This window comes from Bacillus sp. V33-4 (assembly GCF_002860225.1).
Lineage (GTDB): Bacteria > Bacillota > Bacilli > Bacillales > Cytobacillaceae > Bacillus_BJ > Bacillus_BJ canaveralius.
Window position 1 is genome coordinate 1 of sequence record NZ_PGVC01000009.1, and the last position, 106,244, is coordinate 106,244.

Below are 106,244 nucleotides of genomic sequence, written 5' to 3' on the forward strand. Positions count from 1 at the left end.
CACTTACTCGGGTTGGACTTTCACCAACTAGCAATTAACGGCTTGCTGGGCACGCATAAACAGAAAAAAGCTTATGAGAGCAACATGCTCTCAGAAGCTTTTCATTCAATTTACACACCTTTAAAGGCTTGGCGGTATACCTCAGCCAGCTCAGTGACGAGCGGGAGTTTCGGGTTGGCGGTTGTACACTGGTCTTCAAAAGCCCGATCCGCAAGTTCGTCTACTTTTTGCTCGAAGACTTCCTTGCTGACGCCGTTCGTTTCGATGCTCATCGGAATTTCAAGCTCCTTGGCGAGCTTGATAATCGCTTGAACAAGGCTTTCGACACCTTCCTCTGTTGTCCGCGCTGGTAATCCGAGTGTCTTGGCAATTTCAGCATACCGCTTATCGGCGATAAAATGCTCGTATTTCGGAAAGGCTGCGAACTTCTTCGGCTTAGCAGCATTATAGCGAATAACGTGCGGCAGTAATATCGCATTGGAGCGGCCGTGTGCGATTTGGAACTCGGCTCCAAGTTTATGGGCTAGGCTGTGATTGATGCCAAGGAATGCATTGGCAAAGGCCATTCCCGCGATCGTTGATGCATTATGCATTTTTTCCCTGGCCCATTCATCGCTGCCGTTTCGATAGGCTGTGGGCAAATATTCAAACACAAGCTGGATGGCTTTCATGGCAAGTCCGTCTGTATAGTCATTCGCCATATTCGACACATATGCTTCAATCGCATGTGTTAACACGTCCATACCAGTGTCCGCCGTAATATGCTTTGGAACGGTCATGACGAATTGCGGATCAATAATCGCAACATCTGGTGTAAGCTCATAATCAGCAAGCGGATATTTAATATTATTTTCTTTATCGGTGATCACCGAGAATGATGTAACCTCCGAACCTGTACCTGATGTTGTCGGAATCGCAACAAACTGGGCTTTCCCGCCAAGGTTCGGATATTTATAGATTCGTTTCCGTATATCCATAAACTTCTGTTTTAAGCCGCCAAAATCTGTTTCCGGATGCTCGTAAAACAGCCACATCCCTTTCGCCGCATCCATCGCAGAACCGCCGCCCAAAGCAATAATGACATCAGGCTCAAAGCTGTTCATCAATTCTGCACCTTTCATCACGGTCTCGATTGAAGGATCAGGCTCGACATCCGAGAATATTTCACAATGGACATAATCCGGACGCTTTCTTAAATAGTAGAGAACTTTATCAACATACCCAAGCTTAACCATTCCAGGATCTGTGACAATAAGCGCTCTTGAGATTTTCGGCATTTTCGCTAAATACTGGGTTGAATTCTTTTCAAAGTAAATCTTCGGCGGAATTTTAAACCACTGCATATTGACATTCCTTTTCGCCATTTTTTTAACATTAATCAAGTGGATGGAACCTACATTTGTGGATACAGAGTTCCCGCCAAATGTTCCGCAGCCAAGTGTCAAAGACGGCATATAAGCGTTATAAATGTCGCCAATTGCACCCTGTGATGATGGGGCATTGACAATGATCCGGCCCGCCTTCATTCGGTGACCAAACTCGCTTATGACCGCATCATCGTTTGAGTGAATGACGGCCGAATGGCCAAGTCCGCCAAATTCGAGCATTTCTTCAGAACGGGTTAAGCCTTCTTCCGTGCTGTTCGCTTTATAACAGGCAAGAACGGGACTTAATTTTTCTCTTGAAAGCGGATATTGCGGGCCGACACCCTTTAACTCGGCAATAAGAATTTTCGTGTCGACAGGTACGTGGACGCCTGCCAATTTGGCAATGTCATAGGCAGGCTTGCCAACGATATCAGGGTTGACTGCACAAGTATTTTCACTGATTACCAGCTTTTCAACTTTTTGTTTTTCTTCATTGTTTAAGAAGTAACAATCATGACTAATCATTTCTGTTTTCACAGCATCATAGATTTGTTTGTCAATGATGACAGCTTGCTCTGAAGCGCAAATCATGCCGTTATCAAATGTCTTCGAAAGAATGAGGTCATTGACCGATCTTTTCACATTGGCCGTTTTTTCAATATAGCATGGTACGTTACCAGGCCCGACGCCTAAGGCGGGTTTACCGGAACTGTAGGCTGATTTCACCATACCGGATCCGCCTGTTGCAAGAATAAGTGAAACACCCGCATGGTTCATTAATTGCCTTGTCGCTTCAACCGAAGGCGCTTCGATCCACTGTACACAGTTTTCAGGAGCACCTGCTTTTACCGCGGCATCGCGGACGACCCTCGCTGCTTCACTGCTGCTTTTTTGTGCGGATGGATGAAAGGCAAAGATTATCGGGTTCCGCGTTTTTATAGAAATAATCGCTTTGAACATCGTCGTTGATGTCGGGTTTGTTACTGGCGTAACACCGGCGATGACACCAACAGGTTCGGCAATTTCCACTACTCCTTCATGTTCATTTTCATGGATGATTCCGACCGTTTTATTGTACTTAATATTATGGTAAACATATTCTGTCGCAAAAATATTTTTGATGATTTTATCTTCATAGACGCCCCGCTTCGTTTCTTCCACGGCAAGCTTGGCAAGCGGCATATGCTGATCAAGCCCGGCAAGTGCCATCTCTTTAACAATCGAATCGATTTGTTCCTGGTCAAACGCCTTAAATTCCTTCAATGCAGTTTGCGCTTTCTTAACTAAACCATCAACCATTAGAGCGGCGGCTTGCTTATCAGTTAAAACTTTTTCATCTAAAGCCATCATAAAAACCTCCTTAATTTTAGTTTGTGAAATATTTCACAAGTTCTACTAAAAAAAATAATGATTCCTGTTATTACACTTTTATTATAATTGATTGGTTGGAAAATGTGTTTGTCTTTTTTGTGAAATGTTGAGCATGATATTCATAAAATAGATAAATATTTTTGAAAACGCTACCAAAATCTTTGTTTAGAAGTTTCAAAAGTGAATATTATAGTATATTTATTTAATTATATACAAAATTAAGAGTGAATAAATCCGCAATCTCGCATGCTTTATTCACTCTTGATTACAATAAAAATATGTTATTCACAGACCGGGTTGCGCGGAACAGTCAATAAAAATCCCCCTGCCTAGATCGACAAGGAGATTCATTAACAAAAATTGCTAAATTACAAATTGCCTTATGTAACGATAACTTAATTTAAGAGATTTAGTTACAGCCTCTGCCGATCCCTCAAAAGCTTTATCTTCAATTTCTATACATGTGTAACCATCATAACCGATGTCTGACAATGCAGAAACATACTTGCCCCAGTCCACATCGCCTAGCCCGGGAAGTTTAGGTGACATATATTCCAACGGATAAGCCATGATGCCCACTTCATTAAGCTTTTCTGGGTAAAGTTTAATATCTTTATAGTGTACATGAAAGATCTTATCCTTAAATTCATAAAGCGGTTGGATGTAATCAATATGCTGCCATACAAAGTGTGATGGATCATAGTTTAGTCCGAGATTTGCGCTTGGAATCAATTCAAACATTTTTCTCCAAATGGCTGGTGTAGTCGCTAAGTTTTGCCCTCCAGGCCATTGGTCTACAGTGAAAAGCATAGGGCAGTTTTCGATAGCAATCCTCACACCGCAATCTTCAGCAAGTTTAACTATTGGCGTCCATACTTCTTCAAATATTTTAAGGTTTTCATTTACTGTTTTATCCTGAATTCTTCCAATAAAAGTGGTAACTGTATGTATTCCTAATTGGGGAGCGGTTCGAATCATGTTTTTTAAATGTTCAACATATTTTGTGCGTTTTTCAATATCAGGATCCAACGTGTTAGGGTAATATGCGAGGGCTGATATTTCCACACTTTTCTTATTGCAGTAGTCTTTAATATATTGGATTTTGTGATCATCCAACCCCTCAATATCAATATGTGTAACACCTGCGTAACGCCTCGTAGCTTTTTCTTTAGGCCAACATGCAACCTCGACGCACTCATATCCAAGCTCTGCTGCTGTGTCGATTACTTCTTCAAACGATAAATCATCCAGAATAGCGCTTACAAAACCTAGTTTCATAGTTTATCTCTCCTTTTTAATTAAAGTCGATTAACCATTTTCTTTATTTGCGTAAATTTTTCTTAACAATAATATTGTAGCGCTTTCATGAATATAAAGTCAATGATTTGACAGTATTTTTTTAAGCATTTTACTAGTTTATTGTTTATTGACACCTTATGTTATGCAATAATATAATAAGGAAGCTAAAATAATACGCAGTTAAATACGTTTTTCTATTTTTTCTCAAAATAAAGGCTATTAGGTAAGGATGGGAGAATAGCTTATGGCAACAATCACTGATATCGCAAAAATGGCAGGTGTTTCTGCAGCAACCGTCTCACACGTGGTCAACAAGACGAGATATGTAAGTCCAGAGTTGGCAAAACGGGTGGAGGATGCGATTAACTCGTTAGAATTCCCCCCTAACTTCGTTATAAAAAAAAGCAAGTCTACAACTATTTCTACAGACCATAAATATATCGTACTTCTTGCCTCGGATACACAAACCCCTATTCAACTTGAAGTAGAGAGACTTATTGAAAAAAGAATCAATGAAGCCGGTTATTCTTTGATCACAGTAAGCGCCCATGAGAAACAGAACCTTGATTTATATTCTGAGCTTCTTTTAGCTCAACCAAACGCAGCAGGTGTTATTGTCTTTCTGGATAAAGCTGAAGAGTCAATTTTAAAATTGCTCAGTCGTATTAAGCTACCAATCATTCTGGTCGGAAAAATGTTAGAAGGAATTGGAGCAGATGTGATTCTTTCCGATAATTCAGAAGGCGCTTACAAGGCTACTAACCATTTAATTAAAAGCGGACACGAGAATATTGCTTTAATATGTGGGGATCCACACTCTGAGTCTAACATGGAGCGTATTAACGGTTTCAAACAAGCTTTGGAAGACAATAAAATTGTTTATAATCCCGACTATGTCATAAGTGATTTAATAGATGAAAACTTAATCTTTGATAAATTAAAGCAGCTACTTTTTGGAGAAAATCCGCCTACTGCAATTTTTGCTGCTAATTATAATACAATTCTGTCGGTATTTAAGTTTATTAAAGACCACAATATCAACTGCCCGAAAGATATTTCTGTTGTGGGATTTAATGATTTTGAATGGGCTCAGTTACATACCCCTGCTATTACGACTGTTGCTCAGGAGACAGAAAAAATTGCTAACGAGGCAGTTGATATACTTCTTGAACGAATTAACGCCACCGAAAGCCAGGATGAAGTTCAGCTAAAGTTGGCTTCACATGTTGAACATAAAAAAATAGTTGTTCCCACTGAACTTCGGGTAAGGCAGTCAACAATCGGAATAGGTAGAGGTCCATTCGGAGAAAAAGCTGCATCTCCTGACTTATTGCAACTTTCTGATGCGGAAAAAAAGTTAATTCGTGATGGTAATTACACCGCCGCTGTATCATTTCATTATATGGGTAAAGCTTGGACGAGCTTGCACGAGCAAGGAATTAAGGATGTGTTTAATTCTTTGGGCATATCCTTAATAGCAATCACAGATGCCCATTTTGATCCCGTAATGCAAAGCAAACAGCTTGAAAGTCTGTTAACTTTAGAGCCGGATGTACTGATCAGCATACCGACAGACAATAAAAAAACTGCCAATGCATTTAAAAAAGTTGCAAAGAGCAAAACAGAACTTGTATTAATTACAAACGTTCCAAACGGATTAACACCCAATGATTATGTCGCCTGCGTTTCTGTCAATGAGCGTAATCATGGACGCATTGTCGGCAGAGGTCTCGGAGAATATATGAAAAAACATGGTAAAACCAGTATTGGCTTTATTAAGCATGGCGCAGAGTTTTATGCTACGAATCAGCGTGATAACGCAGCGCAACAAATTCTTATTGAAGAATACCCTGAACTGAAAATCTGTGGTTATGTATCATTCGATTCAGAAGAAGAAGTTTACAAAAAAACCATCGAATTAATGAGTCTCTATCCTGAAATTGAGGGTATATATACGTCCTGGGAAGGTCCTGCAATGAAAACCATGCATGCCCTTACTGATATCGATCGTACAGATGTCGCAATTGTGACTTCTGATCTGGAGTACCCTATTGCTCTAAATATGGCCAAAGGCGGTATGATAAAAATGATAGGCGCACAATGTCCTTATGAACAGGGGCAAACAATGGCTCTGGCAGCTGCAAATGCACTTATCGGAAAAAAAGTACCTTCATTCATTGGTTTAGAGCCACTCTTCGTGACATCAGAAAATCTGCTCAAATCGTGGACGGAAGTATTTAAAGAGGAACCACCCATTCAAATAAAAGAAGCATTAAAAGAAAATCTAAAATATATCGATCTAAATTAAACGCTTGATTATCTTTTCTATTATAAAGATAAATTCAGCTTGTAGAGGTTATTCTTCTCTACAAGCTTTTTTGATTATACTCCCATTTATGTTAGCTTAGAAAGAAAAAAAGGAACAGGATTTCTCCCGTTCCCTACTAAACTGCACTTCAGTCTTAAGTAACCGTTGTTACACATATTTTTATTAAACTAATACGCTGCTATTCACTTGCTCCCATTGACGGGTTTCTGCAGATTTCAAAACTGCATCACAAACCTTATCCACTTTATAACCGGTTGCAAAGCTTGTAGATGGTTGTTCTCCGCTTACAACTGATTTTATGAATTCATACATCTCGATTGTTTTCAATTCCCCATAACCAATGTTCATTCCTGGAATATTCCATGTAACTTCCCCATAGAAGTGGGCCGGACCAGTATAAATTGTTTTAAATCCGCGTCTATCATCAGGATCCTTCGCGAAACAAACTTGCAGTTCGTTTAAACGCTCATAGTTAAAGTATAGAGAACCTTCTGTTCCATGAACCTCGACAGTAATGAAGTTATTTCTTCCCCAGGCATTTCTGGTAGCTTCAATACTTCCTACAGCTCCGTCTTTAAATTTGACCAAGAAAGAGCTCTCGTCGTCTACATCCACTGCTTCTCTCTTAGCGTCAGCCCCGAGTTTCACAGTACCTAAGAGGTCAACTCCCCCCTCTTGAACCGGTCTTTCTTTAATATAAGTTTTTACAGTCGATACTACTTCTTCGACATCACCGGCCAAATATTGAGATATGTCGATTACATGTGTTGCAATATCCCCTAATGCGCCCGCACCAGCGACTTCTTTTTTGAATCTCCAAGATAGTGGCGAATCAGGGTCAGCACTCCAGCTTTGTAAATATGTAGCACGAACATTTAATATTTTTCCAATAGAACCTTCATCAATGAATTTTTTAGCCAATACAAGGGCAGGCACTCTCCTATACTGGTAAGCACACATACTCACGATACCTTTTGATTTTGCTTCTTCAGCAGCGTCAGCCATTGCTTTAGCATCTTCAGTTGTACTTGCAATTGGCTTTTCGCATAAAACATGTTTACCAGCTTGCAAGGCGGCGATTGCGATTGGAGCATGCACATTATTTGGCGTACAAATGCTGACTACATCAATTTCCGGATCGTTAATCACATCCTGCCAATCAGTACACCATTGCTGAAAACCAAATCTATCTTTTGCTTCCTCTGCGATTTCAGGAACAATATCACAGACTGTTTTTAATACTGGCACTGCTGGAGCTGGCCAGAAAAATTTCGGCATATTAGAGTATGCTACAACGTGTGCTTTCCCCATAAACCCTGCACCAATAAGTCCAACTTTTAATTGTTTCATAAAAAAGTCCTCCTAAGATTTTGTTTTTGAATCTGTGAAATTTTTTCTATGAAGTCTGCAGACTGCTGCAATTGGATCTAGAGATTTTTCAAATTCTTTCTACTCATTAAATTTTTGCGTAAATTTTCCCTCGATATAATGATAGCACTTACAAAAATGGTGGTCAAGCGAGTGATTTGAAATTTCCTTAAAAATTTTATTATATTTTTCTATATTTTTATTTCTTTTTTCCTTGGGTTAAATTGCTCAAAGCAACCGCTGCAACAATAATCAAACCTTTGACAATTGTTTGCTGGGCTGTGCTTAAGCCAGCCAATATTAGCGCATTATTAATCACACCCATCAAAACAGAACCAACCAATGCACCGATCACTGAACCGGTACCACCATTCATCGCTGTACCACCTAGTACAACAGCTGCTATGACAGACATCTCATCACCATCACCAAATGAAAACCGACCAGCCTGCATTCGGCCTGCATAAAGAATACCCGCAAATGCAGCAAACGCTCCAGACATCATTAATACAATCATTTTGACCCTGTCTGTTTTGATACCACTGTAGATTGCAGATACCTCATTGCCACCAGTTGCAAGAGTGTGTCTACCAAAAGAAGTTTTATTGAATATGAAAATACCAACAATGTAAAAAGCGATTGTCCATAAAATCAATACAGAAATTCCACCTACTTCGCCGATACCAAAAATGTTATTGAATGTAGTATTTTTAATAGGAACAGCTGCTGTATCTGTAATCCACATAGCACTGCCACGGATGGCAAACATCATACCCAGAGTGGCCAAAAAGGATGGCAGTCCTAACTTAGTAACGAGTAAACCATTGAATGCCCCGATAATAATACCGAAACCAATACCACAAATGATCGCAAGAAGAATGGAGTTCGTACTTTGCAAAACCAAAGATACAATCATTGCACTCATCGCAGCAGTGGCACCAACAGTCAAGTCAATTTGTCCTGTAGCGATTACGAACGTACCTGCCACGGCCATAATTGAGATCATCGCTGTTTGCCTTAAAATATTCAGCAAATTGTTACTTGATAAAAACCCCTTATCACCAAGCAAAAATGCGAATAAAATGAACAAAACCACAAACACTATATAAACCATATATTTATTCCATTGAATCGTTTTGATGGACAATCTTTTATGATTTTCAGCTAGTTTGTATTGCATGCTGCAATTCCTCCTCAGATTTTATATCTTTTCGAACCATCTCCCTGGTAATATCGCCATCAAAAATAGTTATGATTCTATCACATACCGCAAGCAGTTCTGTCAATTCTGAAGAAACAAAAATAACACCGTTTCCTTTATCCGCAAACCGCCGTATTATTTGAATAATTTCCGACTTTGCAACAATGTCGACACCGGCGGTCGGCTCATCAAGCATGATGACTTTAGGATCCATATTCAACCACTTGGCAATTACTACTTTTTGCTGGTTTCCACCGGATAATAGTCCGATCCTTTTATCAATGCTGCTTGTCACGATATTAAATTGCCCTATGTCTTTTTCAACCAATTGGTTGGCCATATTTTCGTCAACAATCTTACTCTTTCCTTTTGTAAGTTTGTTAAGGATCGGAAGAATAGCATTCTCTTTGACTGAATGATCTAATATCAAGCCCTGTTTTCTTCTGTCTTCGGGAACCAATGCAAAACCTGCTTTTATAGCATCACTTATGCTTTTAATCTGAACAGGTTCTCCTTCGAATAGAATCGTACCGCCGAGTTTTTTACGTAATCCAAAGAGAGTTTCCAAAATCTCTGTGCGTCCGCTCCCCATCAAACCGGCAATACCTAATATTTCTCCTTTCTTTAATGAAAAAGAGATATCTCTAATTTTGTCATTAATATGTACATGTTCTAAAGCCAGCAAATCATCGCCATTCATGTCATAAGCTCGTTCCACCCACTCAAATTTATTCTGTGAGGAACCACCAACTAAATGAGAAATGATTTTTCCCAAATTCATATTTGCAATTTTATCTGAGGTAACCAAAGCACCATCTCTAAGGATCGTAATGGAATCCGCAATCTCCAAAATCTCATTCATTCTATGAGAAATATAGACCATGGACACCCCTTTTGATTTTAAATCCCGCATGATCTTGAATAGCTGCGCCGTTTCTGTATCAGAAAGTGAAGCCGTTGGTTCGTCCAATACCAGGATCCGGGCATTCTTGGAAATTGCCTTTGCGATTTCAATCATTTGGCTCATGCCCACACTCAACTGATTGACCGGAGTGTTTGGGTCAATACTAATACCTAATTCTGCAAGGATTTCATTCGTCTTGGCATTCATGGTTTCAGTATCTCGAAGAAAACTCTTAGTCAACTCTTCGCCCAAAAAAATATTTTCAGCAACAGTCATCGTTTGCACCAAAGAAAGTTCCTGGAAAATCATAGCAATACCGTTTTCTTTCGCGTCCTTACTATTTTGGATTTTCTTCTGTTCTCCTTCAATAAAGATTTCACCACCGTCAGCGATATACACACCCGTCATAATCTTCATCAAAGTAGATTTACCAGCGCCATTTCCCCCCACTAAAGCATGTATCTCGCCTTTTTCTAAAGAGAAATCTACATTTTTTAATACAGACACTGACCCAAAGATCTTCTTAATTCCTTTCATTTCTAGAATAGCTTTGCTCATTCTCACCACTCATTTCTTTAAAAATAAGTCTGCGGCATCTTATTTAAAAGAGCCGCAGGTTTTATCACTCATAATTTATCTCGTATGGTTATTTATTTTTTTTGGCAGCTTTAGCCAGCCAACCTGGAGGATCGACATGATAAACCGCTTTATACGCTTCAAGAATATTGCTTTGATCAACACGTTTTGCAGGAACAGCTACATATGGTGGAGCTTCTTTACCTAATAATGAGTAGGCAGCCAATGTTGCTTCTGCAACTCCTTGATCGTATGGGAGTTGCGCACCGAGTCCTAACACGTTACCTTCTGCAATTTCTTTGGCCAGGTTGTTCCCTAAGTCGATTGTGCTCAGAAGAACTTCATCTCTCCCGGCAGCTCTCAAAGCAGAAAGTATACCTTCAGCTGGAATATCCCAGTGTGCAAAGATAGCATCCAATGTAGGGTTTTGTGTAAGCATCGCATCTGCTACTTCACTACTATCGTTAGTGTCCTGGAATCCCATTTTCGAAACAATTTCAATGTCCGGATATTTTTCCGCCATTGTGTTTTCAAAAGCTTCCAGCCTTTGGTTTGTTACAAAGTAGTCAACGTCATAGTAAACGACCCCTATTCTACCTTTGCCGTCCAGTGCTTCACCAATGAGATCTGCAGCAATTATCCCATTTCCGTAGTTATCAGCCGAAACAACACTTACATAGTCTTCGCCAGCTTTAAAGTCTGTTGGTATGTTGTCCATGAAAATAAGTTTGATTCCAGCATCACTTGCTCTCTGGAATGCATCTGCCGTTGCAGTGGCGTCTGTAGGAAGAGCGACAAGAATGTCAGGATCCAATGACATCAGTGTTTCAATATCAGAAACTTGTTGTTCAGCGGAGAAGTTGGCATCTGTTGTACCAACAATTTCGATTTCGAGTTTATTAAACGTGTCTGTTAGTCCTTTTAATTGGGAAGAAGAAAAATCGTTGCCGCCATAATGGAAACTGATCGCAGCTTTATAGCCGCCAGACTTTATTTTCTGAATTTCTTCATCGGTAAGGCTGAGTGTCTCAGCAGATACTGCTGTTTCGCCATTAGGACCTAACGATTGGATTTCACCCGGAGCAGCAGTCGAAGCAGAACTAGTCGTTCTTTTAGTTGTTTGTTTTTCAGTATTGGCGGTATCTGAGCCACATCCAGCAATACCTACAATCATAATTGCGGCCAATAAGAGCAGACTTAATTTTTTCATCATTTAAACTCCCCCGTACATTTATTAGGATCATTCTATTAGGAAACGTTTTCATTCCAATCATTATGTACCCTTTGTTGAGACTGGTTTTAATAGCTCAATATATAACCTGATACTATTAAAACTAGTCTCTTTAAGGAGAGCTATTCCGTTATTACAGAAATAGCTACTTAGCTCAAAGTTAGGGGCCCCGAATGTCAGTCAGTCTACTTTATTTTCATCTCCTTTACAGATTAAGTTGTAAAACATACTATGCCCGGCTATGGGACGAGTAGAGAATCCCTTGCAAAAAATTGTAAGATGTTTCACAAGCTTCGGTTGGTGAACCTGAATACCCATCAATTTCTACTAACCAATCACCAGCAAAATTTTTCTCTTTTAAGAATGTAATGATTGACTTTAAGTCAATCTCACCTGCACCAAGTGGTACAAACGCCCCTTCTTTCAGATCTTTAAGATGCACGTAATGGATCCTCTCATAATATTGTTTAATTAACTCGAGCGCATTCCCTCCTCCTGCCACAAGATGGGCAATATCCGGGCAAAAAGGAATATCTGTTAAAGCAAAAAGCTTATGAATTTGTTCTGGTGTTTCTACCATTGAGCCAAGGTGTGGATGATAGCTGGCGATTAATCCATATTTTTTCACTACATCATTTGCTTTATCTAATGCTTTTGCAAGCAGAGTAAAATCTGAATCTAAAATCCCTTTAGATCGAACTGCTCCTCCACCAAGTACGATATGCTTTGCGCCAAATGTTGACGCGAGAGCGCTTACTTTTTCAATCCGATCAAGTTCATCCTCCAGCGCATCCTCATATATAAAATTCGCGCCAATATAAACGCCAAGTAGTGAAGCTTTGTATTTTTCCAACAATTCCGTGAATTTTTCTGGTTCGTTTGCGTAATTGGAAAGATTACCATCAAAAATTTCGATTTGATTAAAACCTATTGAGGTAATCTCCTTAATAGCTTCTTCATCATCACCCATCGTGACATAGCGGACATCTTTGACAGAAGTGACCCCGCCACCAGCACCAACCAGTGGGCCAAATGCATTAGTCATGTAACCTACATTCATTTTAAAATACTCCTTTCACATAGAAATAATCCAATTGCACTTTTCAATGCTGCTAAAAAACTTTGATTCTATGAGGGAAATTTACAAGTTTTACGCAAAAGTTTTACTATATTTGCGTAAAACGCTTACAATCCTGAGTTTAGCACCGCCATTTTATGGTGTCAATACAATTTTTCATCAATTTCAGCATATTATTCTACTTGTATCTAATTTGTTAATTTTATAAAGGAAACTTAATAGAAAAATAACACTAATATTTTTACTTCAGGAATTCGTAACAATTTAATTCTGCGCTTCTATGTTTTCGCATTTACCACTCACTATCGCAATGATATAGAAAGGAAGTTATCTCTGTATTACCTGAGCACAATCATTTCCTATATTTTTAAATAAACATAACTCCTCGCTCTCCATGAAAATATATTTTTTTATTTTCATATTGACTCGGTTGTATTGATATAGCATAATATGAGCAAAGTTGTTAAAATTTGCGCAAATATATAAAAATTCGGTTGACCAGACTCTTTTTTTGCATTTTCAAAACTATAAAAATAGTAGGAGGAACAGAAATGAGAAAAATTTTACTTGCTTTGATCTTGTGTTTTTTGGTAGCCCTTACACTCACAGCATGTGGCGGGGCAAGTCCTGTGCAGAAATCAAATTCATCCGCTGAAAAAGGAAAGGACGGTCCCCTGGCAATTGTTGTCCCATCTGCAGACCACGGTTGGATGGCTGGTATCGCTTATTTTGCAGAGCAAAAGAGCAAAGAACTTGGTTTAGAAGATGGTACTGGTTATAAAATTGTTACTTCCAAAAATGCAAACGAACAAGCGAATCAGATTGATGAAATGATTAATCTTGGCAGCTCCGCAGTTGTGTTACTGCCTCACTCAGATGAGGTTTCAGTTGCGGCACAAAAAATTGTTGATGCAAAAATCCCATTAGTTGTGTTTGACCGCAAGGTAGCTGCCGATTATTCTGCATATGTTGCAGGTGACAACGATGGGATTGGATCGGACAGTGCAGATTACCTCGGTAAAAAACTTAATGGTGAGGGTTCAATTGCGGTATTAAATGTACCTTCTTCCGGTTCAGTCAGTACAGAACGTGTTGAGGCTTTTAAGGCTGTTATGAAGGAAAAATACCCAAACATTTCTTTAAAAGATATAACAGCTAGCGATTTTACTCAACAATCCGGTTTAAAAGCGGCAACTGATGCTTTGGTGGCCAATAATCATCTGGATGCCATTTTCTCAATTGACGACGAATCTTCGCTTGGAATTTTGCAAGCGATTTCAGATGCAAAGCGCACAGACATTAAATATGTATCTGGCGCTGGAGGCAGCCAGTCTTATTTCAACAAAATTGCTAAATCAACCGTACCTGAGCTATTTACTGCTACTTACAGTCCGAACATGATTAAAGATGCCATACAGGCAGCAGTGGATCTTGTTGAAGGAAAAACTGTTGAAAAAGATACAATTATCCCGCCAACTATTGTTACAAGTGAAAATGTATCTGACCTGTTAGACGAGAATTCCCCTTATTAACTGTCTAAAACGAAACGGTATGGAGTATAACTTTTACTTATACTCCATACTTTGATTGTTAGGAGTGCTGGATAATGTCAGACTATATCGTACAAATGAAAGCCATTGAAAAATCTTTTCATTCTAATAAAGTGCTTCACGGTGTCAATTTCAATTTAAAAAAAGGTTCAATACACGCGTTACTAGGTGAAAACGGCACTGGAAAAACGACATTAATGAACATTTTGGGCGGCGTCATCAACGGTGATGCGGGAGATGTCTATATTAATGGTAATAAAGTAGATGTTTACTCCCCTGGAAGTGCTGCGGGGCACGGTATTTTATTTATTCATCAAGAGCTTACTCTAGTCAATGAACTAAATGTTTATGAAAATCTTTTTTTAGGCAGAGAAAGAAAAAAAGGCATTCTGATAGATAGAAAGGTTATGTACGATACTGCAAATCAAATCCTGAACCGCATGGGAGTCGACTTAGACCCCAATACCCTTGTAAGTGAGCTGAACGCTTCCAATAAGCAAGTTATTGAAATTGCAAGAGCACTTATGCAAAATGCTCAAGTGATCATCATGGATGAACCGACTGCTTCATTAAATGAGGCAGAAATAGAACATATTTTTCAAATAATGGATTCAATAAAAGAGCAAAACGTCAGTTTTATTTTTATTTCGCACAAGTTAAATGAGGTCATGAAAATTTGTGATGACTATACCGTAATGCGTGATGGCTCTGTTGTTGCTGCAGGATATATAACAAGTGATATCACAGAAAATGATTTAGCCAGGCATATGGTTGGAAAATCCTTAACATATGATGAGCTGTATGTACCCAGAGAGCGCGGAGATGTGATTCTTGAAACCAAAAATCTCAGCCGTAAACAAGAATTTAAAAATGTTAATTTAAAAGTACATAAAGGTGAAATAGTAGGAATCACCGGGCTATTGGGTGATGGGCGCAGTGAATTGTTTTCTACAATTTTTGGTTGTAACTCCCATTATGATGGACAAATATATGTCCATGGAAAAGCTGAAGTGATGAATTCCACAGTAAGAGCGAAAGAACTTGGCATCTCCTATCTTCCCAACAACCGTAAAGAAAATGGTATTGTAAAGGACCTTTCTGTGGCACAAAATATGGCACTTGCTGTTTTCAAGCAATTGCGTACTTTTTTTTGGGTAGATAAGCGCAAAGAGTTAGCTTTAAGCCAAAAATATATGAAAGATTTCAACATTAAAGTGAATAATTTGAACGATCCTATTACCAGACTTTCTGGAGGGAACCAGCAAAAAGTAGTCTTAGCTAAAGCGCTGGCATCCAATCCCAAGCTTGTCATTTTAGATAATCCCACCCAAGGTGTAGATGTAGGAGCCAAGCTGGAAATCTACAATATTATTATGAAACTCGCAGAATCTGGTGTAAGTTTTGTGGTGCTATCAAGTGAGGTACAGGAGATTCTAATGCTTTGTGATCGTATTTACGTCATGTATCACGGGGAAATAAAAACAGAATTCGATCGCAGTAATGCTTCAGAAGAAAAAATTATGGTGATTTCTACAGGTGGTACTCTTTGATGAAGAAGGTGAATCAGTTATGATAACCAATGTTAATCTTAAAAAGACTTCTAACCAAAAAATTGACTTAAAAAAATTTCCAAGCCAAAACAGTGCTTTGATCGCATTAATCACACTTTTTATAATAGCCATTATTACTTGCGGATCGACTTTTTTGAATGCTAATAACATCATTAATATACTGCGCAACAACTCGATAATTGGCATTATTGCCTTAGGCATGACGCTTATCATTATTATCGGTGGAATCGATTTATCCGTAGGTTCACAACTTGCCCTGACAGGTTTGGTTACTATCTCCGTCATCAATGCTACCCAAAGTATTGTTTTAGGTATTATTGCTGGGATTGCAACTTCTTCTGTTTGTGGTGCAATTACCGGTGGATTAGTTTCAAAGTTTAGCATTCCCGCATTTATCGTAACCCTTGGAACAATGATCATCTACCGCTCCATATCCCAATATTTCTTTAACGGTGGAGGCATAATGGTCTCTGGCGAAGTGTCGCAAGCATTTATTTCCATATCAAACACTGACTTATTTGGAATCATCCCCATGCCGATCATTTATTGGCTGGGTCTGAGTATCATGATCGGATTCTTCACAAAATACATCGCTACAGGGCGTCACATTTACGCTGTCGGAAGTAACGAAAAAGCCACAATGCTTTCTGGTATTCAAGTAAATAAAATCAAAGTGATTGTATTTACCGTTTCCGGTCTATTAGTAAGTCTGGCTGCAATTATTGAGGCTTCACGCTTAGGCAGCATCAATTCAGCATCTTCAGGCAGTACTTATGAGATGGATGCAATCGCAGCTGCAGTAATTGGTGGTACTAGCATGTCAGGAGGACGCGGGAAAATTATTAACACGGTGTTCGGAACGCTAACACTAGGGATCATTAATAATTCAATGAACCTATTAGGCGTCCCTCCATTCTTAGTCGGTGCAGTGAAAGGAACAATCATCATTGTTGCAGTTTTACTCCAAAAACGGTTGAATAATGACGCAAGTATTTAGACAAATTCAAAACAATAATCATTGCAGCTAATGTTGCAAAAATTTGCTAAAGAAAAACTATTTTTCATTGCAGGTAAATAAATTCAAACTTATGGCCCACATATTTTGCTTATGTGATGACCGAATGAATATTTAAGCTACATTAAAAAAACGTAGACGGCACTATGAGACTCAAGTCTGCCATCTACGTTTTTAGATCATTTAAATGGGAATATCAATTATACGATCATACACAACTGCCTATTCCTTTTGCTTTTTGCCATTCGTATTCTCAAACTTATTTTCGTTCTCGAACCGGTAGTCGTAAACGCCCCTTCCCGTCTTGCGTCCAAGGCGTCCCGCTTTCACATATTGCTCCAAAAGCGGTGCCGGGCGATATTTTTCTCCCAACTTTTCATATAGATACTTTAGATTGTGTAAGCGGGTATCCAGACCGACAAGATCGCCCAGTTCAAATGGACCCATTGGATAATTGAGCCCGAGTTTAATCGCTTTATCGATGTCCTCCGCTGTGCCGACACCCTCCTGCAACATGTAGAACGCTTCATTGCCAACAAGCGCGCTAATGCGGCTTGTCACAAAACCGGGAAACTCATTGACGACAACTGTTTCCTTACCCATTGTTCCAGCGGCAGCGCGGATCGCTTCAACTGTTTCGTCACTCGTTTCAAGGCCGCGGACAATTTCAACTAGGGCCATTTTATGGACTGGGTTGAAAAAATGCATCGCGATCACTTTTTCAGGTCTTTTCGTAAACGAGCCGATCTCTGTAGGACTCATTGTTGAAGTGTTTGAGGCGAACAGGCAATGCCCGGGAGCATGCTGGTCAATTACTTCAAAAATGGTCTTTTTAATATCAAGAACTTCCGGAACCGCTTCAATGATTAAGTCAGCCTCTTTAACGTGTTGAACGAGACAAATTGAAAAGGTTAAGCGACGCTTCGCTTCGTCAATTTCCTGCGTGGATAGTTTTCCCCGTTCACGAGATTTGTTGAAAATTCCAATGATCTCAATCTCGGCATTTTTCAACTGCTCATCTTTAATATCAACGAGTGTAGTCAGGAAACCGCCTACAGCACAAACATAGGCAATCCCTCTCCCCATCACTCCTGATCCAATCACAACGACATTCCTCAACTCCATTGCCCCCCTCTCAAAATAATGCTCACATTAAAGCGGAGCTAGCTGTCCACTAAAGGGCAAACGGGTTTAGCGGCCGGCTGCCATAATACGAGATCATACTTTTGGTTTCTGTATAAAGGTCCAATGTTTCAATGCATAATTCCCGTCCGAAACCTGATTGCTTATAGCCTCCAAAAGGCGTTCCGGGGAACGCTGAAAACGGACAATTGATCATGACAATCCCTGCTTCGATTTGCTTCGATACTCGTGTTGCCCTGGCATGATCTTTTGTCCAAAGCGCCGATCCCAACCCGTATTGGCTGTCATTCGCCAAGTGAATCGCTTCTTTTTCATCTTTAAATTTCATCACAACCGCTACCGGCCCAAAAATTTCTTCTTTTACTGCTTCCATTTCGTGATTAACGTTTATAATAACTGTCGGCTCATACCAAAATCCGTTTTCATAGCCGTCTATTTTCGCTTCCTTGCCGCCTGTTAAGACGGTTGCTCCATCAGCGACGGCAGACTTTACATAGCCGTCGATCACGTTCAACTGGTCCCGGTTTATAATGGCACCAACATGGGTGTCCTTTGAGAATGGATTCCCAAGTCTCAGCCGTTTTGTTTTTTCAATAAATTTAGCGATAAATTCGTCATACACATGCTCATGAACATAGAGGCGTGATCGCGCTTCACAAGATTGGCCGCTGTTATAAAAAATTCCAAAAAGCGAGCCGTCAACCGCTGCATCAATATCTGCATCCTCAAAAATGATATTAGGTGATTTCCCGCCAAGTTCAAGAGTGACCCTTTTCAGAGTTTGCGAGGCTTTCGCCATAATATCCTTACCAATGGCTGTAGAGCCGGTAAAAGCCACCTTATCTACATCACGATGCTCAACTAAAAAATTTCCAACGTCAGAACCGGCACCCGGTACGACATTCACAACACCTGCCGGCACACCAGCTTCCATGCAGATTTCGCCGAGGACAAGTGCTGTTAACGGAGTAGGAGACGCTGGTTTAACAATTACCGAACAACCCGCTGCAATCGCCGGGGCGATTTTCCAGGCAGCCATCATTAACGGATAGTTCCATGGAATAATTTGCGCACAAACGCCGACCGGCTCCTTTTCCGTTACATTTTGAAAGGATCCGGGCATACTGTTGACAGCACCACGGTGGCCAACTATCGCACCGGCATAAAATTCAAAGTCTTCAATGGCCTGCATCACCTGGCCCTGGGCCGCTGCCAGCGACTTTCCTGTATTTAAAATCTCTAATTCTACCAGTTCGTTAAATCTTGATCTCATAATACCGGCAATTTTATTTAGTGTCCGGGACCTTTTATTGACGGGAAAATGGCGCCAATTGCCATGGTCAAACGCATTTCTTGCTGCGCGAACGGCTTCTTCCGCATCTTCAATGGATGCTTTGCTGACTTCGGCTGCCTTTTCACCTGTGGCCGGGTTTATAACGGTATAAACCCCTCCATTCAAGCTGTCTTTTCGCTCGCCATTTATAATTAATTGATAAAATTCCCGCTTTGTATCAAGCGCTGCAAATTTCTGTTCCTTCAATGTTTCCATCCATTCATCTCCTTTTAATAGCCTTTAAAAATTGGTTTTCGTTTTTCAGTAAACGCATTGACACCTTCTTTATGATCATCTGTTAACCCGGCAATCCGCTGTGCCTGGGCATCCTTCTCCAAAAATTCCTCGATGCCGCACTGCCAGCTTGCTTTTAAATTACGCTTAATCAAGCCGACCGCTTTAGTAGGCAGTGCGGCAAGCCGGCGTGCAAACATGGCGACCTGCTCCTCCCACTCACCCGAAGCGATCACTTTTGTGACGAGTCCAATATTCGCTGCATCTTCAGCGGATATTCTGTCACCAAGCACGGCCAGCTCCAGAGCTTTTGCATGGCCAACGAGCTTCGGCAGGTAATATAGATTTCCGGCGTCTGGAACGAGACCCACATGAATGAATGCTTGAATGAAGCTTGCATTATCAGAGGCAAGCCGGAAATCACAGGCAAGTGCGAGGCTAAGTCCAGCGCCTGCGGCCACTCCATTTACGGCGGCAATTACCGGCTTCTCGACTTTTTCAAGCTCCATGACCATCGGATTGTAGCGGGTTCGCAAAATTTCCCCATGGTCTGTGCCGTCAGTCACACCACCCAAGTCTTCGCCGGAACAAAAAGCGCGCCCCGCACCGGTTATGACAATCGCCCGTACTTCGGGATCTGCCCCGGCCTGCTTTAAGGCTTTTTTTAGCTCACGGTTTAACTCTTCGGTAAAAGCGTTTAATTTTTCAGGACGATTCAGTGTTAACCAGGCTGTTTGGCCACGGAGCTCATAGCTTACGGTATTGTACATCGTATGTACCACCCCTTATCTCCCTTTAAAATCAGGCTTTCGTTTTTCCTGGAAAGCTTTCATGCCTTCCTTTTGGTCCTCTGATGAAAATAGCAAATAGAAATTTTTCCGTTCAAATTGCATTCCTTCATATAAAGGATAATCGACGGCTTTTAAAACGGATTCTTTAATCAGCCTGATCGACAGCGGCGGCTGCAGCGCGATTTGCCGGGCAAGCTTGACCGTTTCTTCGATCAAGAGCTCCGGGGCAACAATTTGATTGATCAATCCGTACAGGAGCGCTTCTCGGCTTGAAATTCGTTTCCCAGTAAACAACCATTCCATCGCTTTTGTTTTACCGACGAGCTTGGTTAAGCGCTGTGTTCCCCCAGCACCGGGCATAATCCCGAGATTGACTTCGGGAAATCCGAACTCAGCACCTTCGGCAGCCAGTAAAAGATCACAGCAAAGAGCCAATTCGAAAGCACCGCCGAGCGCAAAGCCGTGAACGGCCCCGATGATCGGCTTTTTAATCCAGGCGAGACGGTCCCAGTCGGTAAACTGGTTCAGCATCTCCAAGTCGATCGAACTGGCATTTGCCATTTCGTCGATATCTGCCCCGGCAGCAAAGGCGCGCCCTCTTCCATTTAGCACGATAACACGAACATTGTCATCCCGGTCATAAGACTCCATCACCGATAATATTTCAAATATCATCGTGCGATTCAGGGCGTTTAACACATGCGGACGATTTAAAGTGATCATACCGATCTGCTCGCTTATCCCGGTTTCAATAAATTGATAGCCTTCACTCATTTACTTCTTCACCGATCATCATCGTAACTAAATCACCAGCAAAAGACATAACATCCTTTCCGGAAGCTTTGGCCTCGTCTGTTTTCATGGCCGCTTTGAATGCATCAGGACCGTCATAAAACATTTCGCACATTAAATAATACTTGCCCTCCCCTCCCATCGGGCTGCCGATTATTTTCGTTACTTTCATTTCGCGCAGACCGGGAATCTTGGCTGTCAACGGCGCATGAGTATTAAAATAATGGTCATCAAAAGCTTCCTTGTTTTCCGGGTGCTTGTATAAAGCGATTAATTTAATCAATCATTCCATCTCCTTTAATTAAATAGATTTATAGCCAATCTTTACATCAGCGTGGATACCGGCTTCATTGCCTCAAAAGGATTTTTGCAAGATTTGCAGTATAGGATACTCCGGCAGGCAGTCGGGCCAAAGAGATTGTCAATTGATGTGTATTCGGAATCACAATACGGGCAATTGACGCTCCAGCTTCCATCCGGACCGAACACTTTCGGTGGAGGCGCGATTCCGAATTCCTTTAACTTCTGCCTTCCAGCTTCTGAAACCCTTGCCGATGTCCACGGAGGATGATAGATAAATTGAACCTCCACTTCGACTTCTTCCGACAGCCCAGATAATGCTTTTTCGATATTGTTCTTAATAATATCAAGAGCCGGACAGCCCATAAATGTCGGCAGTAACTGGAGTTTGACTCTGTTGTCCAGCACCTCCAATTTTTCAAGCATGCCAAGTTCAATGATGGAAATCGCATCTATTTCCGGATCCTTTACAAAATAAAGCGCTTCCGAAACTCTTTCTTCGAGGGTATGGACATTAACTATTTCTTGATTGTTGTCCTTCACGGTCATCCTTCCTTTACCAGCTTGCGGCTGGATCAAAGTGGTATACTTCCCCAAGAGTAGAAATGGCCTTGGTGAGATCATCAGTATGAACCCCGTTTCGTCCATCTCCGTGTTTCATGGGAAAACGGGTGGGAATCTGTAGATTGACAGAGTCAAAAACGGGTTTCATCGCGTCTTTCCACCGCTTTTGCAAGATTTCCTCCGAATCTATCAAATCGTGACGCACGATTTCAGCACCTTTATTACCAAGACTGAGCAATCCGCCGAAATCGTCCATTACGATTGTAGTGGCCTGCTCCATTCTCGATCTTGCTTCACCGCCGGCGAGCATCAACTGTTCAAACCATGTTTTCCAATGGAGCTGATGATAATAAAGTTCCATACTAATCTTTACCGCCGTTTCGGACAAAGGCTGATAGCTTGAGTTTTTCAAAGAATTGATTTTGATTTTTTTGGCTGCCGTATAGAAATAATGGCGGACAACGGCAAATGCCCAATCATAATCAGGTTCTCTTAAATAATCGCCCGGTCCATTCGCCATTTCCAATAAAATAGCATTGCGGCGCTGTTCGGGTGTACGGACGTGGGCCAAAGCGTCAACGCTGCCTTCACCAAGATCCTCAAGCAGCTGATAATACATGGCTGCATGGCCCATCGTGTCCTGATTAATCGATGAGAAAGCGACATCCTCTTCAATATGGGGAGCAAGTCCAAGCCATTCCGATCCTCTATAAGCGAGAATAAAATCATCATCTGCCAGTTGATACAGCAATTCAGCCAAAGAGTCTTTATAAGATGGATTCTCAAGTGCTTCAGCTGAGTTAAGCTTTTTCACGATCGTGCTCCCCTCCCCATGATAATATTTCCTTCTCATCGAGCATCCCCTGCTCATATTGACGCCATTTCTTTTTTAAATAGCCGTATCCTTTTGTATTTCGATAATCTTTGTTGTCGATGCGCTGCAATGATTGCCGTTCTGGAGCGGTCATCTTTCTAATATATGAGCGTTTGACGACCCAAATATCTGAAACAGGCTCCCTCCTCATAAAATTTTCTTGAGCCATAATCAAAGCGAGCTCTTCATTCGGCGCCAATAAAGAAAACTGATACTGAATCGGCGATGCATCATTTCTTTTGCTAAACACTTCGTATTCCTGGTAAAAACCTTCACTGCCCAAAAAAACCCCCTCCTTCAATGACATTAGCTCCCGCTGCCCAACGCTTCACGGACCCATGAATTCATTTCATATGATTTGCGGCGCAGCTTTAGCCGTTCCTGCGATTTTGGTCCGTTGTTTTTAACAATCTGCTTAAAGCGGGCCCAATCAGGCTGCTGATAAATCCATTTGTTTGCTTGATTATCGAAAAACATCGTCTCATCCGGTACCGTTAAGCCGAGTGACAACACTCTCGGAATATATTTTGAGAAAAAGTCCTGGCGAAGCTGTTCGTTTGTTTTTGTGCGAATTTTATATTTGATCGTGATATCCTGTTTCGAGGTCCCGGTCGTTGAAGCATCCCCGGGCCCAAAAAACATCAGCAAAGCTTCCCACCAGCGGTTGATTGACGCTTGAACCATTTCGCGTTGCTCTTTCGTGCCCTCGGCGAGCGCCATAATAATCGCCTCCCCATGCTGGGCGTGAAAAACTTCTTCTGCACAGATGCGTTTTAAAGCCCGGGCATATGGACCGTAAGAAGCGCTGAGCATATTCGTTTGCGTGATAATGGCAGCGCCGTCAACGAGCCAGCCGATCAGGCCTGCGTCCGCCCAGGTCGGTGCTTCCATATGGAAAACATTATGGAATTTTAGATTACCGCTAAACAGATCATTCATAATATCTTCACGTGTTTTTCCAAGTGGCTTCATTAAATCTTCAGTGACGCGGAGGAGCAGCTGGCCATGGCCCATTTCATCCTGAACCTTTGCCATAATGCCAAGCTTGCGCTTCAAGGTCGGCGCTTTCGGCACCCATTCTTTTTCGGGAAGCGCCCCCATTATTTCGCTGATCCCATGCATTGAAATCAGCTTAATTAAGGTCATTCGATACTCATCGGGCATCCAATCGTCCGCTTCGATTTTTTCGCCTGCTTCTATCCGTTCCATAAAAAGCTCGTATTTTTGCTGTTCTGATAAACACTCAAATGAAACCGTTTCTTCCAAATTTGCCACCTCCAGTTATCGATTCCGACATTTGCTAAAGTGCAAAATTACCCTGCTCATTCCTTCGATCAATAACCCTGAGCGCCTTTCCCTCTGAGCGGGGGATCGACTTTGGTTCCCGGATGACCGTATCCATTGCAATCAGGCAGCTGCTTTTCAAAGCGGCCTTAAGTTTTTGCTCTAACTGGCGTATCTTGTCATGGGCCAGGTCAAAATCGATAGCTTTAAAGCACTCTTCAGTTATCTCGACGTGAAGCTCCAGTACTTTAAAAGAACGTTTTTGCAGCATATGAATTTGATAATGGGGCGCCAGCTCTTTCATCTTTAACATGCAGTGCTCAATTTCTGAAGGAAATACATTCACCCCATTCACATTGAGCATATCATCGATCCGCCCCTTTATTCTCGACATCCGGGCCGTTGTCCGGCCGCATCGGCACTTTTCTTTATTTAATGAAGCAACGTCGCCTGTCCGATAGCGGATAACCGGAAAAGCTTCCTTTGTTAAGCTCGTAAATACAAGCTCACCGTCATCACCATCGGCAAGAGGCTCAAGTGTTTCAGGGTCAATCACTTCGGCATAAAAGTGATCCTCGGCAATATGGAGGCCATTTTGCTCTTTATGACATTCGATCGCCACCCCCGGCCCAATCACTTCACTTAACCCATAAATATCACATGCCTTGATAGCCAGCTTCTCTTCGATTTTACGGCGCATTTCCTCTGACCATGGTTCGGCCCCGAGGATCCCATAACGCAGTGACGTTGCTGCTGGATTTTTCCCCATCTCTTCCATTGTTTCAGCAATATTTAACACATAGGATGGTGTCCCACAGATAACCGTTGGCTGGAAATCTTCAATCAGCATGATTTGCCTTTGCGTGTTTCCCCCTGAAATCGGAACCGTGACCATCCCCAATCTTTCACTCCCGTAATGGAGACCAAGCCCGCCTGTAAATAAACCATAACCATAGGCATTATGGAGAATTTCCCCTGGTTCTCCCCCGGCAGTGGCAATCGAGCGGGCGACAATTTCGCTCCACATCTCGATATCATGTTTCGTATAGCCGACAACGGTCGGTTTCCCGCTTGTACCTGAGGAAGCATGAAGACGAACCAGCTCGGTTTTCGGAACAGCAAGCAAGCCAAACGGATACCCTTTTCGCAAATCTGCTTTGGTCGTAAAAGGCAGATCTACCATATCATCCAGACCCAGGTTTCTTTCAGGATTGAAACCGTTTTCATTAAACTTTTTTCTATAGAACGGAACATGTTGGTAAACTCTTTCTGTTGTTTTTTTCAGCCTTTTTTGCTGAAGGGATCTTATTTCCGTTCGAGTGGCCGTTTCAATCGAATCGATAATCAAATTCTTCCCTCCTTAATGACGTTCGATAAGATAAGCCAAATCATCAATCGTAAGTTCTTTTTGTATGACGTTAATAAATCGTAATGTGATATTTGTGTTATACACTGTTTAAAACAAAGATAACTTGAAAATATTTAAAAGTCAACTAATTTTTCTGAAAATTATCTATATTTAATAAATGCGACCGCTCTTTTTCTTTTTGTTTAATTGAGGTGTTTTTCAGGAATTAAAGAAAGAAAGATTTCAGTTCAGGGAGGGGAATTCTTATGTGGATCCGTCAGCCATTTTTTAAATATGGGGCTGCCGTCTTACTTGCTTTATTGATTATTTTTATGTTTGGAAAAATTGATTATTTTATCTGGCCCTTTCAAAAGACGATTGCCACAATATTTTTCCCAATCCTTATTTCCGGGCTGTTGTATTATATTTTGCGGCCGGTTGTCAGATCGCTTTCAAAGTATATCCATAAAACGGTTAGTATCGCTCTCGTTTATTTATGTATCATTGGCATCGGCTATGCGTTTGTTTATTTTGCCGGAGCAATTATTGGAGAACAAGTTCAGCAATTTTCTGAGCAGTTTCCGGAAAAGCTAAAGGATTTCTCTGAGGAATCGAAAGAAATAGTGGAAGAAAATAACTTTGGGATGTTTTCTGCAGATGATATCGAACAACGGGCCTTAAAATATTTAAGCTCCATGACTCGAAATATTGCGACGCTGATTTCAACGATCACAAGCGTCGCTACCGTACTCGTGATTGTTCCATTCATTGTTTTTTATTTTTTAAAGGATGACGACAAGCTGATACCTTTTCTGCTCAGGTTCATACCTGACGATGTTAAGCATGAAGGAGAGCGGATTTTAAAAGACGTCGATAAAACGTTGTTTACTTATATCACAGGCCAATTTTTGATCGCTTTTACGGACGGCGTTTTGATGTATATCGGTTACTTAATCATTGGTCTCGATTATGCGTTAATCCTCGCCCTGTTCGCAATGTTTTTAACGGTCGTTCCATTTCTCGGGCCTTTAATCGGGGTGATCCCCGCTTTGTGTGTCGGGCTTCTCAATGATCCATTCATGGCGCTGAAAATTATCATTGTGTTAATCATCGTACAGCAGCTTGAAGGGAATCTCGTCACGCCGCAAGTGATGGGCAATCGATTGAATCTTCATCCGCTGACGGTCATCACCCTGCTTCTGGTTGCCGGTTCCATCTATGGCTTTATTGGAATTTTGATCGCCATTCCACTTTACTCGGTTGTAAAAGTGATTGTGAAAGACTTTTGGAGGTTCTATAACTTAAGGCAACGAAATATAACAAATGCGTAAGCTCCTTGTCCACCCGACAAGCGCTGGCCGACTAAAAAGCGCCACACGTCAATCGCCGAATGCCGGCACTAGTACGTCCTGTACGTCGCAGGGCCGGACGGTGAAGTCGTTCTCTGACTTCATGCATATTAAAATCAAATGATTTTTTTAGTGCGATTTTACACAAAATAATTATTTTTTCAATATCATTTTGTGGGAGTTTTCCGTAAGTCATATTCCAGTTTCGGCTCGAAGGATGCAGGAAAATACGAAAAAAGCCATTGTACGACACAGTTCCGACAATGGCTCATCATTCATTTATTTTGCTTTCTTTATGATCAGCCGTGTCAACCACCTGATTGACAATCCGAGAACGCTGAAGACGATCAACGAGGTAAAATGGCTCCAACCGATATTTAGTTTTAACAAATCATAATGCATAAAGATAGGCTCAATAATAAAGGAAAACACAAATGCCAAGCCGAGATTAGCGAAAAAAAACGGCCAGTTATTTGGAAAAAATTGATATATAATCATATAAGCGACTGGAATTACGCCGATGTCAGCTGATATTAGTGTGTGTTTAATTGGAACCAGTCCTTTAGGATACTCCCAGAATCCGAACGTTGACCCAAGCTCATCAAGCAAAGATGCGATGCTCGACCATAACAAGCCATGAAGCAAAATTTCGAGCAGCCGTCCCCTGTCGACTATTTTCCACCAGACAATCCATGGGATAAAAGTAGCGGCGAGCAAGAACCACCAGTGAGGCTCAAATAAGCTATAATCAGCGAAATAGGCTTTGCCCATTGCATCGATCACATCCTGGTATTCCTGGATTTTTTTATATTCCACATTATGTGCCATTTACACCACCTGTTAGTCCTTTGCTTGAAATGATCAGGAAAGCTTACCGTTTATCTTAGTTCGATTGGTGTACCAGCAGGAACGTCAAAAAAGAAAATCAAAAAGACCGTAAACGGGATACTTAATGCAATTGCTAAAAGCGGTTTGCGAAAATGAATATAAATGATCGTATACATGACCGTATAAAACATCAACGAATAATATACATTCCAACCGTGAAAATAATGGATCATGTCGAAATGATAATAAATCGATTCGACAATAGAACTACATATAACCCATTTAAAAATATAAAAAACCTTTTTTTTTGACTCTTTTCCGATGATATGTGATAGATATAAAATCGTAGCTCCCGGCAGGACAAGAAAAGAATAGGCAAGATCGGTAATGATATAGCTGAATTGGGGTATCGGTTCATACTTCCATAACCAGTAGTTAGCCGCAAGGAGATTGTAAAGAATGCTGGCCAAGGCTACAAAAAGCATCGTTGGATAGTAAGAGTACCAGTTTTTCCAATCACCCCAAATAAAAGCAGCTGTTATTACAAAAACAATCAAAAAGAGATGCATACATTAATCACCTTTACGTGTTCGAATATGTTCAGTATTTGCTAATGAATGTAAACCTATGAATGCAAACAGACTCGTACAGTAATGACCTTATAAAAAAACCATGCCGTTTTATTTTTAACGACATGGTTTTTAGCTTTTATTACGTAATGTTCTCGTTCTCCAAGTACATTTTTCGCGCTCTCAAAAAACGAATCGTATTTAAAACAATCGTTTTTGTAACCGCATAGAACGGAATGGCTAAAATCATTCCCAATACGCCTGCAAGATTACCGGCTACAAGCAGTAAAATAATAATTGTCGCCGGATGGGTATCAAGCCGTTTGCCGAGAATGAGCGGGGATAAGACGTTCCCTTCAATTTGCTGCGCGATTGCGATTACGACTACAACAAGAATCGCTTTCGTAGGAGAATCAAACAAAGCAATCACAACAGCAGGTGCGCCGCCCAAAATAGGTCCAACATACGGAATGATGTTTGTAACGGCAACAATCAACGCGAATACAAGCGCATAAGGTAAATCAATGATCAAATAGCCGATAAAGGCAATCGTACCAACAAATAAGGCGACTGTCACCTGCCCCTGAATATAAGCAGCAAGTGTTTCATTTGTGTCTTTTAAAGTATTTAACGCTTCCTGCCGATAGCTTGCGGGCAAAAATTTTACAAGCGCCTGGGGAAAGTTCTTGCCGTCTTTGAACATATAAAACAATAGGAACGGAACAGTAACAATCGTGATCGTGATATTCGCAAGCACACCGAACACATTTGAGATCCCGTTTGTCAGTTTATCCGGCAAAGTATTGGCAAAATTGATAATCGCGTTTTCGATATTTTCAATAGGCACGTAATCCTGTGTCATAAACCATTGAAATTGCTTTGAATCAGCTAAATTATCAATCACGTTTCTCGTTTGCGCAACGTACATTGGCAAATCATTGAATAACGCGGTAACCTGCCTGGATATGACAGGCGCAACAAGGACGACCACAAGCGCTATTAAACCAATAAATAGAATGTACAGTATCGCGATCGCCAGCGTTCTTGGGATTTTAGCCTTCTGCAGCAAAACGAGAGCGGGATTTAATAGAAAATACAAAAAACCTGTAATGATAATTGGAAAAAACAAAGTCGAAGCAAAAACGACAATTGGTTCAAATAAAAAGGAAATTTTCGTTGAAACATAAACAATAATTAAAAGAAGCAAAATTTCTAATGTCCAAAAATGGAGTTTTGACTTAAACAACGAGTTCATCCTTTCAATATGGCAGGCTGCATCCTTGCACACAAAAATTATTTAACATCCAAACTGTTCCGCGAATTACACATTTCTTAAAATTAACTCTAGTCTGCGATTTCGCTCTTGCTTGTCTTGTTCATCTGCAAGATCGTATTTTTTCAGTAAATGGAACACATTATTCAGGATGTCCTGCGTATGCTCTTCAGCTAAAAATTTTGAAAATAACTCCGTGATTTCTTTCGGCAAATATTCAGACTGTGACGCAAATTTATTTTTGACATCGTCATGAGAATGATCGACATTGCACTCACTCATGTTATAACCTCCTCTTTTTTTCCCTGTGATTCACAAAAGGATTTTTCTTTGGTGAGTAAGTATATTCATCAGCTTTAGGTCATTTAACCATGCTGATTGCTTTGATCGACGGCTCTACCCCTTCTGTCCTTAATCAGAAGCCAAGCGCTTCAATAAAACATCCTCTTCGAAAAAATGTATCAAAAAAGAAAGAATTACACAAGAGAAATACTGGTACAATTGATTTCTTCAAAACAAGTAACGATCTGACCGAGAATGATTTTTGTGTATTCCGACTATCCACAATCAATTGAAAACCCTTACAAAAATAGGCTGGAAAAATGGGACATTAGTAAAGACTGTTTCATATACTATGGTACAGTGAAGCCTGGAAACTCCCATATTTCTCTAACCCTTTTACAATATGGACATACCATTAGTTTTCCTGAGGCCAGTTTCACTTCTGACAAGCTGTTGTCGCTATTCCAAATGAATTGCCGACAATCACTATTAAGAAAGGGGTGAGATCATGAACAATACAGTATTATTGTTTTTAGCCGGCATTCTGGCTGGATTTGCACTTTTAAAAGTTCCGGCAGTATCTTTTCTAACGGGATTACTACCTTTATTCAATATTATCGGAGCACTTGCAATCATCGTTTTCTCTCTTGCATTGCTGTATCTTGGCTTAAGAACCCTGCTGAGTCGAAATTGGGGTTAATAGTCTGTGTTGAATATTAATTTGATACTTCACAACAAAAGGACCGATTTTTTGGTCCTTTTGTATGCCTATTTTTTTGCTAACAATCCTGTTATCGAATATGGAAAAAGCTGCTGATGTGGGTAATTTCTATCTTGCTTTATATTGACAATCTCTTTAGTTTAAATCTTATTAAGCTCACTTTTATTGATCAAGTTATTTGGAATTGAATTATGCAGACCTTGAAGCAAATTGGTTACTGCAAGATCCGCCATTTTCATTCTGGTTACAATGCTTGCACTTCCGATGTGAGGCAGAGTGACAACATTAGGTAAAGTTAAAAGGGGATGGTTTAAAGGTACCGGTTCTTGTTCAAAAACATCGATGCCGGCTCCCCAAATCTCCTTGTTTTTTAACGCTTGAAATAATGCTTCCTCATTCACGATGCCTCCTCGTGCAGTATTAATCAGGACAGCATTTTTTTTCATCATAGACAATTGTTGATCCCCTATTAAATGGTGTGTTTCTGGAGTGTATGGCGTCATTATACAAACAAAATCAGATAGTGCCAGCAAGCGTTCAAGTGAAGCAAACTCGATGTCCAGCTGCTCTTCTTTTTCGTACTTCCGGCTTCTATTAAAGTAGAGTATCTTCATATCAAAGCCTTTCGCCCTTTTCACAAGTGCTTCCCCAATCCTGCCTAAACCAATGATTCCTAAAGTAGCGCCGTATATATCCTGGCCGGTCAACTGCATTGGGGACCAGGTTTTCCATTCCCCATCTTTCAAATATTTCGATGCCTCTACTAAACGGCGAGCGGTGGCCATTAAAAGGGCGAATGTTAGATCTGCTGTTGTTTCTGTTAATACCCCGGGTGTATTCGTGACCATAATCCCCCGCTTTGTTGCGCTGCTTATATCAATATTATTGAAACCGACTGCCATGTTCGCGATAATTTTTAGTTTTTTTGCTTTATCTATTAAGTCATCATTAATATTCTCTGTTAATAAACAGAGCAATCCATCAACACGTTGAATTTCTTTTTCTAAAACTTCATACGGAACAGGAATGTCTTCTTCTTCCCACATTTGAATGTCACAAGTTTCAATAAGTGGCTTTAAAACTTCCTCAGGTAACTTCCTGGTTATATATACTTTTGGTTTCATTTACTTACACCACTCTCGATTACCTTAGACGTTGCAAAAAATTCACACCCTTTTTCCTGCAATATGTTATCAACCCATTTTCGATCCACTGCGCCCAGTTCGATAGCTTCAAAAATTTCTTTCTCTTTTTCAGCCATTTTCATTGCTTTAGTCAAAACTTCCTCCGCTTCCTCTATTGGAATAACAACGAGACCATCTTCATCCCCAACAATAAGATCTCCTGGATTAATAACCATTCCACCAAGAGCGATAGGTACATTAATTTCACCCGGTCCATCTTTATATGGTCCTCGATGAGTAACTCCTTTAGCATAAATTGGGAATGTGTCACTCTTGAATGCTAGTGAATCACGAATAGCGCCATTTATAACAAATCCAGCAATACCATTTTTCTTTGCGATTCTTTGCATTATCTCACCGACAATCGCGTTTGTTGTATCTCCTCCTGCATCAACCACAATAACTTCTCCGGGTTGTGCCAGGTCTATTGCTTTATGCACCATTAAATTATCACCTGGCCGCGTTTTAACAGTAACTGCTGTTCCAACCAATTTTCCTTCTTTATGGTATGGTCGTAATTCAGCTCCTGCGGAATGCATACGGCTCATATTATCACTTATGTGAGGCGTTACAATATCTCTAAATTGTTCTACAATTGCCTGATCGACACGCTTTTCAACTGGAAACACCCTAAAACCCAAATTCATTTTTCTACCCTCCCATTTTGAAAATTAGCTTTTTACCTTATTTATGTTGATATGAAGGCGTTCTTTTCTCAAAAAAAGCATTGATTGATTCTTTGATATCCTCTGTACTATGAAGTGAAGCAAATTCATACATTCCTTTTTGAAAAAATTGATCACTTTCTCTGCAGGCAATAATAGCTTTTTTTATTGTTTGAATCGCAGGGTATGAATAAGTGGCCAGCAGATGAGCTATTTTCTTTCCTTCTGATTCTAATTGTCTTCTTTCTACTACCTTATTGGCCATTCCAATTCTTAATAACTCGTTGGCCGTCATTCGTTCACCAGTTAAAAATAAATAGGCTGCATTCGCTTCTCCCAAGAGTTGAATAAACCGCTCCATTCCGCCGTTACCTGGGAAAACAACCCGGCTTACTTCCGGATATCCAAATGAAACATCATCTGCAAACAATCTGATATCAAAGGCACTGGCCAATTCAGCACCTCCACCCAAGGCATTGCCTTTTACACACACGATGGAGGGCTGTGGGACATTCATAACAGTCTGTAGCATTTCATGCCCATCGATCCATGCATCCTTCGCTGTATTTTTTTTGATACGATCAGGAAACTCTTTTAAATCTGCTCCACAACAGAAATGGTCTCCAATGGTATCGAATAAAACAACTCTAACATTTTCATTTCTGGCAAGGGATTGAAAAGCTCGCTTAATCTCAAGCTTGACCTTATTCGATAGAAGGTTTAAAGGAGGGTTTTCCAATATGACATGCGCTATTCCCTCATCAATCGAAATATTTACACTCATAGCTTTAGTTCGCTTTTTTCGTTTTTTCGTTTTTTTGGCCAATGTCGTGTCCGTACTTCCATTTCACCGTTTTCTTGAATCGCATAAATACTTTTTATCCACTCTGAATCATTCTTTTCCGGATAATCCTCACGGTAGTGGCAGCTTCTGCTCTCTGTACGTGTCAGTGCCGATAATACAATGGATTTAGCCGTTATAAGCATATGTCGAAAGTCAATAGCCATAAATAAATTATCCCTATTAATATAAAATTCTCCCACTTCTAGAGATCTTTGCAGTTCATTGATTTTCTGTAGTGCATTGTCCAAGCGCTCTTCACTACGAATAATTAGACAGTTTTTATACATCGTTTCTTTAAGGGAGGCAATGGCTTTATGAACTTGTTTTTCTCCGTTACTGCTATTAATCCAGTTATTAAGCTCTGTTAATACAGCCTGAGTTTCTTTTTCAATTTTCATCTCCGCCACTTTCTTTTTGGCATGTGAAGCCGCCGCCTTGCCAGTCCGATGACCGAAAACCTGACCTTCAGCTAACGAATTTCCTCCAGGGCGATCCGGACCACGTAAGCCCCCAGCTGTTTCTCCTGCAATAAATAAACCGGAGACTTTAGTTGTGCCATCCGGACTTTCAATTAACGCTCCGCCATTCATACACTGGGCAACAAGAGCTACCTCAAATGGGGCCTTATATATATCGATTCCTTTCGATTTCAAGACTCCATATGTTTTCGGCATTTTTTCTTCTACTATACTTTCAGATCCTGGAGGCATAATGCCCCATACACCGCCATTCGGAGTAGGATTTCGCTCGATTTCCTTCTGAATCGAGGTATCTAGGTAATAGGCAGGAGTTGAAATTGTAAACGGAAAAACCTTCTTGTTATAAACTTCATCAATGGATATGTGAGGGGGTACATATTTTTCAAGAATATTTTCACCTTTTCCATTTGTCAAAATCGGCTTGGTTTTCCATACGGGTCCTGAAAGAAGAGTCATAGAAGGTTTTATTGCCGCAGGCCCAATTTGGATAAACTCCATATTGACCAGAGGAATTCCCAATTCATAAGCCATTGCATATCCATTACCTGTCATATCTGGCGTTCCAACTGCGTACTTGTAAATGTGGTGTGCTCCGCCACACGCAAGAATCACAGAGGGTGTTTTATACAGTGTAATTTCTTTCGTATTTCTGTTAATACTTAGTGCACCTGTTATGCTTTGATTATGATCTGTCAATAATTTAAATACCATCATATTTTCATCAATTGGAACATCCTTCTTTTTTATTTGTTTTGCCAGGGCAACTAAAATATGGCGGGCTGTTACACCGTTAACTCTGCATGTTCTTGGATATGTTGCAAAGTCACTCATGCCCTGTACCAACTTTCCATTTTCTTGTCTATCAAAGTTCAATCCAATATCGATAAGATCTTGAATGCGATCCGGCACTTCAGAAGCAAATGTCCAGACAAGTTCCGGATCAATAAACCCTCTTCCAGCATCAAGAGTATCTTCATAATGAATTTCCGGGTGATCTCGTTCATCTGCATGACCGATAGCAGCAGCAATCGCTAACAACTCAGAAAATGCCGTTGCGGTGGACCCTCCACTTAACCAATTTGCTTTTACCGCTATTCGAACATTAGCCCCTGCCTCTGCTGCAGAAAGAGCTGCTCTTGCTGCAGCTCCCCCGCCTCCAACAACGAGTACCTCTGTCTCGTAAATGTAATCTACTTTCACTTAGTCCACCCTTTCAAACCTTCTCCATAACCATATCAGTTTTAGTTTCATTGAAAAGCTCTGAGTCCATCAGCTTTAAATCGTCAGCTATCCTTACGTTGCACTCAATATTTGAAATAATATCTTTTTGAACATCGATTCCCGGAGCATACTCGATGAGAACCAGGCCATCTTCTTCCAACCGAAAGACGCAGCGTTCTGTTATATATAAAACTTCCTGGCCTTTTTTCAAAGCCTGTTTTGCATTAAAGGTCATATGTTCAATGGCATTAATAAATTTCTTATGGCGGCCTTCGCTTCCAATTTTCACTTTCCTATTTCCCACGGAAATCTTTAAACCGCCGCTAGTTAATGTTCCACAAAAAAGAATTTTCGGCGTTTGATGCGTAATATCAATAAAGCCACCCGAACCTCGGAATATCCCGTTAAACTTACTAACATTCACATTCCCGGTACCATCAATTTGAGCAAATCCAAGTAAAGTGCAAGAAAGCCCGCCTGCTTGATAAAAGTCAAATATTTGAGGAGAAGTAACAAACGCATCAGGGTTTATATGAGCACCAAATACTTCTACACCCATCGGGATACCTCCGATGGCGCCATGCTCTAAAGAAAACGTAACTTTATCGAAAAAGCCTTCTTCCAACGCAAGTTGTGGAAGATCTACAGGAATACCTACACCCAGATTGATAATAGATCCTGTAGTAATTTCTTTCGCAGCCCGACGTAAAATTATTTTTTTAACATCTAATGGCAATGTTTTTTTCATTTGATTAATCGGTTTTTTAATTTCTCCAGTCCAGCTTGGGTCATAATCGGGTAATACACTTTGTTTCTGTTCTTCATCTATCACAACCGCATCAACTAAAATCCCCGGAATTTCAACTGAACGTGGATGAAGAGTATTATTTTTAGTTACCCGCTTTACCTGCGCAATGACATATCCGCCACTTGCCCGGGCAGCCATCGCCATTTCTAATCCGCTTAATGTTGCAGGTTCTTCCTCTAATGTGATATTTCCACTTTCATCAGCCGTAGTACCTCTAATAATGGCAACGTCGATTGGAAAAGATGGATAAAATAAATATTCCTTCCCATCTATTTCAAGTAAATGGACAATACCTTCCTTGGTGTGTTCATTTAATCGTCCGCCATCGTGCCGGGGATCGACATATGTATGGAGCCCTGCTGTTGTCAAAAGGCCCGGATGCCCGCCGGCAATCGATCTAATTAACTGAAATAAGGTTCCCATTGAAAAGTTGTAAGCTTCAACTTCATTGTTTTTTATCATATTGGTTAACTTGGGGCTTTCTTTTACATTAAAACTTCCGCTTATCAACCTTTTAAGCATTCCTTTTTGCGCCAAATGCTCGAGTCCCGTACTTTTGTCAGGATCCCATCCTACTCTTACTGGTGTAATAACGGACAAATTTCCAGGTTCACCAGTTTTTGAAAATCGATTTCCTAATGCAGCTAACACCTTTTCCGGGCAGAGGATGGAAATTAGACCTCCAATTGTAATCATGGCACCACTCGGAATATTACTAACTGCTTCTTCTGCCGAAACGATCTTCGAGTGCCTTTTCTGGATAAGAGATGCTCTTGTCATCCCATCTCCCCCTTTTTTTACCTAGTTTAAGAAACTAATATATTGTTATCTACGTTGGTCGAATTTTCTCCCCAGCACACTTGAAGCAAGCATCGTTTTATGAACTTGCAATGTGCCGCCTGCAATCGAAGCTGATCGCACACAACGGTAATACCATTCAAGTGGATACTGTTTAGAAAATCCATAGCCGCCGTGAAGTTGAATACATGTATCGGTAATTTTTTGCGCAGCTTCAGCTACAAAAATTTTTGAGACACTTACAGCATTTTTATTCGGTTTATTATCCGAAGCGGCTTCAGCCGCTCGATACAGTAATGTACGGGCAGCTTCTAGCTGCACATACATATCAGATATCATCCATTGCAGTCCCTGAAACTCACAAATTTCTTTACCAAACTGTTTTCGTTGGGTAACATGCTGAATCGTGCGGTCAAATGCGGCTTGTGTAATGCCCATCGTTTGTGCCAGATAACCTAAACGTACACCATTATAAACACCCATTAATTTTTTAAAAGCGTTTTGCGTGACAAGAACATTTTCTTTCGGCACCATGGCATCTTCAAAATAGAGGGCACATTGGATTTCTCCGCTCATGTTCTCTTCATCAGGTCCGACCGTAAAGCCAGGAGTTCCGCGTTCTACCAGGATAGCTCCAATATCTGACGTGCGGCCCGAGTTGCCAAAGCGTGCATACACAACGAACACATCAGCAAGATGTGCATCACTGATAAATACTTTTGAACCATTTAAACGGAAGAAATCTCCATCCTCAACCGCGGTCGTCATAATATCGGTTGCCGCACTTCCTGCTTCCGGTTCACTCATACCAAGAGCAACGAAAAGCTTGCCTGATGTAATCAGAGGCAAATATTTTTCCTTTTGTTGCTGATTGCCTAAATGATTGATGAATGATGCGATACCCATACTTGCATGATACGCATGGCGACCACTTGTTGGACAGACACGGCACAATTCTTCAATCATAAGAAGGGCATCAAATAAATTTAAACCCATCCCCCCATATTCCTCAGGAAGAGTTAAACCTAGAAATCCATGATCAGCTAACTTTTTTGCATTTGCCCAAAAGGCGTCTCCTTCGAGCCATTCTGTCGCAGGTTGTAATTTACGTTTAGCAAAATCCCGAGCGATTTCTTTCCAATTTTGTTGCGCTTCTGTTATTTGCATATGAATCCCCTTTCACCACGACTATCGAACTGGTATTTTAACTCGCATCGTAAATGACTTTTAATTCTGTAAAGAAGTCCTTTGATGTACTTCCGATCGAATACGGACCAATAGCAGATTGTTTCAGCCCTCCGAATGGCACATGTGATTCACTGATCGTTCCATTATTTAAATGAATCATTCCTGCTTGTATTTCATTGATGAATTTAGTTTGGTACGACTTATTTTGAGTAAAACAAGATGCCGCCAGCCCGTATTTATTATCATTGCAAATCTCAAGTGCCTCCTCAAAATTTCTTGCCGCTAACACAACTAGCACCGGTCCAAAAATCTCTTCTTTTGCAATTCTATAATTTGGTTTTACGTCAGCAAAAACCGTGGGCTCGTAATAGTAACCTTGTTTGTCAAGAGTAACAGCTTTCCCTCCTGTTACTAATGAAGCTCCTTCCTCCAGGCCAATTTGGACATAAGACTCAACAATATCCAACTGATCTTTCGAGACTAACGGTCCCATAGTTGTATGGTCTTCTATACCTTCTCCAATACTATATTGGTCGATTTTTCGTTTTAAGGAAGCTAAAGCCTGCTCAATTTCCGTCTCGCTTACGATGATCCGGCTAATTGATGTACATCTTTGTCCGGCGTTTGCAAATGCTGCGGGTACAATTTGATTAATGGCCGCTTCGATATCTGGATAATCATAAATAATCGCAGCATTCTTGCCACCCATTTCAAGCTGGACTTGAATTAATCGCTTTGATGCCTGTTCATAAATACTTGATCCTACATCGGTTGAACCAGTGAACGTAATACCTCGCACTTTAGGATGATTCACAATTTGATTCCCAACACTTCGTCCGGAACCAATTACTAAATTTAAGACACCAGCCGGCAAACCAGTTTTTTCAAACAACTCTACAATTTTTGCTCCCATCGCTGCTGTTAAACTGGCAGGTTTAAAGACAACTGTATTTCCCGCTGCCAATGCAGGAGCTATTTTTCGGAGTGGTGTAACAAGCGGAAAATTGCAAGGTGAAATAGCAGCAATAACCCCTTTAGGTACTCTTATTGTACGAATGTCAACATTTTCACGTTCACTCGGTAACGTCTCGCCGACTATCCTTGCAGCCTCTCCAGCTGTAAAACGTACTTCGCTGATCGTTTTATTGATTTCACCTATTGATTCGCCAAGTGGCTTTCCTTGTTCTAGTGTTAATAATTCTGCTACTTCCATTTTGTTGGCTTCCAATTCCTCTGCAAATCGGTATAGGTAGTTACCACGCGTAATTGCAGAAAGCATAGACCAGGACTGAAATGCTTTATAAGCTGCTTCAACCGCTTTGTTGGCGTCTTCTTGCGTTGAATTTGGAACAAGTGCAATAATTTCATTGATATTTGCCGGGTTTTCTCTTTTATTTGTCTTATTATTTGAAGCTGGAGCCCATTTACCATCTATATAATTATTTACTTTAATTAAAGAATTCTTTATAGCGACCATTTTTCCACCTCTTATTTAATTGTTTTAATAATAGAAACCAAATCCTGTACCGTCACATTTTTGGGATTTGCATTTGCGATACCGCTATCGAATGCTTCTTGGGCGACTACTTGAACTTCTTCATCTGATAATTCAATATTAATGGCTGTTAATGTTTTGGGAATATCTAAATCTGTTACCAAAGCCTGTACGGCCGCCACCGATTTTTCAGCCGCGCTTCTATCGCTTAAATCACTTGTATTTTCGCCAAGTTGATCAGCGATTCGTTTGAATTTCCGGAAATTAGAGCTCAAATTATATTTCATTACAACCGGTAGAAGTATCGCGTTAGCCAGACCGTGCGCTATTTTATAACGACCACCCAGCGGGTGCGAAAGAGCATGAACAGCTGCTACTCTTCCCCAAATAAATGCGGCACCCGCGATCGTACTTGCCATCATCATATGAGAAGCTGCTTCAATATTGGTGCGATCGGCAACAAATGGTCTTAACCATTTACCAATCAGTTCGATGGCATGTAAACCTAATGCTTCAGTGATAGGCTGTGCTTGATTTGATGTATACGATTCAACGGCATGACTTAAGGCGTCCATTCCTGTAACAGCTGCAAGTCCTCTAGGCAACGTTGTTAATAACTCGGGATCCAAAATAGCAGCTTTCGGATGTAAGTGTTCGCTAAGAATACCCATTTTGTATTTTCTCTCTTCATCTTTTAAGACTGTTGCATGGGTTACTTCAGATCCTGTACCTGCTGTGGTTGGAATCGCAATAATATCCGGGCCTTTATTTGGAATCTGGTTTTTCCCTTCAAACCGGCTTAAATCGCCTGGATTTGCTACAGCTATTGATACTCCTTTTGCCGTATCGATAGAGCTTCCACCACCAAAGCCGATAATTGCGTCGCATTCTGAATCTTTAAAGATTTTCTCTACTTTTTTTACGACTCGGAAGGTAGGGTCCGGTTCTACTTCATCAAAAACGTGATATTGAATATCACCATTATTCAAAATACTTTCTAACCGTTCTAGAGCTCCTGAGGAAGCAATTCCTTTATCCGTACAGATTAGAAGCTTTCCATAATTAAATTTATTAATAATTTCCGGTAACTCTTGAAGACGGCCAATACCAAAATGAATCTGTGTATGTAAGCCAAATTCAAAAGAGTCTTTTAATAGGTTCATATTATCCTCCTAATCAATATAAGTAATTTTGCCAGACATAAAGAAGAGTGTTTCCTGCTTTGAGCTTTTCAAAGCATTTAATAGTCCTTAGAGTAATCGCTTTCAATAACATTTCTATTTTTTATACTTTTCCAATTCTGCTAAGAACTCTTCCAGATATTCTTTGCCAATTTCCGAACTGAAAGTTTCGTATATACTTTGAGTTGCGTTTGAAAATTCGTCAATTGCTTCTGGAGATAATTCTGTGATTTGCATTCCATTATCAATGAGCGTTTGTTTATAGCTTTCGTTTTCCTGTTGATTTAATTCGCGCTGATATTTAGCAGCTTCTACTGCTGCATTTTTAATAATTTTTTTGTCTTCTTCACTTAGTCCATCAAAGAACTTTTTAGAGATAACAAGGCCCATTGGGTTATACACGTGGTTTGTTTCTGTCAAATACTTTTGAACTTCGTAAAATTTATCCATTGCCATATTTCCGTAAGGATTTTCTTGGCCATCGATAACTCCCTGCTGCATAGCTGTAAACAGTTCAGTATAAGCCATTGGCGTAGGTGATGCACCTAATTTCTTCCAGGTTTCAAGATGTACAGGCGTTTGCATCGTGCGAATTTTCAATCTCTTTAAGTCTTTAACCGATTTTATTTCTTTCTCATTATTTGTTAACTGCCGAAAACCATTTTCCATATAAGCAAGAAGAACGAGATTCTCTTTTTCAAGAAGTTTTCCGACCTTTTCACCAAAAGGACCATCAAGTACTTGATATGCTGTTTCATTGTCGGGGAATGCAAATGGTAAATCATACGCAAGCATCGGAGGGGCCCAGTTTGCTAGCATGGATGTGGACACACCAACAGCCTCAAGTGTACCGAATTGAAGACCTTCGATCATAGTGCGGTCATCGCCTAATTGACCATTTGCATAGATTTCCACCTTAATCTTTCCGCCTGTTTCTTTTTCAACGATCTCTTTAAATTTTTGATATCCCTTGTATAACGTGTGCTTATCATTATTTACAGAACCAATTTTTATTACCACTTGATCATCAGGAGACGAACTTTTTTCATTGGCAGATATAGTGGAACTTGTAGTATTACCGCTTGAACAGGCTGCCAACATTACTAGCAACAGGGCTAAAACAGATACAATTAAACCATTCTTCTTTTTCATGAATAATCCCCCTAAATTGTAGCTTCGACTTTTAAACCACTTGGAATGCGCTTTCAAACACCTCCAAACTAAGATAAAAGACATTATCGATAATCTATTATAATTGTCAAAATAATTTTAAGATTAAATTTTTTTGATATTTTCACTTTACTTTTGAATTATCGATAAAATATAATACTAGTTAAGATTTTAAATTTTCTGGGAAGAGAGTGAGTGAATAAATGAAAAGACTATTAAAAAAGATCGATAATAACTTCGAAGAGTATGTCTGCATGGCGTTATTTACTATGATGACGTTTCTTGTAAGTATCCAAGTTTTTTCCAGATTCATTTTTAGTCTTCCATTAGAATGGTCTGAGGAGTTGGCTGTGTTTGTTTTTATTTGGTTAGTTTACATTTCTATTTCATTAGCAGCTAAGCATAACAGTCATCTTAAAATGGAAATAGGACAAAAAATGCTTTCTAAAATATTAGGGAATAAAGTGTATTATTTTTCTGACCTGTGCTGGTTAGCCTTTAATATATACATGATTTTTTATGGGTCAAAAATGGTGCAAGAGTTAATGAGCTCAATTCAAGTATCAGCTGTGACTAGAATAAATATGGGATTAATTTATTTAATTGTTCCTATCGGTTTTGCTCTTATGTCTATTCGAATCACTCAAAATATGCGTAAGCGTGCAGCTGGGTATAACATTGATGAAGAAAATATAGAAAGCGTTATCATAGTGGAACAACCGGAGATTAATATAAAAAACGATCAATATATTAGAAGTTTACCACTTGGGGAGGGATCTCAAAAATGACAGCCAGTATTGCATTAGGTTCAGTGTTATTGGCGTCTCTTTTCGTAGGGATTCCAATCGCGATAGCCATAGGTATTGCTGTAGCAATTGCGTTGGTTATTTCTGACATTCCAGCTGCGTTTCTTACACAAAGTGCATTTACAGCTCTTGCCTCTTTTCCTCTTATGGCCATTCCGTTTTTCATTTTAGCTGGTTCTTTAATGGAAACAGGAGGTTTATCCAGCCGACTAATTAATTTTGCAAACTCTTTTATGAAACCGTTTACAGGCGGTTTAGCTCTTGTAACGATGCTGTCCTGCCTTTTCTTTGCTGCCCTATCAGGCTCTTCACCAGCTACAGTAGCTGCTATCGGAACGATTATGTTCCCAGCAATGGTTAAAAAAGGGTATGAACCAGGATTTTCTGCTGCTGTTTCTGCATCGGGAGGGGGGCTTGGCATCTTGATCCCCCCTTCTATTCCTCTAATTATTTATGGCATTTTAGCAGGTGTTTCAATCAGCGATATGTTCCTGGCGGGCTTTGGACCTGGATTTGTTGCTGTTATTTGTTTAATAGGTGCGGTTTTTATCATTTCAAAAAGAAAAGGCTATAAAGGCAGCGGTGAAAAAATTAACTGGAAAGAAGTAATAAGCACTTTTTGGGAAGCAAAATGGGCTCTCCTTACCCCTGTCATTATTCTCGGTGGTGTTTATGGGGGTATCTTTACTCCTACTGAATCTGCGGTTGTTGCTGTTTTATACGCTCTTCTGATAGGAGTCTTTGTCTATAAAGAGTTAAATTTGAAGAGAATAAAACAATCTTTAATCTCATCATCTATGATGACAGGTTCGATTTTGATTATTTTGAGTACGGCTGCTGCGTTTTCAAAACTAATTTCGATTTACCAAATTCCCACAATGATCGGAAACCAAATTTTAAATATTTCAAACAACCCATTGATCATCTTATTCTTAATCACACTTCTTGTTTTATTTGTCGGAACTTTCATGGAAACTCTTTCCATACTTATCATTTTAACGCCACTTTTTCTACCTGTGGTTACTCAATTGGGCGTTGACCCAATTCATTTTGGCATCATTTTAGTTTTAGCTGCTGAGATTGGTTTATTAACCCCGCCAGTTGGCTTAAATCTTTTTGTCGCGTCCGGGATATCTAAACTCTCGATTGAACGAATATCTATATCGGTTATCCCTTTCATTATAGCCATGCTTTTAGCTTTAACTGCCGTGGTTCTAACTCCGCAAATATCAACTTTTCTTCCAGCATTATTTGAATAATATGTTTCCAGTAACTTTCTTCAAGTTCAAATAAAAATAAGTATGTTTAATATGTATAACCCACATTCGGCAGGTCAATCATGGAAAAATTGTATTTTTTACAGGGAATTCCCACCTCGCTGGCGAACTAATTCTTCATTAAGAATAAGCGAGGGTTTTTTTTATGGAACAAACCAATCAGATCCTGAATCTTGATCCAGGCCCTTCCCAATTAATCTCGGCCATTTGTGATGAAATTGGTCTGGAGGAACTCCTGAATGAACAGCTGGAATGGGACGAGCAGCGATGCAACTTGTCCCCCGGTACCCGTTTGAAGGCGCTGATCATCAATATCCTGTGTGACCGGCAGCCTCTTTGCCATATCTCTGAGTTCTTTCAAACACTCGACGTCAAAATGCTGTTCGACCCTGATATTGCCGCGAAAGACCTGAATGAATACTGCATTGGACGGGCGCTGGATGCTCTGTATGAAGCAACACCATGGAAGGTGTACTCAACCCTTGCCATCTCTGCCTGCCGGAAGCTCGGCCTGCCATTCTGGATGCTCCATAACGATACTACTTCCTATTCCCTTTATGGAAATTATGGCAGTGACCAGGGAACCTCTCCTTCATCAAAAAGCTCAGGGAAATCCTCTCCGAGGATGACTGGGACCAGATTGTCTATCAGGCTGATTCCGCCCTCGTGACGAAGGAAAACCTCCGTGCCATCCGGGGAAGCCTGCACTTCATCTCCAGGCTTCCCGATACGTTCAAGCTCAGTGATTCATTGAAGGAGGAAGCCTGGAACAACGGGGGGGTGGCAGGACGTCGGCCCCCTCAAGCCCCACAAGGGGGCAGCCTCCTATAAAATCCAGTCATTCATCCGGAACCTTGACGATTATCCGTATCGCTTTGTGGTTGTCTACTCCGACCATCTGCACGGCCAGAAGGAAAAGACCTTTGACCGAAACCTGCAAAAAGAGAAGGACCGCCTGAAAAAGGAATTTAAAAAATTGGAGGCGACGGCCTACCATTGCGAGAAAGACGGAAGGAAGGCCATTTCCACATTTAAAGCGAAACATTCCAGTCCTTATTTAACCTATGAAGTGGAACTCCGGCCAGAAGAAACGACTGAAAAGCGGCCGAAAAGAGGCCGGCCAAAAAAAGATGAGACAGCGAACACGGTAACCGTCTTCCGTCCTTGCCTGGCTTTCCTCGAAGAGGATGCGGAAGCAGTCAGGAAGGAGAAACAAAGGCTTGGCACCTTTATCCTGATCACCGACCTCGTGAGTGCCGACAAACGGCCGGATATTGAGATCCTTCGGAACTATAAGGGACAGGAAGCGGCAGAAACGCGGTTCCGCATCCTAAAAAGCCCGCAGATGGTTGACGCCTTCTTCCTGAAGAAGCCGTCCAGGATCGAAGCCCTCGGGATTGTCTTTGTCATGGCCCTCCTGGTTTACGGAATCCTTGAAAACAGGGTGCGGGAAAACATGAAGAAAGAGGAGGAACCCCTTGTATTGGCCTCACGGCGCAAGGTGGATCAGCCGACCGCACAGGTGCTGTTAAAGGAATTGAAGAATATCAGGCTCATCTACATCGAGCAAAACGGGAGCGTCACGCGTTTTATTCCGGACAATTTAAGTGAACGAGCAAGCGGATTCTGGAGCTTGCGGGATACGACCTCTTAATCTATGTGTCAAAAAAAGCCGAAAAACAACCAAATTAACGTTCCAAGGCGGGAGTCCCTCATGAAGCTGTCGAATCGGGAAGAATCAAAAGATAAAAAATCGAATCCTGGAGGGGCCTCCCATATTTTTTTAAAAAGCATCCCGAAAAAAGACCCAAACCTAACTATCACGTGCCGAATGTGGGGTATAACAAAAAGCACCTCTCTTTATTAAAAAAGAGGTGCTTTTGTTATATATTTACTATAGCAATGGTGTGCGCCCGTCTTTCTGTTTTTAGTCATAAAGATAGCATTTTAAAGAGTTGTAACAACCATAGGCAGAAGACCTATTTAAATTATTTCAGCATGGTTCGTTCCTACAAGTCCGAATATTCCTGGTTTCAAATCAATTATTTTTTTACGCAACTCAAATTTTACCGATTATACATTTACAAATTCTTGTTTTAACTCTTTTATCAATAATGGGGCTACTTCAAATAAATCTCCTACAATACCATAGTCGCACACACTGAAAATAGGTGCTTCTGGATCTTTGTTAATCGCAACAATTACTTTGGAGTTCGACATACCTGCTAAATGCTGAATCGCTCCAGAAATTCCACATGCGATATAAAGATCCGGCGTAACTACTTTACCAGTTTGACCGATTTGAAGTGAGTAGTCGCAAAAGTTTGCGTCACATGCACCACGCGAAGCACCTACAGCACCGCCAAAAATCCCGGCAAGTTCTTCAAGCAATTTAAAGCCTTCCGCATTTTTTATTCCTCGACCACCTGCAATAATGACTTTTGCTTCTGTTAGATCTACACCTTTTGACGTTTGACGGACTACATCTTTACTAACAGCACGTAAATCTTTAATGTCTACACTGACAGACTGCACTTCGCCTGACCGTGTTTTATCTTTTTTAAGTGCTGAAATGTTATTTGGACGAATGGTCACAAAGATGAGTCCATCTTTAATGACCCTCTTTTCAAATGCTTTACCGGAATAAATCGGCCGGGTAAACACAATATTTCCACCCACAATATCGATAGCAACGGCATCTGAAATCAGGCCTGAATCAAGCTTAGTAGCAAGCCGCGGCGAAACATCTTTGGCATTTGCTGTATGTCCCATTACGATTCCCTCAGGCTTTTCTCGTTCAATCACAGCCATCAAAGCCTGTGTATAACCATCCGATGTATAATTTTTTAATAACTCATTTTCAACTATTAAAACCCGATCTGCCCCATACGCTATCATCTCATCAGCTAAATCACTGACACCGCTGCCACAGAGAACAGCTACAACCTCTCCCCCCTCAGCCATTATCTTACCAGCTCCGATTGCTTCAATAGATACTTTACGTAATACACCGTCACGAACTTCACCTACTACTAATATTTTACGTCCCATTAAAAATTTCCCCCTCAAATAACTTTTGCTTCGTTTTGAAGCAAGTTCACTAATTGTTTTACTTGATCTTCCAATTCACCATCTAAAACCTTGCCGGCTTCTTTTTTAGGTGGCAAGTAAATATCGATCACTTTTGTTTTTGACTCGACAACATCTTCTTGAAGACCTAAGTCATCCAGATCCAGCTCTTCAAGTGGCTTTTTCTTGGCTTTCATAATACCCGGCAAAGAGGGATAACGGGGTTCATTTAAGCCTTGCTGGGCCGTCACAAGTACTGGAAGAGATAACTCGATGATTTCATTGTCTCCTTCAACATCACGTTCCACCGTTACGGTTTTATCAATAAAATCAAGACGTGTAATAGTCGTAACGTACGGTATCTTTAACATTTCAGCCAGCCGGGGACATACCTGTCCAGAGCCACCGTCAATCGCTACATTACCACCGAGGATAATATCGAAATTCTTCGTTTTGAAGAATTGAGCTAATATTTTAGCTGTGGTATATTCGTCACCATCCTCTAAGTCATCTTCTATGTTAATCAATACCGCTTTATCTGCACCCATTGCCAAGGCCGTACGCAACTCTTTTTCAGCATCTTCTCCACCGACTGTAACAACGGTTACTTCACCACCATATTTATCTTTCAATTGGATTGCTTCTTCGATTGCATATTCATCATAGGGGTTAATAATGAATGCAGCACTAGATTCTTCGATTCTTCCCTTATTAATTGTCAGCTTTTCTTCCGTATCAAAAGTTCTCTTCACAACAACGAAAATATCCACTATACTCCCTCCAATTACTAAAATATATTATCGATAATATATAATATTATGCTATATCATTATTTGAATTGTCAAAATATATTTGCTAATTTACTGATTTTAGACTAATATTATATATATTATCGATAAAGTATAAATAAGAGGTGCATTCATGACAAAGTCAGTTAAAACGTATTCGCTGTCTGATCAAGTGTGGAATCTTTTAAAAGACTCCATCATTAAGGGAGAATTAAAACCTGGTGACCGAATTTTAGAATTAGAAGTAGCCAAGACTTATAACGTAAGCCAAGCTCCAGTACGAGAAGCGCTGTCAAGATTAAAAAAAGAAGGGTTTGTGATCCATTATCCCCACAAAGGAACCTTCGTTTCCAACTTTTCACAAAAAGATATTAATGAAATTTATAGCTTTCGTGAAGTTGTAGAGCCTTTAGCGATAAAGAGAGCTATACAATATATTCAAGATGACGATTTAGTTAAACTTAATGGTCTTTATCAACAAATGCTTAAAGCTGGAGAAAGCAATAATTTGGAGGAGTTAAACCAAATAGATATTGCTTTTCATACTTATATTTATAAGCTTGCAGATCATGAATTTATGTATAAGGTCTGGGAAGACTTGAGTTCTGCTTCAAATAGAATATGGTACTTAACCAACCAAATATACTTCGATAAATTAGAGGAAGTAGCTAAACTTCATGAGCCAATTCTTCAAGCATTATATGAACGTAATGTAGAGAAGTGTGTTGATGCTTTTAAAGCCCATATGCAATATGTATGGGAGAAGATTAAAAAAGAGGAAAAGTTTCTCTGATATCAATATTAGTTAAACAATTAGGCATTGAAGTTTGTATTGAGTATAATACAGTATGTTTTTCTTGTTTGAATGAGTATCTTTTAGTAAAAGTGTTACTTAATGGATATCAGCAGCTAAAGGGGAATGCTTGTGCTACATGAAAAATCATATAGGTCGCAACAAGTTGAATGAGCAGGCTTCAATTTTCCTGCTCTTTTAAATTCTTTCCTGATAAATAACTGCCATCCTATAACCCAATTTTTTATATACTCCATCAATAGTTTCTTTAACTCATTGTATCTTTTTGTCCAATCTTCCATAGTTTACGCTCTTAAGATAAACAATAGATTCTCTTAAATTATTCTAGTTCCTTCTTCAACAAGACCGCTCATTAATCCCCATCAGCATAAAACCCATGCTGCACCACAGAAAATAATGTTGTTTGTGAAAATTATATATATGAATACGCTCAGATCCATATTTCTGAGCGTTATTGTTTGCTATTAATGATATTCTAAAATGTTGCTAAAATGAATGCTGTTTAGGTTGTTATTTATATTAGGGTTTTGAAGTTCTACCGAGCTCTATATTGAGGTCTAATTGTTTGAGTAAAGATGAAATTATAAAAAATAGTAAATCTACGAATATAATTTTGCTTGTGGCATAGTGGTATTGTTATTAACACGACGTATCCATCACTAACGAATCACACATCTGATCCGAGTCAGAGATACATGCTTGTTCATATGGTGGCATAAGTTCAGCATTTTTGAACTCACGATACGGGACATCAACTGGTCCTCGAGCACTACTGTCTTTTTGCAATTCATTTACAACAATGCTACCTATTTGTCTGCCAAGACGTAATCCTTGTTCGTTATCAATAGGGAAGTGAATCCCACCGTAAAGTCTGGACAGTGCGTCTTCTTCAGCTAATTCATGAATACGTTTGCTCTCTGCTGGAAAGAAATAGCTTAAAATAACCTCAGCCGCACCTGCGACCGCACCGTGACCCGATGTGTATGACGGATGTCTTGGTGTACATATTACAGTAGCAAGATCTTCATCAAATTGGTTTGGCCTGGCTACAAGCCATTTGTATTTCACATACCATGTAGCAACTAAAGCATCATTTAATCCAGCATAAAAAGCGGCAAGAATCCTGGCTGCTCTGGGTGCTTCAACACCATACGTGTCGATTAATTGTTCCACAATTGGGATCCACTGCTTTGAAGGAGGTCCACCCCCCCAATACTTTGCGATAATAATTTGCCTCTCTGTTAAATTATCTAAAACATGGTGAACCATTCCAAGTTGTTTACACCAGTCGATTGTATTTGGGTTTCGAACCGCAAGCTTTATTGGACATCCATCTAATGTCTCAAACCCTTTATTCGGATTGCGGCGAATATAGTACGTTCGCCACTGACCCGCAAACTGTTCAACCGGATTGGTTGGCGGCCGGTTTTCACCTGCATAAGGAAGCTCTGTCCACAGCGGATAGCTCCTTTTCACTTTCTTCAATGTCATCACCACACTTTCTGTTTCTATATAAATATGCTTTGTCCTCTTTGTTGTATACACAGAAACCTAAATGCTCGTACACCAAACGGGGAAATTAATGGTTCTCTTCTTCAAAAACTAGTTCATAAAATGGAAATCCTTCATCTTCTTCCGGGATCGATTTAAACCTAACACAACAAAAAAGGCTACCGCGACCGCAGTAACCTTTCCCGTTTAGCGCGGAAGGAATATCGACACCGTCGTGCCAATTCCCTCATCGCTGTCAAATTCTATCCGGCCTTGATGATTTTCAATGATTCGAAAAGAAGTCATTAAGCCAAGCCCAGTTCCCTTTTCTTTTGTAGAATAAAAGGGCTCTCCAATGTTGGCTAATCTTTCTTTCGGCATCCCTGTGCCATTGTCAACAATTTTAAAGCAAATCTCTTGTTCTAGCATAAATACAGAAATATTTACTGTACCCATTTCCGGGAGCGCTTCAAGAGCGTTTTGGATAATATTAATAAACACCTGCTTCAGAGAGTTGACGTCACCATAAATAGCTGGAAGATCATCAAGAATAAAAAGATGGATTTCCTTGTTTTGCAAAATCGCTTCCGGCTGAAGAAGCTGAACAACTTGTTTCATCAATTCAGCTGCATCCAGGAACACCATTTTTTCACGATGCGGCTTTGCCATGGATAAAAATTCGGAAATAATATTGTCGATGCGATTTAATTCGTTCAAAATAATCGTCGTAAAAGCTGGATTAAACCCGTCTTTATCTGCTGACAATAGCTGGATAAACCCCTTAATCGGTGTTAGCGGATTACGAATCTCATGAGCAACTGCTGCGGCCATTTGCCCGACTACAGCCAATTTTTCTGATTTTCTTAACAGTTCATTCGTTTCAATTCGCTGTTGAATATCCCTGGATATTGAAATGAGTTCACGCAGTTCCCCGCTTTCTTCATCATAAACTGCTTTAATTGTTGACTCTACCCATATATAGGTGCCATTTTTGTGTTTGTAACGGTACGTGGCCAGTCCTGAATCTTTGCCGTTCAGGACTCCGTCATGAACATCCCTAACATGGGGCGTGTCTTCTTCATGGATAAACTCATACGGATTAGTTCCATAAACATCATGCGGTTTGTAGCCAAGAATTGTTTCCATAGAGGGAGATACATATAGATATGAACTGTCCACTCTGTGGACGACAATCATATCGGAGGAATGTTCCGCGATAAGCCGATATTTCTTTTCACTTTTCCTGCGGACCGTTTCCACTAAAACCTGTTCCGTTACATCAAAGATTTGCCATAATATGTACCGTTCCCCCGATTTATCATCGGTTATAAGAGATGCGCGCGTATGTCCGTGTACAGTCTGCCCGGTTTTCGTAATATATCTCTTTGCAATTTTATATTCGGTTCTTTTACCTGCTACAAGCTCATCTATTAAATTCAAATCATTGTCAGAGTCATCTGGATACTGGATATCCTGGCGGGACTTTTTCAGCAATTCTTCGTTTGTGTAGCCTAAATAATCGATAAACGACTGGTTGAATATTCGGTCCTGCAGCTCGATCGAATAAAGTTCCTGTGGAATTCTTGATTGGTAAAAAACTTCTCTAAATAGGTTGGACTTTAACATGTTTCCTCCGATAGCACTCGATGCATATATGTATATTTATCATATCATCTTATCACATTAAATTCTTGCTGCACTATGTCAATATCTTTAAATCTTTCATTCTTCAAATATGTTTGGAAAGATTTTTTCTGAAAAGCAAAAAAAACCTCCAAAAAGGAGGTTTCTAATTAATAGTTTAGGGTATATTCTATTAAAATGCTGTTTTTGCACCTAAATAACGAGGCTTCCAGTATGAATTATTCAGATCACTTATTTCTACTCCTCTGGATGAACCAGCGTGAATAAACTTGTTATTTCCAAGATAGATCCCTGCATGTGACGGACCGGATTTGTATGTTTCAAAAAAGACGATGTCTCCAGCACGAGGAGAGGATATGCTGGCTGTAGCGTTCCAGATTGAAGCTACAGTTCTTGGAATAGAAACACCAGCCTTGTTAAACACGAAATTTAAGTATCCGCTGCAATCAAATCCGGATGGTGCACTTCCGCCCCATTTATATGGTGAGCCGATGTATTTTTTCGCTTCTGTGATCAAACTGTTTACACTGCCGTTTGTTACCGAAGCCACTTGTTGCACTGGCTGAACGGCTACCGGTGCAGAGACAGTAGCCTGGTTATTTACCTTTAAAACCTGGCCGACCCGTATTAAATCGGAACTTAGATTATTGATAGCTTTTAATTGTGATAGCGATATCTGATGGCGAACTGCAATTTTTGATAATGTATCTCCAGCTTGAACACGGTAAGTACCGTTTGAAGAAACATTGGTTACAGGTGCGCTGGGAGCGGCACGAGTTCCTGTTACCTGCAGTGTTTGCCCTGGATAAATCATATCCTTCTGCAAGTTATTCATATTTTTTAATTCACTTACAGAAATTCCATGTGCGTTTGCAATCCCCCATAAACTATCGCCAGATTTCACAATATATGTATTTCCGGAAGCTGTTACTGTTGACGGTTGTGTATTATTGCTCGGAGTAGTAATCGCAAGTTGCTGTCCTGCATAGATAAGCGAGCCTGATAGATTATTCCATGCTCTTAAATCGTTGACTGAAACATTATAACTTCTCGAGATTTCCCAAAGCGTATCACCAGACTTAACATTGTAAGAAATTTCACCGGCACTTGCTGACGCGCTAAAAAATGTAAATAAGATCCCGGCTGCCGCAGCAACTGTCAATAACTGTTTTTTCAATTCGCGAACACTCCTTAAATTTCTTTGACTTCCTTAGATTAGTAGGAAACATGTGACAAGGAAAGTCGCAAAATTTGGAGTGATTGGAAAATTTAATCATTAGTTACTTATATTCTCTTTTTTATCCTAAATTCACCTTTTTGAACAGCCTGCCCGTTGTTAAAAAGTTTACTCTTTTATATCAAATCTAGTTTATTCGATTCATTTTTCGTTAAGGTTATATTTCAGTAGTATGACAATTGGGTCAAAAGATTTATCCCTAACAACTCCGATAGTCTCTTTTTACTGTTTTTCAAAAAATAAAGGAATTATTTTCAATTACATTAAAAATAAACCAGTAAAACATTTAAAACGATGAGAAAAAACTGGCATTAAAATCTTCATATGATTTCAGGTAATAATCTGCACCTGGTGTGTTATTTTGGAACAGGCATGTTTTAATTCCGAGCATTTTAGCAGGTAATATGTCTAGCTCCCTGTCCCCTATCGCCAAATCGATTTGATGTTTTTCGTGCAGGTAGCGATACGAAGACGGATCAGGCTTGCGCGGAAACCCATCATCCCCGGCAACCATATCAGCAAAAAAATGATCCATGCGATGATATTTTAAGATATCCCAAACATCGTCCCTCTCTTTATGGGTCATAATCACGTTCTTGTTTGCATGGTTGAGTACATTTTCAACTCCCGGAAAGGGCTCTACACCACATGCCTGCAACTTCCTTGCTTCGCTGCGGACTCGTACAATCTGCTTGTCTGTTAGCTGAAAATGCTCAAAAGCATGCGAAAACGACACCTTTAACTGCTCGAAAGCCTCCGCTTCGGAAATCCGGTTGTCTAGAACCTCTCTTAAAATTCTCGTATAAGCTGGATATGTATTGATTAACGTTCCATCAAAATCCCAAAGAATATTCATGTGTTCACCTCTAATATGCAAGAGTATCTTTTCTAAAATTCGACCTTTCTCCCCATTATACTCCTCTTCTTCATGAAAGAATATTTGTACCTCCGTTCCACAAAAAAATGCCTTCCGATTCGGAATGGCATTTTATTCCCAGTTTTCATAAACAATGTTTCCGCCAGTTACGTCAATTTTATTCCTTTCACCCTGATAATACATTTTTTCTTCCTTTTTTATAATTAATTTTTCGAAGGTGTGCAATTCTTTGCCATTCGGAAGCTGAATTACGACTTTTCGGCCAAGCTGTTGTTCGGGAGCTTCAATTTTGATCTGTGATTTCGCATAGTGATTAAAAGCGGCAAACAAGCCTATACAAACAATGATGGCAATAAACAAACCTTTGAAGAAGAAACTTTTCGGCTTAAGTTGATATCTCTCCCTCCTGCTCAAAATGAACCCTCCCTTAAGCAGATGATTTTGTATATTTTTTACATACCCAGCCCTTTCAAGCTTCTAAACTGTTCTGCCAAAAAAATTCACCTCTACATCATATGTTACCCGGTAAAAAAAATTGACAGTGAAATGGTACATTTTTGGCTTAGCTACATGATTTGCGGAAAAACAAGTATAATAAGAGAAACGAATGGAGAGGAGAATCACGATTGGTCTACCCGCGAATTGACGACACTGTACAGTTATTAAAGGAATTAGTTTCAATTCCAAGCCCTTCCGGAAATACATATGAGGTTATCAGTTTTGTAGAGGACTTTTTAAACGAGCTTGGCATAGAATCGAGACGCAACCGAAAAGGCGGGCTGCTTGCGACGATTCCGGGAAAAAATACGGAAAGTCATAGAATGCTGACAGCCCATGTTGATACTTTAGGAGCGATCATCAAAGAAATTAAGCCGAGCGGACGGTTAACACTTGATCTAATCGGCGGATTTACATATAACTCGATTGAAGGCGAATACTGCGAGATTGAAACAAGTTCAGGAAAAAAGTACACAGGTACAATTCTCATGCACCAAACCTCTGTCCATGTATATAAAGATGCAGGAAAAGTAGATCGAAATCAGGCTAATATCGAAGTTCGCATTGATGAAAAGGTGAGCAGCGCAGATGAGGTTCGGGCACTGGGCATTGAGGTTGGCGATTTTGTTTCGTTCGATCCGCGCGTCGAGGTTAAATCGAGCGGATTTATAAAATCACGGCATTTGGATGATAAAGCAAGCGTTGCTTTGCTTCTGCAACTAATTAAGGAAATAAAGACCGGGCAAATAGATCTGCCATACACAACGCATATCCTGATTTCCAACAACGAAGAAATCGGTTATGGCGGAAATGCCAACATCACTCCGGAAACCGTTGAATATTTAGCTATTGATATGGGAGCCATGGGTGATGGGCAGCAGACTGATGAATATACGGTGTCGATTTGCGTAAAAGACGCAAGTGGACCGTACCATTATCAACTGAGAAAAAACCTTGTCAAATTGGCGGAAGAAAACAACATTGGATACAAGCTTGATATATATCCATACTACGGTTCTGATGCATCGGCTGCGATTCGCTCGGGCCATGATATTGTGCATGGCCTGATCGGACCCGGTATTGATTCTTCCCATGCATATGAGCGAACCCATCGAGATTCGCTTGAAAACACCGCAAAATTGCTTTATCACTATGTATTATCGGCAATGATTTTTGAATAGTACAGAGCAAGCAATCAACGGCTAGGCATGGATGCCCTGGCCGTTGTCTTAATATCATTATACTTCAGCTTCTTCGAGCCATTGTTCATCCGCATCCGGCCTCATTCCGTCCTGCAAATCATTGATCGTCAGGCCCAAAGGCATCTGTAAATGCGGATAATCCTTAAAATGCTGCCAATCGCCGCCCCATTCAAAGCCCAGCTTTTTTGCAGCTTTCACCACTTCCATCCAATCGGCTTTCGCATTGCCATTTCCGTCATATTCCATATCCCAAATAACGCCGCCATTAGGTGTTTCGAGCGCAAAATCGACCGCTAATCCAAAGTTATGAAAGGATTCCCCACCTTTTGCATGGGTGACAATATCCCCTTTAGCCGTCCTGCCTTGTTCATACAGCGCATCCTGTTCTTCAATACTCCTGAACCCTTCTGTTATCACAATGGATATCCCAACATCAGCCATCATCGTAACAAGCTCATTTGTTTTATCTTCAATAAGCGGATGTAATTTTACAGGCATCGGCGCATCTTTCTTCGAAAAGAGGTTGGTTGTGCTATTTGTCTGTTCTACTTGTGTACTATAAAAGTTATAAAAAAGCAAAATCCCAACTGCTATCAGTAAGAATAGCAACAAGTTTGCCATGCGTTTTAACATTACATGTTTCCTTCCAATAGTTTAATATAGTTATATTATTATATTAACATTTTGAAGATGGATTGTTGTCAATTTAAATCGAATCGAATCGAAGCCGGCCTGACAAAAAAATCAGAGCTCGCAGCGAAACGAAAATATGAACGATCCCGGCTCTACTCCAGGTCATTTTTTGCACCAAAAAACCATTCCACATCTACTTAAAGAGCGGAATGATTTTTTTCACTTACATCAAAGCCAGATTCGTCTATTTTCGTCTCTTTTCGTAAATCCAGCGGCATCTAGCCGTTCCAAAAAAGGGATCATATATTTGCGGGACAAATCAAGAACATCTTTGGCATCGCCGACTTCAAAAGAAGCTCCAGTATTTTGCTTTAATTTTTCAACAGCGTGATGAAAATGATCTCCATACCAATAATATTGGTCGTCAAGCGGCACAATCAAACCTTCGTTTTCGAGGTGACGCTTCAAATCGCCGACTAAATGGTCAGGAATACCCGCATTGGACACGTAATCTTGAAAATACCGTACCTTCAACCCATCCTTTTTCAATTCTTCCATCAGATTTTCCGTTCGCTTTTGCCAATTTGGCGGCACATGCGGGGAAAAGTCGGCAAGAAACACAAATTGATCACGCCTGCCAAACGCTCCATTGGCAGTTCCTTGTTCGATCACATATTCTCCCAGCTGCTTTGGAACGGCCTTATCGATTGTTTGCAACAGCTCAGCCTTGTTGATTCCGGCTTTCATCGGCTGCGCCTGGTGAAAATCGCTTAAGCGGTCGTATACTTCCTCTTCCAGCTGGTGGACTAACGACTGTAAAGTATAATCCTTGCCATTGAACAATAAAAATTCCGGGTTACTCAACTCTGAATCCAGTGTTGTTTCATCCAGTGCGGTTCTTTTCATAAGCTCGAAAACCGGCAAGGCTTTTGACTCGGCCAGGGCAGCCATTATTCGCTCCTTTGGGGACCCTGCCTTCTTTTTCTCTAGTTCCTCAATCGTATCATTTCCATACCGGTACTTCTCACCGCGCGGATCAACGACCCAGCCGCCGCCGATTGTTTCCTGCGGGCTTGGCCGCCTTATAATAAACCGGTCATTCCGCTTTGTTACGATTTCCTCATCAAGACGGAGCTGGCAAAGAATTTCGCCGTTTTCTTCCTTTAACTCGTTCCGGTCGAAAAAGACGATCCGGCCCATCACCTCAGCCGTACCAATATGGCATTTGATTGGCATCCGCTGTTTGACGATGTGTTCGAGATCCGGAGCGACACGAATCGCCACATCAATTGTCCGGGTCACAATAAAATGTTCGGAAGAGACAAGAACATCGCCCCTTTCAATATCCTCTTTTGCAACACCTGAGAGATTGATGGCGGCCCGCTGCCCGGCAAACGCCCTTTTAGCAGGCTGGTGGTGAACCTGGAGCTGCCGTGCACGTACATCAACACTTTTCGGCATAAGTTTAAGGGGCTGGCCTTCCTCAACCGTTCCTTCATACACAGTCCCACGAACGACCGTACCCTGGCCTTTAACCGTAAACACCTGATCAATTGGCAGCCGGAACGCTCCGCGAATATCTCTCATTTCCTGTTGTTTTAATGTATGTATGATTAAATCCTTTAGATCTTCAATCCCTTTACCTGACAAGCTATCAACCAGTACATAAGGAGCATCTTCAAAGACCGTGCCAGCCAACTCTTCAAAAATATCTTCTTTGACCAGTTCAATAAATTCTTGTTCAACCCGGTCGATTTTTGTAATGGCGACAATTCCATTGCGTATCCCCAGAAAACCAAGAATATCAAGATGTTCCTCTGTTTGCGGCATCACACCTTCATCGCCCGCGACAACGAGAACGACAAGATCTATTCCAGCGACTCCAGCAATCATCTGCCGAATAAAACGCTCATGTCCAGGAACGTCAATCACTGAAATTTGGATTTCTTCATCCTCGTATAAAGGTGCAAATCCAAGTTCAATCGATATTTGCCGTTCCTTTTCTTCCTTGAGGCGGTCTGTATCGACATTCGTCAAAGCTTTCGTTAACGATGTTTTTCCATGGTCAATATGACCGGCCATTCCGATCGTAAAATATCTTTTATCCAATATGCCACCTACTTTTTTTAACAACATTTCATTATATTTAATTTTGGATGTCTGAAGCCTATAACGACATAAGGGCGCCGATTGCTCCGCAATATTCTCCGTGATCCAAAAATATATGTTCAAGCCCGACCATTTTCTTATAAGATGCCAGACACTGTTTTAAAGGTTCGTTTCCGGCCAGTGTGCTGCCAATATAAACGATTTTCGTTGCTTGATTGGCAACCGCCGCCTGCATGCTCAGTAAAATAACCGTTTCGCCGATCATGTTGATGACTGATGCGATTCGATCTTCACTTGAACTATCAGGATTTATGCTTCCCTTGGCAAAGTTGCTTGCTGTCAGGTTCCCATCAATGGGCGGTTCCTGCGGGAAGTAAATATCCTTAACAAGCATGTCGACATTGCCTTTTTCGCCTGTTTCAGCGAGCTTGATAAGCCGGGAATAATCTGTTTCACCGGTTAACAAAGCGCCAAGTCCCATTAAGGTGCCTCCGCCGATCCCGCTGCCGAGAATTCGGGAATAGTTGCTGCCCTCGACAACAAACCATGAAGTGCCTGTACCGATGTTAACGATAATAAATTTCTCATCCAAATTGATTTTCTCATCTTTTAAGAAATAGACGGCACCAGTACAAGCAGCATCAAATTCCGGGAAAATAACTCCTCGTTGAAAATACTGCTCTTTTAGCAGCGCCGATTTGCCGCCTGTCAAGGCAACTGCGGCGTCCGGTGCAAGCATTTTCAGCCAGCCTAAAGCTGAATCAAGATCAGCGATCGGATATTTTCTATAATGGAAAGAACCGGATTGCTCGTAAGCGATTTTAATCAAAGAACCGCCTGCGTCAATCCCTATCTTCTGGACACTCATCTGTACTCCTCCAAATTATGTAATCCCTTACATTGTATAAATTTTCTGGATTATTGGCTAATAATCAGTTTTTGAGATGAATCAAAATTGTGTATCTTTCTACTCCTACCATGCCATTATAACCATGTTCAAAGAAATTGGCGATTAGCAATTTTCTTTCACCTGTTATCTGATCATTTGCACTGTCATGGTATAATAAATTTTATATATTGCGTTACAATTTCTTTTAAGAGGTGGATTATGGACAACTTAAAGATAGGGATTATTGGGCTTGGAGCAGTTGGAAAAAGATTATTGGAGCAGTTTGCAATCCATGCCAATGTTACAGTAGAAATGCTTTGCGATACAAATCCAGCTCTGGCCAAGGAAACTTCTGAACAATATAGCAACATACCCTGGACAACCAATTATGACGAAATATTAAAAAATAAACAAATTGATTGGGTCTACATTGCAGTACCACCTAAGTACCATTACCAGATTGTCATCAGTGCTATCGAAAGCGGAAAGCATATTCTCTGCGAAAAACCGCTTGCCAATTCGTATGAAGAAGCGAAAGAAATGTATGAAAAAGCACAGGAAGCCGGGATTATCCACGCCATGAATTTTCCGACTCCTTACAGTTCTGCGTTTCAAGTAATCCAGGAAAAAGTCCAGAAGCAAACTGTTGGTGAGATTAAGAGAATTGAAGTGAAAGGTTATTTTCATGAATGGCCGCGCCCATGGCAGCAAAATAATTGGATCGCCTCGAAGGAACAAGGAGGTTTTACGAGAGAAGTGTTTCCTCACTATCTCCAAATCATCTTGCAATTGTTTGGTAAATTGACCGTAGAGCACGCAAAGAACCTTTTCCCTGCTGATGATCGCCGTTCCGAAGAGAGCATGATGGCATTTCTGAAGCTTGAGGATGGTACCCCTGTCCTTTTAGATGGTGTCAGCGATATTGCATTGGAAGAAAAAATATCATTCACGATTTATGGAACTCAGGAAACAATTTCTTTGCATGATTGGAGAATCTTAAAAGTTGGCGGCAACGGAGAAAAGCCAGAAGAAATCCCGTTGGAAACCAAAAATTCGCTTGTTCACTTAATCGATGAACTTGTCAAAGCACATAATGGCCACGACTCTGAATTGGTTACCTTCGAACAAGGATTTGCGGTACAGGCAGTTTTAGAAAAACTATTAAAAAGCTGACTTTAGAGGGGGCTCTCGTTTGCCCCCTCTTATTTTCATTTGGTGCTCGTGATTTCTTTGAGACGCTTTTCATAGTTTAATAAAATGAATACAAAATTTAATCATCAAACCGAAAATCTTTAAGTTCAAGGCGCTTCGTGGTTTCCAACTGAACGATTTCACCCGCTTCAAGTTCGATTCTTTTCTTAAACAAAGGGCCATCGTAGACAAAAGTATGGTATTCCCCTGCCTCTCCCATTGGGCAGACATTTTCCCTCGCAATATCATTGACAAACGCGTTGTCCAGTTCTCTTCCCAGCCACTCGTCGGAAAGAAGTTCGTCCCGGACCCTAACCGCCACAGCACGGTAACCGGAGTTGACAAACTTTTCAAGTGCTTGCAATGACTGTTCCTTCTTCATCCAAAGCGGATACAGCGGATTAAGTCCGGCTTTTGCAGCACTGGTCTCTCCCCACTGGCGATGTTCATCCAAATACAGGTCTCCATACGCTATATCAGTCAATGCGTACTGTTCCTTTAATTCTACTAAGTTGGTTATAAATTTAGTTGTATATTCTTCAAACGTACACTCAATAAAATGGAGCGGAATCGATAGCGCTTCCGCCTGCATCCGAATCAGCTCAAGCCTCTCTCCATGTCCGAACGTTCTTCCCAGTTCCAGAGGCACCGTTGTAACGAGACAGGCAACCTTATGACCTTCGCTAGTAAGCTTATCAAGCGCCATGCATCCATCCTTTCCGCCACTCCACGATAAAACAATTCGTTTTTCCACTTAGCAAACTCCCTTTTCACGTTATTCTAATCCGTTAAGACAAAACCCATAACATTAAAATATCATATTTTCCCTTGTTGAATAGAAACATTTTTACAGTCGCTTTCCTCTTCCATTAGTTTACTTTTAAAAAAACATTTCAAAAATATGAATAATCGATTACATTTATGTCATTGGAGGTGTTATAAATAACGAAAACTAACCATTAGAATTTCAAATACGATCAGATCGCTAACTGGAAGAAACGCCGTATTAAAGAGAGAAAAGATACACCAGGGGAATTTTATTTCATAAGGAGAATGAAGTCATGGAAAATCAGAGGCCAGAATTGGTTCACGAGAAAGAAACGCTGCTTTTCGCTATTTGTATCATCACAGCTGTTTTAGTTACTCTTTATTTATTACTATCGATCATCGGTATTATTATTTTTATTTTCTTTGCGTTACTGTCTTTTTTCTCACATGCGATCTCAATCTCCCATATTCAATTGAATGGGATTCGCCTCAGGGAAAAACAATTTCCGGAGCTGTATAAAAAGGTTGAAACGCTTAGCCAGAGAATGGAACTTAAGCAAATACCTGAAGTATATATAGTTGAGTCTGGCGGGACGTTAAACGCCTTTGCCACCAAAGTTTTTGCGCTGTTCGGCAAGAATATGGTCGTCTTATACTCGGATTTCGTGGACATTTCACTTGAATCAAACGGTTCAGAAATCGACTATGTCATCGCCCATGAGCTCGCCCATATTAAAAGAAACCACATCGTCAAAACATTGCTTGTGTTTTCGGCTATGTGGGTACCATTTGTCGGGGTCGGCTTTTCGAGAATGGCCGAATTCACTTGCGATCGGATGGCTGCATACTATACCGATGAACCCGAAGGTGCGGTTAATGGCTTACTGGTTTTAGCAGCTGGGAGACGACTCTACAAAGATGTAAATATAGAAGAATATCAGCAGCAATACAATGAGAAAAAAGGGTTCTTCGCGACAATGACAGAGTTATTGTCCACGCACCCGCCAATTCCAAAGAGAATAAACGAAATAGAAAAATTCTTGCATGGTGAACCTAGTATACCTCTTGTCAAAAAAACAAAGCAGCTAGTGGCAATTATGCTTACTATTTTTGTACTGCTCCCTGCTTTGTCTGCCGGACTATTTTTCGCTGGGTTTAAAATTCTCGAGAATGTCCCTTCCCTTGATTGGATGTTAAGTGCGGAGGATCCACCTTTACAGCAAGCTATTTTTAATGAAGATCTTGCTGAGGCAGAACAACTATTAATTGACGGCGCCGATCCAAATGAAATGAATGAGTATGGGGAAACTTCATTGACACTGGCAATTAGCTATGATGAAACAGACTTTATTCCAACACTGCTCGAACATGGTGCTGATCCAAACCTTCAAGATGAATATGGCTGGACACCTTTAATGTCTGCCGTGTCGATGGAAAACCTGGAAGCCGTTAAAATTTTGCTTGAAGCAGGCGCTGATCCGACGTTAGTAGACAGTGAGGGTATGTCGGCACTTGATTATGCAAAAGATTATGGTTATGGAGAATTTGTGGAGCTTTTAAAGTCGGTACAACCATGATAATTGATTTCTGGTGAGTACGATGTGATTCACCGTATAAAAGGCAAGGCTTTTGTATGCTCAATTCGTATACAAAAGCCTTTTTCTATGCTACCTGCCAAACAACCAGCCGCCATTAATATTAATGATTTCCCCTGTTACAAACGAAGCTTCTTCAGATGCTAAATACTTTATCCCGGCAGCGATATCATTTGCATGTCCAGCTCTGCCAACCGGAACTTGTGAAACAATTTGCTCAATGCGTTCAGATGGCCAGTGTCCTGTAAATCCAGTATCCGCGATGAATCCGGGTGCAATAGCGTTTACTGTGATTCCCTGAGGACTCAATTCTCTCGCAAGACCGGTAGTCAGTCCGTGAAGACCGGCCTTTGCAGCAGCATATGCAGTTGAACCGGCCCGGCTGCACCCGTAAACGCTGCAATTGAACTAATATTGATAATTCGTCCACCTGGCCGTTTTAAATGAGGGGACACTGCCAATGCCATAAGAAAACTTCCTGTTAATACTCTACTCATGACTTTATTTCACATCGATACTGCTCCATCTTCCTTCGTTATATCTGTTCTCAACGCCTTCAATTTCAACAAATCCAATTCTTAAAATTGCCGCTATCCATATTTAGGTTAGTGTGTCTCTCTATGTTTTGCCGTTAACTTTGTTTTATTTCAGCACCTCCCAGAAGCATTCGGAAATTGTTTCTTAATAATCCCCATTTCAATCTCAACTATGATCAGTCAAAACATATATATGGAAATACTAGGAAAAATATAATCGAAATATTCTATTCTTCTTTCCTTAACTATTTATCTATATAACTTGAATTTAACATTTACCAGCTATCTTCAGATGGGCTAAAGAGAGCGGGTGCTTTTATTGCTCATGAAGGTCAAAACTTATAGGGAATACGAGAAAAATGTCCTTATGAGTCCGATATATGGAAAGATTAATAATTGGTTAGAAAAAGCTCTCTATTTCTGAAATATCAAAGTCCGTAAATCAATAATTCTTACATATCAAACAATTTATTCTATATGAAGTTTATGAACAAATAAAATGCTTTAAAATGAATTTTTTACTTTTTTTGAAAAATTTATTAGTAAAACTTGAATTTTCTAATAATTGTGACTATAATGAATATAATTCATGAGAAGGAGGAATTTAAATGGAAAAAGCATTACTATTACTTTCTGGAGGACCAGACTCATCATCTCTGGCATACTGGATTAAACAGCAAGGATTCGAACTGCATACCCTAACCTTTAACTTCGGAGAAAAAGAAGGGGAGGCAGAAAAAAGAACAGCTAAGTACATTGCCAATCATGTTAGTAAAACACATAAATTTATTAGCTTCGAGAATGTTTTACGTGATTTTTACATGAGTGATGGTGGTCCCATTCATATCCTTCGTAAAGCTATATCTCGAGAAATTCAAATAAAACCATTTGGAGCGGGAATTGCAATATCATTGGCAGCTTCATATGCGGCTCAAATTGGTGCAAACCACTTGTTCTATGCAGTTCACAAAGATGATGCTGTATTTAGAGAAAATAATTATGAATTCTTTAATTTACTTTCTAAGGCTATTTCAATCGAATTAGGTAATGAGTTTAAAATTCATACGCCATTCCTCGATAAAACAAAAGCTGAAGTTTTAAAAATTGGATTTGAACTTGGTGTTCCAATTGAAGAAACATGGAGTTGTGCATCAAACAGCACCATTCATTGCGGTTGGTGTGAACCGTGTAAGGATAGACAACATGCTTTTAAAGATAATGGAATTACCGACAATACTCTTTATGAAAATAAAATCAATAAAATATCTGAGGCTGAAATAAAGGCCTGATCGCAGGTAAGAGCCTATTTTTCTTGTATTAGAAATATAGGCTCTTACTAATTATCGCTTTAAGGAGTGTGTTTAAATGTTGAGTGTTTTAAATGTTAGTAAAGTTTATGGAGAATCAAATGTTATTGATAATGTCTCCTTTAATATCAATGAAGGAGAGATTGTAAGTTTAGTAGGGCATAATGGCGCAGGAAAAACAACACTAATGAAAATTTTAACAGGATTAATAATTCCTGATAAAGGATTGATAACAGTATATGGTGAAAAATGGAACAAAAAACATTTAAAACAAATGTCTTTAATGCTTGAAGGTAATAGAAATTTTTATGCAGAACTCACGCTATACCAAAATATCCAGTATCTGTATAGATTAAAGGGATTTAAATATTCGAGTCATGTACAGTCTAGTATTGATTATTACCTAAAGATATTTAATTTGTATGACCATGCTTCAAAACCAATCTTCAAACTTTCACGTGGCATGCAGCAAAAAGTGTCTATCATTTTAAATTTTATCCTTCCAAGCAAGATAATATTATTAGATGAACCAACTCTTGGGTTAGATATCTTTTCAATTGATGAGTTTGAAAAGCTTATTACTCAAACAAAGGCTAATGAGAAAATTGTTCTTATAACCTCTCACCAACTCGATTTACTACAAAAACTTTCAGATCGGCTAATAGTAATTCATAACGGTAAAATTCTCTTTAATGACAAACCTGAATATTTTATCAACAAATATGCACAGATTAACTGTAAAATTACATATAAAACAAAAATTCCAGAAAATGATCTCCAAAACCTTTTACATAAAGGTATAGCTTATGAAGTCTTTGAAGATAGAAATGAAATTTTATTACAATATCAAAATGGGTTTGAACTTAACGATTACCTTAAAATGTTGACTATTGCAAATGTTGAAAGTATAAATAAGACAACTCCTAAATTAGAAGAAGCTTATAAAAATTTTTGGTTGAATGAGGACACGGCATGATAGAGCTTTTAAAGGCGAACTTCATAAAGGAGATGCATCTAATACTTAATAGAAAAATTGGGATGGCATTTACCATTTTAAATTCTTTTTTACTTTTTTTTGCTTTATATACGTTATTTAATAATATTGTGGAAACGGATAGTAACTCACGTGCCATTTTTATTGTGAGTTATGCTTTATGGTACTTTTCACTTGCGATTATTACTGAACCAGGCTGGGTAATATTAAATGAATCAACAAGAGGTACCATTGAACAATGGTGGTTATCTCCATACTCATTTTGGATTATTCTTTTTTCAAAAATTATAGCTGATAATATTGTAAATTCCGCAAGAACTGTATTATTAGTCATTTTAATCTTAATAACTACTAACTCTAGTGTGGAATTGGGCCTGAATTCACTTGCTGTACTGCTGATTTCCTTACTAGGTATGTATGGGATTGGTTTTGTAATGGCTGGAGTTGCGTTAGTATACAAAAGGGTACAAGATATAATACCAATTTTACAGTATTTATTGCTAGCTGTTATATCATTGCCACCAAATGATAGCTTTTATGCTATCATTATGCCCATATATTCAACTACTATACTCTTAAAACGTAGTATAGTGGGAAATTCTATATTTATTTCAGAGTACTTATTATTTGTGATTACCTCGATTTTAACTTTTTGTATGGGAGTGCTATTTTTTATTATTTGCGAAACAAACGTTAGAAAGAGAGGAACACTTGGTAAAGGATAGTGTGAAAAAAATGGGGACATGTATATTTTGTGATATTATAAAACAAAAAGTTTCGTGTTTCGAAGTGTATAGAGATGAATATGTAACAGCATTTCTTGATATAAATCCTGTCACTTCTGGTCATACATTAATTATACCTAATAAACATATTGAGAGACTTGATTATTTAGATGAACCCGGTCTTTCTAATGCTTTAATGAGTTCCTTAATAAAAGTTTCCCAAATATTAATTAAGTCAGGCATTTGTGATGACTTTACAGTTCTCTCGGATAATGGAGATCAAGCACAACAAGATATTAAGCACATTCATTTTCATATTATACCTAGACACTCAGATGAAAATTTCAGCTTCAAATTGTATACGGATCATATTGCAGCGGAGAAAAATAATCTACTTCAGATTTGGGAGAAAATTAAAAGAAAACAAATTGATTAATTAGGGTCTGCTGAAAAACCATACGGTAAGAGTGAAAAAGGTTTACGTGCTTTGTCAGAAAATAAGTGTAAGGATTTGTTCAGAAATTAAAACTTTGTACTTGGAGGGCACATTTTATATATATAAGTAACCAAAAATTAACTATTTTTTCAGACAATCTTATTCCATTAGATTATATGGAAATTTAAATAGAAATAATAGCTGGATTCTTTTAGATAAGTTGATCTCCTGGTGAATACAGAAGAAAAAAGAGCATCGTCCGTCCGATGCTCTTCGTTTCTCAATTGATAAACTTGAATTCTGTTCTGCTTCCCGATTGCGATGCGATAACTTCCAACCGTGCATCAATTCTCTCTTTCAACTCAGGTACGTGCGAGATAATGCCGACTAGCCTGCCGCTACTTTGAATATCCATCAACGCTTCAACCGCCTGGTCGAGTGATTCTGGGTCGAGAGTGCCAAAGCCTTCGTCAATAAACATTGTTTCCAATGATACTCCACCTGCATATTGCTGGACGACAGTTGCCAGACCGAGTGCAAGGGAAAGGGCCGCTTTAAAGCTTTCTCCTCCGGAAAGTGTTTTGACGTGGCGTTCCTGGCCGGTATACTGATCGAAAACGAGCAATTCAAGCCCGCTCTGGGCATTTCCCTTTGAACGGTCCGTTTTTCTCAGCAGCTCGTAACGGCCATTCGTCATTTTGCCGAGCCGCACGTTGGCTTCAGCTAAAATATCATCTAAAAACGCAGCAAGGACAAAGCGCTCAAAGGTGATCCGGTATGTGTTTTGCCCCTTTGAAATTTCGAATAGATGACCGATAACATTGTACTTCTCCTCAAGTGCTTTCATCGTCGCATTTATTTCATCGACCTTTAAGACAATGTTCTCGTTGTTGCGTTTTTTCATCAATAAATCGGTGTAACGCTCCTGCAGCTCTTTAATCTGTTCAGTGATTTGCTTAAAGTTTTCGTTCATGCTTTCAAGGTCCGGTTCTTTTACATCTTTAAGCAGCTCGGAAAATTCCGCATGCCTGTCAGACACAGATCGATATTCCTCCCGGTATTGGCGGACAGCGTGCTCAAGCTCGACAACTTCCGCTTCTGTTTTTTTCGCTTCAGCGTATACGTTGTAATTTTCGAATCCTTGCTCTGACAGCTTGTTTTTAAACGCTTCCCGCTCAATTCCAAGCTTCCGTTCTAAACTGGTTGCCTGATTCTCAAGCTCATTATGACGGGCTGTTTCACCTGCTAATTTTTCTTTCGTCGCGTTGTAGAGCTCCTGGGCTTTTTCATGACGTTGTTGCAAATTCCGCACCCTTTTTTCAGCGTTTTCGAGTTCAGATTTATAGGCTGCCAGAGTCCTGATGCTCTCGGGAATTGTTTGTTCGATTCTCATCAAGTTTGTTCTTTTTTCTGTGTATTGAATCGTTAAATCTTGAATTGCGCGGGCGAGCTCCTGTAATTGCACCTGGATTGCCTGCTTCTGTTCTTCAGCCTTGTGAATAACAGCAGTCACTTGAGCAAGCTTCGTTTTTTTGCCCTGGAGCTGCCTTTGAATTTCGCTAAGCTTTTCTCGTTCTGCTTCCATATTGATTTTCAGCATCCGTACCTGCTCACCGCTATTTTCTCCACTTTCGAGATTGATTTGTGCTTGCAGCTCTGAACGATTTTGAATAAGCGAATTCAATAAGGACTGGCTTTCAAACATCGCCGACTCCACTTTCGCTTTTTCCTGCTCAAGTGCGGCTGCCTCCTGCTTGGCCGCCTTTATGTCCTGCTCGTTCGGCACAGACTCAGAAGATGCATCAGCCGGGAGCGGATGGTGTTCAGAGCCGCAAACCGGACAACGGCTGCCATCCTCAAGCTTTCCTGCCAAAATCGCTGCTTGCCCATGAATCCAATTTTCTTCAAGGTTGTCAACAAGGGCTCTCGCATCCATCAGCCGGCTTTGCGTATGCTCAAACATATTCTTTCTTTGTGCATAGGTGCTTTCAGCTTGCTTTTCCTTTACCAATAGCTGTTCAAATTTAGTGAGTTTCTCATGTTCAGCATTTAGCTTTTCAAGCTTCCGCTCGTTCTCGAGATAAGCGATCTGTGCTTTTTCGATATCAAGCTTCTCTTCAAGCATATCTTTCAACAGTTTTTCTGTTTTCGTCATGCTGGCTTCCGATTGTTGCTGCTGCGAGACAGACTCATCCAGTTTACTTCTTAACGAGGACACTTGTTCGTTAAGATCTGCAAACGAACGAACATCACTTTCGATACTAAGCAGGCGGCTAACTTCCTCTGCTGCCTTTTTTCGTTCGTCTTCCCTGCCTTTTTCGAACAGATATGCTTTTTCATACTCTGTAAGCTTCTCTTCCAGGCCCTTTTTACTCAAAAGTACACCATCACGAAGCTTTTTGCTTTCATCCAGCTCAAGCTTCAAGCGATGGCAAAGCTCCTCTTGCTGCGAAAGTAAGGCCGCCTTATGGGCAAGGCTGATATCTTTTTCCTTCTTTTCAAAGGCACTCTTCTGTTCTTCGAGCACGATAATTTTCGCTTCAAGCTCTTTTTTCGTGTTCAGCTGCTTGATGATCAGTTCCGCTTCATATATTTGTTGCTGAAGCTTATCCCGATCCTCCTGCCTGGCCTTCCCTTCCTTCTCAATCTTTTCAAGAAGGGTGGACATTGCGTCAACTTCTTGTTTGATAAGTGGGATGATCACCGAGTCATTCAAAGGAGTTTCAGTTAAAAGGGTTATTAATTCTTTATTGTCAAGAACATGAACAGCACTGATGGTCCGGTTCCTGTCTTCGATCTGGTTTTCAACGTTTTTTTTCAAAAGTGTCGCTTCTTCTTTCAGCTTTTCTTCGATCCGTTTATATATTTCGGTATGAAAAAGACGTTGTAAAATCTGCTCCTTATCCTTGCTGTCTGAAGTCAGCAGCTTACGGAACTCGTTCTGGGGAATCATCAAAATTTGCCTGAACTGGTTGCTGTCGATGAGCATAATTTCTTTTATTTTTTCATTCGTATCGCGGACGTTGGCCGCCAGAAGCTGGCGTTCACCTGTTTCGTTTAAAACATAAAGCTCTGATCTTGCGCCGATTGTCGTATGGCCATCGCCGCGCTCTTTTCGTTTATCCTGTTGCGGCGAGCGCACGATATAATACGTTTTTTCACGCAAAGAAAATTCAAGCGCTACTTCTGTCAGCACCTCTTCCCGTGCAAACTGGCTCCTGAGCCCGGGACCGTCGCGGTCTTCTCCGCTCGCTTCCCCATAAATTGCATAGCTGATGCCGTCAAAAATCGTCGTCTTTCCAGAGCCGGTTTTTCCGGAAATAACGAACATTGTCCTGCTTCCCAGTGTGGTGAAATCGATCGTTTCGCTGCCGGCATAGGGCCCAAAAGCTTGCAGCATCAATTTTAGCGGCTTCATTTCCGGCCTTCCTCCTTCAGCACTTTTTCAATTACAGACACCATGATCTCCCGCTTGTCCGTGGAAAACTCAGAGGTTGTCATTTCATTATAAAACTGGGCGAATAAATCAAGTTCTGATTTTTTCTCTTCCTTCACTGATGTAAATGAACGCTTCTTTTTCATATCTGTTAAAGCTGCTTTTCGTTCAAGATGGAGCACATTTGGATAGACCTGGCGAAGCTTGTTGATCGGGTCAATCAGCGCACCCTCATCGAGAAGGGTGATTTTCAGGTAATCATCACAGCATTGTTTTTGATAAAAGTGAGGGTCAAGCAATTCCTCTAAATGTCCTTCCAGTTCGCGCATGTCCTGCTTAGGTGTTAACGAACGGCTGCGCAGCTCGAAATCACCATTTTCATTCATCTCAATGATAGAAACAGCTTTGCGCTGTGTCGCTTCGGAAAAAGAATATTTTAATAGCGAGCCCGAGTATTTCACTTTTTCATGCTTGATCGCATCCGGACTGTGCAAATGGCCGAGAGCTGTGTAAGAAAAAGGCTCAAATAATTCGGCGTTCACACACCCCGAACCTCCGACTGACAAAGTCCGTTCCGAATCGGACGTTTGCCCGCCGAGCACGAATGCATGTCCAACAAGCACATTCGCTTCATGATGATTCATCGTCTCTTCTATTTTTCCAACTAGCGCCTTCATCGCATCATGGTGGGAATGAATGCTGTCATCCGCAAGGAGCTGCCTGACCGTTCCCGGTTCTGCGTAAGGAATAGAATAAAAGTTTACTCCATTTATATGTACTGGACGTAAATCATCTGTCAGTTTGCTTGTTAAGTACAGTTTGCTTTGCTTGTACCATGAGCTTCCGAAAGAAAGGCGTTCCGCACTATCATGATTCCCGCCAATCGCGACCACGGGCGTTTTGAGCTCAACATTTATTTTGTACAATATCTCATCAAGGAGATCAACAGCACTCGTGGGCGGAACCGAACGATCATACAAATCGCCAGCGATTACAACCGCATCGGGCTGCTCCTCTTCTACCAAATGAATAAATTGATTCAAAATCTCGCGCTGGTCCTCGGTCATATAAACGCCGTGCACAAGCTTGCCTAAATGCCAGTCAGCCGTATGTATAAACTTCAACAACCTTCACCTCTCATAATCGATACTACGATGTTACCATTATAACAAACGAGAATTTTGAATGGCGTGCATAGTTAAAGGAAAATGGCACACCACAATAATAGCAATAACCTATCAAACTGCTAGCAATTTGCTAATGCGATTTTTTTAACAAAATAAAAACAGCCCAACCAAAAGAGTTGAGCTGTGAACAATCGTTACTTAATTATTTTTTTACAACGTTAGCAGCTTGAGGTCCACGAGCTCCTTCGACAACTTCGAAAGAAACTTCTTCGCCTTCTTCTAATGTTTTAAATCCTTCTGTTTGGATTGCAGAGTAATGTACGAAAACATCATTTCCGTCTTCAGCTTCGATGAATCCGAAACCTTTTTCAGAGTTGAACCATTTTACTTTACCGTTTTTCATTGAAAAATCCTCCTAATAGCTCCTGAAAAGCCATGTGTAAATTAACCGATTTACAACGTATAAGCTTGACATTACTCATCCAAACGTTTGGAACATTGAATAAGCTATTTGCAAAAATCGAACACGATGCAAAATGGCTTATTACAATTTACCATAAAAGACAGGTAAAGTCAAGATAAATTGCATATTATTAACAGTGCATCATTCCTTCAAACGGTCCGGTAAATCCTGAATCGACAGAACTACTTTGTCCAGCTTCGCCTCAATTCGATGCAGCAAATAAAGGGTCACAACAATCGGAAAGCCCACATCGCTAATGAATGGGATAATCTGTTCCATTTGCTCTGTTCCTCCTCCCTTCCCAGGCTGAAATGATGATGGATTTTTGTGAAAAAAAGCCGGATTCAAAATCGAACCCGGCCCTGTTCTTAAGCTATTTCATAATCGGTTACATTTCTTTCAACCACTCTCGCACCTTTAACAGCTGCAAGATTACCATTAGCGGTTGTAAATGCCCCGGCTAAAATAATTTGGTCCATCGATTGCTTCACTGCAACAGGATCAATCGGTTCCTTGGGATTGTCGACTGAAACTCTAGCGATCGCACCTGAATCTGTTAAAAACTGCAATTCCATTGTTTTCGCCACTCTAACCACCTCCTCTCCCTATTTTTTCATTAAGCGATAATGTCCAAGCTGTCACTCCGTTCAACCGTGCTTAACGGGTCCGCACATAGCCCTGCTAAAGCTAACGCTGTTTGGTAAAGCTGATCTGGAGTAGCTTCCTTTTTGATGTTGTTGTAGGTTTTTGTCTTAAAGATCGGCTCTCCTTTTTCATTCAAGCCACTTTCAAAAACCAGGCGAAGCCTCGATTCCATTAACAATCCCTGCGCCATCATGATCACCTCCCTTCACCCTTTATATATAAAAATCGACGCTGATCGGACAGGTTATTTCTTTGGAAAAATAAAAAACCCCTTTCGCCATTTTGATTTCAGAAAAGAGGTGTTAATTTGAATAAATATAAAAAAAAGCAAGGCTTTTTCAGCCTCACCTTGTGATTAGTTATTATATGCCTCCATTTGATTTTCATATTGGTACTGAACCATCTCAAAGTCCATTCCCCAATCCTGCATAGCACGCTCTATTTGAGTTTGCTTAACATCAGTGTCGATGACCATTGCCTTTAGTTCGTTATAAGCAGCAGTTTGATTCTCAACCTGATAGTCTTGCATTTCATAGTCGTCAACCCAATCAGCCTCAGCCTTCTTGTTGATCTCACTAGCAACAACTGCAGGATCCAGTTGGGCGATAGGGGGTTTTCAAATGCAGTGGTTGCCGGTGTTGCAGCGGGTGCGGGTGCGGGTGCTGGCGCCGGTTCATGTGTTGTTGTACCGGTTGCTGCCTCATCAACAGTTTCTTCTTTAGGTGCTTGAGCCAAAACTAGCTCACCCTTCACTTCTTCCAATTGTTTCTCTAATTCTTCAATTTTTTTCTCAGCCTTAACTAAATCTTTTTTTGCCTCAGTATCTTCGTTATTGTTATTCCCGCATCCAGAAACAATAGACCCGATAATAGTTAAAGCTATTAACAATACCGACCATTTTTTGCGAAATAGTTGCTTACCTGATTCACTTGCCATGATGTAAATCCTCCGCTTATGTAATTTAATTTCAAGTAAATTGTAACATGAATGTAATGTTATTGTTATATTAAAATTATTTTCCCCTAAGCCATTCCTTAATAGTGACGATTTTCCAATAACAGCCCTTATTTTACAAATAAGAGTTAAAATCTAGACATTTTATACGATATAGAAAGTAAATTTAAAAAATAGAGGGTGTTAGTATGTTTCAAGTTGGAAGACTTGCAGATATTAAAGAATTTAAAGATATTTCTCTAATGAATATACTTATTGGGATGTATATTTTTTCTGTAAGTTTGTATTTAATGAAGGGACTTTCTCCTGCAGTTTTTAATGAGCTTAATATTGTAGTAAACAAGTATGTAGATTTAATTAGTTATAACATTATTATCATACTGAAGTCTTTTATTCATATTACGTCATATCTGATCATACTTTTATTTTTAGGTTCCGCACTACTTTTAATTTGGGATGCTGTTTACTGGAAAAAGTATGATCGATCTGAATCATTAAGCTACATTCGTTTTATTATTAGTCGTAAACTTCCAGATTATTATTATAATCTTTCCATGTGGTATATTCTTTATTTATCAGTATCGCACTTGTTTGATTTATATACCTATTTACCGGATTATTTATCATTTTTCTTATTACTTTCGCTTATGTTTTTAATGATGAAAATGATCAATTTCATTTTCTCTAATTATGATTAATATTATAGTAGGTTATCAAACTTTGCGTTTATACTGAAACTCGCCTTTGAAATTTTAATAATCTCTATTTCTACCAGTTGTATAGTAAACATTTTAATAATAGGCAATTCTGTGTAATTGACAAATAGATTGTCTGCTAGTCTTCTGTCTACAGTTAAAAACTAGTACCATAGAGATTAGAAATTGATGCATTAACAGTGTCAGCAGCACCTAACTGTCATTGATAGAAATTTGTTTTAATATGCTATCTTTTCTCCTTCCAAAACTAAAGACTTCAGTTTCAATAACTTCTTTGATTCCAGAGACGCTTGCCTTTGTAACAGTTTCCATATCGCTTAAACTAAATTGATTGGCTGTTTGAGGAAAATTTTGAGGAACTGTTTTAATGGGTTAGACGTTAGATGAGTGTTCTCATTAATAATGGTGGTATTGACATACAAAAACATTGAATTATGTTTTTGTAATATATGCTTATCGAACAACTCATTGCATAGTTGTATATTAAGCATTATCTTAAATCAAATACTTCAACAGTTAATTGCATAAAAAAGCCTTCTACTTATTTTATGTAGAAGAAGCATAATTGTATTTTCGCATAAGCGGATTTTCTCATATTCTCCAGTCTCTATATACTTCATAATTATTTCTTGGTCGCTTTTCTAAGCATGTCTAATGCTAACTGTCTTTTTTGTTTACTAGCAACAGAATCTTTCTTGTTGAATGACAAAGCGAAATTAGCTAGATCTTGACCTTGAAGAACTGGAGTAGCTTCAAAAGGTTTCGCCATAAGTTTGTCCTCCCTTTCGCATACTGCAATCACCTCGTAACATCTAGTATTTAACTTTAATGTAAAAAAACCGCTACAAGTTGGTTTGTACATTTTGGTGTTTCGCTCTAGTTTTTTCGCGTATACCAAGGAAATTTACTTAGCGGATTTTGTTTGCTCCTACTCCAAAATTTTCGCCTATACTAGTTTTTTTTACGCTTATATCCCTCTCTTTGTTTTTATTGGCTCGCTACCGACCCGCCATCAACACGAAGGTTCACTCCATTAATAAAGCCGGCCTGGCTTGAAGCGAGGTACACAACCGCAGATGCGACTTCTTCGACTGTGCCTGGCCGTTTCACTTCTACATGCGGACGGTTTTCCTTCAGAAATTGCTGAACAGCTTCGTCATAGCTGATGTTCTGCTTTTTGGCATTATCTTTTAACAAGTTCTCCAACATTGGTGTAATGATAAATGCCGGGGATACGGTATTGACTAAAATTCCCTGGGCCGCATATGCTTTTGACAAGCTTTTCGTAAAATTGATCAGAGCCGCTTTTGACGCATTATAATGAGGCATGAATGGATCAGGCTGCACACCGGATTCTGAAGAAATATTGATAATACGTCCATTGCCTGCCTTTTTCATATAGGGGATCACCGCTTTTGTGATACGCACTGTCCCAAAAAGATTAATATCAAAAAGACGTTGCCAATCCTCGATTTCCAGGAATTCGAACTCATCAAATCCACTGGCAATTTCGCATTATTGACAAGAATGTCAATCGTGTGGAAACGATCAATGGCTGCTGAAACCAGGTGATCAACATCCTCTTGTTTCGATAAATCTGCTTGAATGGCAAGTACGTTCCCACCATTCTGCTCTATTTCGTGCTTAGCTTCATTCAATGCTTCTTCACCGCGTGCACAAATGACGACATTTGCTCCTTCTGCTGCTAACGCGATGGCAATGGATTTCCCGATCCCCTTACTGCCGCCAGTCACAAGTGCAGTTTTATTTTTTATACCAAGCTCCATTTAATATCATCCTCTCTTACCAAAATTGCGTTTAGTAACACTTAATATAGAGTATAGAACATCTGAAGACAATTGATTTGTCTGCATCCGCACTCTAGTTCATCACTATTAGACAAAAGCAGCACATTAACCGTCTTGCTGATGCAGCGCTGTAAACTATACTGCTTTAACATGCATACCTTATTCTTGCCCCATGGGATTTAATCAAGGTTGCTATTTGATTAATTTTTCCATTATGACAGTTTTTACTTGAAAGCCATTAGATTCGTGACCGTTTCCTCTTTGTGCAATTTGTAACCGATGGACTCGTATAATCGAATGTTTTTAGGTAAGGACATTCTTACCCTGCATTCGATTTTCGTTTTACCATCTTTTATCGCGTAATTTTCCAGCCACAATAACATTGCCTTAGCCAGCCCCTTCCCCCGTGCATAAGGTGGAACTGATACTCGTGAAAAATATAAGGATTGCAGTTTTGTACTGAATCTTAGCGTGCCAACAGGTGTTCCATTCAAAAAGCATAATAAAATTTTTTCAGCACCATTCATAAATGAGTTTTCTATGGACGTTTCTGATTCATTCAATGCACTAGAAGGTATCTCAAGGTATCGATACTCTTCAAAGGCTTCTAACATTAGTTTATAGGCAGTGGCGATATCTTCTCTTTTTCCTAATTTAATTTCTACGTTCACAGTTCTTCCCCCAAAACGCTACTAATGTTCAATGCATATAAATAAAATTCTTCACTAATTTTAGATTTCCTTCTGTAGTTAAACTTCTTTATTATTCAATGAGGAAATTCAATAATGTTCTTCAATAGAGCGAAGTTATTGAAAAATTTAAACTGGTCGGATCGGGTCTCCTGCATCTAAGATTCCTGAGTATACTTTGAAACAGGACGAGCAAAATAAACTCAAAAAGGAGTTGATCAGATGCGGCATGCATTGGCGATTTCGATTAAGTTTATTTCGACGCTGATTATTCTAGGTATTATTCTTGGGATATTTTACAATTTAGGATTTACGGAAGTTCTAATGATAACTGTGGTATTCACTGTGTTAAGTTATATTATGGGTGATTTGCTTATATTGCGTAGAACAAATAATCTGTCAGCTTCTATCGCTGACTTTGGGATAGCATTCATCGTCATTTACTTTATGACTAGAAATGTAGCGTTTGTGGACGATGTATCTACAGCTGCTTTATTTTCTTCCATTGCCATCGCATTCTCTGAATACTTGTATCATCGTATTGTACCTAGACGCGCGGAAAGAACGGATCGCACTAACGAGAACCGAAATGCGACAGTTAACAATAACCTGATTCAAACGGAAGCGGCAGAAGAATTGGCACCTGTCAGACCTGATGTGAGAAGTCCAAAAAAGAACAACTCAAAAAAGAAAAAGAGAAAGTAATTGACTTGGCCCAATTTTATAATTGGGCTTTTATATTGTTCACCTAACGATATGTGATCCAAAACAAATAGAGTGTATCTGCACGTGCAATACACTCATTCAACGTATTAAAATGAACTAACCACAGAACTAAGGTGTATATTGATCCCCATTATACTCATCGTTAAATTCGAACACATGGGGTGCTAATTCAGTATCCGATACAGGTTCGACTGTAGAAATCCGATCCTCCCAGCGGCGATTTGCTTCGTAAAACTGATCTTCGAGAAATCCAGCTTGTTCGTGTGTAAGTTCCAATACAATTTCATTATTACTGTCATCAAAAGCTTTTAAAAGAACATAGCTCTCCTGGTCACGAGTAACATTGCCCACTTTCAGATACAAATTTTTGATTTGATACCTTACTTTCATGCTGTCCATCCAACACACCTCCTTTTAAACAGAAAACGCCAATCAAGGCGTTATAATTGGTCGTTATCAAGAACACTTCTTTCTCGAATGATTCGATCGCTATCCAACGTAATATTCGCTTCTGTTGCAGACTCTCCGATCGTTTCAATAAACCCTTGCCGAATGTCAGCCATCGTATCGGTATTTTGATTATTCGTAGTTGGTTGATTTGGATTCCGGTTTTCCATTGTCTCACCTCCACTGTTAGGATGTGTAAACAGCTTAATTTTAAACTGATATTTTGCCAATCGATTCGGCGCAAAGAGCAGTTTCTCACCACCATCACACCTTTCAACTGGCTAATTCCAAAATGGTACTGGACAAGCTATACTCTGTGCCTTTTTTCCTGTTTTTGATTGTTTGTGGCATGCAAGAAGGATATTTCTCCGGTCCCGTTAAATATGTAAGTATGTTTTATAATATAATTCATGGAGGGATTAGATGAAATATAAGCTTTTATCTTCTGTCGTTGCTGCCACTTTAGCATGCAGTATCATTGCAGGGACGAGTTTATCTGAAGCCAGAGCAGCAAACTCTGCAAAGCCCGTTGCAAAAAAATATTTGGTCGCTTTTCAACACGATCTTCCCAATAACTATTCAGAGGCGATCGCAAAAGCTGGCGGCAAAGTAGCTCGCGCGTTACCTGAAATCGGAAGTTTGGAAGTGGAATCATCCAACGATGCCTTTCTATCAAATATAAAATCCATTTCCAATGTTCAAGCTGCAAACTTGGAAATGAAGCATCAGCTTGACTACAAAAAGAATGATCCTGCTGCTGCCGATGGACAGCCTGTTACGGACATTCCGCAACCAGATAACATCGATAGTTATTGGGATTACCAGTGGGATATTCACAATGTAACCAACGACGGTGCTTCGTACGATATTCAAAAAGGGAGCGGTGCTGTGGTTGGAGTTATCGATACCGGAATTGATCTAAACCACCCAGACCTTAAAGGCAACTTGCTCGGTGGTGAAAATTTTGTACCAGTAGGAGCTTTTGGAGACGACACGACAGAAACAGGCGATCCAAATGACTATTTAGACCGCGATGGCCACGGAACACATGTAGCTGGATCGATTGCTGGAAATGGAAAAGTACAAGGTGTTGGTCCGGAGCTTGGCATTCGTGCTTATCGGGTGTTTCCAGCTAACGCAGGAGCGGCCACATCATGGATTGCGGATGCCATTATTCAAGCAGCAGATGATGGTGTGGATGTAATCAACATGTCAATTGGCGGATTTGATGCACTATCCCGTTACACATATCAACATAGCGGTTCATATAGTGATGTAGCCGATATGCTTGTTTGGAAACGGGCGATCCAATATGCTGTTAAGAAAAACGTAACCGTTGTCGTAGCTGCAGGGAATGAATCATTAAATCTTAATAATCCGACAGAGATCACAGATTATATGAACGCAACATACGGGGAGCTGGGATACCAATTCAAAGGTGCGTCGATTGAAGTTCCAGGACAGCTTCCGGGTGTTGTTACCGTTTCTTCTTCAAATAAATGGTCAACTGATCAAATTGCGTTTTATTCTAACTACGGTTCCCGTTCAATCGATGTGGCAGCGCCCGGCGGCGATAATGGTCCCTTGTATCACGATACTCGTGATTTGAAGTTGCGAGATTTCCATTATAGAACATTAAGCACATGGCCAACGTATATGGCTCCATACATTACTTCCAATCTTCACAGCTATGCCTTGCTGCATGGAACTTCAATGGCTTCTCCAAAAGTATCCGGTATTGCAGGAGTTATTAAAGCGGCTCACCCTGAACTAAGTCCTGCTCAAGTAACAGCGCTAATCAAACAAACCGCTATTGATTATGGCAAGAATGGCAAGGATGCACTATACGGCTCGGGAGAAGCAAATATTTACAATGCTTTAACAAGATAATAAACACTATTAATGTATTGAAAACAATCAAGCCCTCCCAAAAAGAAATGGAGGGCTATTCTTTACTTCTAAACTGCTCATTTTGATATTCGAAAAAACCGGTTTACTTGAGCCAGTGAGGAAACAACTGATTTTCTTAAGTCTTAAGCTGTCTACCCAGCATAGTTCTCCGCTTGTTCTTGCTCGTCCGTTTCATCTGGTTCTGCCGGTGCATTTTCTACTTCCGGGTGTTCTGTGTCTACATCATTGTGCTCTTGTTGTAACTCTTGTTCAGCTTCTTTAATCTTTTCTTGGTCCTCTTGCATAGCTTCTTTTTCATCTTGCTGAAGTTGCTGTTCGTCCTCGATATCCTCTTGTTCTTCCGGTGGAGGATCTTGCTCAGCGCCACATCCAGTTAGTCCCAGCGTTAAACCTGCGGCCAGCGCACCAGTGAGAAACTTCGACTTAAAATCAAGCTGCATACATTTCCCCTCCGTAGTAAATGAATTTTATTCCCCTTAGAGGAATTTAAACTACATTCATTTTTTCACTTAATGAAGTGTAGTTAAACTCTTTTGGGAACAAACAGGAAAATGGTACTGTGGTAGTTTAGTCGGTAATCTGCATAACAAAAGCTTCTTATCCATTTTAATTGATAAGAAGCTTTCTCTGCTGGATGTGTATTTTTATATAGAAATTGCTGTTAAGATCGCGAGTCTCAAATTAATTGTTTTATTTCCCCTTCGAATTGCCTAATGTTGTTCAGCATCTCTTGGCACACAACAATTCACAGATATTTACCTTTTTGTGTAAAAATAGAGCGGTTTAATTCTCCACCAATTTATTTCCAATCTTTTTTTCAGATGGTGTTGCTTCTATTATATCTTCTGCTGGTTTAGCACGCTTGATGAAGAAAGCAAGAACAAGTGCAATGCCTGCAATAAGGACTGTCACAAAGAATGCATCATTAATTCCTTCCAACATTGCCTGCATCGCGATTTGCTGTTTCATTTCAGCAAGCGCAGCTGGAGTTGGTTGTCCTGTCAAGTTTTTTATGGCAGAATCAGCGAGTTCTTCCGCATGCGTTTCTGAGCGGATTGACATAACCGTCACCAACAAAGCCGTTCCAATCGCACCGGAGACTTGCTGCAGGGTATTGTTCATCGCTGTACCGTGCGGGTAGAAGCGAGCTGGCAGTTGGTTTAGTCCATTTGTTGTAACCGGCATGTTTACCATTGACATCCCAAACATTCGAACAGTATATAAAATAATTAACTGTGTATAGGTCGTCTCAAGCGTCAACCTACTGAAATAATAACTTGTTACCACGGTAATGGATAAGCCGATGATCGCTAGCATCCGGCCGCCAAACTTATCGAATAATCTACCAGTAATTGGTGACATTAAAGCCATCACAATAGCACCAGGCAGCATCATAAGACCCGCATCAAGCGGGGAAATACCTCGTATCGTTTGCACATAGATCGGTGTAAGCAGCATACCAGAAAACATCGCCATTGTAACGACCATCGAAATGGCTGATGATAAAGCAAACATAGGGAATTTAAAGATCCGGAAATTCAGCATTGGCCGGTCTTGTTTTAATTGTCGTAAAATAAACACTAACAATGAAACGGCCCCAATGGTGAGCGTTCCATATACCTGTGGGCTATCCCAGCCTTTAGAGCCGGCAGAACTGAAGCCATAGAGCAAACCACCAAATCCTGCGCTTGATAGCAAAAGTGATACAAAATCAAGACGAAGTTCCACTTTATCTTTTTTATCTTTAAGCAAAAAGATGCCACTCAATAGAATTAATGCTGCAAATGGCGTTACAAAGTGGAAAAGCATTCTCCAGTCATAATGTTCAATGATCCACCCTGATAATGTTGGACCAATCGCGGGTGCAAACATTAGGACTAGACCAAAAACGCCCATCGCCGTTCCCCGTTTCTCCAGCGGGAAGCTCGTCAGCATCACATTCATTAATAACGGCATCATAATCGCTGTTCCCGAAGCCTGTACCATCCGGGCAATTAATAAAACAGGAAAGACATGCGCAAGACTGGCGATAATCGTCCCAGCTGTAAACAAACCCATCGCTGTTATGAACAGGCGGCGAACAGAATACTTTTGAATCAAGAAAGCCGTAGTTGGAATCATGATTCCGTTCACCAGCATAAAGCCTGTAGTCAGCCACTGCACGGTTGGTGCATCAACATCTAATTCTGTCATAATTGATGGTAATGCGATATTTAATAATGTATTATTTAAAAAAGCAATGAAAGCTCCGACCATCAGGACAGCTAGAATCCCGTATGGTGGACGATCAGTGTTATTTATGGAATGATCCATTGTGTTCCTCCTATAGACGTTTAGTTCATTTTTTTATACTCTTGTTACACATAGACATTATATTATACCAACAGTATAAATACTGCAATAAAATAAACGCCTTGTATGATGGGTTTGTATAAACGGGGAAAATATTGTACGATGATTTTTATACAGGAAGTCTAATTTTAATAAAGGTGATTAGATGAACGACAGGAAACAGCATGTTATTGAAATGGCCCACCAATTATTTATAGATAAAGGCTTTCAAGCTACATCCATCCAAGATATTTTGGACTATAGCGGAATTTCCAAAGGAACATTTTATAATTATTTTTCTTCTAAAAATGAGTTATTAATCGCTCTTTTTAAATTGATCTACAAGAAGATGGAAAAAAATCGAAATGAATTGCTGATTGGTCAAAATCCTTCAAATATTGACATCTTCATTAAGCAGATTGAACTGCAATTGAAGACAAATAGAACAAATAAGTTAATATCCCTTTTTGAAGAAGTCTTTTTTTCAAATGATCCAGAGCTTAAACAATTTATAAAGCAAGGTCAATTGAGAACGCTTCGTTGGTTATTCCAGCGATTCACCGACATTTTCGATGATAGTAAAAAACCGTATTTGTTAGATTGCGCCATTATGTTGATGGGGATACTACAACAAAACCTCAAATATCATGAACTGGCGCATGGATCAAATTACAGCGTCCATCAAGTGGTCCGTTATAGTGTAGAGCGAGTAGTGCGGATGGTTGACGAAGTTGCAAAATCAGGTGATCAACTAGTTCAACCTGAGCTTTTGGAAAATTTGCTGCCTGACTGTCGCAATACCGACCAGGCTTTTCAGCAGGAACTTTATCATACTGTTTTAGTCTTGAAAAAAGCTTTAAACCATCGGGAAGCACAGACAAAATACATGGAGTTACTCGAATTCATTCAGGATGAGCTATTGCATTCAAAGAACCCACGAAAATTTCTGATTGAAAGTGCCCTTTTATCCTTTAAAACGGGTCAGGCAGCTTTTGCAAAAAAAGACGTGCAAAAGCTTGATCAACTTGTTGAATCTTTTTTTCATCAAATTGAGGAGTTAGGTTAATGTCCTATAATGAAGAACATCCGGCGCTTAATTGGTTGGCGCCGGATTCTGAAACGGTAAATTTTTATTTGTTGTTTCAATTTTATTTACATCTATTCAGCAAATTAGTTACATATCCACTTCACTCATATTTAGCATGATTAAATGAAGAAATAAAAACTATTGAGAAAAAAACTTAGATAGTGTTTATTACCGCCGAATAATCTTCCCAGCGGTGCTACCCGTGTACGCTCCATCATTTACAGTGATTTCACCGTTGACAAGAACATAATGAATACCTGTGGGAAGCGCTAATGGGTTTTCATAGGTTGCCTCATCATTTATTGTATTGGAATTAAAGACCACGATATCTGCCCATTGTCCTTCGCGGATGTATCCGCGGTCTCTAAGACGTAATAATTGAGCGGGTGCTCCTGTCATTTTTCTGACTGCCTCTTCTAAAGTTAATATTCCTTTTTCACGGACATATCTCCCCAGAATTCGTGGATATGTTCCATATAGACGAGGATGTGGCTTTCCCCCGAATATACTATCAGAACCGACGATTTGATAAGGGTGTTTCATTCCATAAATGACATCTTCTTCATTGCCCCAATGGACGACCATCGTGATTGCGGCGTTTTCTTCTAATAGTAAGTCAAATGCAGCTTCGTCCGGTTCTGTCTTTCTTAAAGCTGCGATTTCCGTCATACTTTTCCCTTCAATTTCCCGGTTTTTATCGGTTGACACAGAAGTAATAATAATATCTTCCCATCCACAATTCATTACCCAGTTCTCATACTCATCATTATTCACGAAATCATGCTTAACTTGTGCTCTTACAATAGGGTTCTCAAGCCGTGTCAATAATTCTTGGGTTCCACCTGAATGCATCCAAGGTGGTAAAATCGCGTGAAACACTGTTGAGCCAGCTGTATAAGGATATTGATCAAAGGTAATTTCGATCCCTTCTTTTCTTCCTTCCTCCATCTTTTCAAGAGCTTTCACAAATTTGTCCCTGTTTTTTTTACCGGCTACTTTAAAATGCGATACATGCAGTCTAACTCCTGACTGACGGGCGACATCAATGACTTCATCTAATGCTTCCAATGATCGGTTGCTTTCATTGCGAATATGAACAACAAAACTTCCGCCATATTTTGCAGATCCTTTACAAAGTTCAATCAATTCTTCCTTATTTGAATAGACATTTGGCGGGTAGACCAACCCCGTAGATATACCGACAGCTCCCTGCCTCATTCCTTCCTCCACCAATTCCCGCATTTTGACCATTTCTTCCCTGGTTGCTACCCTTCCCTCGAATCCCATGACTAATGTCCTGACGGCTCCATGCGGTACTAGATAGGCAGCATTCCCCGCTATTCTCATATCTTCCAAGTATTCGAGATACTCTTTAATAGAATTCCAGGGCCAATCACCAATATCTCCATTCAATCCCTTTAGCTGCTGTTGCCACAGCGGTTTTGTTTCTTCTGATACAGGAGCAACTGAAATACCATCTTGACCAAAAAGTTCTGTGGTAATCCCCTGTAAAATTTTTATTTTATGTATATCTGGCTTTAAGCATAAGAGATCGGAATGAACATGTGTATCAATAAATCCGGGAGAGACAAAAAGTCCGTCTGCATCAATGACAAGTTTAGCTTCATGTTCCTTCAATAGGCCAATTTCTGTAATTTTTCCATTCTTGATACCGATATCTAGAGCAGTCCAAGGGTTTCCTGTACCGTCAACGAGCTTTCCATGCTTAATTAAAATATCAAACATATGATTACCCCCATTTAGTATTTTTGGTGAAAGGAAAAAATTCATCACTTGTTTGATCATATTCTTCCATTCTCTTTTGGACTTTTGTTTCCTGAGACGCTGCTATACTTGTAACCAGTAAATTTAGCAATGCAAAGGTTGGTGTTATTCCCTTTAAAGGAATCGGGGCTGGCGCAACAACCGTAAACGAAATATCGGCGGATTGTCCGATTGGAGAAAGTTTATCATCTGTTATCGCTAAAACCATTGCCCCTTTTTTCTTGGCCGCTTTTACAAAAGAGAAAGTTTCCTGCGTATATCGCGGGAAAGAAATGGCAACCACTAAAGTTTTATCATCTATTTGAGATAATATATAATTAGCGTCCTCGATTTCTCCCCGATACAATAATGTATCTCCTACAACAGTGTTAAGACTGAATGTCAGCCAATTAGCAAGACCATACGATGAACGGAATCCAATAACGATTCGCTTCTCTGAAGCAATCAATAAATCTACTGCTTTTTTATACTGGTTGTAATCCAGTTGTTCCAATGTAGCCCGAATGTAGGCACTGTCGTGTTCGATTACATATTGAATCAAGTTGATATCCTTTAAGGATTTAGTAGTGCTGCGAAAATCCTCGATAGGATCAGTGGTTGGTGAGGATTCCTGCAACAAAGTGGCTTGAATTTCTTTCTGCAGTTCACTATATCCAGAATATCCAAGTGAATAAGACAATCGAATCACAGTGGTATCACTTGTATTACTTGCTATACCCAGCTGCTTTGCAGTCTGGAATGCAACTTCTTTAGGGAAATCGACTATATATTTTGCGACCAATTTCTCCTTTTTTGTCAGTTCGTTAAATTGCTTCCTTATTTTATCTTTAAAGTTATCCATGAGAGCGTATTCCTTCCTTATAATTAACCAGGCAATGCTGGGATTAACAAAAAAGACCTTTTTAGAAAAAAGAACGTTACAATTTGTAACGTCCGTCCTCGACCGTTGCCAGTTTTTCGGATGTACTTCTTCAATCATAATGTTTTTTTACCGGGCTAAAGCAGTTTGTGTTATAAAACTCCTACACTAGTAGCCTGGGCATCTGTTTACTTATTACACCGTAACCCTGTTAAGGAAGTGATCATAAGCAGCTTTGGATAATTCCGCAATTTTCCTCGCACCTTCTGCTTCAGTTTTGTTGCCTATCGAAAAAGCTGAAATAATTAATGTACCTTTATCACCCGGGAGTTTTACAATTCCTGCGTCATTAACCACACTTGCAACAGTACCTGTTTTGTGGCCAACAATCGTATTTTCCGGCAATAAGTTCGGTATTCTATTTCTAAATTGCTGTTTGGCCAGAATTTCAAACATATCATCACAAGCATGTTGCGAGATGAGTTGTTTAGACGCAATTAATTGTAATAGTTTCGCAATATCGGCTGCAGTGGTTACATTGTTTTCAATGCTCTCCTGGAAAACAATTGAATTAGAATCGATTTCACCATTTTTGAAACGACGATTAATTTCATGGTAAACTTCAAGCGAAAAACTCTGGGGCTGAAGCCCAACACATGAGCAAAGAAGCTCCCAACAACTAAATCGGATGTAGGTATTATTTAAACCAATTTCTTTCATATATTGATTGACAGTTTCCTTGCCAATAATCTGTAGGATTTTATCAGTACCCACATTATCACTGACAATGATCATCATTGTTGCTAAATTTTTTATTGTCACTTCAACAGGGATCAACTCCCTAAAGATTCCCGACCCATTAACTAAATCTTTTTCTTCTAAACGAATACGCTGATGCAGATCTACCCTGTTCATTTCCACATCGCGGTATAATGTCGCCAATATCGGAACCTTAAACACACTAGCGGCTTGAAAAAAACGGTTTTGATTGATTGCGGCAGTCTCTCCAGATTCCAGATGCTTCACGTAAACTCCGAAGTTACCCGTTGCATCATGTAAAACTTCTTCCAAACGATTCTGTAAACTCATAACCTTTCTTCCTTTCATATTTTAGTATTTTTCTGTATCCAGGCTTTAAAAAGGCCCGGACACAAAAGACTTAAATCGTTTGTTTGCTGGCTATCTTAGGGAATTGTCTAAAGTGATAAGAAATCCCATATGGATGACCGTTCTCATCTACTAATATCTCAGCGATTTCGGTCGAGTCGTTAACATAAGCAATAAAGACATTTTCTTTGACAAATATGATTGGAATTTCACCATTTTGAGAAATAAGGATTGGTGCCCCGTCTTTAATTTCAATGGCTAATTTCATTCCTTCATTGGATAGATATTCTCCTTGATACAACTCGAGTTGCTCTGCCGCAATGTTATATTCTTCAAAAGTTATATGTGTTGCTTCTACTTCTCTGCCTTCATAAGTATTGAATGCAAGCTGCATAATCCGGGAAGCAGGCGCACCCGCTAAGTTCGTCAGGACGACACCAGAAACACCTTTTTCAGGCAGGATGCTCATCTGGGCTGCGATTGCCTTTAAAGCCCCGCCGTGTTCTACGAGCAGAGTTCCAAAATAATCAGGAGTAATCATTAACCCATAGCCGTAAAATCTTCCTGGCTGTGTTTGAATATGCGGCTTAATCATTTCATTTACACTTTCCTCAGTAAGGATTCTCTTTTCGTTTACTACGCCTTTGTTACGGAAGATTTCAGCGTATTTTAGCATATCGTTGGCAGTAGATTTCAAAAACCCTGCTGCCCTCATTGATGGAGAATCCCACCAAACAGGAGCAGCTATAACAGATTTATTTCCGTCACTCTGGTCTATTACATAACATGTTGTGATATTTTCATATTCTTGGTACTCATCGATCGTAAAAAAACTGTTTTCCATGCCACAAGGATTCAGAATATGGTCATATACATATTGCTCATAGCTTATTCCGCTGACTCGTTCAATGATGGTTCCCAACAAAGCATATGCATCATTAGAATAACTGAAGTGTGTGCCCGGAGCGCCTAATAGTTCAAACTCCTGGTTTGCGATGAATTCCATCAATTGGTCATATGTGTCGATTGGTTCATGATCTTTTTTCTCGATATCAAGGCCTGGATATTTGTCTGCATGCGGGTCAATATCCATTGACCTTTTCATGGCATAAAATAGCGAGGACATTGGTGGCAATCCTGAAGAGTGTGTCATAAAATGGTGAATGTTGATCTCTGTTAGAGCATTTTCATCTTTAACCTTGAATTCTGGCAAATATTTGACCACAGGATCCAGAACATTTAGTTTTCCTGCTTCCTGCAGCTGCATAATAGCGACGCAAGTAAATGATTTCGTCACGGAGCCGATCCCGAAGACTGTGTCTTCTGTAATTGGTAATGATTTCTCAACGTTGCGGAATCCAAATCCTTTATGATAAACGATTTGTCCTTCTTGGGCGATTGCTACTGAGGCGCCTGGAATGTGATGTTTTTCGACTAATTTTTGCGCAGCCACTTCAAACTCTTCAAATCCGGTTTTCATTTCAAGTTTCCTCCTTATATATGGGTTAAAAATCATTAGATTATCTTGATACAAGTATTCTTGTAATCTCACAACAATTTTTCTATAGCCGGAATGCTTTGCTTCACAGTCTTTTCACTCTGTCTTAATATCTTTAATATAGAAATAGCTAAAATTTTTACACCATTCTGTAAAGAATCCAGGTTAAAGCTCATATTTGGATGATGCAAGCCTGGCTGTAAATCGGTACCGAGACCTACCATGGCTGCATGTATATGAGGAAATGCGTTTTTGTAAAAATGAAAATCTTCCCCACCTGGTGTAACTGCCGGCTTTGCTAAAGCGTCTGCACCAAGTGCATCAACAATTGCCTCTTTCACAAATTCCTCAATTACCGGACTAGATTCTGCAGCTACCATTGTCGCAAGCGTTTCCAACTCAACTTCTGCTCCATTAGCAACGCCAGCTGAATGAACTGCATGATGAATTTGTACTAAAAGATCATCCATGGCTTTATTTTGCCTAGCCCGCACATCGATTCCAAATTCAGCATAGTCAGGAATAATATTTAAATTATCACCGCCTGCCTTAACCATCGTCACTTTTGCGGATGCTGAAATAGTCGGGTCAATCCTGACTGCGTTCACTGCCTGAATAATGGCCGAAAGAGAATCCACCACATTAACTCCAAGATTTGGCCGTGAGCCGTGAGCCTGAACTCCTCTAATTCGTCCCTTTAATAAAGTTGTAGATCCATGGTAGATCGCCGGCGAAGCCTGGCCATAATGCATCTCCTGCAGTGGTCGTACATGAATGCCCAGCATATAATCAATATCATCAATGACTCCTTTATCAATCAAAGCCTTTGCACCTTTGCCGGATTCCTCCGCCGGCTGAAAAATGATTTTAATAAGGCCTTGCGGTTTAAAGCATGCTTCCTTCAAGGAGGAAATGGCATGGAGCACCATTGTCATATGTGCATCATGGCCGCAGGAATGATTGGCTCTCCACTCTCCATCTACGAGCTGAAATAAAGCATCAATATCCGCTCTGATGCCAACCGTGGGTCCTTCTTCGCTATTTCCCCAATACCCGATCACGCCTGTGTGATCATTAAAGGTTTCAAAAGGAATATCCATCAGTTGTAATTGTTGGCATAAGTACTCGGTTGTGTTTTCTTCTTTCCAACTGATTTCCGCGTTTGCATGCAAATAATGATAGGTTGAGGTAATTAACTCTGTATGTTGATCCACCCAATTTTTAATTTGTTCAATCATGTAATGCCTCCGTATTGTGATGTTCAATAATATAAAAATGTACATTGGATTGGCTATTCCTTAAGATTCCGGTTGCTCTGTACCCTTTTGAGAATGCATCAGATACTACATTCCTCAACTTATATCTCCATGCTTTTGCAGCTTCATTATTCACTTGTTTCAAGCATTGAAAGTTGGCGGGAACAGGTACTAAATAACCCCTGTCATTTGCGATTATTACTTCATCAAGCGGAATCGGAATGTCACCTGATTCACGCCAGCCTAGAAGCGGTTGATACTTTTTTGCAGAAAACTCATTCTGAAATGTTCCTTCAAGCGCGTTCGTTACCCGAATCGAGCAAATATCCCATTCAGCTAAGAGACGATCAGTTGGCAAGCCTCGATTTAGCTTGTCGTTCATCTCCCCATAATAAGATTCAATATAGGTTTTCGCGTATGCTCCAAGCTTGTTAAGGTTAAAATAAGCATTTCTAGCTTCTAATGGATCATAGGTCCATACAATTTTTTGGTAACCGTATTCAATGGCCCATTCTCTTTGTTTCAACTTTAACTTTAATCCAATGCCCAGATTTTGATACTTCGGATTGACGGCCGTCATATGTGAGATCAAATAAGGTTGACCATCTTTATATCCGGAAAAACCATACGAGAAGCCCACCAAATCGCCGTGATCAAACGCTCCTATGACACTACCGCCATGGTGGCAAGCAGCTAAAAGCTGTGGAAGAGGTGTAACAGTATCTCTGCTCCAAATTTCTTCCTGGAAAGACACGACTTCTTCAATTTCCTTTAAATCTTGTATATGTTTATAAACGATTTGTTTTGTCATTGCCATCTGCAGGATCCCCCCACTCTTATTTCAGGCATGTATTATTACCCCGGGGCGACAGCTTAACGGGTTATCGTTTCCTTTTTAAATACTTTTTCATCAAAAATAAGCTGATTGATAACTTCATTATCAATATCAAATCCGATTCCCGGTTGTTCTGGAACAGCAATAAATCCTGGTTTTGAAAGAGTTACTTCAGGTAAAATGATATCTTTATGAAAATAACGACTGGATGCAGAGGTATCCCCGGGAATGGTAAAATTGTTTAATGATGCAATAGCAATGTTATGAGCCCTCCCGATTCCTGCTTCAAGCATTCCGCCGCACCATACAGGAATATTTTTTTCCGCACATAGATCATGAATTTTGATCGCTTCAGTTAAGCCGCCAACTCTGCCAATCTTGATATTGATAATTTTGCATGCGTTTATTTCTATCGCCTTTCTTGCGTCTTCCACAGAATGAATGCTTTCATCTAAACAGATGGGCGTTGCCAATTCTGCCTGAAGTTTGGCATGATCAATAATATCATCATGGGCCAATGGCTGCTCGACCATGATTAAACCAAACTGGTCTAGTTCTTTTAATAGTTCCTTATCATTAAGGGTATAAGCAGAGTTAGCATCAGCCATAAGCGGAATGTGATTTCCGAATTTACGACGAATAGCCTCCAGCGGTTTAATATCCCAACCGGGCTTTATTTTCACTTTGATTTTTCTATATCCTTCATCTATAAAGCCTTCAACTTTTTCTAATAGATTATCAATACTGTCTTCTATTCCAATGCTGACGCCTACTTCAATTTCTGTACGCTGGCCTCCTAATGCTCCAGCAAGCGTCTTGCCATTTTGCTTACTGTATAAATCCCAAACTGCCATTTCTAACGCTGCTTTCGCCATGTTATTCCGGCGAACGTATGAAAACATGTCTGAGACATCTTGTGGTTTCTGAATTCCTTTATCTAATAGCTGCGGGACTAAAAAGCTCTCAAGCAAGTGCCACACTGTGCCGGTTGTTTCTTCATTATAAATCGGATAAGGCATTGCGACACTTTCCGCAAAACCAACGTGATCTTCCCCGTAAACCCGGACAATAATAATATCTTTTTCAGTCACCCTCCCAAAGCTTGTTGCAAACGGAGATTTTAAAGGTATTTTAATACGTTGTAATTGAACTTGATTGATGTCCATATACTCACTTCCTAATTAAATGTGTAGTTTTGCTCTTATCCTTGTAATATTTCTGGATCATATAAATGACAAGCCACAAACTGGCCTGGCTTGGCCTCGATGTTTCGTGGTTTCTTTGTTTTACATATATCCATACATGCAAAGCACCGTGGATGGAATGTGCATCCTTGCGGAGGATTTGCGGGATTTGGGATATCCCCTTTTAAAATAATCCGTTCTTTCTTAATCATTTCAGGATCGGGAACTGGAACAGAAGACATTAATGCTTTTGTGTACGGATGCAATGGTTCAGCAAACAATTGTTTTTTATCAGCAAACTCTACCATTCTTCCTAAATACATAACTCCAATTCTGTCACTTATATGTTTTACCACACTTAAATCATGGGCGATGAAAATGTATGTTAAACCTAACTGTTTCTGGAGCTTTTGAAACAAGTTAAGAATTTGCGCTTGAATCGAAACATCCAATGCAGAAACTGGCTCATCAGCGATAATCAAGGATGGATTTACCGCGATAGCACGGGCGATGCCAATTCTTTGTCTTTGTCCGCCGCTGAATTCATGTGGATAGCGATCGGCATGAGAAGCGTTTAAACCTACCATCTCCAAGATTTCTAATACTTTTTCCTTGCGCTCTGTGCCATTTCTAACAATGTTATGCGTTGCTAATGCTTCATCTAAAATAGAAGCAATTCGCAGACGCGGATTTAAAGAGGCAAAGGGGTCCTGAAAAACAATTTGCATTTGCTTGCGGAGTTTTCTCATCTCATTTTTTTTTAAGGTTAAGATGTCCCTTCCATCAAAATAGATTTCTCCGCTTGTCGGTTCAATTAACTTCAATATGCTTCTTCCAGTTGTTGACTTCCCGCAGCCGCTTTCACCAACAATCCCTAAGGTTTCTCCTTTACGCAGGTTGAACGAAATCCCATCCACAGCCTTAACAAAATCTTTTCTTCTGGAAAAGAAACCATTGTTAATAGGAAAGTATGTTTTAAGATCCTTCACCTCCAGTAGTATTTCACTCATGTTAACGCCTCCTCATTAATATATAACCAGCATCTTACAGAGTGTCCTTTATCTGTTTTTACAAGAGGCGGGTTTTCTTCTAGACATCTGGAATCGGCGTGTGTGCAACGAGAGAAAAATGGGCAGCCTTTCGTCACTTCCCCGATATTTGGTACATTTCCTTCAATTGGCTGAAGACTATCCATTTCGCCTTCAAGTCTGGGGATCGAGTTTAATAGACCAATTGTATAGGGATGCTGTGGATTTTTGAATATTGTTTTTATATCGGTCTCTTCGACAATTTGGCCATAATACATGACCATTACCCGGTCCGCCATTTCTGCAACAACACCTAAATCGTGAGTAATTAATAGGATTGCTGTATCATAGTTCTTTTTAAGATCATTCATTAAATCCAAAATCTGGGCCTGAATTGTCACATCCAGCGCTGTTGTGGGTTCATCTGCAATCAGCAGGCTAGGATTACAAGCCATTGCCATTGCAATCATGACGCGTTGTCTCATCCCTCCCGAAAGCTGATGAGGATATTCTTTCACAATTTTCTCAGGGCGAGCGATTCCAACTTTTTCAAGCATTTCTACAGTCTGTTTTTTTAATTCATCTCCTGAGATGTCGGTATGAAGTTTTAACACTTCACTAATTTGTTTTCCAATTTTATGGACGGGGTTTAATGATGTCATCGGTTCCTGAAAAATCATCGAAACATCTTTACCGCGTATGGAACGCATCTTTTTTTCGGATACGAGATTTAAATCTTTCTCTTTCAGAATGATTTTACCTTCAATTTTCCCGACACTATTTGTAATCAATCTCATAATCGAAAGTGATGTGACACTTTTGCCGCAGCCTGATTCACCTACCAAGGCAAGTGTTTCACCTTTATGGATTGTAAAGTCCACATGGCTGACTGCATTCACAAACTGTTTTTTTCCAGATTTAAATTTAATAGAAAGGTCTTCGACTTTGAGAAGTTCTTCCTTTGCTACAAAGTTTGTTACCATTATAATCACTCCCGAACGGTTATTTTTGTCTTGGATCGAGCGCATCCCGCAGGCCATCACCAAGCAGGTTAAATCCAAGAACGACCAACATAATTGACAGTCCAGGGAAAAGTGACATCCACCATGCCTGACCTAAAAACGCCTTTCCAACATATGCCATAGCTCCCCATTCAGGGGTTGGCGGCTGTGCTCCGAGCCCTAAGAAGCTTAATGCTGCAGCAACAAGAATACTAGTTCCAAATTGTAAACTCGATAAAACGATTACTGGAGATAGAACGTTAGGAAGTACATGTTTCACAATTATTTTATAATCTGAAACGCCAAGGGCTTTTACAGCTTCAATATATTCTTTCTCCCTTATGGACAATACTGCTCCTCTCACCACCCGTACATAGGAGGGGATGACAGAGATTGCAACTGCAATCATCGCATTTGTTAAACCAACTCCAAGCACAGCTATAATCGCGATCGCGAGCAAAAGGGATGGAAATGCCAGCAAAATGTCCATAAACTGCATAATGTAGAGATCAATTTTGCGGTAATACCCTGAGATAATGCCTAAAGTAACTCCGATAATACCTGCTACAAGTACAGCAACAAGGCCCATCATTAATGAAACCCGACCCCCATACAGCATTCTGGAAAAGATGTCTCTTCCAAAATCATCTGTTCCTAATAAATGATCTCCTCCCGGAGGTAAGAAACGCTGTTCAAATTTCATTACGTCGACCGGATGAGGGGCAATGAGTGGTGCAAGCAACGATGCTGAGACAAAAATGATTAGGATCAAGGCTCCAATGACGGCACTTTTATTCGTGACTATCCTTTTTCCAACTAATCCCCAGTAAGATTTAGCCTTATCAACGGTCTGTCTGTTGTTTTGCGGAGACATGTATTTGCTTTCAGAATTTGTAATTTTAGGAGCTGAGCTGTTCAAAATGGACACCCCTTTCTAATATTTGATGCGAGGGTCAACGATACTATATACAAGATCAACTATTAAATTCGTAATAATAAAAAGAAACGCCATAAAGAGGACTAGCCCTTGTACAGTTGGTAAATCTCTTTTAGAAATTGCTTCAACAGAAAAACTGCCTAAACCTGGTAGTGCAAATACCGTTTCAATAACAACAGCTCCGGCCAATAAGAATCCGAACTGAAGGCCTATTAATGTAATGACTGGTATCATGGCATTTTGAAGTGCATGCTGCAAGATCATTGGAATTAAAGCAAGGCCTTTTGCTTGTGCTGTTCGCATGAAATCTTGTTTAATGACCTCAAGCATGCTTGACCTTGTCATTCTTGCAATATTTCCCGCGGAGCCCAAACCAAGCGTTATGGAAGGTAGAATTAATGATTGAAATCCTTCATATCCTGAAATAGGAAATATGTTTAATTGATAAGAAAAAATCCAAATTAAGAAGAGTGCAATCCAAAAACCTGGAGCAGATATTCCTATCAATGAGATGACCATCGCTAATTGATCAACAATGGTGTTTTGTTTTACTGCAGCTAATATTCCCATCAATATACCAACGACAGAGCCGATTAATAGACTATAAACCGCCAGCTGAAAGGTAATTGGAAACCGGGCAGTGATTTCCTCAACGACCGTTAACCCTGTAACATACGAAGTTCCCAAGTCCCCTTGAAACACATTTTTAATATAGTCGATGAATTGTATAATCATTGGCTGGTCCAACCCCAGACTGGTCTTTAATTCAGCGATCGATTCTTCTGTTGCAAAGTCACCTAATATATAGGTGACAGGGTCCCCTGGGATAAGATGCATCATCATAAACACTAAGAAAGAGACACCAAATAATGTAACAATCATTGACAACGTGCGTTGCATTATATATTTTTCCAAATCCTATGCCTCCTTATTTAAATAATACAGTTAGGGATGAATGATCCCTAACTGTATTCTCTTCGTTTTATTATTTTGGACGGATATCGTTGAACAAAATGTTTTGTGAATATGGATTTTGTTTAAAACCTTCAATATCACGGTAAGCTGTAAGACTTTCACGAACAAATAATGGCACCCACGGTGATTCTTCCACTATAAACTGCTGTGCTTCTTCATAAATTTTCATGCGTTCTTCCGGATTCATCGTTTGACGCCCGTTCGTTAGCATGTTGTGCAATTCTTCAGACTCATAATGCAACCTTATTGAGCTGCCTTTTGCAAACAGCATGTACAATATATCCGGATCAGACCATCCATACATCGTTAACAGTGCGTCATGTAATCCCTTTGGAGTATTGGCAGAAATTGCAGCAGCCTCTTGCACTGATATTTTCACGTCAATACCGATTTCCTTTAACTGGTCTTGAATAATCTGCGCGATCCTTTGCATAACCGGTTCATCAGATAACCATAATTCGAATGCAAAAGGCTTTCCATCCCTGTCGGCAATGCCGTCTCCGTTGGAATCCTTCCATCCAGCTTCCGCGAGCAGCGACTTGGCCTTTTTGACATCCCGGGTATACTTATCTTCCGCCGCCCCTTCGACCGTTTCACTATAACCAGGAATAGTTGGAGGAAGCGGACCAAACACAGGTTTAGCATATCCTTCCAATGCAAATTCTACGATTGGTTCTCGGTCTATACCGAGAGCGATTGCCTGTCTCACTTTTTTATCCTGGAAGATTGGTTTTTTGTTATTAAAACCCAGATAAGTAATTCCTTGTTCGTAAATACTGTCAATTTTTACACCCGGTGTATTTTTTAAATCTTTTACATAGTTGGGTGGTACCTTTGTCATAATTTGCGTGGTACCCTTCTTAAACTCAAGAACCCTTGTATCGTCATCCGTGATAAATCGGAACTCGTATTTATCAAAGGCAGGAGCACCCTTGTTTTCAACGAAAGGAGGACCCCAATTGTAGGCTTCATTTTTTGTATACACAATCGATGATCCACGTTTTCGCTCTGCAAATTTAAATATGCCTGCAGCAGCCGGATGTTCACCAAACTTATCCCCATGCTGTTCAATAGCTTTAGGATCCATAGGCGCCAAATAAGCAGTTGTTAGTCCACTGGCAAAAGGTGCAAAAGGTTCTGTGAAATAGATCATTAGTTTTTGTGGCTCAACAGCTTCAATTTTCTCCACTGGTCCAGCTATAAATTTTACAGCAGAATGTTCGAGGAATCTTTCAAATGTTTTCTTCACAGCGTCTGCAGTAACCGGTTCTCCGGAATGAAATTTTGCGTTTTCATTCAAGTAGAAAGTCCACACTTTGCCATCCGCTGATGTTTCATACTTTTCAGCCAGGCCGGGAATCAGGTTCCCATCCAAATCCCTTTTCAACAACGTTTCATAAACATGCCCATTTGAATCATCAACCCATGTTGTCTTGTGGACATCTATTGTATCTGGCTCACGGACTGATGAAATCACCAGAGTATCGCGCGAATTCCCTGCTCCGCTAGCAGCCGTGGAACCTTGGGTCTTATCTCCAGAGCTTTGTTCAGTTGGTTTTGGATTACAGCCTGTTAATAACAACATAAGACTAATTAAAGCAATGAATAGAATATGACCTATTTTCCTTGTCACGATTCGTGCCCCCTATTTTTTAATGAGTTTGTCTTTCTCTAAAAACTCTATATCTTTGTTAAATGGAAATACTGGTTTATTGAGTCTCGTGTGGTTAAAGGAGGCAAGATTAAAACTGCTCAGCCCAGGCGAATCTACAGATATGATAGAATGTGCCAGCGGTTCAAAACCGGCCCGGAAATGCTGGCTTGATTTCAAGGCGACAATTTTATAAGTTGTTACGTCAATACCATGCAGTAAAAAGATTTGCTCATCCAATGTTTGGGATCTCTTTGAACAGACAACAATATCGATTCCGCCCACTACTAATCTCACAGATTTCCCAAAATCTACTTTTGCCCCTCTCCCCATAGGTGAAGATTGGATAAACTGCCCATCTGTTAGGGTTTTGACATAGGCTTTAACCTGAACAGGTTTGCCATGCATATCATCGGTTTTACCACCCAGCTCTATTTCAATTAAAGAGCCTATTCCTTTTGTATGTGCAATATCCACTACTTCCGGGTCATAAATGAACCCGAAACAAGCATTGTCAAGTTTCGCCTCCAACATTGCTGAAAGCAGGTGTGTTCCATCTCCTGGAGTCCCGCCCCCTGGGTTATCAGATGTTTCATTGATGACTATCGGATGGCCTTCTATTTGTAATGCCTTATTAATGCCTTCACTGGGGGTATCGATATGAGGGAAAAATTTCTCTCTTGCATTCCAAATTTCAAGAGCAATTTCTTCCGAAGTTTGATTTGCAAGTTCCTGATCATTATTTGTTATGGTTAAAACCGTTACACCAGGTTCCGGGATGTTCGTATATGGAAAACCGTGAAAGAAGGTACAATCAATAATGGAGTCGTTCTCTTCGCGTGCCCAGCACAATCGATTGATGTCAGCTGCAGGTGATAGATTTGTAGTGGATGTCGGAATCATCAGTGGAAGTTTCTTGAGGCTCATCTTTGGCTGAATTTCACCTGATAGGATTTGTTTTGTAATGTCAATTGCTTCTATTCCTCTTTCATAAGAATCAACATGCGGATAGTAATTAACTCCGAGGAGGACATCTGCTTCTTGAACCATTTGTTCTGTTATATTGCCATGAAGATCGAGGGTAACTACAATGGGAATATCATCGCCTACTACCTCTCTCACCGCATGCAATATTCCGCCTTCGAGATCATCAACATCTTCAGCGACCCCAGCGCCGTGAAGAGCAAGGCATATTGCCCCATACTCTGCTGCGGTTTGGATATTTTCGATTAATTCGTTAATAATTGTCTCATACGTTTCTCTGGTAATAATCCCTGATGGCATCGCAAAGGAGGAAAACGTTGGAACTACCTCAATGCCAATTTCTTCACCACGATCAATCATCCCCCCCAAGTAATCTCTTACTTTTCGATGTCTATGAATGACTTCATCTCCATGCAGCCATTCCCATTGTTTAAACGACTCAACCGTCGTCTTAACACTGGAAAAAGTGTTTGTCTCATGAGCAATCTGACCAATCAAGATTTTCATTTTTTCCCCACCTTTTTGAAGTAAACACTTTACTTTGTTAATCAAAATGAAGTTTATAATTTATTATCTGTAATTATAGTATGGTGGTGGGTACTTTTCAATATTAAATTTATAATTTTTAAAAATTTTTGATTATTCTATAAAAACAGTCATTTTTGATGGTTAGAATATTTAACCCTATTAGGATATGGTTATTTAACAAAATTAAAAAAAGGCTGACTCAAAAGGTCGTTAACACACGCTTTTGAGTCAGCCTCTTTCCCTAAGTTAATTGTACTTTATACTGGTTTTTATTAAATGCATATTTCTATATTTCATTGGAGAGTGTATTAGTGACTACATTTCAGGGAGACTACTTCAAATGGCCTACTACCGCAGAAGAAAAAGGAGGAGGAGAGGTTACTTCAACGCCTCCCCAATCATGCTGGTTGTGTATATTATAGGTTTAAGCTTATTGGTATCTTTAGCTAATGCGGACAAGCTCTTCGACATTTTCGCGGTAATGCTGTGTTTCGGAGTAGTTGTCCTGCTTTATAAATTTTTTGGCGTTACCCAAAAATATTATAAAGCTTATTTACGCTTCAAATATTCTGGCATAGAAGAAGTAGATCAAATGTCTGGACATGATTTCGAGCACTTTTTAGCACCTCTTTTTGAAACCCATGGCTTCAAGGCATCCGTAACTCAAGAATCTGGTGATTATGGCGCAGACTTAATTCTTAAAAATAGACGTAAGAAATACGTCGTGCAGGCTAAATGTTATAGCTCCAACATTGGCATAGCTGCAGTACAGCAAGCTGTTGGAGCAGTAAACTTTTACAATGCAAACGGTGCAATGGTTGTAACAAATCGGCTACTTTACCAAACAGGCCGAGAAACTTGCCAAGGCTAACAATGTTAAGTTGATAAACCGTACAGAACTATCAGATATGATTTGCAAATACCACCGTCAAAGAAAACGGCAGCTGCTTGAAGTCGAAAACTAAGAAAAAACGTCACCTGTTTGTGACGTTTTTATTTTACTACCAATAACAAACGTAGATGAAATCAATATATGCACCTTATGTGAGCTTTTGCAGCCCTTTATTGATATCTTATTCCGACCCCAAAGTGTACGCAGATCTGTTTTGTTAAGCAGAAGTAGTTAAATTTCTATTTCTTTTATATCTGCAATTGGCAGCAAATGATTTTCGGCCTTAAATTCTGCTAATTCTGCATTATTTCTTACTTTACTAGGCCAATCCTGGTTGGCTAAAGCCCCTTTTCCAAGGCTTATAACATCAGCATAACCCTCTGTTATCAGTTCTTCTGCTTTTTCGGGATCGTGTAAGGCGCCATTTGCAATGACAGGCACTTTCCCATATTTTTTTGCAAGCTCTGGTAATGTAGTACTGGAGCCAGCAAAAGCCGGTTCAAAAGCCTTCGGTTCAGTGATATGAATAAAGTCTGCCCCTGCTCGTGCTAAATGGCTGAAGATGACTTCTGCGTCTTTTTCTTTTCCAGCCCATTTATGATCTGAATCATTTACTTTGGCTTGGGAGATTCGTATACCAACAGGATAATCACCCCCAACTGCTTTACGAATTTCCTGGAGAACCTCCACAGATAATCTTACACGATTTTCCGTCGAGCCTCCGTAATTATCATCACGTTTATTCGTATAGTCGGTTAAAAACTGATCAAGAATGTACCCATTGGCCCCGTGAACTTCAACGCCATCGAAGCCTGCTTCTTTTGCATGCTTCGCTGCATTAACAAAGCCATTTTTGACGTCTTCGATGTCAGCAGAGCTCATCTCTTTAGATAATGGAAACTCACCTTCACCCCGATAAAAGCTTAACTGTGATCCTTTCGGTTTTATCGCTGATGGACCGATTGAATTTGCTTTATGGATATTCCCCTGGGATAGGGCACCTGCATGCATCAATTGGCAAATAATCTTGCTGCCTTGTTTATGGACACTTTCAACAACGTTCCTCCAAGATTTGGTTTGGTCCTCATTTACTATTCCTGGCTGATATAAATAGCCCTGGCTATATAGTTCATCAGGATATACTCCCTCGGTTATCAACAGGGAAAACCCACCCCTCGCGAATTTTGTGTAATATTTTATCATTCGCTCCGTCACAAACCCATCTTCAGTAGCACTCACACGGGTCATTGGTGCTAAAGCAATACGGTTTTCCAGCTTTAATCCAGCTATGTCCAATCCGGCGAACAGTTTTTCGTAATGTTTCGTCTGCATTTTTACCACTCCTAAAAATCTATTTGGCATCGAAAAGGCATCCTGTTGCCAGTTCCTGTTTAAATCATATCATATCATCACATCTCCACTATTAGGGCCTAACGTCTGGCCAGTATATATATTGCCATCAGGATCAGAAGCTAAAAGAACCGCTGTAGGTGCAACTTCCTCCGCTTTTCCAAACCTTGGTATCGCTAATTCTGAACGTTTTTGGATCTTCCATTCTTCATTAATGCCTGCCACTAATTCGGTTTCAATTGGTCCTGGAGCTATACAGTTAGCTGTTATACCATACTTTCCTAATTCCAAGGCAATTGACTTTGTAAAACCGATAACACCTGCTTTTGCTGCCGCGTAATGGCTTAGTTCAACTCCGCCTTTTTGGCCCAACTGGGAAGCGGTATTAATGATTCGCCCACTCTTTTGAGAAATCATATAAGGAACGACCTGTCTGGTTGTTAAAAAAACGGATTTTAAGTCGACTTCAATCATTCGATCCCACATTTCAACACTCATGTCCTGAATCAAACTCTGTGTTAAAATCCCTGCGTTATTAACGAGAATATCAATACGGCCATAAGCGTTCATTGTATTTGTTACTAATTCCTTAACGATCTTTTCGTCCGTTATATCTCCTTCCGTAACAATGACTTGCACATCAAAGTCAGTCAATTCCTTGACTAATAACTTAACTCTCTCTTCATCGAGCCCATACACATTAAGTGATAAGTTTGCCCCTTCTTTTGCGTATGAAAGGGCAATAGCTTTTCCAATCCCCTGTCCGGCTCCCGTAATAATCGCGGCTTTCCCTTTAAGTTTCATGCTTTTTTCCTCCTCAAACATTCATGATTCTGCTGTTCGCTTCCTGGGCTTCGCTTGGTTTACGTTTTAATTTCTCTCTATCTCGAATGACCCACGCTGTACAAATTATCATGGTAATCGCTAAATAAATGAAGCAAAAATAAATCAAGAATGAAAAAGCTGATAAATTCATATTCGACTCCTCCTTTTCTTTTATAATGCAGATTTGATTGACTCGTTTTTAAGTGCATGATAATCAAAGTTATCCGGGGCAATTAAGGTAACAACAACAGTAACGACCAAAGAAATGATATAACTGCTGATGTAAGTGACATATAAAGGAACATCCGTGAACAATAAAAGGTAAGTAGCAACGCCGATGGTTAACACATTGGCAAGAGTGACGGCTATAGAGCTGGTTTTTTTCCACCATAGAGATAATACTAGCGGGAAGAAAGGTGCTGAAATCATAACACCGGTTGAAAGCATGAGTTCTAATAGCGAAACCTGCTTTAATGAAGATAAGACAACTGTGACTGCAACCATCACCGCTGTGATTCTAGCAATCTTTAATGTCTGTTTATCTGAAATATCTTTATTAATGTATTCCTTGTAAATATCATTTGTAATCATGGAACTAATCCCATTTAAGTAAGTGTCACCCGAAGAATAAACAGCCAATAGTACGGCTATCGCAAAAAAGATAATAGCTCCTGAAGGTAATAGATATTGGACAACCTGCGGGAAAATTTCAGAAGGATTTGTGACTTCCAGATTTAAAGATAGGCCGATTAAACCTACTAAACTGCAGCAAAGTGCAATTGGAACCCAGCCCCAGCCTCCAAATAATAATGCTTTTCTTAACTTCTTCTCATCTACAGCAAATACCCGCTGCCATGAACTATTGCTCAAAGTTGCGATGACTCCCCAGCCTCCAAGCGTCACGGCAAAATAACCTAAAAAGGCATCTGCTCTAAATAAGTCCAGCTTTTGTGCCGATCCTTCAATACTTTGTAACCCGGCAAATATTTGCTGCGGTCCGCCTGCATCGACGATTATCCAAGGAATCAAAAAGATTACAATTAGACCAACAGCAATATATTGGATATAGTCTGAAAGGACAGAGCTCCACAGTCCGCCAATCAGAACATTCAAAGTAAATACGGACGCGACCAAAATAGCGGAAATTTGATAATTCATTCCAAACACCGAATTAAGCATAATGGCTCCACCGACTACTTGGAATAATGCAAATACAAGCATGATGTACAGTGCAACAAGTGTAAAAATAATGTGTGCTTTACTATCAAATCTTCGTTTAATCCATCCTCCAATGGTCATACCGGTTGGAAGCAACCCCCTGACTCGCGGTCCAATGAATGCAAACACCGTGTAACTTAAGCCAGTAGGCAGTGCATACATCCAAATTCCTGCTACTCCCCATGTATAAACACCTTCTGCTGATGCCATAATCGTTCCTGCCCATAGCTCGGTTGCAATGATTGATGCAGCAATAATTCCGGCTGGTACCCCGCGGCCTGCAACCATATATGCTTCGGCATTATCTACCGAAAACTGATTTTTAGCCCAGAAAGCAAGTAAAACCATACAGATCCCTGAGACTGCAACCAATAAGTAACCTTGTGCCACTAAATTCATTTTTCGTCCCCTCCTAAATTTTTTAGTGTCTTCCCACATTTATAATGCAATTATTGTGCCAAATTTTTGAATTTTAAAAATTTTAAAAATAAATTGAGTCAAGGAACGTTTACCAATATGAGAAGGGTTATTAATTTCCCTCCAGTTAGATAACTCTTTTTAAATAAATCTGAAAAGATACCTTGAATAAAACGCAGTATAATTCCAGTGTTTTGTGAGGTTTTCTCACAATGTTTTGAATTTTCAGACATAAAATACCATACGATTTTCGAGAAAAGGTTTATATGAAAAATATCATAAACCCTTTTCTCAAGAAATATTAGGAATTCAATAAAGCGATTTTTTTCAATTCGTTTGCAAAAAGGCTGCTATTGTAATCTCTCAGATAAGGAATCTGCCGCCTTTGCTCGGAAATTTTATCAAGATCAATATCAGCAATGATAACCTCATTTTCTTTCGTTGCTTCAGCAAGTACCTCACCTTGAGGACTTGTGATCCGGCTATGTCCTCCAAATGCGGTTTCATTTTTTTCAGTGCCTGTACGATTTGCCGCAATTACATAAGCCATTTTCTAAAGCCCGGGATCGGGTGGCAATATCCCATGCATATAATCGTTCTTTTCCGAATGCAGAAGGATAAACAATTATATCCGCTCCTTTTAATGCAAGGACGCGCGCATTTTCTGGAAAGCCGACTTCATAGCATATTTGCATTCCTAAGTTTCCCCATTCTAACTTAAATATAGGCAGGCTTTCACCTTTTTTAAACCTAGTATTCTCTTGGTCCCAAAGATGTGTTTTACGGTAAGTTCCCAAAATTCCTTCCGGGCTGGTGACCACACTAGTATCATAAATAAGACCTTGGGTATTAATCCGCTCAAGAATACAGCCCACAAGAGTAATATTGAACTCTTGACATAATGTTTCCATCCAATTTGTTGTTGCTCCAGGAATTGTTTCTGCGAAGGAAACATCATCTTCTTCTACTCTGTAGCCTGTGTTAAACAGTTCAGGCAGAACTATTAATTGAGCTCCTTGCCTTGCTGCCTCTGAAATTAATCCGTATGCACGGTCCAGATTTAATTGCTTGTCACCCAGCTCACAATTCATTTGGATTGCGGCAACTTTAAATTCATTTGTCGCTACCATGTTCTTCTCCCTCCCTTCAAATGTCTTAAGCTTCAATCATGCAATTTATGTGCCAACTTTAAATAGTTTGAGTTTTTATAGGTTTATACAGCATAGCTTATGTGCAAACGGAAGAATATCATGCAAATTTGCATATAACATATTGCAATGATGCATATCCATTTTCCATGAATAAAAAAGTTTATTTTTCTCCCATTAGTGAAATAAAAAAATGCCCCTGTGACCAGAGACATTTTTAGCAGTTATGCAGTTCGATCTTTCTAATCTTTCTACTGATGGTTGATTGGTTTACGTTTAATGCTTTGGCGATTTTCACAGTGGAATTGAATCGTTCTTTAGCCAATTTAAGCAATTGAATTTCAGCTAATTCAGTACATTCTTTTAAAGGAAGAATATCCAGTACTTGTACTTTATCCTGATTTATACTCCGTGGAACCATTATTTCTGAGAAATAAACGGGTGTTACTACAGACTCATCAGAAATGACAACTAGTCTTTCAACAATGTTTTGGAGCTCCCGAACATTTCCAGGCCAATCATATTGTTGTAAGCTATCCATTAATGCCGGCGCAAAAGTTTTATTTTTATTGTATTTACGGTTAAAATAGTCTACAAAATGAATCACGAGCGGAAGAATATCTTCCCGTCTTTTTCGTAATGGTGGTATGAGCAAAGGAACCACATTTAAACGGTAATACAAGTCCTCGCGAAATTTCCCTTTTTTTATCTCCTCCTTTAGATTCTTGTTTGTTGCCGTAATAATTCTGACATTCACTCCAATCGACTTTGTACCGCCAATCCGCATAACCTCCTGCTCCTGCAGCACCCTTAGCAGCTTGACCTGCAGCTGAAGGGACATTTCCCCAATTTCGTCCAAAAACAAGCTTCCCTCGTTGGCTGCCTCAAACAGCCCCATCTTTCCTTCACGATTCGCTCCAGTAAAAGCCCCTTTTTCATAACCAAATAATTCAGATTCTAACAAATCTTCCGGAATTGCCCCACAGTTAATTTTAATGAACGGCTTGTCATCTCTATTGCTTGACCGGTGAATATAATTCGCTATTACTTCTTTTCCTACCCCTGATTCTCCTAAAATCAGAACGGTGGAATCAACTTGTGCTACCCTTTCTGCTAAATCGAATACCTTTTCCATATCACGACTGTTAAAGATAATTTGCTTCTGCTGGGTTGTTTCCTTTCTTAATTCCATCAACTCAAGCTTATAGCCGTTGATTAATTGCTTCATTTCATCGATTTCTGCATTTAACTTACTGACTTCCGTAATATCCCTTGACGCATTGACAACCCGAACAATCTTCCCGTTTTCATCCTTTATCGGTGTTCCAACCACCATTAGCCGTCTTCCCGTTTTCGTTACTTGAATGGTTGATATTTTTTCTCCTTTTTCCAATACAAGCCTTGTTATGGATGGTTTATATATCCCTTCCGCCTCTAATTCCAAAACATTTCTGCCCACTAAGTCAGCTTGTTTTTTACCCCATAATTTTTCGCAAGCAGAACTGACCCTTAATGTATTCCCGTCGGCATCAGATACATATATGACATCATAAGAGGTATCAAAAATAGCTTTTAAATCCATACTTAATTCTTCATAATGTTGAAACTGTTTATTAAAATTCCCAAACTTATTTAAAGGCTGCAGGACGACTAAAACTCCTGTTATGTCCCGATTGTTTTCTACCACTGGCACATAATATGATATAAACGCTTTGAAGTCATATTCAATTAAGATTCCTTCTTGAGATTGTTTCGTGTTAATTGTTTCTTTTAAATACTTTAGGAGATCCTTACTATTAAATATATTTTCGGTAACTACATTATTTAATTTTTGAAGGTTATATGAAAGATCAAAAAATGCAAGTCCAAACGGCAGCACATTGAAAAGGCAATAGTTTTCTCACTAGCGTTGCATTAAATAAAAGCGAATTTGTCAAGCTCAAATCAAATAAATTTATTTTG

At 40.0% G+C, this 106,244-nt stretch carries 100 protein-coding genes and 1 pseudogene; 24 read left to right on the forward strand and 77 right to left on the reverse strand.

Translation table 11 applies throughout. The features are described 5' to 3' along the window. Positions 1 to 110: 110 nt before the first annotated feature. Both adhE and CVD23_RS03855 read right to left on the reverse strand, forming a co-directional pair. Positions 111 to 2,714, reverse strand: a complete 2,604-nt coding sequence (gene adhE, locus CVD23_RS03850; protein ID WP_101665238.1) for a bifunctional acetaldehyde-CoA/alcohol dehydrogenase — start codon at positions 2,712 to 2,714, stop codon at positions 111 to 113. A 387-nt stretch (positions 2,715 to 3,101) separates the two neighbouring features. After that, complete coding sequence (locus CVD23_RS03855) at positions 3,102 to 4,016, reverse strand: sugar phosphate isomerase/epimerase family protein (RefSeq protein WP_101665239.1); 915 nt, start codon at positions 4,014 to 4,016, stop codon at positions 3,102 to 3,104. Between the two features lie 265 nt (positions 4,017 to 4,281). Between CVD23_RS03855 and CVD23_RS03860 the strand changes: the two genes are divergently transcribed. Next, positions 4,282 to 6,345, forward strand: coding sequence for a LacI family DNA-binding transcriptional regulator (locus tag CVD23_RS03860; RefSeq protein WP_101665240.1), 2,064 nt, complete (start codon positions 4,282 to 4,284; stop codon positions 6,343 to 6,345). Between the two features lie 183 nt (positions 6,346 to 6,528). Here the strand turns inward: CVD23_RS03860 and CVD23_RS03865 are convergent, their stop codons facing one another. The 5 genes from CVD23_RS03865 to CVD23_RS03885 all read right to left on the reverse strand — a co-directional run bounded on the left by CVD23_RS03865 (position 6,529) and on the right by CVD23_RS03885 (position 12,706). Next, entirely contained in the window at positions 6,529 to 7,716 is a 1,188-nt protein-coding gene (locus CVD23_RS03865; RefSeq protein WP_101665241.1) for a Gfo/Idh/MocA family protein, read from the reverse strand. 217 nt (positions 7,717 to 7,933) lie between these two features. Then, on the reverse strand, positions 7,934 to 8,914 hold the full coding sequence (locus CVD23_RS03870; RefSeq protein ID WP_101665242.1) for an ABC transporter permease: 981 nt from the start codon (positions 8,912 to 8,914) through the stop codon (positions 7,934 to 7,936). Next, positions 8,895 to 10,397 carry a sugar ABC transporter ATP-binding protein gene (locus tag CVD23_RS03875; protein WP_101665243.1) on the reverse strand — a complete coding sequence of 501 codons (1,503 nt, stop codon included), beginning with the start codon at positions 10,395 to 10,397 and terminating at the stop codon, positions 8,895 to 8,897. Before CVD23_RS03875 ends, CVD23_RS03870 begins: the two co-directional genes overlap by 20 nt. Before the next feature lie 88 nt (positions 10,398 to 10,485). Beyond that, positions 10,486 to 11,628 (reverse strand): substrate-binding domain-containing protein, encoded by a 1,143-nt coding sequence (locus CVD23_RS03880; RefSeq protein ID WP_219619906.1) that lies wholly within the window; start codon positions 11,626 to 11,628, stop codon positions 10,486 to 10,488. Between the two features lie 247 nt (positions 11,629 to 11,875). Then, positions 11,876 to 12,706: a sugar phosphate isomerase/epimerase family protein gene (locus CVD23_RS03885; protein WP_101665244.1), complete on the reverse strand. Its 831-nt coding sequence runs from the start codon at positions 12,704 to 12,706 to the stop codon at positions 11,876 to 11,878. Between the two features lie 569 nt (positions 12,707 to 13,275). Here CVD23_RS03885 and CVD23_RS03890 point away from each other — a divergent pair. The 3 genes from CVD23_RS03890 to CVD23_RS03900 all read left to right on the forward strand — a co-directional run bounded on the left by CVD23_RS03890 (position 13,276) and on the right by CVD23_RS03900 (position 16,842). Then, a complete protein-coding gene (locus tag CVD23_RS03890) occupies positions 13,276 to 14,256 on the forward strand; it encodes an ABC transporter substrate-binding protein (RefSeq protein ID WP_101665245.1) in 981 nt (326 codons plus the stop codon). Between the two features lie 74 nt (positions 14,257 to 14,330). After that, positions 14,331 to 15,824 (forward strand): sugar ABC transporter ATP-binding protein, encoded by a 1,494-nt coding sequence (locus CVD23_RS03895; protein ID WP_101665246.1) that lies wholly within the window; start codon positions 14,331 to 14,333, stop codon positions 15,822 to 15,824. Continuing rightward, positions 15,811 to 16,842 (forward strand): ABC transporter permease, encoded by a 1,032-nt coding sequence (locus tag CVD23_RS03900; protein WP_257987950.1) that lies wholly within the window; start codon positions 15,811 to 15,813, stop codon positions 16,840 to 16,842. The genes CVD23_RS03895 and CVD23_RS03900 overlap by 14 nt, the downstream gene beginning before the upstream one ends. Before the next feature lie 240 nt (positions 16,843 to 17,082). Here CVD23_RS03900 and CVD23_RS03905 read toward each other — a convergent pair whose 3' ends face one another. From CVD23_RS03905 to CVD23_RS03950, 10 genes are all read right to left on the reverse strand, one after another. After that, positions 17,083 to 17,985: a 3-hydroxyacyl-CoA dehydrogenase gene (locus CVD23_RS03905; protein ID WP_101665247.1), complete on the reverse strand. Its 903-nt coding sequence runs from the start codon at positions 17,983 to 17,985 to the stop codon at positions 17,083 to 17,085. 49 nt (positions 17,986 to 18,034) lie between these two features. After that, positions 18,035 to 19,552 (reverse strand): aldehyde dehydrogenase family protein, encoded by a 1,518-nt coding sequence (locus CVD23_RS03910; RefSeq protein ID WP_101665248.1) that lies wholly within the window; start codon positions 19,550 to 19,552, stop codon positions 18,035 to 18,037. Between the two features lie 14 nt (positions 19,553 to 19,566). Next, positions 19,567 to 20,340, reverse strand: coding sequence for an enoyl-CoA hydratase-related protein (locus CVD23_RS03915; protein ID WP_101665249.1), 774 nt, complete (start codon positions 20,338 to 20,340; stop codon positions 19,567 to 19,569). Positions 20,341 to 20,355: 15 nt separating this feature from the next. Beyond that, positions 20,356 to 21,135 carry an enoyl-CoA hydratase-related protein gene (locus CVD23_RS03920; protein ID WP_101665250.1) on the reverse strand — a complete coding sequence of 260 codons (780 nt, stop codon included), beginning with the start codon at positions 21,133 to 21,135 and terminating at the stop codon, positions 20,356 to 20,358. Then, a complete protein-coding gene (locus CVD23_RS03925) occupies positions 21,128 to 21,436 on the reverse strand; it encodes an EthD family reductase (protein ID WP_101577595.1) in 309 nt (102 codons plus the stop codon). The genes CVD23_RS03920 and CVD23_RS03925 overlap by 8 nt, the downstream gene beginning before the upstream one ends. A 41-nt stretch (positions 21,437 to 21,477) precedes the next feature. Further along, positions 21,478 to 22,002, reverse strand: a complete 525-nt coding sequence (paaD, locus tag CVD23_RS03930) for a 1,2-phenylacetyl-CoA epoxidase subunit PaaD (protein ID WP_101665298.1) — start codon at positions 22,000 to 22,002, stop codon at positions 21,478 to 21,480. A gap of 7 nt (positions 22,003 to 22,009) precedes the next feature. Continuing rightward, positions 22,010 to 22,831 (reverse strand): 1,2-phenylacetyl-CoA epoxidase subunit PaaC, encoded by an 822-nt coding sequence (paaC, locus tag CVD23_RS03935; RefSeq protein ID WP_257987955.1) that lies wholly within the window; start codon positions 22,829 to 22,831, stop codon positions 22,010 to 22,012. Beyond that, positions 22,818 to 23,174 (reverse strand): 1,2-phenylacetyl-CoA epoxidase subunit PaaB, encoded by a 357-nt coding sequence (gene paaB, locus CVD23_RS03940; RefSeq protein ID WP_101665252.1) that lies wholly within the window; start codon positions 23,172 to 23,174, stop codon positions 22,818 to 22,820. The genes paaC and paaB overlap by 14 nt, the downstream gene beginning before the upstream one ends. A 23-nt stretch (positions 23,175 to 23,197) precedes the next feature. Then, on the reverse strand, positions 23,198 to 24,100 hold the full coding sequence (gene paaA, locus CVD23_RS03945; protein WP_374702613.1) for a 1,2-phenylacetyl-CoA epoxidase subunit PaaA: 903 nt from the start codon (positions 24,098 to 24,100) through the stop codon (positions 23,198 to 23,200). A 91-nt stretch (positions 24,101 to 24,191) separates the two neighbouring features. After that, positions 24,192 to 25,523 (reverse strand): phenylacetate--CoA ligase family protein, encoded by a 1,332-nt coding sequence (locus CVD23_RS03950; protein WP_101665254.1) that lies wholly within the window; start codon positions 25,521 to 25,523, stop codon positions 24,192 to 24,194. A 266-nt stretch (positions 25,524 to 25,789) separates the two neighbouring features. Here CVD23_RS03950 and CVD23_RS03955 point away from each other — a divergent pair, with 266 nt between their 5' ends. Continuing rightward, positions 25,790 to 26,854: an AI-2E family transporter gene (locus CVD23_RS03955; RefSeq protein ID WP_101665255.1), complete on the forward strand. Its 1,065-nt coding sequence runs from the start codon at positions 25,790 to 25,792 to the stop codon at positions 26,852 to 26,854. Between the two features lie 297 nt (positions 26,855 to 27,151). Here the strand turns inward: CVD23_RS03955 and CVD23_RS03960 are convergent, their stop codons facing one another. The 4 genes from CVD23_RS03960 to CVD23_RS03975 all read right to left on the reverse strand — a co-directional run bounded on the left by CVD23_RS03960 (position 27,152) and on the right by CVD23_RS03975 (position 29,824). Then, positions 27,152 to 27,700, reverse strand: a complete 549-nt coding sequence (locus tag CVD23_RS03960; RefSeq protein WP_101665256.1) for a CBO0543 family protein — start codon at positions 27,698 to 27,700, stop codon at positions 27,152 to 27,154. A gap of 50 nt (positions 27,701 to 27,750) precedes the next feature. Next, positions 27,751 to 28,269: a CBO0543 family protein gene (locus tag CVD23_RS03965; protein ID WP_101577602.1), complete on the reverse strand. Its 519-nt coding sequence runs from the start codon at positions 28,267 to 28,269 to the stop codon at positions 27,751 to 27,753. A gap of 142 nt (positions 28,270 to 28,411) precedes the next feature. After that, the gene (locus CVD23_RS03970) at positions 28,412 to 29,515 is read right to left on the reverse strand and encodes an AI-2E family transporter (protein ID WP_101665257.1); all 1,104 of its coding nucleotides are present in this window, start codon (positions 29,513 to 29,515) and stop codon (positions 28,412 to 28,414) included. A 75-nt stretch (positions 29,516 to 29,590) separates the two neighbouring features. Beyond that, a complete protein-coding gene (locus CVD23_RS03975) occupies positions 29,591 to 29,824 on the reverse strand; it encodes a group-specific protein (protein ID WP_101577604.1) in 234 nt (77 codons plus the stop codon). Positions 29,825 to 30,332: 508 nt separating this feature from the next. Here CVD23_RS03975 and CVD23_RS03980 point away from each other — a divergent pair. After that, entirely contained in the window at positions 30,333 to 30,524 is a 192-nt protein-coding gene (locus CVD23_RS03980; RefSeq protein WP_101658573.1) for a hypothetical protein, read from the forward strand. 161 nt (positions 30,525 to 30,685) lie between these two features. Here CVD23_RS03980 and CVD23_RS03985 read toward each other — a convergent pair whose 3' ends face one another. From CVD23_RS03985 to CVD23_RS04025, 9 genes are all read right to left on the reverse strand, one after another. Beyond that, positions 30,686 to 31,669 carry a 2-hydroxyacid dehydrogenase gene (locus CVD23_RS03985; protein WP_101658572.1) on the reverse strand — a complete coding sequence of 328 codons (984 nt, stop codon included), beginning with the start codon at positions 31,667 to 31,669 and terminating at the stop codon, positions 30,686 to 30,688. Beyond that, positions 31,666 to 32,376, reverse strand: a complete 711-nt coding sequence (locus tag CVD23_RS03990; RefSeq protein WP_101658571.1) for an RraA family protein — start codon at positions 32,374 to 32,376, stop codon at positions 31,666 to 31,668. The genes CVD23_RS03985 and CVD23_RS03990 overlap by 4 nt, the downstream gene beginning before the upstream one ends. A gap of 37 nt (positions 32,377 to 32,413) precedes the next feature. Further along, complete coding sequence (locus CVD23_RS03995; RefSeq protein WP_101665258.1) at positions 32,414 to 33,220, reverse strand: enoyl-CoA hydratase/isomerase family protein; 807 nt, start codon at positions 33,218 to 33,220, stop codon at positions 32,414 to 32,416. Then, positions 33,175 to 34,917, reverse strand: coding sequence for an FAD-binding protein (locus CVD23_RS04000; RefSeq protein WP_101658569.1), 1,743 nt, complete (start codon positions 34,915 to 34,917; stop codon positions 33,175 to 33,177). The genes CVD23_RS03995 and CVD23_RS04000 overlap by 46 nt, the downstream gene beginning before the upstream one ends. Positions 34,918 to 34,930: 13 nt before the next feature. Continuing rightward, positions 34,931 to 36,526 (reverse strand): acyl CoA:acetate/3-ketoacid CoA transferase, encoded by a 1,596-nt coding sequence (locus CVD23_RS04005; protein WP_101665259.1) that lies wholly within the window; start codon positions 36,524 to 36,526, stop codon positions 34,931 to 34,933. 45 nt (positions 36,527 to 36,571) lie between these two features. Continuing rightward, entirely contained in the window at positions 36,572 to 37,711 is a 1,140-nt protein-coding gene (locus CVD23_RS04010) for an acyl-CoA dehydrogenase family protein (RefSeq protein ID WP_101665260.1), read from the reverse strand. A gap of 37 nt (positions 37,712 to 37,748) precedes the next feature. Next, positions 37,749 to 39,209 (reverse strand): aldehyde dehydrogenase family protein, encoded by a 1,461-nt coding sequence (locus tag CVD23_RS04015; RefSeq protein ID WP_101665261.1) that lies wholly within the window; start codon positions 39,207 to 39,209, stop codon positions 37,749 to 37,751. An 11-nt stretch (positions 39,210 to 39,220) separates the two neighbouring features. After that, the gene (locus tag CVD23_RS04020) at positions 39,221 to 40,390 is read right to left on the reverse strand and encodes an iron-containing alcohol dehydrogenase (RefSeq protein ID WP_101665262.1); all 1,170 of its coding nucleotides are present in this window, start codon (positions 40,388 to 40,390) and stop codon (positions 39,221 to 39,223) included. Positions 40,391 to 40,504: 114 nt separating this feature from the next. Continuing rightward, positions 40,505 to 41,560: a TRAP transporter substrate-binding protein gene (locus CVD23_RS04025; RefSeq protein ID WP_101665263.1), complete on the reverse strand. Its 1,056-nt coding sequence runs from the start codon at positions 41,558 to 41,560 to the stop codon at positions 40,505 to 40,507. Between the two features lie 272 nt (positions 41,561 to 41,832). Between CVD23_RS04025 and CVD23_RS04030 the strand changes: the two genes are divergently transcribed. The 4 genes from CVD23_RS04030 to CVD23_RS22295 all read left to right on the forward strand — a co-directional run bounded on the left by CVD23_RS04030 (position 41,833) and on the right by CVD23_RS22295 (position 45,315). Further along, a complete protein-coding gene (locus CVD23_RS04030; RefSeq protein WP_180954864.1) occupies positions 41,833 to 42,366 on the forward strand; it encodes a TRAP transporter small permease in 534 nt (177 codons plus the stop codon). After that, positions 42,363 to 43,643 carry a TRAP transporter large permease gene (locus tag CVD23_RS04035; RefSeq protein WP_101665264.1) on the forward strand — a complete coding sequence of 427 codons (1,281 nt, stop codon included), beginning with the start codon at positions 42,363 to 42,365 and terminating at the stop codon, positions 43,641 to 43,643. The genes CVD23_RS04030 and CVD23_RS04035 overlap by 4 nt, the downstream gene beginning before the upstream one ends. A gap of 163 nt (positions 43,644 to 43,806) precedes the next feature. After that, on the forward strand, positions 43,807 to 44,331 hold the full coding sequence (locus CVD23_RS22290) for a DUF4277 domain-containing protein (RefSeq protein WP_257987967.1): 525 nt from the start codon (positions 43,807 to 43,809) through the stop codon (positions 44,329 to 44,331). 207 nt (positions 44,332 to 44,538) lie between these two features. Then, positions 44,539 to 45,315 (forward strand): IS1634 family transposase, encoded by a 777-nt coding sequence (locus CVD23_RS22295; RefSeq protein WP_257987968.1) that lies wholly within the window; start codon positions 44,539 to 44,541, stop codon positions 45,313 to 45,315. 419 nt (positions 45,316 to 45,734) lie between these two features. Here the strand turns inward: CVD23_RS22295 and CVD23_RS04045 are convergent, their stop codons facing one another. Both CVD23_RS04045 and CVD23_RS04050 read right to left on the reverse strand, forming a co-directional pair. Next, positions 45,735 to 46,712 carry an electron transfer flavoprotein subunit alpha/FixB family protein gene (locus tag CVD23_RS04045; RefSeq protein WP_101665265.1) on the reverse strand — a complete coding sequence of 326 codons (978 nt, stop codon included), beginning with the start codon at positions 46,710 to 46,712 and terminating at the stop codon, positions 45,735 to 45,737. A 14-nt stretch (positions 46,713 to 46,726) separates the two neighbouring features. Beyond that, positions 46,727 to 47,500 (reverse strand): electron transfer flavoprotein subunit beta/FixA family protein, encoded by a 774-nt coding sequence (locus CVD23_RS04050; RefSeq protein ID WP_101658559.1) that lies wholly within the window; start codon positions 47,498 to 47,500, stop codon positions 46,727 to 46,729. A 151-nt stretch (positions 47,501 to 47,651) separates the two neighbouring features. On the opposite strand from CVD23_RS04050, the gene CVD23_RS04055 reads away from it, so the two are divergent. Next, the gene (locus CVD23_RS04055; protein ID WP_101665266.1) at positions 47,652 to 48,311 is read left to right on the forward strand and encodes a GntR family transcriptional regulator; all 660 of its coding nucleotides are present in this window, start codon (positions 47,652 to 47,654) and stop codon (positions 48,309 to 48,311) included. A 660-nt stretch (positions 48,312 to 48,971) separates the two neighbouring features. On the opposite strand, the gene CVD23_RS04060 is transcribed toward CVD23_RS04055, so the two are convergent. From CVD23_RS04060 to CVD23_RS04080, 5 genes are all read right to left on the reverse strand, one after another. Continuing rightward, entirely contained in the window at positions 48,972 to 49,823 is an 852-nt protein-coding gene (locus CVD23_RS04060) for a vanadium-dependent haloperoxidase (protein ID WP_257987972.1), read from the reverse strand. A 207-nt stretch (positions 49,824 to 50,030) separates the two neighbouring features. Beyond that, on the reverse strand, positions 50,031 to 51,449 hold the full coding sequence (locus tag CVD23_RS04065; RefSeq protein WP_101665267.1) for a PAS domain S-box protein: 1,419 nt from the start codon (positions 51,447 to 51,449) through the stop codon (positions 50,031 to 50,033). 190 nt (positions 51,450 to 51,639) lie between these two features. After that, entirely contained in the window at positions 51,640 to 52,644 is a 1,005-nt protein-coding gene (locus CVD23_RS04070; protein ID WP_101665268.1) for a C40 family peptidase, read from the reverse strand. A gap of 346 nt (positions 52,645 to 52,990) precedes the next feature. After that, positions 52,991 to 53,560 carry an HAD-IA family hydrolase gene (locus tag CVD23_RS04075; protein ID WP_101665269.1) on the reverse strand — a complete coding sequence of 190 codons (570 nt, stop codon included), beginning with the start codon at positions 53,558 to 53,560 and terminating at the stop codon, positions 52,991 to 52,993. A gap of 132 nt (positions 53,561 to 53,692) precedes the next feature. Beyond that, positions 53,693 to 53,995 carry a hypothetical protein gene (locus tag CVD23_RS04080; RefSeq protein WP_180955519.1) on the reverse strand — a complete coding sequence of 101 codons (303 nt, stop codon included), beginning with the start codon at positions 53,993 to 53,995 and terminating at the stop codon, positions 53,693 to 53,695. A 227-nt stretch (positions 53,996 to 54,222) separates the two neighbouring features. On the opposite strand from CVD23_RS04080, the gene CVD23_RS04085 reads away from it, so the two are divergent. Beyond that, positions 54,223 to 55,260, forward strand: coding sequence for a M42 family metallopeptidase (locus tag CVD23_RS04085; protein WP_101665300.1), 1,038 nt, complete (start codon positions 54,223 to 54,225; stop codon positions 55,258 to 55,260). A gap of 57 nt (positions 55,261 to 55,317) precedes the next feature. Here CVD23_RS04085 and CVD23_RS04090 read toward each other — a convergent pair whose 3' ends face one another. The 3 genes from CVD23_RS04090 to coaW all read right to left on the reverse strand — a co-directional run bounded on the left by CVD23_RS04090 (position 55,318) and on the right by coaW (position 58,891). Beyond that, on the reverse strand, positions 55,318 to 55,914 hold the full coding sequence (locus CVD23_RS04090; RefSeq protein WP_101665271.1) for a M15 family metallopeptidase: 597 nt from the start codon (positions 55,912 to 55,914) through the stop codon (positions 55,318 to 55,320). 228 nt (positions 55,915 to 56,142) lie between these two features. Beyond that, positions 56,143 to 58,050, reverse strand: coding sequence for a selenocysteine-specific translation elongation factor (gene selB, locus CVD23_RS04095; RefSeq protein WP_101665272.1), 1,908 nt, complete (start codon positions 58,048 to 58,050; stop codon positions 56,143 to 56,145). Between the two features lie 31 nt (positions 58,051 to 58,081). Further along, positions 58,082 to 58,891 carry a type II pantothenate kinase gene (gene coaW, locus CVD23_RS04100; RefSeq protein WP_101665273.1) on the reverse strand — a complete coding sequence of 270 codons (810 nt, stop codon included), beginning with the start codon at positions 58,889 to 58,891 and terminating at the stop codon, positions 58,082 to 58,084. 240 nt (positions 58,892 to 59,131) lie between these two features. On the opposite strand from coaW, the gene CVD23_RS04105 reads away from it, so the two are divergent. After that, on the forward strand, positions 59,132 to 60,085 hold the full coding sequence (locus tag CVD23_RS04105) for a Gfo/Idh/MocA family protein (protein ID WP_101665274.1): 954 nt from the start codon (positions 59,132 to 59,134) through the stop codon (positions 60,083 to 60,085). A 97-nt stretch (positions 60,086 to 60,182) separates the two neighbouring features. Here the strand turns inward: CVD23_RS04105 and CVD23_RS04110 are convergent, their stop codons facing one another. Then, the gene (locus tag CVD23_RS04110) at positions 60,183 to 60,857 is read right to left on the reverse strand and encodes a diphthine--ammonia ligase (RefSeq protein WP_101665275.1); all 675 of its coding nucleotides are present in this window, start codon (positions 60,855 to 60,857) and stop codon (positions 60,183 to 60,185) included. Positions 60,858 to 61,164: 307 nt separating this feature from the next. Between CVD23_RS04110 and CVD23_RS04115 the strand changes: the two genes are divergently transcribed. Continuing rightward, entirely contained in the window at positions 61,165 to 62,448 is a 1,284-nt protein-coding gene (locus CVD23_RS04115; protein WP_101665276.1) for a M48 family metallopeptidase, read from the forward strand. 90 nt (positions 62,449 to 62,538) lie between these two features. Here the strand turns inward: CVD23_RS04115 and CVD23_RS22175 are convergent, their stop codons facing one another. Both CVD23_RS22175 and CVD23_RS22180 read right to left on the reverse strand, forming a co-directional pair. Next, positions 62,539 to 62,799: an SDR family oxidoreductase gene (locus tag CVD23_RS22175; protein ID WP_373270870.1), complete on the reverse strand. Its 261-nt coding sequence runs from the start codon at positions 62,797 to 62,799 to the stop codon at positions 62,539 to 62,541. Further along, a complete protein-coding gene (locus CVD23_RS22180; protein WP_257959302.1) occupies positions 62,796 to 62,963 on the reverse strand; it encodes a hypothetical protein in 168 nt (55 codons plus the stop codon). Before CVD23_RS22180 ends, CVD23_RS22175 begins: the two co-directional genes overlap by 4 nt. A 647-nt stretch (positions 62,964 to 63,610) precedes the next feature. Here CVD23_RS22180 and CVD23_RS04125 point away from each other — a divergent pair. The 4 genes from CVD23_RS04125 (at position 63,611) to CVD23_RS04140 (ending at position 66,464) form a co-directional block, all read left to right on the forward strand. After that, complete coding sequence (locus CVD23_RS04125; protein ID WP_101579322.1) at positions 63,611 to 64,291, forward strand: 7-cyano-7-deazaguanine synthase; 681 nt, start codon at positions 63,611 to 63,613, stop codon at positions 64,289 to 64,291. Positions 64,292 to 64,367: 76 nt separating this feature from the next. Then, positions 64,368 to 65,285, forward strand: a complete 918-nt coding sequence (locus CVD23_RS04130; protein ID WP_101579321.1) for an ABC transporter ATP-binding protein — start codon at positions 64,368 to 64,370, stop codon at positions 65,283 to 65,285. Continuing rightward, positions 65,282 to 66,028 (forward strand): hypothetical protein, encoded by a 747-nt coding sequence (locus CVD23_RS04135; RefSeq protein WP_101579320.1) that lies wholly within the window; start codon positions 65,282 to 65,284, stop codon positions 66,026 to 66,028. Before CVD23_RS04130 ends, CVD23_RS04135 begins: the two co-directional genes overlap by 4 nt. Then, positions 66,015 to 66,464 (forward strand): HIT family protein, encoded by a 450-nt coding sequence (locus CVD23_RS04140; protein ID WP_245917551.1) that lies wholly within the window; start codon positions 66,015 to 66,017, stop codon positions 66,462 to 66,464. The genes CVD23_RS04135 and CVD23_RS04140 overlap by 14 nt, the downstream gene beginning before the upstream one ends. 280 nt (positions 66,465 to 66,744) lie before the next feature. Here CVD23_RS04140 and CVD23_RS04145 read toward each other — a convergent pair whose 3' ends face one another. The 7 genes from CVD23_RS04145 to CVD23_RS04175 all read right to left on the reverse strand — a co-directional run bounded on the left by CVD23_RS04145 (position 66,745) and on the right by CVD23_RS04175 (position 73,071). Then, positions 66,745 to 69,882, reverse strand: coding sequence for an AAA family ATPase (locus CVD23_RS04145; RefSeq protein ID WP_101579319.1), 3,138 nt, complete (start codon positions 69,880 to 69,882; stop codon positions 66,745 to 66,747). Next, positions 69,879 to 71,024, reverse strand: a complete 1,146-nt coding sequence (locus CVD23_RS04150; protein ID WP_101579318.1) for an exonuclease SbcCD subunit D — start codon at positions 71,022 to 71,024, stop codon at positions 69,879 to 69,881. Before CVD23_RS04150 ends, CVD23_RS04145 begins: the two co-directional genes overlap by 4 nt. Before the next feature lie 205 nt (positions 71,025 to 71,229). Then, the gene (locus CVD23_RS04155; RefSeq protein ID WP_101579317.1) at positions 71,230 to 71,430 is read right to left on the reverse strand and encodes a cold-shock protein; all 201 of its coding nucleotides are present in this window, start codon (positions 71,428 to 71,430) and stop codon (positions 71,230 to 71,232) included. 201 nt (positions 71,431 to 71,631) lie between these two features. Beyond that, a complete protein-coding gene (locus CVD23_RS04160; protein WP_101579316.1) occupies positions 71,632 to 71,769 on the reverse strand; it encodes a YvrJ family protein in 138 nt (45 codons plus the stop codon). Between the two features lie 89 nt (positions 71,770 to 71,858). Next, entirely contained in the window at positions 71,859 to 72,077 is a 219-nt protein-coding gene (locus CVD23_RS04165; protein ID WP_101579315.1) for a DUF2922 domain-containing protein, read from the reverse strand. A gap of 29 nt (positions 72,078 to 72,106) precedes the next feature. Then, positions 72,107 to 72,325, reverse strand: coding sequence for a DUF1659 domain-containing protein (locus tag CVD23_RS04170; RefSeq protein ID WP_101579314.1), 219 nt, complete (start codon positions 72,323 to 72,325; stop codon positions 72,107 to 72,109). Positions 72,326 to 72,615: 290 nt separating this feature from the next. Beyond that, positions 72,616 to 73,071 carry a hypothetical protein gene (locus tag CVD23_RS04175; RefSeq protein WP_101665277.1) on the reverse strand — a complete coding sequence of 152 codons (456 nt, stop codon included), beginning with the start codon at positions 73,069 to 73,071 and terminating at the stop codon, positions 72,616 to 72,618. 206 nt (positions 73,072 to 73,277) lie between these two features. On the opposite strand from CVD23_RS04175, the gene CVD23_RS04180 reads away from it, so the two are divergent. Next, a complete protein-coding gene (locus tag CVD23_RS04180) occupies positions 73,278 to 73,787 on the forward strand; it encodes a hypothetical protein (protein ID WP_101579312.1) in 510 nt (169 codons plus the stop codon). Between the two features lie 640 nt (positions 73,788 to 74,427). Here the strand turns inward: CVD23_RS04180 and CVD23_RS21790 are convergent. The 4 genes from CVD23_RS21790 to CVD23_RS04195 form a co-directional block, all read right to left on the reverse strand. Continuing rightward, the gene (locus tag CVD23_RS21790) at positions 74,428 to 74,574 is read right to left on the reverse strand and encodes a hypothetical protein (RefSeq protein ID WP_180955521.1); all 147 of its coding nucleotides are present in this window, start codon (positions 74,572 to 74,574) and stop codon (positions 74,428 to 74,430) included. A 218-nt stretch (positions 74,575 to 74,792) separates the two neighbouring features. Then, entirely contained in the window at positions 74,793 to 75,233 is a 441-nt protein-coding gene (locus tag CVD23_RS04185; protein ID WP_374702612.1) for an SDR family NAD(P)-dependent oxidoreductase, read from the reverse strand. Beyond that, positions 75,212 to 75,592: an SDR family NAD(P)-dependent oxidoreductase gene (locus CVD23_RS04190; RefSeq protein ID WP_101665279.1), complete on the reverse strand. Its 381-nt coding sequence runs from the start codon at positions 75,590 to 75,592 to the stop codon at positions 75,212 to 75,214. Before CVD23_RS04190 ends, CVD23_RS04185 begins: the two co-directional genes overlap by 22 nt. A 245-nt stretch (positions 75,593 to 75,837) precedes the next feature. Continuing rightward, positions 75,838 to 76,284, reverse strand: a complete 447-nt coding sequence (locus tag CVD23_RS04195; RefSeq protein WP_101665280.1) for a GNAT family N-acetyltransferase — start codon at positions 76,282 to 76,284, stop codon at positions 75,838 to 75,840. A gap of 240 nt (positions 76,285 to 76,524) precedes the next feature. Between CVD23_RS04195 and CVD23_RS04200 the strand changes: the two genes are divergently transcribed. Beyond that, on the forward strand, positions 76,525 to 77,007 hold the full coding sequence (locus CVD23_RS04200) for a DUF2512 family protein (RefSeq protein ID WP_101665281.1): 483 nt from the start codon (positions 76,525 to 76,527) through the stop codon (positions 77,005 to 77,007). A gap of 129 nt (positions 77,008 to 77,136) precedes the next feature. On the opposite strand, the gene CVD23_RS04205 is transcribed toward CVD23_RS04200, so the two are convergent. Together CVD23_RS04205 and CVD23_RS21795 are read right to left on the reverse strand one after the other, a co-directional pair. Continuing rightward, positions 77,137 to 77,427 carry a hypothetical protein gene (locus tag CVD23_RS04205; protein ID WP_101579309.1) on the reverse strand — a complete coding sequence of 97 codons (291 nt, stop codon included), beginning with the start codon at positions 77,425 to 77,427 and terminating at the stop codon, positions 77,137 to 77,139. A gap of 41 nt (positions 77,428 to 77,468) precedes the next feature. Beyond that, entirely contained in the window at positions 77,469 to 77,645 is a 177-nt protein-coding gene (locus CVD23_RS21795; RefSeq protein WP_180955523.1) for a hypothetical protein, read from the reverse strand. 253 nt (positions 77,646 to 77,898) lie between these two features. Here CVD23_RS21795 and CVD23_RS04210 point away from each other — a divergent pair, with 253 nt between their 5' ends. After that, positions 77,899 to 79,365: a S8 family serine peptidase gene (locus CVD23_RS04210; RefSeq protein WP_101665282.1), complete on the forward strand. Its 1,467-nt coding sequence runs from the start codon at positions 77,899 to 77,901 to the stop codon at positions 79,363 to 79,365. A gap of 152 nt (positions 79,366 to 79,517) precedes the next feature. On the opposite strand, the gene CVD23_RS04215 is transcribed toward CVD23_RS04210, so the two are convergent. Continuing rightward, positions 79,518 to 79,826, reverse strand: coding sequence for a hypothetical protein (locus tag CVD23_RS04215; protein WP_101665283.1), 309 nt, complete (start codon positions 79,824 to 79,826; stop codon positions 79,518 to 79,520). A 343-nt stretch (positions 79,827 to 80,169) separates the two neighbouring features. Continuing rightward, the gene (locus tag CVD23_RS04220) at positions 80,170 to 81,699 is read right to left on the reverse strand and encodes a DHA2 family efflux MFS transporter permease subunit (protein WP_101665284.1); all 1,530 of its coding nucleotides are present in this window, start codon (positions 81,697 to 81,699) and stop codon (positions 80,170 to 80,172) included. Positions 81,700 to 81,883: 184 nt separating this feature from the next. On the opposite strand from CVD23_RS04220, the gene CVD23_RS04225 reads away from it, so the two are divergent. Beyond that, positions 81,884 to 82,783, forward strand: a complete 900-nt coding sequence (locus CVD23_RS04225; RefSeq protein ID WP_101665285.1) for a TetR/AcrR family transcriptional regulator — start codon at positions 81,884 to 81,886, stop codon at positions 82,781 to 82,783. Between the two features lie 189 nt (positions 82,784 to 82,972). Here the strand turns inward: CVD23_RS04225 and CVD23_RS04230 are convergent, their stop codons facing one another. The 13 genes from CVD23_RS04230 to CVD23_RS04290 all read right to left on the reverse strand — a co-directional run bounded on the left by CVD23_RS04230 (position 82,973) and on the right by CVD23_RS04290 (position 98,411). Continuing rightward, positions 82,973 to 84,550, reverse strand: coding sequence for an N-acyl-D-amino-acid deacylase family protein (locus CVD23_RS04230; RefSeq protein WP_101665286.1), 1,578 nt, complete (start codon positions 84,548 to 84,550; stop codon positions 82,973 to 82,975). Between the two features lie 4 nt (positions 84,551 to 84,554). After that, positions 84,555 to 85,430, reverse strand: coding sequence for a MurR/RpiR family transcriptional regulator (locus tag CVD23_RS04235; protein ID WP_101665301.1), 876 nt, complete (start codon positions 85,428 to 85,430; stop codon positions 84,555 to 84,557). A gap of 213 nt (positions 85,431 to 85,643) precedes the next feature. Then, positions 85,644 to 86,537, reverse strand: coding sequence for a serine hydrolase (locus CVD23_RS04240; protein ID WP_101665287.1), 894 nt, complete (start codon positions 86,535 to 86,537; stop codon positions 85,644 to 85,646). A 70-nt stretch (positions 86,538 to 86,607) separates the two neighbouring features. Continuing rightward, a complete protein-coding gene (locus CVD23_RS04245) occupies positions 86,608 to 88,035 on the reverse strand; it encodes a serine hydrolase domain-containing protein (RefSeq protein WP_101665288.1) in 1,428 nt (475 codons plus the stop codon). Positions 88,036 to 88,103: 68 nt separating this feature from the next. Further along, positions 88,104 to 89,291: a M20 peptidase aminoacylase family protein gene (locus CVD23_RS04250; RefSeq protein ID WP_101665289.1), complete on the reverse strand. Its 1,188-nt coding sequence runs from the start codon at positions 89,289 to 89,291 to the stop codon at positions 88,104 to 88,106. Beyond that, entirely contained in the window at positions 89,284 to 90,126 is an 843-nt protein-coding gene (locus tag CVD23_RS04255) for a GNAT family N-acetyltransferase (RefSeq protein ID WP_101665290.1), read from the reverse strand. Before CVD23_RS04255 ends, CVD23_RS04250 begins: the two co-directional genes overlap by 8 nt. Before the next feature lie 56 nt (positions 90,127 to 90,182). Beyond that, positions 90,183 to 91,310: an o-succinylbenzoate synthase gene (gene menC, locus CVD23_RS04260; RefSeq protein WP_101579299.1), complete on the reverse strand. Its 1,128-nt coding sequence runs from the start codon at positions 91,308 to 91,310 to the stop codon at positions 90,183 to 90,185. A gap of 35 nt (positions 91,311 to 91,345) precedes the next feature. Next, complete coding sequence (locus CVD23_RS04265) at positions 91,346 to 92,338, reverse strand: ABC transporter ATP-binding protein (protein ID WP_101579298.1); 993 nt, start codon at positions 92,336 to 92,338, stop codon at positions 91,346 to 91,348. After that, positions 92,335 to 93,339, reverse strand: a complete 1,005-nt coding sequence (locus tag CVD23_RS04270; RefSeq protein ID WP_101665291.1) for an ABC transporter ATP-binding protein — start codon at positions 93,337 to 93,339, stop codon at positions 92,335 to 92,337. The genes CVD23_RS04265 and CVD23_RS04270 overlap by 4 nt, the downstream gene beginning before the upstream one ends. Positions 93,340 to 93,358: 19 nt before the next feature. Beyond that, positions 93,359 to 94,231, reverse strand: a complete 873-nt coding sequence (locus CVD23_RS04275; RefSeq protein WP_101579326.1) for an ABC transporter permease — start codon at positions 94,229 to 94,231, stop codon at positions 93,359 to 93,361. Positions 94,232 to 94,291: 60 nt separating this feature from the next. Further along, a complete protein-coding gene (locus CVD23_RS04280) occupies positions 94,292 to 95,209 on the reverse strand; it encodes an ABC transporter permease (RefSeq protein WP_101579296.1) in 918 nt (305 codons plus the stop codon). Between the two features lie 70 nt (positions 95,210 to 95,279). Further along, a complete protein-coding gene (locus tag CVD23_RS04285) occupies positions 95,280 to 96,902 on the reverse strand; it encodes an ABC transporter substrate-binding protein (protein ID WP_101579295.1) in 1,623 nt (540 codons plus the stop codon). A 12-nt stretch (positions 96,903 to 96,914) separates the two neighbouring features. Continuing rightward, positions 96,915 to 98,411, reverse strand: coding sequence for a M81 family metallopeptidase (locus CVD23_RS04290; RefSeq protein WP_101665292.1), 1,497 nt, complete (start codon positions 98,409 to 98,411; stop codon positions 96,915 to 96,917). Positions 98,412 to 98,772: 361 nt separating this feature from the next. On the opposite strand from CVD23_RS04290, the gene CVD23_RS04295 reads away from it, so the two are divergent. Both CVD23_RS04295 and CVD23_RS22765 read left to right on the forward strand, forming a co-directional pair. Next, the gene (locus CVD23_RS04295; RefSeq protein ID WP_101665293.1) at positions 98,773 to 99,303 is read left to right on the forward strand and encodes a restriction endonuclease; all 531 of its coding nucleotides are present in this window, start codon (positions 98,773 to 98,775) and stop codon (positions 99,301 to 99,303) included. Beyond that, entirely contained in the window at positions 99,260 to 99,397 is a 138-nt protein-coding gene (locus CVD23_RS22765) for a restriction endonuclease (protein WP_374702614.1), read from the forward strand. The genes CVD23_RS04295 and CVD23_RS22765 overlap by 44 nt, the downstream gene beginning before the upstream one ends. Positions 99,398 to 99,555: 158 nt before the next feature. On the opposite strand, the gene CVD23_RS04300 is transcribed toward CVD23_RS22765, so the two are convergent. The 6 genes and pseudogenes from CVD23_RS04300 to CVD23_RS04320 form a co-directional block, all read right to left on the reverse strand. Beyond that, a complete protein-coding gene (locus CVD23_RS04300) occupies positions 99,556 to 100,656 on the reverse strand; it encodes an NADH:flavin oxidoreductase (protein ID WP_101665294.1) in 1,101 nt (366 codons plus the stop codon). 69 nt (positions 100,657 to 100,725) lie between these two features. After that, entirely contained in the window at positions 100,726 to 101,478 is a 753-nt protein-coding gene (locus CVD23_RS04305) for an SDR family NAD(P)-dependent oxidoreductase (RefSeq protein ID WP_101579290.1), read from the reverse strand. Between the two features lie 13 nt (positions 101,479 to 101,491). Beyond that, a complete protein-coding gene (locus CVD23_RS21800; RefSeq protein ID WP_180955525.1) occupies positions 101,492 to 101,650 on the reverse strand; it encodes a hypothetical protein in 159 nt (52 codons plus the stop codon). Positions 101,651 to 101,670: 20 nt separating this feature from the next. Then, complete coding sequence (locus tag CVD23_RS04310) at positions 101,671 to 103,116, reverse strand: sodium:solute symporter family protein (RefSeq protein WP_180955527.1); 1,446 nt, start codon at positions 103,114 to 103,116, stop codon at positions 101,671 to 101,673. Positions 103,117 to 103,435: 319 nt separating this feature from the next. Then, positions 103,436 to 104,264: pseudogene (locus tag CVD23_RS04315) on the reverse strand (carbon-nitrogen hydrolase family protein). A 235-nt stretch (positions 104,265 to 104,499) separates the two neighbouring features. After that, the gene (locus CVD23_RS04320; RefSeq protein ID WP_101665302.1) at positions 104,500 to 105,864 is read right to left on the reverse strand and encodes a sigma-54 interaction domain-containing protein; all 1,365 of its coding nucleotides are present in this window, start codon (positions 105,862 to 105,864) and stop codon (positions 104,500 to 104,502) included. Between the last annotated feature and the right edge of the window lie 380 nt (positions 105,865 to 106,244).

What these genes read in the sequence shown, in the direction of transcription:
- adhE (WP_101665238.1), bottom strand. Translation starts at nt 2,714, where the DNA reads ATGGCTTTAGATGAAAAAGTTTTAACTGATAAGCAAGCCGCCGCTCTA.
- CVD23_RS03855 (WP_101665239.1), bottom strand. Translation starts at nt 4,016, where the DNA reads ATGAAACTAGGTTTTGTAAGCGCTATTCTGGATGATTTATCGTTTGAA.
- CVD23_RS03860 (WP_101665240.1), top strand. Translation starts at nt 4,282, where the DNA reads ATGGCAACAATCACTGATATCGCAAAAATGGCAGGTGTTTCTGCAGCA.
- CVD23_RS03865 (WP_101665241.1), bottom strand. Translation starts at nt 7,716, where the DNA reads ATGAAACAATTAAAAGTTGGACTTATTGGTGCAGGGTTTATGGGGAAA.
- CVD23_RS03870 (WP_101665242.1), bottom strand. Translation starts at nt 8,914, where the DNA reads ATGCAATACAAACTAGCTGAAAATCATAAAAGATTGTCCATCAAAACG.
- CVD23_RS03875 (WP_101665243.1), bottom strand. Translation starts at nt 10,397, where the DNA reads ATGAGCAAAGCTATTCTAGAAATGAAAGGAATTAAGAAGATCTTTGGG.
- CVD23_RS03880 (WP_219619906.1), bottom strand. Translation starts at nt 11,628, where the DNA reads ATGATGAAAAAATTAAGTCTGCTCTTATTGGCCGCAATTATGATTGTA.
- CVD23_RS03885 (WP_101665244.1), bottom strand. Translation starts at nt 12,706, where the DNA reads ATGAATGTAGGTTACATGACTAATGCATTTGGCCCACTGGTTGGTGCT.
- CVD23_RS03890 (WP_101665245.1), top strand. Translation starts at nt 13,276, where the DNA reads ATGAGAAAAATTTTACTTGCTTTGATCTTGTGTTTTTTGGTAGCCCTT.
- CVD23_RS03895 (WP_101665246.1), top strand. Translation starts at nt 14,331, where the DNA reads ATGTCAGACTATATCGTACAAATGAAAGCCATTGAAAAATCTTTTCAT.
- CVD23_RS03905 (WP_101665247.1), bottom strand. Translation starts at nt 17,985, where the DNA reads ATGGAGTTGAGGAATGTCGTTGTGATTGGATCAGGAGTGATGGGGAGA.
- CVD23_RS03910 (WP_101665248.1), bottom strand. Translation starts at nt 19,552, where the DNA reads ATGGAAACATTGAAGGAACAGAAATTTGCAGCGCTTGATACAAAGCGG.
- CVD23_RS03915 (WP_101665249.1), bottom strand. Translation starts at nt 20,340, where the DNA reads ATGTACAATACCGTAAGCTATGAGCTCCGTGGCCAAACAGCCTGGTTA.
- CVD23_RS03920 (WP_101665250.1), bottom strand. Translation starts at nt 21,135, where the DNA reads ATGAGTGAAGGCTATCAATTTATTGAAACCGGGATAAGCGAGCAGATC.
- paaD (WP_101665298.1), bottom strand. Translation starts at nt 22,002, where the DNA reads ATGACCGTGAAGGACAACAATCAAGAAATAGTTAATGTCCATACCCTC.
- paaA (WP_374702613.1), bottom strand. Translation starts at nt 24,100, where the DNA reads ATGGAACGGATAGAAGCAGGCGAAAAAATCGAAGCGGACGATTGGATG.
- CVD23_RS03955 (WP_101665255.1), top strand. Translation starts at nt 25,790, where the DNA reads ATGTGGATCCGTCAGCCATTTTTTAAATATGGGGCTGCCGTCTTACTT.
- CVD23_RS03960 (WP_101665256.1), bottom strand. Translation starts at nt 27,700, where the DNA reads ATGGCACATAATGTGGAATATAAAAAAATCCAGGAATACCAGGATGTG.
- CVD23_RS03965 (WP_101577602.1), bottom strand. Translation starts at nt 28,269, where the DNA reads ATGCATCTCTTTTTGATTGTTTTTGTAATAACAGCTGCTTTTATTTGG.
- CVD23_RS03975 (WP_101577604.1), bottom strand. Translation starts at nt 29,824, where the DNA reads ATGAGTGAGTGCAATGTCGATCATTCTCATGACGATGTCAAAAATAAA.
- CVD23_RS03980 (WP_101658573.1), top strand. Translation starts at nt 30,333, where the DNA reads ATGAACAATACAGTATTATTGTTTTTAGCCGGCATTCTGGCTGGATTT.
- CVD23_RS03985 (WP_101658572.1), bottom strand. Translation starts at nt 31,669, where the DNA reads ATGAAACCAAAAGTATATATAACCAGGAAGTTACCTGAGGAAGTTTTA.
- CVD23_RS03990 (WP_101658571.1), bottom strand. Translation starts at nt 32,376, where the DNA reads ATGAATTTGGGTTTTAGGGTGTTTCCAGTTGAAAAGCGTGTCGATCAG.
- CVD23_RS04005 (WP_101665259.1), bottom strand. Translation starts at nt 36,526, where the DNA reads ATGACAAGAGCATCTCTTATCCAGAAAAGGCACTCGAAGATCGTTTCG.
- CVD23_RS04010 (WP_101665260.1), bottom strand. Translation starts at nt 37,711, where the DNA reads ATGCAAATAACAGAAGCGCAACAAAATTGGAAAGAAATCGCTCGGGAT.
- CVD23_RS04015 (WP_101665261.1), bottom strand. Translation starts at nt 39,209, where the DNA reads ATGGTCGCTATAAAGAATTCTTTAATTAAAGTAAATAATTATATAGAT.
- CVD23_RS04020 (WP_101665262.1), bottom strand. Translation starts at nt 40,390, where the DNA reads ATGAACCTATTAAAAGACTCTTTTGAATTTGGCTTACATACACAGATT.
- CVD23_RS04025 (WP_101665263.1), bottom strand. Translation starts at nt 41,560, where the DNA reads ATGAAAAAGAAGAATGGTTTAATTGTATCTGTTTTAGCCCTGTTGCTA.
- CVD23_RS04030 (WP_180954864.1), top strand. Translation starts at nt 41,833, where the DNA reads ATGGCGTTATTTACTATGATGACGTTTCTTGTAAGTATCCAAGTTTTT.
- CVD23_RS04035 (WP_101665264.1), top strand. Translation starts at nt 42,363, where the DNA reads ATGACAGCCAGTATTGCATTAGGTTCAGTGTTATTGGCGTCTCTTTTC.
- CVD23_RS22290 (WP_257987967.1), top strand. Translation starts at nt 43,807, where the DNA reads ATGGAACAAACCAATCAGATCCTGAATCTTGATCCAGGCCCTTCCCAA.
- CVD23_RS04045 (WP_101665265.1), bottom strand. Translation starts at nt 46,712, where the DNA reads ATGGGACGTAAAATATTAGTAGTAGGTGAAGTTCGTGACGGTGTATTA.
- CVD23_RS04055 (WP_101665266.1), top strand. Translation starts at nt 47,652, where the DNA reads ATGACAAAGTCAGTTAAAACGTATTCGCTGTCTGATCAAGTGTGGAAT.
- CVD23_RS04060 (WP_257987972.1), bottom strand. Translation starts at nt 49,823, where the DNA reads ATGACATTGAAGAAAGTGAAAAGGAGCTATCCGCTGTGGACAGAGCTT.
- CVD23_RS04065 (WP_101665267.1), bottom strand. Translation starts at nt 51,449, where the DNA reads ATGTTAAAGTCCAACCTATTTAGAGAAGTTTTTTACCAATCAAGAATT.
- CVD23_RS04075 (WP_101665269.1), bottom strand. Translation starts at nt 53,560, where the DNA reads ATGAATATTCTTTGGGATTTTGATGGAACGTTAATCAATACATATCCA.
- CVD23_RS04090 (WP_101665271.1), bottom strand. Translation starts at nt 55,914, where the DNA reads ATGTTAAAACGCATGGCAAACTTGTTGCTATTCTTACTGATAGCAGTT.
- selB (WP_101665272.1), bottom strand. Translation starts at nt 58,050, where the DNA reads ATGTTGTTAAAAAAAGTAGGTGGCATATTGGATAAAAGATATTTTACG.
- coaW (WP_101665273.1), bottom strand. Translation starts at nt 58,891, where the DNA reads ATGAGTGTCCAGAAGATAGGGATTGACGCAGGCGGTTCTTTGATTAAA.
- CVD23_RS04105 (WP_101665274.1), top strand. Translation starts at nt 59,132, where the DNA reads ATGGACAACTTAAAGATAGGGATTATTGGGCTTGGAGCAGTTGGAAAA.
- CVD23_RS04115 (WP_101665276.1), top strand. Translation starts at nt 61,165, where the DNA reads ATGGAAAATCAGAGGCCAGAATTGGTTCACGAGAAAGAAACGCTGCTT.
- CVD23_RS22180 (WP_257959302.1), bottom strand. Translation starts at nt 62,963, where the DNA reads ATGAGTAGAGTATTAACAGGAAGTTTTCTTATGGCATTGGCAGTGTCC.
- CVD23_RS04125 (WP_101579322.1), top strand. Translation starts at nt 63,611, where the DNA reads ATGGAAAAAGCATTACTATTACTTTCTGGAGGACCAGACTCATCATCT.
- CVD23_RS04130 (WP_101579321.1), top strand. Translation starts at nt 64,368, where the DNA reads ATGTTGAGTGTTTTAAATGTTAGTAAAGTTTATGGAGAATCAAATGTT.
- CVD23_RS04135 (WP_101579320.1), top strand. Translation starts at nt 65,282, where the DNA reads ATGATAGAGCTTTTAAAGGCGAACTTCATAAAGGAGATGCATCTAATA.
- CVD23_RS04145 (WP_101579319.1), bottom strand. Translation starts at nt 69,882, where the DNA reads ATGAAGCCGCTAAAATTGATGCTGCAAGCTTTTGGGCCCTATGCCGGC.
- CVD23_RS04155 (WP_101579317.1), bottom strand. Translation starts at nt 71,430, where the DNA reads ATGAAAAACGGTAAAGTAAAATGGTTCAACTCTGAAAAAGGTTTCGGA.
- CVD23_RS04160 (WP_101579316.1), bottom strand. Translation starts at nt 71,769, where the DNA reads ATGGAACAGATTATCCCATTCATTAGCGATGTGGGCTTTCCGATTGTT.
- CVD23_RS04170 (WP_101579314.1), bottom strand. Translation starts at nt 72,325, where the DNA reads ATGGCGCAGGGATTGTTAATGGAATCGAGGCTTCGCCTGGTTTTTGAA.
- CVD23_RS04175 (WP_101665277.1), bottom strand. Translation starts at nt 73,071, where the DNA reads ATGGCAAGTGAATCAGGTAAGCAACTATTTCGCAAAAAATGGTCGGTA.
- CVD23_RS04180 (WP_101579312.1), top strand. Translation starts at nt 73,278, where the DNA reads ATGTTTCAAGTTGGAAGACTTGCAGATATTAAAGAATTTAAAGATATT.
- CVD23_RS21790 (WP_180955521.1), bottom strand. Translation starts at nt 74,574, where the DNA reads ATGGCGAAACCTTTTGAAGCTACTCCAGTTCTTCAAGGTCAAGATCTA.
- CVD23_RS04190 (WP_101665279.1), bottom strand. Translation starts at nt 75,592, where the DNA reads ATGGAGCTTGGTATAAAAAATAAAACTGCACTTGTGACTGGCGGCAGT.
- CVD23_RS04200 (WP_101665281.1), top strand. Translation starts at nt 76,525, where the DNA reads ATGCGGCATGCATTGGCGATTTCGATTAAGTTTATTTCGACGCTGATT.
- CVD23_RS04205 (WP_101579309.1), bottom strand. Translation starts at nt 77,427, where the DNA reads ATGGACAGCATGAAAGTAAGGTATCAAATCAAAAATTTGTATCTGAAA.
- CVD23_RS21795 (WP_180955523.1), bottom strand. Translation starts at nt 77,645, where the DNA reads ATGGAAAACCGGAATCCAAATCAACCAACTACGAATAATCAAAATACC.
- CVD23_RS04210 (WP_101665282.1), top strand. Translation starts at nt 77,899, where the DNA reads ATGAAATATAAGCTTTTATCTTCTGTCGTTGCTGCCACTTTAGCATGC.
- CVD23_RS04215 (WP_101665283.1), bottom strand. Translation starts at nt 79,826, where the DNA reads ATGCAGCTTGATTTTAAGTCGAAGTTTCTCACTGGTGCGCTGGCCGCA.
- CVD23_RS04220 (WP_101665284.1), bottom strand. Translation starts at nt 81,699, where the DNA reads ATGGATCATTCCATAAATAACACTGATCGTCCACCATACGGGATTCTA.
- CVD23_RS04225 (WP_101665285.1), top strand. Translation starts at nt 81,884, where the DNA reads ATGAACGACAGGAAACAGCATGTTATTGAAATGGCCCACCAATTATTT.
- CVD23_RS04230 (WP_101665286.1), bottom strand. Translation starts at nt 84,550, where the DNA reads ATGTTTGATATTTTAATTAAGCATGGAAAGCTCGTTGACGGTACAGGA.
- CVD23_RS04235 (WP_101665301.1), bottom strand. Translation starts at nt 85,430, where the DNA reads ATGGATAACTTTAAAGATAAAATAAGGAAGCAATTTAACGAACTGACA.
- CVD23_RS04240 (WP_101665287.1), bottom strand. Translation starts at nt 86,537, where the DNA reads ATGAGTTTACAGAATCGTTTGGAAGAAGTTTTACATGATGCAACGGGT.
- CVD23_RS04245 (WP_101665288.1), bottom strand. Translation starts at nt 88,035, where the DNA reads ATGAAAACCGGATTTGAAGAGTTTGAAGTGGCTGCGCAAAAATTAGTC.
- CVD23_RS04250 (WP_101665289.1), bottom strand. Translation starts at nt 89,291, where the DNA reads ATGATTGAACAAATTAAAAATTGGGTGGATCAACATACAGAGTTAATT.
- CVD23_RS04255 (WP_101665290.1), bottom strand. Translation starts at nt 90,126, where the DNA reads ATGGCAATGACAAAACAAATCGTTTATAAACATATACAAGATTTAAAG.
- menC (WP_101579299.1), bottom strand. Translation starts at nt 91,310, where the DNA reads ATGGACATCAATCAAGTTCAATTACAACGTATTAAAATACCTTTAAAA.
- CVD23_RS04265 (WP_101579298.1), bottom strand. Translation starts at nt 92,338, where the DNA reads ATGAGTGAAATACTACTGGAGGTGAAGGATCTTAAAACATACTTTCCT.
- CVD23_RS04270 (WP_101665291.1), bottom strand. Translation starts at nt 93,339, where the DNA reads ATGGTAACAAACTTTGTAGCAAAGGAAGAACTTCTCAAAGTCGAAGAC.
- CVD23_RS04275 (WP_101579326.1), bottom strand. Translation starts at nt 94,231, where the DNA reads ATGTCTCCGCAAAACAACAGACAGACCGTTGATAAGGCTAAATCTTAC.
- CVD23_RS04290 (WP_101665292.1), bottom strand. Translation starts at nt 98,411, where the DNA reads ATGAAAATCTTGATTGGTCAGATTGCTCATGAGACAAACACTTTTTCC.
- CVD23_RS04295 (WP_101665293.1), top strand. Translation starts at nt 98,773, where the DNA reads ATGGCCTACTACCGCAGAAGAAAAAGGAGGAGGAGAGGTTACTTCAAC.
- CVD23_RS04300 (WP_101665294.1), bottom strand. Translation starts at nt 100,656, where the DNA reads ATGCAGACGAAACATTACGAAAAACTGTTCGCCGGATTGGACATAGCT.
- CVD23_RS04305 (WP_101579290.1), bottom strand. Translation starts at nt 101,478, where the DNA reads ATGAAACTTAAAGGGAAAGCCGCGATTATTACGGGAGCCGGACAGGGG.
- CVD23_RS21800 (WP_180955525.1), bottom strand. Translation starts at nt 101,650, where the DNA reads ATGAATTTATCAGCTTTTTCATTCTTGATTTATTTTTGCTTCATTTAT.
- CVD23_RS04310 (WP_180955527.1), bottom strand. Translation starts at nt 103,116, where the DNA reads ATGAATTTAGTGGCACAAGGTTACTTATTGGTTGCAGTCTCAGGGATC.
- CVD23_RS04320 (WP_101665302.1), bottom strand. Translation starts at nt 105,864, where the DNA reads ATGGATTTAAAAGCTATTTTTGATACCTCTTATGATGTCATATATGTA.